Below are 115,343 nucleotides of genomic sequence, written 5' to 3' on the forward strand. Positions count from 1 at the left end.
ATGGTTGCAACTACAGCTATTAAGAATATGATAAGAGAGGGGAAAACCTATCAGATAGAATCTTCAATGCAAACTGGAGTAAAATATGGAATGAAGACTATGGACATGTCACTGGCGGAACTTTATAGAAATGGGCTCATATCCTATGAGTCTGCCATGGCCTATGCTGTTGACAACAATATGCTTTCTAGAATAATTTCTCTGTAGAATTAAATGTAAAGGGATAGAGTGATGAGTCTATCCCTTTTTATATATTATTTTAAATTGCTATAGTAATTAAATTTTATTTGTGCTAAAATAGCTTTGAATTAGGGGGGATTAAAGTGAGCATTTTCAAAGAATTAATTCATGATGTCTCTCGTGTTTTAACCTATGCAGTTTATATAATATCAATGTATTACTTATGCATATCATTTTTTGGCGTACTTAGAAAAAAGGATACTAAAGAGATAAAACCAAAAAGAAGTTTTGCATTGATTATAGCAGCTCACAATGAAGAGATTGTAATTGGTGATATTATAGAGAGCTTAAAAGCACTGGATTATCCTAAAAAATTATATGATATTTTTGTAATTGCCGATAATTGCACGGATAAAACTGCGTTGAAAGCAAGAAAAAAGGGAGCTTATGTGTATGAAAGAAATAGCACGGGAAAACGTGGCAAGGGGTATGCACTTGAGTGGATGTTTGATAAAATTTTTAATATGGAGAAAAACTATGATGATATTGTAATATTTGATGCGGATAATCTTGTTCACAAGGACTTTTTAAAGGAAATGAATAAACAGCTTTCCAAGGGATATAAAGTTGTTCAAGGTTATCTAGACAGCAAAAACCCTGGTGATACTTGGATTACAGGCAGTTATTCAATAGCATTTTGGACCAATAATAGGATGTTTCAGCTGGCAAGGAGTAATCTAGGACTATCAGCTCAATTGGGAGGAACGGGTTTTTCAATAGATACGGACATTTTGAAGAAACTAGGATGGGGTGCTACATGTCTTACAGAAGATTTGGAATTTACCTGCAAGCTGATATTACATGGGTATAAGGTAGGCTGGGCCCATGATGCCATAATATATGACGAAAAACCACTTACTCTGCTGCAGTCCTGGAATCAGAGGAAAAGATGGATGCAGGGATTTACGGATGTATCCAGCAGGTATTTTTTTAAACTTATAAAAGAGTCCATAAGAAACTGTAATTTTATATTGATGGATTGTGCTCTTTACAGCATTCAACCCATAATAACGGTGCTTATAGGAATTTCAGCTGTGAGCGGTGGAGTTCAGTACATCATGAAAACATTCAATTTAATATCTAATTTTAATACAATTGTATACTCTATCAATTTTGACCTGTTTACTGTATCTATGATACTGCTTTCAATACTACAGTTTGTGTACACTCCATTTATATTGATTTTGGAGAAAAAGTTAAATTTTAAAACATTTTTGTATTACATAATATATCCATTGTATGCCATTACCTGGTTTCCCATTTCACTTCTAGGCATAATGGGTAAAAACAATAAAGAGTGGAATCATACTATCCACAGCCGAAGTGTAAAGATAAAAGATTTAGAAAAAGCTAATTGAAAATAAATAGGTTTTATCAAGGAAAGGGCTGTAAGTCTTTTCCTTTTATTTTATGTTATAGAAAGAATAAATCAATATTATTTAACTGTATTTGAGATTTTATTGAAATGTGATAAAATATAAGAGGAAAATTAGACTTTTTGTGGAATATATATTTTTAATGGTTCTCTTTATACAAAGGAGGGAAATATTTTAATGAATGAATATATAGTCGGTATAGATATAGGTTCCTCTAATATTTGTGCTGCTGCTGGAAAAATGGACAAATATGCTGAAGTACAGATAATGGGCATAACTTCTTCAAAATGCAGTGGTGTAAAAAGAGGAATAGTTGTAGATATAGATAGTACATCGGAATCTATAAAAGAATGCGTAAGTTCACTGGAAAGAATGGTGGACACGAAAATAACTGAAGCCTATATATCTCTACCAGGGGGAATAAGTGAGCTTATTTGGAATAAGGGAGTAGTTGCAGTATCTTCAGAAGATCGTGAAATAAAGAAAAATGATGTAAAAAGAGTTTTAAAAGCATCTAAAATAATTACCATTCCCAACGATAAAGAAATAATAGGGGTAATACCTCAACAGTACATAATTGACGGCTATGATAAGATAAAAGATCCTATAGGTATGAGCGGGTTAAGATTAGAGGTAGATGCACAGATAATACTTGCCCAATCAACTGTAGTAAATAATATTTTTAAAAGTGTAAATAAGGCTGGAATAAGAGTACTTGGAGTAGTATTTGAGCCTATAGCTATATCCGGTGTAGTATTGAAAGAAGAAGAAATTCAAAGAGGTATAGTTCTTATGGATATTGGTTCAGAATCCATAAACATTTATGTTTATGAAGGTGGAGAGTTAAGAAGTATAAGCACTTTACCTTTAGGTGGAAATATTATAACCAATGATATTGCGGTGTGTCTCAAAATTCCCGTTTCAGAAGCAGAAAAGCTTAAGATAAAGTATGGAAGTGTTGGCTCAGGTTCACTTAAGGATAATTTTAAAATAGAAATAAATGCCAATTATAATAATAAGGTAAAGGTTGATTATAATATCTTAAATCAGGTTATAGAAGCTAGGGTTGAAGAGTTATTTTTACTAATAAATAAAGAAATAAGATTATCTGAGTATTATGACAAGCTTTCCGGAGTAGTAATGGTGGGTGGTGGTATGGCACTGATAAATGGTGTAGTGGAGATTGGCAAAAGTATTCTGGGAAAACCTGTAAGAATTGGAATCCCTAAGTATATAGGGGCAGCAAGTCCATTGTATGCTACAGCAGTTGGAGTAGTAAGGGACGTTTCAAATTCTATGAAACTTAAAAATACCATGGATATGAGTCCAACTAAAAATGATAATTTACCTGATTATAAAAAAATAATTGAAGATGAAGAAGAAACGAAAAGGGAAGATAAGAGCAATAGATTTATATCAAAAATAAAAGATTTTTTTACGGATTTTTTTTAATAAAGGAGGTAGAGGTATTGTGTTAGATTTCGATGTTGATGTTCAGCAGTTTGCTCAGATAAAAGTAATAGGATGTGGTGGCGGAGGAAACAATGCTGTAAATAGAATGATAAAAGAAGGATTAAAAAATGTTGAATTTATAGCTATAAATACAGATAAACAGGCACTGATGCTTTCACAGGCATCACAAAAAATACAGATAGGAGATAAACTTACCAAAGGTCTTGGGGCAGGAGCCAATCCAGAGATAGGACAGAAGGCTGCAGAAGAAAATAAAGATGAAATATCTCAGGCTATAAAGGGAGCAGATATGGTATTTATTACAGCTGGCATGGGTGGGGGAACTGGTACCGGAGCAGCACCTATAATTGCAGAGCTGGCTAAATCTATGGGAATACTTACTGTAGGTGTAGTTACCAAACCTTTCCCCTTTGAAGGCAGAAAGAGAATGCTGCATGCAGAAATGGGAATAAAAAATTTGAAGGAAAAAGTAGATACACTGGTTACCATTCCAAATGAAAGACTTCTTTCCGTAGTGGATAAAAAAACCACTTTAATGGAATCTTTTAAATTTGCCGATGATGTTTTAAGACAAGGTGTACAAGGTATATCAGATTTAATTACTATACCTGGACTTGTAAATCTGGACTTTGCAGATGTAAGAACAATTATGATAGATAAGGGTCTTGCACATATGGGTGTAGGAAAGGGAAATGGTGATAACAGGGCTCAGGATGCGGCAAAACAGGCAATATCAAGTCCTCTGCTGGAAACTTCAATAGTTGGTGCTACCGGGGTGCTTTTAAATATAACCGGCGGGCAGGATCTTGGGCTGCTGGAAATAAATGAAGCAGCTGAAATAGTTCAAGAAGCAGCAGATCCTGATGCAAACATAATCTTTGGAGCCGTTATAGATGAGGATATAAAGGATGAAATAAGGATTACTGTAATAGCAACGGGTTTTGAATCGGATAAAGGAGAAGTTAAAAGAGAGGCATCTTCCAAAACAGACACAGATGTTTCTAACCCTACAGGTATAAGAAATAGTAGAAATGAAGCAGCTGCTTCTGTAGAATACGAAAAATTCAATGAGAATAACCTAGAAATACCTGCTTTTTTAAGAAGGCAGAAAAAGTGAGAAAATCACAGCTGGCAAACTAATGTCAGCTGTGATTTTTTATTTAGCTGAAAATTTCAAGTGGTAAAAATCATATAGGAATAAAAGGAAATTTTGTGACATATTATAGAAGATAAAAATATTAGCAAAAATTAAGAAATGACAAAATTTTGAAATACATAGGTATATAATTAAAAGCAAATACAGGAGATAAGGGTGGAGGTGATTGCATATTTGGTTGTATATATAGACTTGCTAATCTTAATAAATTTAACAGTGGACTTTTTCTTGTTATACATTACTGGCAGAACTCTCAAATTAAAAATGAGATTTGGATTTATGTTTCTAGCAGCAGCCATGGGGAGTATTTATACAATTACGCTGGTTTACCCAAGTTTGAGCTTGTTTTCCGCCTTTTATTTCAAAATCATAGTTTCAATTGTATTGGTTTATGTTTCTTTTGGCAATAGAGGTTTTATGGTTAATCTGAAAATATTATCGGTATTTATTCTCTATTCAATGCTGCTGGCGGGGTTATGTATATTTATTCAATATAGCATATATTCTTATGTGGATGGCCCTATTATAATCAATTTTCCATATCAATGGCTTTTTACTTCACTTATGCTATTGTATATAACTATTGACAGATTAGTGGTTTATGTCAAAGACAGAAACAATCTGTATACACTAGTCTACAATGTGGATATTGTATTCAAAAATAAATGTAAAACAGTTAAGGCTTTCCTGGATACTGGAAATGAACTCAGGGAACCGGTAACTAATTTACCAGTAATAATAGTTGAAAAATCTGTACTTGAAAACATAAATTTAGAAGGGGTATGTGAATTCTATATACCTTATAGGGTTATAAATGGTGCCTGTGGAAAGCTTCAAGGTTTTAAGCCTGATATAATAAAAATAGATTTGGGAGAAGAAGTTAAATACAGGGAAGTTATAATTGCCATTTGCCAGGAAAAATTAAGTAAACTTGGTGATTATCATGCTCTTTTATCCAGAGGAGTAATGTAATGGTCACAATTATATAAATAGTAAAAAACAATTGATAGTGGAGGATAATTATGCTTAAGTTAAAAATGTTATTGAACAGGATACTGGTGAAATTTAAATTTGTAATAAGAGATATATATTATATAGGCGGCAATGATGTACTGCCACCGCCTCTGAGTAAAAAGGAAGAAGAAGAATTGGTTTCAAAATTGGTTTCAGGAGACGAAAAGGTAAGGTCTACGCTTATAGAAAGAAACCTTCGATTAGTAGTTTACATAGCCAGAAAATTTGAAAACACAGGGGTAAATGTGGAAGACTTGGTGTCAGTGGGAGCTATAGGACTTATAAAAGCAGTAAATACCTTTAATCCCGAAAAGAAGATAAAATTAGCTACTTATGCATCCAGGTGCATAGAAAATGAGATACTTATGTATTTGAGGAGAAACAGCAAGGTAAAGGCGGAAATCTCCTTTTATGAACCTCTAAATGTGGACTGGGATGGCAATGAATTACTGCTTTCTGATATTTTAGGCACTGATAATGATGTGGTATATAATTTTATAGAAGATGAGGTAGATAGGCAGCTTTTGGTTATTGCCATGAAAAAATTAAGTGACAGGGAAAAGGAAATAGTAAATTTGAGATTTGGATTGAATGGCAAAAAAGAAAGAACTCAAAGAGAAGTTGCGGATTTGCTGGGTATATCACAGTCCTATATTTCCAGACTTGAAAAGAGAATAATAAAAAGATTAAAAAAGGAAATAAATAAAATGTTGTAAGGTTGTCTTTAGTATAAAATCCGGCCTCTTAGTAAATACTTAAAATGCTATATATTCTAAAGGGGCTGATTACATGATAATTAATAAGGTTGAGATTTGCGGCGTAAATACATCAAAATTGCCAGTTCTAAAAGGAAAGGAAATGAAAGAACTTTTAATAAAAATGCAGCAAGGGGACAATAGTGCCAGAGAAAAATTTATAAAAGGCAATTTAAGATTGGTGTTAAGTGTAATACAGAGGTTTAACAATAGGGGAGAAAACGTAGATGATCTATTTCAAGTAGGATGTATAGGACTTATGAAAGCTATTGACAACTTTGATTTAAGTCAAAATGTTAAATTTTCAACTTATGCAGTTCCTATGATTATAGGTGAGATAAGAAGATACTTGAGGGACAACAACTCAATAAGAGTAAGCAGATCACTGAGAGACATTGCCTATAGAGCACTTCAAGTTAGAGATAGATTAATAAGAGAAAATAACAAGGAGCCAACTATATCTCAAATAGCTAAAGAATTACAAATACCTAGGGAAGAAGTGGTATTTGCATTAGATGCAATTCAAGATCCGGTATCTTTATTTGAACCCATATATCATGATGGAGGAGATGCTATTTATGTAATGGATCAGATAAGTGATACTAAAAATGTAGATGAAAATTGGCTTGAAAATATAGCTATAAAGGAAGCCATGAAAAAATTAAATAACAGAGAAAAATTGATTCTTAATTTGAGATTTTTTGATGGCAGAACTCAAATGGAGGTGGCAGATGAAATAGGAATATCTCAAGCTCAAGTATCTAGACTGGAAAAGACTGCATTAAGGCATATGAGGAATTATATATAAAAGCTAAATATATGGTAAGTTGAATTTTATGTTTTATAAAAAAGGATGGAGGGGTGTACATACATGGATATGGAAGGTGATTTATTTTCCTTGACTAATTTAAAGGATATGGAAATTATAGATGTAAACACCGGTACAAAATTGGGGTTTATAAAGGATTTAAAGATAGACTGTGATGAACACAGGATAATATCTGTTGTTTTGCCTTCTCAGACTTCTAAAATATCCTTGTTTAGCAAAAATGAAGATATAGAAGTACCTTGGGAAAATATAAAAAAGATAGGGGTAGATGTAATTTTAATAGATGGAGAAAAATTGGCAGACAAAGTTTAAAAAGTTCTATATTGTCTAAATAAAGTTATAGCGTAAGCTGTAATAATTAAAATAACCAGTAGAATCTTCAGCAAAAAGGTGTATAATTACTTATATATTATATTATACAAAGGACGTGAATTAAGGTGAAATGCCCTTATTGTGGATATGGAGAAAGTAAGGTAGTGGACTCTAGATCTACAGATGATGATATGGCTATAAGGAGACGAAGAGAGTGTTTGAACTGTAATAAAAGGTATACTACTTATGAAAAAATTGAAAACGTACCATTGTTAGTCATAAAGAAGGATATGAATAGAGAGTATTTTGATAGGAATAAAATATTGAACGGACTTATAAAAGCATGTCAAAAGCGACCTGTTTCAAGAAAACAAATTGAGAGCATAGCAGATGAAGTGGAGAAAAAAGTAAATAATAAAATGCTTACGGAAATAAGCTCTTCTGAAATAGGAGAAATGATTATGGAGAGCTTAAAAAAGGTGGATGAAGTATCTTATGTAAGATTCGCATCTGTTTACAGACAATTCAAGGATATAAATACTTTTATGGAAGAGATAAAAAATCTTATTTCAAATAAATAAAATGGTATGCATATGTATACCATTTTATTTATGTTAAATTTGAGTTAAGAATGTTAAGCTTTTAAATATATTTCCAGTTATCATTAAATGATGTTAAAATATATTTAAAGTATTTTATATAAAGTGATTTATAGGTTCAGGCGGAGCTTGTTCATAAGGGATGCTTTTTGTACCTGAACCTTATTAACAGTATTCTTAGTGCTTTTAGCGCTTAGAATACGTTATTCTTTAGGGGAAGAACTTATCCAGCGGGGGCAGCAGCAGTGCTTATCCTCCACATTATCAAGTGGGGGTGTTTAGCAATGGAAGCAGCCTTCGAATAAAATTAATTTGGAGGGTAATATGAAAAAAATTTCGATTGGACCATATGAATTTATAAGTGTAGATCTTAAAGGAGCAAAAGCAGTATTTTCCACATCTAAGGGCGACTTGAATTTTAATAAGGCAGAGGATGAAGGAAGAAAAAATATTGAAAACCTAAAAAACTGGTTTAAATTAAAGAATGTAGGGTATTTGAATCAGGTACATGGATGTAAAGTTATTGATTATAATAATAATATGGAGGATGGAGATGGCATAATTACAAATAAGCCCTATACGGCTGTAGGAGTTTTTAATGCGGATTGTGTTCCGGTACTTATATATGATGAAAAAGAAAAAGTAATAGCTGCAGTTCACAGTGGATGGAAGGGAACACTAGCGTGCATTGTTTCTAAATCAATTGAAAAACTTAAAAGAGATTTTAAAAGTAAACCGGAGAATTTGCAGGTATGTGTAGGACCTCATATTCACAGTTGCTGTTATGAGGTGGGAGAAGAATTGATAGATAAATTTAAAAATTCATCTTTTTACAGAGGTAAAGATATATCTGAGGGTATAAATTTGGATTTAAAAAAGTGCATATTGTATCAACTACAGGAAAAAGGAGTTAAAGAAAAAAATATAAATTATCTGGATATCTGTACGGCATGTAATGATGAATTCCAATTATATTCCTACAGAAGAGATAAAAATACGGGAAGAATGTTTTCATTTATTTATTTGAATCCACTTGCTGAAGAGGACTAACAGTTGTATAATGCAGCTTGTTAATAATCATTAACTGTATCACGGAGGTGCAATATTATGTCACAGAAAAAAATATTGATAGTAGATGATGAAGAACATATTTGTGAACTTATTGGATTTAATCTTAAGAAGAATGGATATAAGGTTGTTGTGGCAGGTGATGGATTAAATGGATTAAAGATTGCAAAAAAAGAAAAACCTGATCTTATTTTGCTGGATGTTATGCTCCCAGAGTTAGATGGTTATGAGGTTTGTAAAGAAATAAGAAAGGACAGTGCTGTCATATCTTCCACACCTATAATAATGATAACTGCCAGGGGAGAGGAGTTTGACAGAGTATTGGGTCTTGAACTTGGAGCAGATGATTATATAACAAAACCTTTTTCTATAAGAGAGCTTATAGCCAGGGTTAAAGCCGTTCTCAGGCGGACTGACATAAAGGTTGTAGATAAAAATTATAAATTTGGGGATATAAGTGTAGATTTTGAAAAGCATGAAGTCATCAAGAATGGGAACAAGGTGGAGTTGACACTGAAGGAATTTGAACTTTTAAAAATACTTGTAGAAAACAAGGGAAGGGTTATGACCAGGGATTTTTTGCTGGATAAGGTATGGGGATATGAATATGTTGGAGAAACTAGAACCATAGATGTACATATAAGGCATTTGAGACAAAAAATAGAGGCTCAGGATAGTAAGCCCAAATACATAGAAACCATTCGCGGCATTGGTTACAGATTCAATCCGGAGGAATAAGCGGTGATGGTGATAAGATGAAAAAAAAATTGATGATCTCCATGTTGTGTACCCTTATATTCAGTATGTTTATAACCACCTTATTGTTTGTAGTTATTGAAAATCGTGAGTATATTGAAAATATGGAACAGACTTTGAAATTAAATAATCAAATTATAATAGACGTAATAAAATATCAGATATCAGAGAATAAAAGCAGTTTTTCTGTAAAAAAGTTTAAAAATACAATTATAAGAGAGACTCTTATAGATAAAAGTGGGAAGGTGATCAGCGATTCAGTAGCTTCAGAGGGAAGTATGGGCAATCACAATTCAAGAAAAGAAATACAGGAAGCCAGAAGAAATGGAACGGGTTATGATATTAGGCTCAGTGATACTACAAATAAGAAAACATTGTATTTTGCCACTGTATTTGGAGATGGCTACATAATACGAAGTGCACTTACCATGAAGGCAATTAAAGGGTTTGAAAGCAATTACCTTAAATATTATATAATTATAATGATTTTTTCCATATTGCTTTCGGTGTTGTTTGCGGAAAAACTTTCAAAATCAATAGTCAGACCTATTGAAAAGCTCCAGCACGCTACTTCCAGTATAGCTAGTGGAAATTTTGGCAACAGGGTGAGAATTAAATCCAGTGACGAGATAGGGCAGCTTGCTAAAACTTTCAATAATATGGCTGATAAACTTCAGATTACACTGGAGGATTCAGTGGATAAGCACAATAAGCTGGAGGCCATACTTAAAAGTATGGACAGCGGTGTAATAGCTGTGGATATGGATTACAGGATAATAATGATAAATCCCTATGCAAAGAGGATATTTGGAATCCATAAAGATATAATAGGAAAAGACCTGATGGATGAAATAAGGGATTTTGAATTGGAGGATGTATTTAAAAGTGAAGAGGACAATTACAGGGAGATTAAAATACTCTGGCCCAGAGAAAAAATTTTAAGGATAAAGAGAGCCTACATTATTAATGGAAGTAAAAGAATAGGAAAGGTGGCCGTAGTGCAGGATATAACTGATATGAAAAAATTAGAAAATATGAGATCCCAATTTGTAGCCAATGTTTCTCATGAGCTGAAAACACCTCTTACTTCCATAAAGGGATTTGCGGAAACGTTAAAATATGTGGAAGATGAAGAGGATAAGAATAGGTTTTTAAATATAATAGACGATGAGGCGGACAGACTTACCAGATTGATAAATGATATTTTGACACTGTCACATATAGAAAACAATGAAATGGATGAATCTGTAATAATAGAAGCAAATCACATAATAGAGGATATATGCTGTATGATGAAAGCTTCCGCAGAAAAAAAACATATAGAAATCCAAAAAACACTATGTGAAGCACCAAATATAGCGGGGGATCCGGATAGGTTCAAGCAGATGGTTATAAATTTAATAGATAATGCAGTAAAATATACTGATAATGGAGGAACAGTCAAGGTTAGCACAGATGTTAGTGATGGCAGTTATTTAATCTCTGTGGAAGACAATGGAGTGGGAATTTCAGAAAAACATCAGGAAAGGTTATTCGAAAGGTTTTATAGGGTGGATAAAGCTAGATCTAGAAGTGCAGGAGGAACTGGATTGGGACTTGCTATAGTAAAACATATAGTTTTGGGATTTGATGGAACTATAGAACTTGAAAGTGAAGTTGGAAAAGGCAGTAGGTTTACGGTAAGAATTCCCGTAGATTCAAATAAAAATTTAGATACATGATCAAAAAAGACAGCATTTAAATAAAATTAAAGCTGTCTATTTTTGTATGTTAATTTTAATTAACGTTAATATAATAATACATTAACGTTGGTGGGATATTATAAATAATGTAGTAATCAGCAAGAAATGTTACATATTAAATTTTGAGGAGGTCTATAGCGTTATGAGAAAAAAAGGTTTTAGAGGCCTTATACTAGCCATAGCTGTTGTGTTGGCAACAGGAGCTCTTGCAGGCTGTGGCGGAAGTAAAGGTAATAGCAGTGAAGGAAACACTACAAATGATAGTAGCAAGAATATATCAGGTTCTATAACACTTGCAGGATCCACAGCACTTCAACCTCTGGCAGAACAAATTGGAAAGACATTTTCACAAAAAAATACCAAGGCCACAGTTAATGTACAAGGAGGAGGAAGCGGCACGGGATTGAATTTAGCACTTCAGGGAACTGCAGATATAGGAAATTCTGATGTAACGGCAGAATCAAAATTGGATGCAAGCAAGGCAAAACAGCTTGTTGACCACAAAGTTTGTGCTATAGGATTTGCAGTAGTGGTAAACCCTGATGTAAAAATTGATGATTTAACAAAAGATCAGATACAGAAAATATTTACCGGGGAGATTACAAACTGGAAGGATGTAGGGGGAGATGACATGAAAATAAATGTAATAAACAGAACTAAGTCATCTGGAACAAGGGCTACATTTAAAGATACGGTAATGGGCGGAAAGGATGAAAAAGAAGGTCTTGGCACAACTCAGGATTCAAATGGGAATGTGGAAAATGCCATTAAGACAACAGATGGATCAATAAGTTATTTAGCACTTTCATATTTGACAGATGCAGTTAAAACAAATGTGAAAGCCCTGAAAATAGAAGGAGTGGAAGCTAATTCCTCAAATATAATTGCAAAAAAATATCCCTTCTGGTCTTATGAACACATGTATACAAAAGGAGAGGCAAAAGGTGTGGCAAAAGCTTATATAGATTATGTACTCAGCAGTGAAAATACAGATACAATAAAGAAACTTGGATATATACCAATGAGTGATATGAAATAAAAAATATTTCTTTAGATGTTTGTTTTGGCTGACTGTAGAAACAGTCGGCCATTAAAATATAATGTTGAGGTTGGTGAATATGGGCAAAAAATTATTCTGGAAGAAAATGAAGAATGAATATATAGGAAGAGGATTTGCAACACTCTGCGGTGTTATAATAATAATTCTTACCTTGAGCATAATAATTTTTATAACTTCAAAAGGCATAGATACCTTTGTAAAGAGAGGATATCCTGTAACAGAATTTCTGTTTACATCCAGGTGGATTCCCGATAGCAGTAGTCCTAAACTTGGTGCTGCTATATTTTTTGCAGGTTCTATATTGGTTTCCATAGGAGCAGTTATAATAAGTGCACCAATAAGTATAACCCTGGCTGTATTTATGCATTATATATCCCCTAAAATAGGTTCCAGGATATTACAGCCCTCCCTGGAATTATTTGTAGGTATACCCTCAGTGGTATATGGATGGGTTGGCTTCAGCGTACTCCTTCCGTTTTTGAAGAGGAGCTTTGGCGGTATTGGATTTAGCTTAATTGCAGGAATATTGGTGCTTAGTATTATGATATTGCCGACTATAGCAAGTATATCGGCGGATGCAGTAAAAACCATTCCCAAAGCTTATACGGAAGCATCCTATGGGCTTGGTGCAACTAGATGGCAGACCATATCCAGAGTAATAGTTCCTTCAGCTAAAAATGGAATACTTACAGGAGTGGTCCTGGGGCTTGCCAGGGCTTTTGGAGAAGCTCTTGCAGTGCAGATGGTAATAGGCAATACAATAAAATTTCCCAAAGATCTTTTGAGCCCTACAGCTACATTGACAAGTATTTTAACCATGGATATGGGAAACACTGTATCTGGAACTGCATGGAATGATGCACTGTGGTCTTTGGCATTGTTTCTTTTAATAATTTCATTTATGTTTATTTTAGTAATAAGGGCTATAGGAAGAAGGAGTGAAATAAAATGATGAATGCCAAAATAAAAGACAAAGTTTGGACCGGAGTTTTTTATGGTATAGCATTTTTGGTAATAGCGCTTCTGGCTGCCTTGATAGGGTATATATTGTTTAAGGGAATAGGATTCTTTAAGCCCTCTTTTTTATTTGGAAATGAAAAATTTGGAGAAGCAGGAGGAGGAATAGGATCTCAGCTTTTCAACTCCTTTTATATGCTTTTGGTGGCACTTTTAATAAGTGTACCTTTTGGGATAGGAGCCGGTATATATCTGGCTGAATATGCTAAAAAAGGTATGTTTTTAAATGCAATTAGGTTGTGTATAGAGACTATGGCCTCCCTTCCATCTATTGTAGTTGGATTGTTCGGGCTTCTTATATTTGTAAATATCACCCAATGGGGATTTACCCTTTTATCAGGAGCTCTTGCCATATCGGTTTTAAATTTGCCCGCTTTGACCAGGGTAAGTGAAAACGCCATAACTGCAGCGTCATTTTCTGTAAAAGAAGCAAGTCTCGGACTTGGCGCAACAAGGTGGCAGACTATATCAAAAGTTGTTCTTCCATCGGCAATACCACAAATTTTAACAGGCATAATACTTGCAGCAGGCAGGATATTTGGAGAGGCAGCAGCTCTTTTATATACAGCAGGCATGAGTGCTCCTAAATTAAATTTTTCATATATAAGTCTAATAGATAAGGGGTCGGCATTTAGCGTAATGAGACCGGCAGAAAGTCTGGCGGTATATATATGGAAGCTTAATTCAGAGGGAATGGTGCCTGATGCAGCACAAATAGCCAACAAGGCTTCTGCAGTTCTGGTGATCATGGTACTGTTATTTAATTTTTTAGCACGAATAATAGGCAAAAAAATATATGAATCCTATACAGGTAAAAAATAGGGAGGAGAACTAATGTATATAATACAGACTGTAAATCTTGATTTATATTACGGAGCTGTTCAAGCTCTTAAAAAAGTGAATTTAAGTGTTGAAAAAAATTCAGTTACAGCGCTGATAGGACCTTCTGGATGCGGAAAATCCACATTTTTGAGAACTTTAAATAGAATGAACGATTTAATAGATTCAGTTAGAATTGAAGGAAAGGTACTATTTGAGAATAAGGATATATACAGTGATTATGATGTGATAGATTTGAGAAAGAGGATTGGAATGGTGTTTCAAAGTCCTAATCCCTTTCCAATGTCCATATATGACAATGTAGCATATGGTCCCAGGATACACGGAATAAAAAATAAAAATGAACTGGATGGGCTGGTGGAAAATAGTTTAAAGGGTGCAGCTATATGGGATGAGGTTAAAGACCGATTAAACAGAAATGCATTAGGACTTTCAGGAGGACAGCAGCAGAGGCTCTGCATAGCCAGAACTCTTGCAGTTGAACCGGATGTGCTTTTAATGGATGAACCTACATCTGCACTTGATCCTATATCTACTCTTAAAATAGAGGAACTTATGGATATATTAAAGAAAAAATATACTATAATAATAGTGACACATAATATGCAGCAGGCAGGAAGGATATCTGATTATACTGCTTTCTTTTTAAATGGTGAAGTTGTTGAAGATGATAAAACTGAAAAAATTTTCTATAAACCAAAGGATCAGAGAACAGAGGATTACATTACGGGAAGATTTGGATAAAATTTATTAATAATTTAAAAGAGGTGATGGATTATGACAAGAAAAGCATTTGATTATGCATTAAAGGAAATTCATAATGATGTGCTTAGAATGGGAAGTATAGTTGAAAAACAAATTCACCAATGTATAGAGTCGCTGGTAAATCAAGATGAAGAATTAGCTATGCAAACTATAAAGAATGATGATTTGGTAGATGATTTGCAAAAGAAAATAGAAGATAAATGTATAAAGGTTACGGCAAAAGAACAGCCTCTTGCCATAGATTTAAGAACAATATTTACAAATTCCAAACTTATAATGGATCTTGAAAGAATGGCAGATCATGCGGTGGATATAGCTAAAATAACTTTGAGGCTAAAAAACGAAAAATATGTGAAAAGATTGATAGATATACCTCAAATGTCGGATATAGTCGATAAAATGATAAAAATGGCACTGGATTCATATGTACACAGAGATTTGGATAAAGCTTATGAAGCTTGTAAAATGGATGATGAAATAGACAAACTATTTAAAAATGTAATTAACGACATGATTAAAATTGCGGAAACAGATAAAAGCAAGGCAAACCAGATGATCCAGTTGGTGTTTGTGTGCAAGTATATGGAGAGAATAGCAGATCATGTCACAAATATATGTGAGGGAACCATATATTTAGTTACGGGAGAGCAGAAAGATTTGAACGAATAAAGCATATATATGAGATTTTTAAGTCTTAAGTACACAATACTTAGGACTTTTTTTTATTTAATTTTTGCTTTTTTTATGTTATACTTTATTAGGTCGAAAACGAATATTTTCAATAATTAGGAGGTACATAATGTTTACTTTTACTCCAAAAGAAGATAAGTTTTATGAATTTTTTGTTCAAACGGCGAATATTGCCTACAGGGCTTCAAAATCGCTGCTGAACTTTTTGGACAACTTGGAGGATTCAGAAAAAAATCTAAAGATGATAAAGAAAATAGAACATGAAGGAGATAGAAAACAACATGAAATATTAGAGCAGTTAAATAAGACATTTATTACTCCTTTTGATAGAGAGGACATATATATTATAGCCAAGGATATGGATGATATTATTGATTTTATAGAATCTACTGCCAGTAGATTTGTTATGCTCAACGTAAATAAATGCACTGAAGAAGCTGCCAATTTGAGTCATATGATAGTTGAATGCTGTGAGGAAATAATAGTGATAATGGAAGAATTGAAAAATATGAAGACAAGTAAAAAACTTCCTCAGATGATAATAGATGTAAACAGGATAGAAGAGGAAGGAGATGTGGTTTCAAGGAAAGCTATTGGAGATATATTCAGATCAAATATGAAAGTTATAGATGTTATAAAATGGAGAGAAATATATCAATATCTTGAGAATACATTGGATGCCTGTGAGGATCTGGCAAATGTTATTGAAGGAGTAGTAATGAAAAATGCTTAATGCCTTGACTTTAACCATAATAATAGTTATAATTGCAATAATATTTGATACTATAAATGGCTTTCACGATAGTGCCAATGCTATAGCCTGTTGTGTATCCACTAGAGTGTTGACCATGAAAGAAGCCGTGGTAATGTCAGCTTCCCTAAATTTTATAGGAGCTTTTATGAGTGTAAAAGTTGCTGAAACTGTGGGCAGCGGCATAGTAAATCCAAATGATGTTACCCAGGAAGTAATCATAGCTGCCTTAATGGGGGCTATAATATGGAATTTAATAACTTGGTATTTTGGAATACCAAGCAGTTCTTCTCATGCGCTTATAGGAGGGCTAGTTGGCTCTGCTATTGTTTATAAAAGCTCTTTTCTAATAATCAACTGGTCGGGACTTTTTTGGAAAGTCATACTCTGGCTAATATTATCACCAATAATAGGATTTATAATAGGATTTGTATTTATGAATATAATGAACATGATATTGAAAAATACCAAACCGCGTACGGTGACAAAAATTTTTTCCAAGGCTCAAATATTTTCAGCTATGTTAATAGCCCTGAACCATGGCGGAAATGATGCTCAAAAGACTATGGGAATAATAACTATGACCCTGGTGAGTGCCGGATTTCTTGATAAATTTTCAGTACCTTTGTGGGTAAAGGTATGCTGTGCGCTGTCCATGGCATTGGGCACAAGTCTTGGAGGAAAAAAGATAATAAAAACCATGGGCTCTAAGATGGCCAGAATGGCACCGGTAAATGGTTTTTCAGCAGAAATGGGGGCTTCAGCAGTAATATTTACAGCTACCATGTTTGATGCACCCGTTAGTACAACTCATATAATAACAACAGCAATAATGGGGGTTGGTTCCGCCAGAAGATTTTCAGCAGTAAGGTGGGCTGTAGCAAAAGATATAGTTATGACCTGGTTGTTTACCATACCTAGTTGTGCTGTCATTTCAGGAATTCTTGTATTTTTATTGGGGATGTTTTAAGGGGTTATAGCAAATATTTAATTTAAATAGGAGTTATATAAATGAAAAATAAAGTTAAGGCAGTGAAGTTTGGAAGTATTGCAGAAGAAATGGGAATAGAAATAGGAGATTGCCTTTTATCCATTAATGGTAATGAAGTTAAAGATATAATAGATTATAAATTTTTAATAAGCGATGAATATGTAAAAATAGAAATAGAAAAATGGAATAAAGAAATATGGGAGCTTGAGATAGAAAAGGAATATGATGAGGATCTGGGAGTGGAGTTTGAAGAGATGATTCTGGATAAACCTAGAAGCTGTCATAATAATTGTATTTTTTGTTTTATAGATCAGCTGCCAAAGGGAATGAGAAAAACTCTTTATTTTAAGGACGATGATTCCAGACTGGCTTTTCTTCAGGGAAATTTTGTAACCCTTACAAATATTACTGAAGGGGATATAGACAGGATAATTAAGTATAAAATCAGTCCAATAAATGTATCCGTGCATACCACCAATCCTGAACTGCGAATAAGGATGATCAATAATAAATTTGCAGGGAATATATATGGTTTACTGAAAAGACTTACTGAAAATGGAATAAAAGTAAATTGCCAGATAGTATTGTGCCCTGGTGTAAATGATGGAATGGAGTTTCGAAATACTGTAGAGGATTTATATAAGTTGTACCCTGGTGTTGAAAATGTTGCAGCAGTACCTGTAGGAGTTACAAAATATAGGCGGGGCCTTTTTAAGTTGAAGCAGTATAACAGGATTTCTGCAGGAAAACAATTGAAAGTTGCAGAAGAACTTCAGCATAAATACATAGCGGAAACAGGATTTCCTTTTGTAAGGCTTTCTGATGAGTTTTACCTTGTTTCATTCATGAAGGTACCGGATTCCAATTTCTACAGTGGATACAAGCAATTGGAAGATGGTGTGGGCATGGTAAGACTTTTTAGGGATAATATAGACAGGGAAATTGTGAATTTGAAAATGAATGTAAAGGGTTCTTTTACCTTTTTAACAGGGGACTTGGCATATGATGATATAAAAAAAGCTGCTGATAAAATAGTAAATAAGAATTCAAATCTTGTGATAAATGTAAAAAAGATAATAAATAAATTCTTTGGTAATACTATAACTGTAGCAGGACTTATTACAGCAGAAGATATAATAGAACAACTTCAAGATGAAAACTTGGGAAAGTATGTAATAATACCGGAATGCATGCTTAGAAAAGGATATGAATCCTCTAAATCAGAAGACAGGGTATTTTTGGATGACGTGGCCTTGGAAGATTTGGAAAAAATTTTAAAAAGGAAAATATTTGTATGTGATTATACGGGTAGGGATCTAATACAAATTATAAATGAAAATAGTGAGGTGAAGTAATTAATGGGAAAACCAATAGTAGCTATAGTGGGAAGACCTAATGTGGGAAAATCCACATTGTTTAACAAATTAGCCGGAAAGAGAATATCCATAGTGGAAGACACGCCTGGAGTTACAAGGGACAGGGTATATGCGGAAGCAGAATGGTTAAAATATAATTTTACCATAATTGATACAGGGGGGATTGAACCAGAGGATAATGACATAATATCCCTCCAGATGAGAAGACAGGCACAGATGGCAGTGGAAATTGCTGATGTAATCATATTTATAGTAGATGGAAAAGAGGGGCTTACTGCTTCTGATAAAGAGGTAGCCCAGATGATTAGAAAGAGCAAAAAGGCAGTAGTGCTGGTGGTAAATAAAATAGATAGTGTAAAACAGGAAGATGGTGCCTATGAGTTTTATAATTTGGGAATAGGAGATCCGATAGCAATTTCAGCATCTCAGGGATTGGGACTTGGTGATATGCTGGATAAGGTGGTGGAAAATTTCCCCGATGACGGCAATGAGGACAAAGATAATGAATATATAAAAATAGCTTTCATAGGAAAACCAAATGTTGGAAAATCTTCTCTTGTGAATAAATTATTGGGACAAGAAAGAGTAATTGTAAGTGAAATTCCAGGTACTACCAGAGATGCTGTGGACAGTTACCTTGACACAGAAGAAGGTAAATTTATATTGATAGATACAGCAGGTATCAGGAGAAAAAGCAAAGTAAAAAAAGAAGTGGAAAAATACAGTGTTATAAGGACGTATACAGCAGTAGAAAGGGCAGACATATGTGTGCTTATGCTGGATGCTACTCATGATATAAGTGAACAGGATGAAAAGATAGTAGGATATGCACATGAATTGAATAAATCCATCATGGTTATAATCAATAAATGGGATTTGGTAGAAAAAGATACCAAGACTACAAATGCATATAAGGATAAAATAGGTAAAAGTCTTTCATTTATGACCTATGCCCCTTATCTGTTTATATCTGCAAAGACAGGACAGAGGGTGCATAAAGTACTTCAAACAGTAAAGATGTGTTATGAAAATTATTGCAAGAAAATAAAGACTGGAGTATTAAACGACATCATAAGCAGGGCAGTTATGATGAAGGAACCACCAGTTGTGGGAAATAAAAGATTAAAAATATATTATGTTACTCAAATTGGAAGTAAACCTCCCACTTTTGTGTTTTTTGTAAATGATCCTAATTGTATTCATTTTTCTTATGAAAGATATATAGAAAACCAATTGAGGGACAGCTTCGATTTTACAGGTACTGGAATAAAATTTGAGTTTAGAGAAAGGAAGGGTTAAACGTGTGTTTATCCGTATCTTTTTTAGGAGGGGGCAGTTTTGGAACGGCCCTTTCTATAATGCTTGCTAAAAAGGGAATTGAGGTAAACCTGTGGGACAGAAAAAGTGCTATAGTTGAGGATATAAATGTAAAAAGGGAAAATATCAGGTACCTTTACAAGGCATTGATTCCTGAAGGTGTAAAAGCATCTGTAAATGCAGAGCAGGTAATTAAAAGAAGCAAGGTCTTAGTTTTGTCAGTTCCCTCCCAGGCAGTAAGGGAAGTCTGCAAAAATTTTAAGCAGTTCATAAGCGAAGATCAGGTAATTGTAAATATAGCTAAGGGAATAGAAGAAGGTACCTGCAAAAGACTTTCTCAAGTCATTGAGGAGGAACTGCCAAAAAATAAAGTGGTGGTTCTTTCAGGACCAAGTCATGCAGAAGAAGTTGCAAGGGATATACCCACTACAGTAGTTGTATCATCAAAAGATGAGAACTGCAGTAAAAAAATTCAAAATCTGTTTATGACAAATAAATTCAGAGTATACACCAATAGGGACATTATAGGAGTTGAAATAGGTGGTGCTGTTAAAAATATAATTGCACTGGCAGCTGGAATTTCAGATGGAATAGGATATGGAGATAATTCCAAAGCAGCCCTTATGACCAGGGGAATTGCAGAAATAGTGAGAATTGGAGAAAAACTTGGTGGTAAGAGGGAAACATTTTCGGGCCTTTCAGGAATAGGGGATCTTATAGTTACCTGTACCAGTATGCACAGTAGAAATAGAAGGGCTGGAATACTCATAGGCCAGGGCAAATCAATGGAAGAAGCTGTTGAAGAAGTGAACATGGTAGTTGAAGGTATAGCAGCCTGCAAAGCTTTTTATGAACTTAAAAGCAAATTAAATGTGGAAATGCCTATAACAGAAGCACTTTACGAAATACTCTTCAAGGGAAAGGATCCTAGATATATTGTATATGAACTTATGACAAGAGCTAAGAAAAGTGAAATATATTAGAAATTAATTTAAGCTGCAGATAAAATAATATGTAATAAAATATACCTTATGAAAATATATATATACTGTTAATATTAGATTATTGGAGGGTATATTTTGGAAAACTTTAATATATACAAAGATATTGCAGAAAGAACTCAGGGAGATATATATGTGGGAGTTGTAGGCCCTGTGAGAACTGGAAAATCCACTTTTATAAAAAAATTCATGGAAATAATGGTACTTCCCAACATAGATAATTCTTATAAAAAGCAGAGGGCTAAAGATGAATTGCCCCAAAGCTCTTCAGGAAAGTCCATTCATACTACAGAGCCTAAATTTGTTCCCAACGAAGCTATAGAAATAAGCTTAAATGAAAGCACCAGATTTAAAGTAAGAATGGTGGACTGTGTTGGGTATATAGTTAAGAGTGCATTGGGGTACATGGAGGGAGAAGAAGCTAAGATGGTCACCACTCCTTGGTATGATTATGAAATACCTTTTGAGGAAGCTGCTGAAATTGGGACTAAAAAGGTAATAAATGAGCATTCTACCATAGGACTTTTGATAACCACGGATGGTTCTATAACTGATATAAATAGGGAAGACTATGTTGAAGCAGAGGAAAGGGTAGTAAATGAGCTGAAATCAATAAATAAGCCTTTTATAGTGATACTGAATTCACAGCATCCTTATGAACCCGGCACTATGGATTTAAAAAAAGAATTGGAAAGCAAATACGATGTACCGGTTCAATGCATGGATGTGCTTAATATGAAGGAAGAGGATATAACAAATGTATTTCAAAGGGTACTTAAAGAGTTTCCAATTAAGGAAATAAATATTGATATACCAGAATGGATAGAAAAAATGGAGCCATCTCACTGGCTGAAGCTGGATTTTATAAATTTGGTAAAAGATATGTGTGGAAGTGTATATAAAGTTAGAGATATAGTAAGATCTGTTGAAGGATTTTCAGATATAGAATTTGTAGGTGAATCTGATGTAAAAGAAATCAATATGGGTGAAGGTACTGCCAGTATTAATTTGAAGCCCAAAAAGGATCTTTACTATAAAATATTAGGTGAAGTATGCGAAAAAGAAATTCAAGGGGAAAGTGATTTACTGAACATAATTAAGGAAATGCACAGTGCAAAAGTAGAATATGACAAGGTTTCGACGGCATTAAAAGATGTTAAGGACACTGGCTATGGGCTAGTGGCACCTCAGCTATCTGAAATGAAATTGGAAGAACCTGAAATTGTTAAACAGGGCAATAAGTTTGGGGTAAAGTTAAAGGCCAGTGCACCTTCACTGCATTTTATAAGAGCAGATATTCAAACGGAAATTTCGCCTATTATGGGTACAGAAAGAGAAAGCGAAGAAATGGTTAAATCGCTACTGGAACAATTTGAGAGTGATCCTTCTAAAATATGGCAGAGCAATATGTTTGGCAAATCTCTGGAGGTGTTGGTAAAAGAAGGACTTCAAAACAAACTTTATAAAATGCCGGAAGATATTCAGGTTAAAATACAAAAAACACTGCAAAAAATTATAAATGAAGGTAATGGCGGTTTAATATGTATTATACTTTAAATTTTTGAAATGTACCTTATTATGATTAAGTCCAACATGTATTATTATTTTAAGATTATATTCTTAAATTTAGAGCTTCAGATAATTGTGTTTTAATTATCTGAAGCTTTGAGTTTTTTAAATGAGTTTGAGATATTTCAGGGTTAACGCATGAGTAAACAAAGTGTTAAAATGCCTAAAATAGTAAGTTTGGAGCTTCTTTTAAACATATTATTGTGGTATTATAAATCATATAAATTTATATGAGGTAAAATACCATGGTAAAACGTAAAATGTTAACACATTATTTTGGACTTATAACAGATCAAAGACAGGATACAAAAATTAAACATAACCTAACATCAATATTATTCATAGCTGTAGTTGCAACATTAGCAAATTGTGACAGCTGGGTGGCTATAGAAGATTTTGCAAACGACAGGATCGATTTCTTCAAAAAATATCTGACTTTGCCATATGGGATACCTTCTCATGATACCTTGCAAAGAGTTTTTGAATGGATTGACCCAAAAGAATTTAGAAGTAGTTTTATGAAATGGATAGAAGAAATATCAGCAAGTTTGAATGGATCTATTATAGCGATTGATGGAAAGACTGTATGCGGAGCACGTAATATAGCTGAAGAAAAATCAGCAATACATATAGTAAGTGCATGGGCAAGTAAATATAGAATAGTTATAGGACAGGTAAAAACTGCCGAAAAAAGTAATGAAATTACGGCTATTCCAGAACTTCTAAAATTACTAGATATTAATGGATGTATTGTAACTACTGATGCAATGGGATGTCAGAAAGATATAGTAAAAGCGATAGTGGATAAGAATTCTGATTATGTGCTTGCACTAAAAGGAAACCAGAAGCTTTTTTATGAAGAAGTTAAAGAATATTTAGATGATGCAGTAGAAACGGGCTTTAAAGGTATTCCATACAATTATACAATGACAGTAGATAAGGGACATGGAAGAAATGAAGTACGAAAATACTACATTACAGAAAGTATAGATTGGCTCAGTACACGCAGTGAATGGAAAAGTTTAAAAAGTATAGGAATAGCTGTACGAAAGAGTGAAGAAAAAGGGAAAATAACAATAGAGAAAAGATACTATATAAGTTCTCTACCGGCTGATGCTGTAAAATTTTCAAATGCTGTGCGTAAGCACTGGGGAATTGAAAGTATGCATTGGGTACTTGATGTAGTGTTTAATGAAGATTCTAACAGGACAAGAAAGGAACACAGTCCAGAGAATCTATCATTACTTAGGAAGTTTGCACTTAATATACTTAGAAATATAGAAACAGAAAAACCTATGAGTGGCCCAAGGAAAAGGGCTAAAGCAATGACAAATGAAGATTTTCTTGATTCAATTGTAAAGCATACATTTTTGGCTTGATAAAATAGGGCTTATTTTTGATGTCACGGGATATATCCAATAACAAGGACTATCTGGTTAATTAAAAAAAAGCTATTGGTTCATACCACCATATGTGAAAATTTAGCAATGATAGAATTTATTCCAGAGTTTATCTGGGACATAAGAGATTATAACTTTTCATGCGTTTGCCCTGTGAGATATTTTTATAGATGTGTCTATTACAGGTATTTTATGATATAATCGTCTTAAACTAGAATTTTAAAGAAAATTTTAGTGTGAACTTGCGAATTTTGTAGTATGAAGTGTTTATTGGGCAGGGTGGAGTTTTCTTATAGGGAAAGCTTTTTGTAATGAATCTTGGAAGAATTTTTCAGGGTTACAGAGTGATTTTTCTGATTTATAAATCTAGGGGTAGCCAGAGAATAAATTTATCTTGAAATTATTATAGATATTTATGTATAATTAAGTGTAGACTTATAAGGTTGTGTGGAAGGATGAAATTATAATGATTAAAAGTATGACGGGCTTTGGAAGGGGTACAGTAGAAGGTGAGGAACAGAGTTTTACAGTAGAAATAAAAAGCGTAAATCACAGGTATTGCGATTTGAATATCAAAATGCCAAAAAGTTTTATGCCTTTAGAAGATAGAATGCGAAAAGTCATTCAACAAAAAATAAACAGGGGTAAAGTTGATGTGTTTATAACTCAGATGAATTTTGGCAATTGCACTACAAGGGCTGTACTGGATGAAAAGCTGGCGGACAGCTATGCAGAGTGTCTAAATAAAATCAGGGAAAAATATAATATAAAGGCAGAGATATCTCTTGATTTAATTGCTAAATTCCCAGATGTTATAACATTAAAAAAGGAAGAGGATGATCTGGAAAACACTTGGAAGTATTTATTACAGGCTTTAAACCATGCTGTTTCTATGCTGGTGAATATGAGGGAAAAAGAGGGAGAAAAGCTAAAGAGGAATATGATTGAAAAATGTCACCATATTGAATCTTTAATGAATGATATAGAAAGCAGATCTTTTAAGATAGTTGAAGAATACAGAGAAAAACTTTCAAATAGATTGAAGGATTTACTTGGAAAATGCCCTGTAGATGAAAATAGATTGACAATGGAAGTTGCATTGTTTGCGGATAAGTCATGTATTGATGAAGAGATTGTAAGACTAAATAGTCATATAATTCAGTTTAAGGAAACTTTGGATGTAGATGAACCTGTAGGAAGAAAGCTTGATTTTATACTGCAGGAGATGAACAGAGAGGCAAATACTATTGCATCTAAATCAACAAATCTGGAAGTGACGCAACTGATATTAAATGTAAAAAACGAAATAGAAAAAATAAGAGAACAGATACAAAATGTGGAGTAAAACAGGAGGAAATATATGGGTATTAAGTTAATAAACATAGGCTTTGGAAATATTGTTTCAGCAAATAGATTGGTGGCTATAGTGAGTCCGGAATCTGCACCGATAAAGAGAATAATTCAGGAGGCAAGAGACAGGGGAATGCTTATAGATGCCACTTACGGGAGAAGAACAAGAGCCGTTATAATAACTGACAGTGATCATGTAATACTTTCAGCAGTTCAGCCTGAAACTGTGGCACATAGACTGTCATCTAAAGATGATGAAGAGGAAATCAGTGAGGTTGAGGAATAATGCAGAAAAAAGGTCTTTTAGTTGTGATATCAGGGCCTTCTGGTACAGGAAAAAGTACAGTGTGTAAAGCTTTGATTAAAAAAAGCAAATTTTGGATTTCCATTTCAGCTACTACAAGATCTCCACGAAAAGGTGAAGTGGATGGAATAAATTATTATTTTTTGACTGAAGGGGATTTTAAGGATAAAATAAAAAATAATAATTTTCTGGAATATGCAAAGGTATATGGGAATTATTATGGGACTCCCAAGTCTAAGGTCCTAAAGGCTATAGAAGAGGGCAATGATGTAGTGCTTGAAATCGACATTCAGGGAGCTCTAATGGTGAAAGAAGCCTATCCTGAAGGGGTATTTATATTCATACTTCCTCCTTCCATGGAAGAACTAAAAAAAAGAATTATAAATAGAGGCAGTGAAACACCGGAATCCTTTATAACCAGATTTAATTCAGCATATAAGGAAATAAATTATGTATCAAAATACAATTATGTGGTTATAAATGATACTGTAGATAATGCTGTAAACAATATAGAAAGTATAATTATGGCAGAAAAATGTAGAGTAGACAGGGTTAAAGATGAAATATTAGATCCTAAGGAGGGAATTACATATGAACAACTCGATGATAAATCCATCTATTGTAGATCTGTTAAAAAAAGTAGAAAATAGATATACATTAGTTACTATAACAGCCAAGAGAGCAAGGCAATTGATTGAGGGAGCCGAACCATTAGTGAATATAGATTCAACAAAACCTGTTACTATAGCTATTAATGAAATATCTGAGGAGCTAATTACTTATAAAACTGTAAAAGAAGGTATCAAGTAATGCTAAATGATAGGAAAACGGTGATTATAGGAGTAACTGGAGGTATAGCAGTTTACAAGGCATTGGATGTTGTAAGCAGATTAAAGAAAAAGAATTTTGAGGTAAATGTCATAATGACAAAATCTGCAGCAGAGTTTGTAACACCTCTTAGTTTTCAAACCATGAGCCAGAATATTGTAAATGTTGATATGTTTCAGGAACCCAGGGCCTGGGAAATACAGCATATCTCTCTTGCTAAAAAGGCGGATTTGATAGCAGTTATTCCAGCTACTGCCAATATAATAGGAAAGATTTCAAATGGAATAGCAGATGACCTTTTAACTGCTACAATCATGGCAACAAAGGCTCCGGTTATCTTTGCACCTGCTATGAATACAAACATGTATAACAATCCTATTGTACAGGACAATATGAATAAGCTCATGAAATTTGGCTATGAGTTTATAAAGCCTGCTGTGGGAAGGTTGGCCTGTGGTGACAGCGGTGAAGGTAAACTTGAGAACACGGATTTTATAGTACAGGTAATTGAAAGCATGTTGTATGAAATAAAGGATTTAAGAGGAAAAAAGGTATTGGTGACAGCTGGTCCCACAATGGAAGACATAGATCCTGTAAGATATATAACAAATAGATCCTCCGGTAAAATGGGGTATTCAATAGCTGAAGAAGCAAGGGACAGGGGTGCAGAGGTAACTCTTGTGTCAGGATCTACAAATTTGGATATACCTTTTGGAGTGAAATTTATAAAAGTAAGAACAAATGAGGAAATGTTAAATGCAGTACTTGAAAAATTTGAAAAGCAGGATATAGTGATAAAAGCAGCGGCGGTTTCCGATTATAAACCTAAGGTTTATTCCAGAAAGAAGATAAAGAAAGATGGAGATGAGCTTTCCCTTCCTCTGGTTAGGGATGTTGATATACTAAGAGAACTTGGAAAGCTAAAAAACAATCAGATTTTAGTGGGTTTTGCGGCAGAAAGCAATGATTTAATTGAAAATGCTGAAAAAAAATTAAAAAGTAAAAATCTGGATTACATAATTGCCAATGATATAACAGGAAGGGATACTGGATTTTCCTCAGATAATAACAAAGTAACAATAATATTTAAAAATGGAGATAAAATAAGTTTGGATAAAATGAGCAAAAGGGAAGTAGCACGAAAATTATTTAATATATTGGCATCTAAAATATAAAATTTATGTTTAAGAGGGGTTAACATTTAAATGCCTCTCTTATTTGATGTTTATTATAAAAGGGTGATCAGGTGTATATATATGCAGGAATTATTGTAAATAACAGTTCTGTAAAATTGGATAAAATTTTTACCTATAAGGTGCCGGATAAATTAAAAGACAAAATAGAAATAGGCTTTAGGGTTAAAGTCCCTTTTGGAATGGGAAATAAAAAGTTAGATGGATTTGTAGTGAGTATTTATGAGAATGTGTCAGATGATAGAAAGGTCAAAGAGATAATTGATCTTTGTGATGATTTTTCTCTTTTTACAAGAAAAGATCTGGCACTTATAGAAAATATGAGAAAAAGGTATTTGTGTACATATTTGGATTGTATAAAGGTATTTATACCAAGAGGTATATTTAAGGGAATGAAAGACAAAAAGAAAACATTGGTATACATAGGTAAAAGTTTGGAGAAAAATTTTGACAGAGATCCTTACAGAAGTATATATGAATTGGTGCAAAGTAAAAATGGCAGATATACTAAAAGCTTTATAAGCAAAAATTACAATTTATCTCTATCATCTATAAATACTATGATAAAACATGGATTTCTTCTTACAGGGGAGAAAACTGTAACCAGATATGATGATAAAAAATACAGTGCCTATTCAAAAAAAATGCTTAATGAAGAACAACAATTTGCCGTAGATGAAATAATAAATTCACATAAAAAGCTGTTTTTGATTCATGGAGTTACGGGAAGCGGTAAAACTGAAATTTATATGCATCTTGTAGAAAAGGCCATGGAAGATGGAAAGGAATCCATAATACTGGTTCCTGAAATTGCTCTTACACCTCAAATGGTAGAAAGGTTTAAAGGTAGATTTGGGAAAGATGTAAGTGTATTTCACAGCAAATTATCAGATGGAGAGAGATACGATGAATGGATGCGAATAAAAGAGCATCAGGTGAAAGTTGCCATAGGAGCCAGATCCGCTATTTTTTTACCTTTTGAAAATCTGGGACTTATAATAATAGATGAAGAGCAGGAATGGAGCTACAAGTCGGATAGTAATCCTAAATATAATGCAAAAGAAATTGGGGAAATGAAATGTAATCAATATGATTGTAAAATGATACTGGGTTCTGCTACTCCTTCTATAAAAACTTATTATAGGTGCAAAACTGGGGAGATTGAACTTTTAACTTTGAAAAATAGAGCTGATGGAGCAATTATGCCGGAAATCAAGATTGTGGATATGAGGGGAGAACTTGCAGATAACAATAAATCCATGTTTAGCAGAATTCTATATAACTCCATTTGTGACAGGTTGAATAAAGGGGAACAGACAATGCTTTTCTTAAATAGAAGGGGATATTCTACCTTTGTGTCCTGTAGAAAATGTGGTTATGTGTTTAAATGTAATAAATGTGACATATCCTATACCTATCATCATAATGTGGGAAAACTTATATGCCATTATTGCGGAAGCAGAGTTGATGTTCCAAAGGTCTGTCCTAAATGCGGGAGCAAATATGTAAAGTATTTTGGAGTGGGTACTGAAAAAATAGAACAGCTTATAAAAAGTGAATTTCCCCGGGCAAAAACCATAAGAATGGACTTTGATACTACCAGGAAAAAAAATTCATATGAAAATATATATAATACCTTTAAAGAGGGCAGGGCGGATATATTAATAGGGACTCAGATGATAGCAAAGGGACTGGATTTTAAAAATGTAACTCTGGTGGGGGTAATAGCAGCAGATTTGTCTATTAACCTTCCGGATTTCAGATCAGCAGAAAAAACCTATGAACTGATAACTCAGGTTTCAGGAAGAGCAGGCAGAGGAGAAAAACCGGGAGAGGTAATTGTACAGACATATAGTCCTGAAAATTATAGTATAAAATGTGCTGCAGAAAATGACTATGAGGATTTTTATAATGAAGAAATTGGTATAAGAAGGCAGATGGAGTATCCGCCTTTTTCAGATATACTTCTTATAAATATGAATAGTAAAAAAGAAGATGTGTTAATAAAAAATATACAAAATGTTGGTGTATTTTTAAGAAATGCTCTTGAAAAAAATGATAAAATTAAAATGCTGGGACCATGTCCCTGTGAGATATCAAAAATAAAGGAATTATATAGGTGGAAGATAATGATAAAGGGCAAAATAAATTTAAATATGGCACAAAATATCAGAAAAATAGTTTATGATTTATTAAAAGATGTTTATAATGATATAAAGGTTAATATAGATATAAATCCTAATAATATGTTGTAAAATTCATTTGTTTAAATGTTGATTTTAAAGTATATAGTTTAAATTGAGAAGGGAGTTGAACAAGCCGCAGATAATCTTGAAATCTTATAGATTTTAAGGAGACGGTGAATATATGGCTTTGAGAAATATTAGAAAATACGGAGATGACATACTGAGGAAAAAAAGCAGGAAGGTAGATGTTATAAATGATAGAATTATAACATTGCTGAAAGATATGGAGGAAACATTATATGCAGAAGATGGCATAGGGCTTGCAGCACCCCAAGTAGGTGTTTTAAAAAGAGTTATAGTAGTTGATATAGGGGAGGGTATATTCAAGCTTGTAAATCCGGAAATTATATACACTGAGGGAAGTTATACAGACAGGGAAGGATGCTTGAGTATACCGGGAACACAGGGTGAAGTGAAAAGACCCCGTAAGGTAAAAGTAAAAGCGATAAATGAAAAAGGGGAAGAGGTAATAATAGAAGCAGAAGATTTACTGGCCAGGGCATTTTGTCATGAAATAGATCATTTAAATGGCATACTATTTGTAGATAAGATCATAAAAAAAGAAGGTGAAAAATGATATATGAATATAGTTTTTATGGGAACTCCTGATTTTTCAGTACCATCTTTAAAAAGATTAATAGAAGAATTTAATGTTGTAGCTGTATTTACCCAGCCTGACAAGCCAAAGGGCAGGGGCAAAAAAGTATTTCCATCTCCTGTTAAAGAAGAGGCCATTAAATATAATATACCCGTATATCAGCCTGCCAGGCTAAAAAATGACGAGCAGGCATTGAATGAGCTAAAAAAAATGGAAGTGGATTTTATAATAGTAGTAGCCTATGGACAGATACTTACAAAAGAAGTATTAGATATACCTAAAATAGGATGTATTAATCTGCATGCATCACTTTTGCCAAAATATAGAGGAGCTGCACCTATAAACTGGTGCATTATAAATGGAGAGAAGGAAAGTGGAAATACCACCATGTTCATGGATACCGGACTGGATACTGGAGATATGCTTTTAAATAGTGTTGTACGAATTTCAGAAGATATGACGGCAGGAGACCTGAAAAATCTATTGAAGGAAGATGGAGCAGATTTACTGGTAAAAACACTTAAAGGATTGGAATCAGGTGTAATCAAAAGAAAAAAGCAGGGAGAAACTCCCACTATTTATGCAAAAATGTTATCTAGAAATATGGCAAAAATAGATTGGAATCTCAGCAGCAGCAAAATAAAAAATTTTGTCAGAGGTTTAAATCCATGGCCTATTGCATATACTCAGTATAGCGGGGAAAATATGAAGATATATCAGGTGGATATACTGGATGAAACGTCCCAAAGGGAAGCCGGATATATACTAAAAATCTCTCAATCCGGAATTAAGGTAGCTTGCGGCAGTGGAGTTCTTATGATAAAAAAGGTACAATTTCCAGGAGGAAAGCCTATGGAAGTCAGTGAGTATATAAGAGGACATTCCATAGAACCAGGAATTGTATTGGGAAAATAATTTATGTAGAGGTGTAATTCATGTTTTATTTTGACAGCAGTTTTATTATATTAATCCCGGCACTTTTAGTGGCAGCTTGGGCTCAATATAAGGTATCTTCCACTTTTAATAAATATTCAAAATATAAAAGCCATAATGGATATACAGGTGCCCAGGTGGCAAGAATGCTTTTAGATGGCAGTGGACTTTATGAAGTCCCAGTGGAACTAATACCGGGTAAACTAAGTGATCACTATGATCCTTCTAAAAGAGTCATGAGACTTTCGGAAGATGTTTATTATGGAAATTCTGTAGCATCCATAGGTGTGGCGGCTCATGAAACCGGCCATGCCATTCAGCATAAGAATAGGTATCTTCCGCTTATTATCAGAAATTCTATTGTACCTGTAGTTAATTTTGGTTCTAATGCTTCCTGGATATTATTTTTGGCGGGATTTATTTTAGGAATTAGAGGACTTGTGAATGTGGGCATAATTTTATTTACTCTGGTAGTTCTGTTTCAAATAATAACTCTTCCTGTAGAATTAAATGCCTCCGGAAGAGCCTTAAAAATACTGGAAGGAAGGAATATACTCTATTCGGATGAGTTAAAGGGTGCAAGATCAGTTTTGAGTGCTGCTGCCATGACTTATGTAGCTGCTGCTTTAACAGCCATAGCCAATTTACTGAGACTTATATATATAAGCAGAGATAGAAATTAATTGTTCAAGGGATTCCCGGGTTCATATAGAAGTTTGTCAATAAAGAATGTGCTTTTTATGTATATGAAATTTAGAATAACTTATCCATGGCTGCAGTATTGTTTATTATGGGAGCCTTGGCAATAATGACAGCCGTGGAATAAATATATGTTATAAAATTAGAGGTAAAATTATGATAAATGCTAGAAACACAGCAGTTAAAATACTCAAACAGGTATTATACGACAATGCATATTCCAATACAGTCTTGAGTATGTATTTAAATAGAGAAGATTTGGGTAAAAAAGACAGAGCACTGGTTACGGAAATGGTATATGGTACTTTGAAATACAAATACACCATTGACAGTATATTGGGCAGTTTTATAAAGAGCAGCTTAAAAAGAATGGATGCAGATATAGTAAATATATTGAGAATATCCATATATCAATTGAGATATTTGGATAAGATTCCTGAATTTGCAGTGGTAAATGAGGCTGTAGAACTTTCCAAAGAAAGATCCGTTAAGCTGTCCAAACTGGTAAATGGAGTTCTGAGAAATTATTTGAGAAACAAAGATAATTTTATGTATGAGGATAAAGGGGATAAGATCCACAGGTTGTGTTTTAAATATTCCTTTCCACACTGGCTTACTGAACTTTTTATTACTCAATATGGTGAAAGCATAGGAGAGAGAATATTGAAAAATTCCAATGCAGTTCCCAAAATTACAGTGAGGGTAAATAGTTTGAAAGCAGAATATGAACAAGTGTGGAATGAACTTATAAAAAATGGATATGATGTAGAAAAGGGAATTGTGTGCAGGGAAGCTGTAGTTATAAAAGGAGGAGGCAATATAGAATCAAATCCTCTTTTTAGGGAGGGATATATTACAGTACAAGACGAGAGTGCAATGCTGGTAGCTAATCTTATGGATATTGAAAAAAATATGACTGTATTGGATCTTTGCAGTGCGCCGGGAGGAAAGTCCTGCCATATAGCAGAACTTATGAATAATACAGGCAGGGTATATTCCTATGACTTATATGAAAATAAGCTGGCATTGGTAAAAGACAATGCAAAAAGATTGGGAATTGAAAACATAGTTTGCAGCAGGATGAATGGGGAAAGATATGCAGAAAAGCTCAGTGGTACAGCAGACAGGGTACTTATAGATGTCCCCTGTTCAGGTCTTGGACTAATAAGGAAAAAACCTGAAATCAAATGGAATAAAGATCAACAGTCTATAGATAGTTTGATAAAAATACAGAGAAATATCATGTGTAATTCTTCAAAATATGTGAAGCTGGGTGGAAAGCTTGTATATTCCACCTGTACTTTAAATAAGATGGAAAATGGTGAAAATATAAAATGGTTTATTAAGAAAAACCCCCAGTTTAAATTGGAAAGACTGGATTATGGGAATTTTGGAAATATAATTTGCCATAGGGAAGGATATATTACTATACTTCCCAATGACAATGTAGATGGGTTTTTTATTGCCAAAATGATAAAATATAGGTAGGTGCAATAAATATATGTATAATATTTTTGACTTTAATATGGAGGACTTAAGGGATTGGATGAAAAGCAATGGTGAAAGTCAATTTAGGGCAAGCCAAATAACCAATTGGTTATATAAGAAAAGTCAATGGAATTTTGATTGCATGACTAATGTTTCTAAATCCCTGGCAAAAAAATTAAAGAGAAATTTTTATATAGGTGTTCCAGAATTAGTTAAGGGCTATGAGTCAAAATCAAAAGATACTTTTAAGTTTTTATATAGATACAGAGATGGAAATGTTATAGAAACTGTAGTTATGAAATATAAGCATGGAAATTCCGTATGTGTTTCAACACAAGTCGGGTGCAGAATGGGCTGTAAATTTTGTGCATCAACTGTAGACGGCATGGTGAGAAACTTAAGCAGTGGAGAAATATTGGCTCAGGTTCTCAGAGCTCAGAGTGAAATAGGAGAGCGAATATCAAATGTGGTTTTAATGGGAAGCGGAGAACCATTGGATAATTATGACAATGTGCTGAAATTTTTAAAAATAATAAGCTGTGAATATAGTCTTAATATAGGTCAAAGACATATAACTCTTTCTACCTGCGGTATAGTACCTAAAATAAAACAGCTGGCAGATGAAGGCTTACAGATAACTTTAGCTATATCACTACATTCACCGGATGATATAAAGAGAAAAAAGATAATGCCTATTGCAAATAAATATTCTATAGCAGAGATAATAGATGCCTGTAGATATTATATAGATAAAACCGGCAGAAGAATATCCTTTGAGTATGCTTTAGTAAAGGGCGTAAATGATACTTTGGAATGTGCTGAAGATTTAATTCAACTGCTGAAGGGATTATTATGCCATGTGAATTTAATACCTGTAAATGAAGTTAGAGAAAATGAATTTAAAAAGTCTTCTCTAAACAATATAAAAAATTTTTATGACAAACTCAGCGAAAATAAAATAGAAACTACAGTAAGAAGAGAAATGGGTTCGGACATAGATGCCGCTTGTGGACAGCTTAGAAGAAGTTATTTAGAATCAAAAAGGTATAGAAAGGGTGTAGAAAATGGTGGGGATCTTGTCAGATGTCGGTAAAGTAAGAAAGCTAAATGAAGATTTCGCAGGTTTCTATAAAGGAAAAAACTTAAATGTATATGTAATAGCAGATGGAATGGGCGGACATAATGCAGGGGAAGTTGCAAGTAAAATTGCAGTGGAAACAACTATAGATTATATAAAGGCTAAAGACACAGTGGATATGAAGGAAGATCTATTAAAAGCCATAAATTTGGCAAATGAAAGGATTTATAAATTATCCAGGAGCAACAATGAATTTGGTGGAATGGGGACAACTATAACAGCCTGTCTGGTTGAAGATATGAAAATGATAGTGGCCAATGTAGGTGACAGCGGGTGTTATATTGTAAAATACAATGGTATAGTAAAAATTACTAAAGATCATTCACTTGTACAGCAGCTGGTAGATGAAGGCAGTATAACTGAAGAGGAAGCTGCAATTCATCCCAATAAAAATATAATAACTAGGGCGCTTGGGACTAATTTATCTGTAAAAGTAGACATCTTTGAGGTGAATTTAGAAGATGTAGACAGGGTAATACTTTGTACTGATGGGTTATCTAATGGAGTAAGCACTAATGAGATGTATGATATAATAATGAATAACAATAACGAGGATGCCTGCAAACAGTTGATAGAACTTAGTAACCTTAGGGGTGGAAGGGATAATATATCAGTTATTGTATTTGAAGGAGAGGGTAAAGATGATAGGGACCATGCTAGGGAATAGATATGAGCCATTGGAAAAGATAGGGGAAGGTGGTATGGCAGTTGTCTATAGAGCTAAAGACCATCTTTTAAATAGAAATGTAGCTGTGAAAATTCTTAAAGAACAGTTTTCCAGTGATGGTGAGTTTGTTGAAAAGTTTAAAAGAGAAGCTGCGGCAGCTGCAAGCCTTTCGGATAATAATATAGTCAACATATATGATGTGGGTACACAGAATGATATAAATTATATAGTTATGGAATGTGTTGTCGGGAAGACATTAAAGCAGATAATAAAAGAGCAGGGTAAAATACCTCCGGAAAGATCCGTAGAAATAGCTATTCAGATAGCTAAAGCCCTAAAATGTGCACATAAGAATAATATTATACATAGAGATATAAAACCTCATAATATTCTTGTAACAGAAGATGGGATAGTGAAAGTAACGGATTTTGGCATTGCAAAAGCTTCGGATTCGGTTACCATAACTAATTCAAATAAGATAATGGGATCTGCACATTATTTTTCTCCTGAACAGGCAAAGGGCAGTTTTGTAGATTTTAGAACAGATATCTATTCCCTTGGAATAGTTATGTATGAAATGGTTACAGGTCAGGTGCCCTATGATGCGGAAAGCCCTGTGTCCATAGCATTGAAACATATACAGGAACCAGTAGTTCCTCCAATCAAATTAAATGAAAATGTACCGGAAAGTTTAAACAAATTGATTCTAAAGGCCGTAGAAAAAGAACCTATAAAAAGGTATCAGACCATGGAGGATATGCTTGTAGATCTGAAAAAGATAGAAAATAACCAAAATTTAAATTTGACGGAAGATGATTTAAATGATGATATGACACGAATAATGGATCCTGTAGATGTAAATGACAGTTATAAAAATGAAGAAGATTATAATGACTATGAAGAAGATGAGCCAAAAGATAAAAAACCTAAACCCACATTGGATCCTAAAAAGAAGAAAACCATACTTGTCATAGCGTTATTTATGCTGGTGGTAGTAATAGGTGCGGTTTCAGGGTATTTTTACAGCAAGACATATGGAAACTCAGGGGAAGCTACAGTACCCAATATAATAGGTATGAAACAGGATGAAGCTAAGAAATTGGTGGAAAGTAAAAAATTGAACTTTGTAGTAGGAGCTAAGGAAAAAAGCGACAAACCCGAGGGAACAGTAATTGAATGTTTTCCTAAATCAGGTTCAAAGGTAAAAGTGAATTCAGATGTAAGGGTAATTGTAAGTGGAGGCACTGATACAATGGGTGTTCCCAATGTAGTGGGCATAGATTTGAATACTGCAAAAGATATTATTACCAGCAGTGGACTCAGTGTGGGAAGTATATCTTATAAATATAGTGATACGGTGTCGCAAGGTCAGGTTATAAGTCAGGATCCGGAGGCAGATTCTAAAGTAAAAGATGGAGCAAAAGTAAATCTTGTAGTAAGCAGGGGATCTGAAGCAAAATATGTGACAGTTCCGGATGTTTCTGGAAAAAGTATAAAAGAAGCGGAAGCTATAATACAAAGTGCAGGATTGAGGGCTGCTGAAAATCCGGTGGAAACATCAGATAAATCTCAAGAAAACCAGGGGGTTACAAATCAAAGCATAGGAGCTTCACAACAAGTTAAAGAAGGTACTACGGTAACTTTGACTTATTATGTATATAAGGAACCTGAAGGTGAGCAGGGCAATAATCAGGGAGATCAGAATGGCAGCAGTGTAGCAGGAAGCAATGGAAACAGCAGCCAGCAGAATAATGGCAGCGGACAGCAAGGCAGTGGACAAAATGGAGGCGGACAAAATAGCGGTGGACAACAAGGCAGCGGCAATGGAAATGGCAGTAGCGGCAATTCAGGAGGAAATACCGGCTCAAATCCAAATAATCCGGGAAATTCAGACAAAAAAAATTAAAAGGCATATAATATAAATATGGATTAGGAGGAGTTATGAGGGGAATTATAGTTAAGGGAATAGGAGGATTTTATTATATAAAGACTGAAGATGGAGTAGTTGAATGCAAGGCAAGGGGAAGGTTCAGATATGATGGGCTTTCTCCCATGGTAGGAGATAATGTTAATATTATCATAGAAAGAAATCAGGGAGTTATTGATGAAATTTACTCCAGAAGGAGCCTGCTAAGAAGACCTGCAGTGGCTAATGTAACTCAGGCACTGGTGGTCTTTGCATTTAATCATCCTGAAATAAACGAAGATTTATTACATAGAATTCTTATAAGCTGCGAGTACAATAATTTGAAAATAATTGTCTGTTTCAATAAGATGGATTTGCCTAAACAGAAAAGGGAGACAGAGATTATAGATATGATAAGCAATATAGGCTATGAGGTATTACAGCTGAAGGCAAAAGAGGGATATGGCATTGACAGTATTAAAGAAAAACTCAGGGGTAATGTTACAGTATTATGCGGACCATCAGGTGTAGGAAAATCCACCATATTAAATTCTATTTGCGGAGAAAAGCTTATGGAGACGGGGAAGATAAGTGAAAAATTAAATAGGGGAAAACATACCACAAGGCACAGCCAGCTAATAGAGCTTGAAGATGGTTTTGTGGTAGATACTCCTGGATTTTCTTCATTGGATACAAGTGATATAACTGCAGAAAAACTTCAATATTGCTTCCCGGAATTTGCAGAGGCAATAGGAAAATGTAAATTTACAGGATGTATTCATCATAAAGAACCTGAATGTGCTGTTAAGGCTTCTGTGGAAAATGGGACTATAAATAAAAAAAGATATGATTTTTATATTAAAATTTTGGGGGAAATCTCCCGCAAGAAAAAATATTGGTGACTAAATTATAAAGAAGAAGGAGATAAATGCATTATGATAAAAATAGCACCTTCCATATTATCAGCAGACTTTTCAAAATTGGGGGAAGAGATAAAATTTCTAGATAAGTGTGGAGCGGATTTAATTCATATAGATGTAATGGACGGAAACTTTGTACCAAATATAAGTTTTGGTGTACCCGTCATAAAGAGCATAAGAAAATTTACTGGATTGACATTTGATGTTCATTTAATGATACAGGAACCTGCCAGATATGTGAAGGATTTTGTGGAGGCAGGGGCAGATATTATTACTGTTCACTTTGAGGCTGACAAACACTTGGACAGAACTGTAAATTATATCAAAAGTTTAGGTGTAAAGGCAGCTGTAGCATTAAATCCCGCTACATTGACAGATAATATAAAATATTTAATACCATGCCTGGATATGGTTCTTATAATGTCCGTAAATCCGGGATTCGGAGGACAAAAATATATAGAATATTGTTCCCAAAAAATTAAGGAAGTAAAAAATTTAAGTTATAAATATAATAAAGATTTAATGATAGAAGTGGATGGAGGTATTTCAAAATACAATATAGGCAGTGCAGTAGAAAATGGGGCAGATGTGATAGTGGCAGGCTCTGCTGTATTTAAAGACGGGAATGTAAAAGATAATATAAAGCAGTTAAGAGAGGGAGTTTAGTATGAAGGCAGTTATAGTATCAGGAGGAAGTGCCCCCTCTAGGGAATTGGTTGAAGAAGAACTTGGAAAGGATTCAATTTTGATATGTGCAGATGGTGGAGGAAACTGTCTCTATAAATATAATATTACACCTGAATATCTTATGGGAGATTTTGACTCTATAGATCAGAAGGTTTTGGAATTCTTCAAGAAAAAAAATTGTAATATAGAAAAATATCCTAAAGCTAAAAATTATACGGATACTGAAATTGTAGTTGACAGGGCTTTGAAATTAGGAGCAGATGAAATAGTATTGCTTGGAAGTACAGGAAGCAGAGTGGATCATCTTTTGGGAAACCTGGGAATGCTCTTAAAATGCAGTTTAAAAGGGATTAAGGCCTATATAAGAGATGAACATAATACTATCGGATTACTTGATAAATCAACTACAATAGAAGGGAATACAGGCGAAGTTTTTTCTCTGCATGCCTATTGTAATATAGTTAAAAATTTAAATATAATAGGTGCAAAATATAAGCTGAACGACTATGACTTGAAACTGGGGGACGGCAGGACAGTATCCAATGAATTTTTAAAAAGAAGTGTTGATATAATATTTGATAGTGGAAGATTGCTTTTAATGAAGAGTAAGGATTGAATTAACCACTGGGAATTAAATATTTTTTAAAATAGTAACAATACTGCAGTGATATGCATATAATAATGTAAAGCAATTTTTTATGGGATAATAACGTGAGAAAGAAAGGCTTTAGAAGAAGAACTAAAAAAAAGATTGGATTAGTAGCTTTATCTATAGGTGTCGGGTTTCTAATGACAGTTATTATCCCTATATGGGGATGGATAATAGCTGCAGGTGCCGGATTAATTTATTGTGGATGGTATCTAATAGAATCTCATAAATAAGGAGGTAGTTTGATGAAGATTATTGCATTTAAGCTTCCAGGTGTCCTGTCTGCAATTATAAAATTTTTTACTAAGAAAAAATAATTATATAAACACAAAAATGCAATTGTAACTAAACAACTGCATTTTTATTTTTATATGGCACGTTGAACCTTTCCTGAACGAAGGCATCTTGCACAAACATGTATGGTTTTTGGCGTACCATTAACTATGGCTTTGACTTTTCTTATATTTGGAGACCAAGTCCTTTTAGACTGACGGTGTGAATGACTATACTGTACACCAAATACAACGTCTTTACCACATATTTCACATTTTTTTGACATTACAAACACCTCCTTAAGAGTTTTACACAACTCAAACACAAACTATTTTACCACAGAAGGTATAATATGTGCAAGTAAATAGGAATTGCTTTTTAATATGACTGCTTTATGGAAAAATGTTACAGGTAACTTGAATAATAAAATATATTTATGGTATTATAGAATATGATATTGAGTGAGGAGGTTTTTATATGATAGGAAGTATTGTTGAGGAAAATGGATATATAGATTATTCAGAAGAAGTAGTTGCAAATATAGCTGGATTGTCTACTATGGAATGTTATGGAGTAGTAGGTATGGCTTCTAAAAATGCCAAAGATGGTTTTTGGAAGTTGATTAAAAGTGAAAATTTAAGTAAGGGAGTAAAAGTTCGTTTTAAAAACAATGAATTGATTATAGAACTGCATATAATAGTGGAATATGGAACAAAAATATCCGTAATTGCAAGTAATATAATACAAAAGATAAAATACAATATAGAAAACTACACAGGACTCAAAGTTTCAACTATTACAGTAAATGTTCAAGGTGTTAGGGTCTAGGGAGGTAATTTGTAAAAATGGGATACTTAAATATAGATGGGCAGATTTTTTACAATATGGTTGTAAATGCCAGCAATAAACTAGAAGAGCAAAAGGAATTTGTAAATTCATTAAATGTATTTCCAGTACCTGACGGGGATACAGGAACCAATATGTCCATGACCATTAGAAATGCAGTACTGGAGATATCCAATACAGAAGAGACATCTATAGGAGTAATAGTTAAACAGCTGGCCAAAGGAGCACTTATGGGAGCCAGGGGAAACTCCGGAGTAATACTTTCACAAATATTCAGAGGTATATCTAAAGGTATTCAGGGAAAAAACCAGATAAATTCATTGGAATTTGCAAACAGCCTGGAAGAAGGAGCAAAGTCTGCTTACAAGGCAGTTATGCGTCCTACGGAAGGTACTATATTGACTATTATAAGAGCTGTTGGTGAAAGTGCTGTAAAATCTCAGGAAAAAGATATAACTAAACTTCTGGAGGAAGTATGCAGCTATGGCAAGACTATGTTGGATAAAACCCCCGACATGCTTCCTGTTTTAAAAAAAGCTAAAGTAGTGGATGCCGGAGGGATGGGACTTCTCGTTATACTTCAGGGAATGTATGAAGCTTTAAAAAATAATATGGAAAGAGTAAATTTAAAAGAAGCTGGAACTGTGAAAATCCAGTCTGCAGCTAAAAATTTAGAAGAGCAGAATATAAAATATGGTTACTGTACGGAGTTTCTAATTCACTCCCAGGTATCAGATATACAAGATTTCAGAAGAAAGCTGCAGGAAGTGGGAGATTCTATGGTGGTAGTGAAGGATGAAGATATAATAAAAGTCCATATTCACACCAATGATCCGGGATGGGTTTTATCACAGGCAGTTAAGCTGGGGGAATTATCCAAGATAAAAATAGATAATATGAGAGAGCAGCACAGACATATTTTAAATATAGATGATTTTGAAGAAAATTCTTCTGAAAAGAAAATTGCTCAGGATGAAGAAAGCCATGAACAGGAAACTGAGTTAAAAAAGTATGCCTTTATTTCAGTATCTGCAGGAGAAGGTATTAATAATATATTTAAGGATTTGGGGGTGGATTACGTGATAGAAGGCGGCCAGACCATGAATCCCAGTACTGAAGATATATTAAACTGCATAGATGGTGTAAATTCAGAAACCGTATTTGTACTGCCTAACAATAAAAATGTAATTATGGCAGCTAATCAGGCGGCAGAGTTATCAAATAAAACAGTTAAAATAATACCAACTAAAACCATACCTCAGGGGATTACTGCAATAACAGCATTTAATTCGGATATGGATTTAAATGAAAATGTAAATGCCATGGAGAGTGCAATATCTACAGTGGCTACAGGATTGGTGACTTATGCAGTCAGGGATACGGAAGTGGATGAAAAAAATATAAAAAAGGGAGATATACTGGGACTTATTGAAGGTAAAATAAAACAAGTGGGAAAAGATAAATTCCAGGTGTGCGGCAATATAATAGATGAAATGACAGGGCAAAATAGTGAACTCATAAGTATATATTATGGTGAGGAATGTAATGAGAATGAAGTAAATGATTTTGTAAAGAAGCTGGAAAAGAAATATGAGGATATGGATATACAGTGTTACAGCGGAAAACAACCTCTTTATTATTTTATAGTATCTGTTGAATAAAAAAAGCCTTTGGGCTTTTTTTTATGTATACTATTAGAAAACTTATTAAGATATAGTATAATATTTTAGTAAAGAAGCAGGTGAAAGTTTATGAATGTATATGATGATGTTAAGTATATAAAGGGAGTTGGAACTGTAACTGCCAGAAATTTAAATAGATGTTGCGTATTTAATATACTGGATTTACTTTTATATTTTCCCAGGGACTATGATGTAATTTCCAATTGTACAAATTTAAAGGAACAGGGAATTGGAAAAGTTATAATAGACTGCAGAGTTAAAGCCATATGCAGAGATATAAGGACTAAAAATGGAAAAATTATTTCCACTGTAGTATTTGAAAATCAAGACACAATTTTTAAAGGAAAATGGTTCAATCAGCCCTATATAAAAAATAAATTCAGCATAAACAGTTTATGCAGGATAATGGGAAAAGTTCAGAAATTTAAGGGAGAAAGTTTTATAACAAACCCTGTTTTAATTAAGCACAGCGGAGTGGGTAAAACAGAAGAAAAGATAATACCAATATATCCGCTGAAGTCAGGAATAACAAATAACACTTTTATAAAGCTTATATCTGAAATACTGCCTGAAATAAATATAGAGGAAAACCTGCCTCGGTGGATTATTGCTAAATATAAGTTTTGCAGTTTGGATAGAGCTATAAGGATAATACATAATCCCACTTGTTTGAAAGAATTAGAACAGGGAAAAAGAAGACTTAAATTTCAGGAGTTATTTACATATTCTCTAAAAATATTGATGCTGAAACATAATTTTGATGATAATAAAAAGGGTATAGCTTTTAAAATCGCCCCGGAATTGACACAATTAAAGGAAAAGCTTCCCTATGAACTTACTGGAGCTCAAAAAAAAGTAATAAGAGAAATATTGATAGATGAAAAAAGACAACGTCCCATGAATAGATTGCTTCAGGGAGACGTAGGCAGCGGCAAGACTGTAGTGGCCCTGATAGCTATTTTTAATGTGGTAAAAAACGGCTATCAGGCAGTTCTAATGGCTCCCACTGAAATATTGGCAGCCCAGCATTATGTAGAAGCTAAAAAGCTGCTGGAACAATTTCACACAAGTATAGAGTTACTTTGTGGAAGCACTACAGCGAAAAATAAAGAAAGAATAAAACAGGAATTGAAGCTGGGGAAAATAGATATATTAATAGGAACTCATGCATTAATTCAAGATGATGTGGAATTTAAAAATATAGGAATGGTGATTACAGATGAACAGCATAGATTCGGAGTGATGCAGAGGAGCAAACTTACCAATAAGGGAGAAAATGTAGATACCCTTATTATGACAGCTACGCCTATTCCAAGAACTCTGAGTTTATATTTATATGGCGATTTGAATGTATCTACCATAGATGAACTTCCACCAGGAAGACAAAAAATAGATACTTATTACAGAGATAAAAATTCCAGAGATAATGTATATAGGTTTGCACTTGGTGAGATAAAAAGGGGAAGGCAGGTATATGTAGTATGTCCGCTAATAGAGGAAAATGACCAGCTTAATCTGAGTTCCGTAGAGGATATTTACGAAAAACTGAAAAAAAGCTATTTTAAAAATGTCCAGATAGATATATTATATGGTAAAATGTCCCCTAAGGACAAGAAAAATAAAATGAATAGATTTAAGCGTGGTGAAATAAAGGTAATGGTATCTACTACAGTTATAGAAGTGGGAATAAATGTGCCAAATGCTACAGTGATGATAGTGGAAAATGCAGAGAGATTTGGACTTGCACAGCTACATCAGCTTAGAGGAAGAGTTGGAAGAGGAGCATATAAATCCTATTGTATTTTAATTGCAGATATTAAAAATGATATAATAAGAAAAAGGATGGAAATAATGAAGTGCAGCAATGATGGATTTTTTATTGCAGAACAGGATTTAAAGCTAAGGGGGACAGGTGAAATTTTTGGATTCAGGCAACATGGTGAAGATGGATTGATTTTATCAAATCTGGTGGAGGATATAGATATATTTAAAGAAGCTAATTTAGAAGCTAAAAGACTTTTAAAAAGTGAAAATCCGGAGGATATAAGAATTAAAGAGGAAATACAGAAAAAGCTGCAGAGAACTTCAAAGTTTATAAGTTTTAATTAGGTTACAGCAACTTATGAGCAAATTTTGAATAATGCAAATATATATGTTAAAATGTTAGAGAATAAATATTACATATAATAAAAAGGCAGAAGAAAGCTAGGAGGAAAGTTTATGAGAATAATTTCAGGCCTTGCCAGAGGAAGAAAAATATTGTCCCCCAATGGATATGACACTACAAGGCCTACTTTGGATAGAATCAAGGAAGCTATGTTTAGTATAATTCAAAATAGAATCTATGATTCTGCCGTACTGGATGTGTTTGCAGGAACAGGAAGCCTTGGACTTGAAGCTGTAAGCAGGGGAGCTAAAAAGTGTTTCCTCATTGACAGGGACAGTGATACATTTTACTGTCTTCAAAAAAATGTGGAAAACTTAAAATTTCTTCCCATGTGCAATACTATGAACATGGATTCTTACAGAGCCCTTGAGAAGCTGGGATCAAAAGGAGAGGTATTTGATATAATATTTGTTGATCCTCCTTATAAAAAAGATATGATTCCGCCAGCAGTGGAATTAATTGAAAGAGAAAATTTATTGTGTAAAAATGGAATTATAGTCACTAAAATTGATACTGATGAGAAAATATATGATGGAACCCATAATATAGTTTTGACGGATCATAGAAAATATGGAAACACCACCCTATGTTTTTATAAATACAAGGAGGATTAATTAATATGAATACAGCAATATGCCCAGGAAGTTTTGATCCTATAACAAATGGGCATTTAGATATAATAAATAGATCAGCAAAGGTGTTTGATGAGGTAATAGTAGGAGTATTGGTTAATCCTGAAAAAAAAGGATTGTTTGATGTAGATGAAAGAGTTGAATTGATTAAAAAGGTAGTAGGAAACATACCTAATGTAAAAGTTGAAAGTTTTAGTGGACTTTTAATAGATTTCATGAAGGAAAGACATATTAAAGTTATAGTAAAAGGACTCAGGGCTGTATCGGATTTTGAATATGAATTTCAAATGTCTCTGATGAACAAGAAACTTGATCCCAATATAGAGACTGTATTTATGATGACCAGTGCTACCACTTCATTTTTAAGTTCATCTTCAGTAAAACAAGTTGCTATGTTTGGGGGATGTATTAAGGGATTGGTTCCCGAAGAAATAATACCTGATATTATAAGAAGGGTTAATAAAATGTGTAAAAATTATTAATGAACCTTAGGGGGAAAACTATGGATGTTATTAAACTTTTAGAATATCTTCAAGAAATTATGGATACTTCTGCTAAAGTCCCTATGACGGGAAAAGTTATGGTAAATAAAAAAGAGATCCAGGAAATATTGGATAAGATAGTTAACTGTCTTCCCGGTGAATTAAAGAAGGCACAGTGGATAGTAGAGGAGAAGGATAGGATTTTAACTGAAACTGTACAGGAAGCGGATAATATAAAGAAGGAAAATTTAAATTTATTAAGACGTCAGATAGAAAACCATGATATTACCAAAGAGGCAAATATCAGGGCTCAGGAGATAATTTCATCTGCACAAAAAAATGCCAAGGCTATAAGACTGGGAGCCAGAGATTATGCAGATGAAATGTTAAGTCAGTTAGACAGTGAGATATCAGGTAAAAGCAGTGAATTACTGACAAATTTAAAAATAGAATTCCAAAAGGTTTTAAAGGATGTAGAGGAAAATATAGATTTAAAAACGGATTCTATAAGAGCCAATATAAAGGAATTAAGAGATATGAAATAGTTTGTCTATCCTAAATATCAGCCAGGGCAGTATAAGCAAAATCAAGATGAATGCAAATATACTGCTTAAATCTCCCGTAATTTTGTAATAAGACAGAAATGTTTCTTTTGACAATTTATTAAAAAGCAGATGATAAATTAAAAAACTTAATGCAGAGCATATGATTCCCTGAAATACTTTGCCAATAACATATTTTTTCATGGATATCTTAAATTTATAAGTAAAGGAATAGACCTGTGATATAATTGAAACACCACTAAAGGTAAATAAAAAGCTTATAATGATAATTTTCAGGCTAAATGAGGCAGTGGAAGAGGATATTAGATTGCATCCATTGGTCATTTCTATTATTCCAAGCAGAGATCCTTCTAGTATGTCGCTGGAAATTCCCAGAAATTTTGAGATCTCCTGTATTAATGAGTTAAATAAAAAAGTATTTTTTAAAATATTATTTACTACAGAAAAGATAATTACAAATCCACCTATGGACATACAATTCTTTATGCTGTTTTCAATGCTGTTTTTAATTACCTTTCCAATATTTTCATGTACGTATATATGTTTTCTTTCATGAGTCTGATTTATATATATTTTTTTAGAAGGCATTAGAAGTCCCATAATCATACATGACAACAAATTAGACAACAATAGTATGTATCCAATAGTGGAGTTCTTGAACATTGAGATACCAACGGATCCCAGTATAAATAGAGGACTGGCATTAGAAGCTATATTTAGAAGCCTTTCACAGGTGTAAAGGTCTATTAAATTTTTTTCATATAATTCACAGGCATATTTTGCACCTAGAGGATATCCACAAAGCATGCTTATTATCAGGACAAAACTGCAGTTAATTGGAAGCCTGAGAGGTTTGCAGAGAAATTTCCCTATTAATTTAGAATATATATACACTCCGTCGTAGGCTAAAATTATATTTGATACAACTAAGAATGAAAATAAAGAGGGAAATACTTTATAAAAAAATAGCAAAGCACCTGAGATTACTCCATCTATACATACTTTTGGAGCTAATATAATCTGCACTATTAAGATAGAACAGATTATGGTAATAAGAACATTTATGTTCTTTATTGAAAGGCATAAAATAAGTATTATCATAAATATTAAAAAATAAAATAAAAAAGTCAACGACAATTACCTACTTTCTAAAAACTTTTACTCAAAATATATATCTTAGTAAATTATATTTATAAAATAGGATGCTTATTCTAAATTTTATTTATTATAATAAATAGGACTTTTGATGTAATCGTAATTAAAGGGTACACTTTTGTTTAAAAGACTGTAGGCATTGGTGGCTATTATATCTAAATCCAGGATCTTATCTGTTTTCTGAGGAAGTTTTGTATAGACTGGAATGTGAGAGCTTTTTTTAATCTCTCTGAGAATTTTTTTACCTGTATCATTAAATCCCAGCACTCTTGCATAAGGACACATGGTTTTTCTTAAATTTACTGTATCAAGATTTTCAAATCCCAGAAAAAATTGGCACAATATCCTGCTTATTCTGCTGTAGGTATATCTCTTGGTTTTGGAGGCTTCTATAATATTGTGATATAAACGATTATTTTTTATGGAATTAAATATCCTGTTTTCAATTCCCTCCGATACATCAGGCAGATATTTCAGTCTTTCTCCATAAAGAAAGCATTTATATTTTAAATAGGGCACCATGGAATCTTCAAATGTAAAATTATAATCAGAAGTATATAATTTTTTTAAAACAGAAAATACATTAGAAGGTAAATTGTGTCGTAAGTCATCTATATGTCCCTCTTTTTTTATAAAAGTACGAATAGAAGAAGCACTGGAAAAGTTTTCTTCTATGTCTGGACTGTTGTAAGAACCCCCAATCCTCTTTATGCAGTTGGGAATAATACTGCTATTGAGTTTTGCCAGGTTTTTGCAGTACTCTATTGCCAGGATGTTATTTGAAGAACACAATATCTTTTCCATATTATAATCTTTAAATCCAAAATTATTTATATTTGAAAAGAATTCAATCAATGCACTGCTTCTGGCTTTAGGATAAGATATACCTGCAGATAAATTTTTTTTTAAAAGCAATTTAAATTCATAAGGTTCTTCATATAATATTTTACCTATTAAATTTAACAGCTGTATATTTTCACATTCACTTCCAAAGCATATATTTTTTACTACACCCAGGCTGTCAAGAAGACTTACTGCACCGTAGGCAAAGAATTCTGCCGAAGACAAACTGTAAAGGGCAGGCAGTTCTATTACCAAATCAACTTGATTTAAAAGGGCGAAACTGGTTTTGGTCCACTTGTCTATTATAGAAGGCGTACCTCTTTGGACGAAATTACCGCTCATTACTGCTATTATCCCATCACATTTTGTCAGGGATTTTGTTTTCTCAATATGGTATTTATGACCATTGTGAAATGGATTGTATTCTACTATTATTCCGGTTATATTCATGTAAGTTACCTTCTTCCTGGTATTTGATATTGGTAATGGTTATAATTATATTATCAAGTATTTTAAATAGTGTCATATTCTTAATATTATAATCTATTATGTGAAGAATTTGAATGCAGTTTATTAATATAATATTTGGAATAAGATGTCTTAAAAATGCGGATATTGCTAAAATATTTAACTAAACCCTTAAATATGTTAATTTTTTATTGAAAAATACAGTTAAAAAGGATTATAGTATAATTGTATGTAATGTATACTAATTTTGAAAGGAGAAATAAATATGAAATTAATGGAACAAATCTGGGATCTGGCAAGAGCAAATAAGAAAAAAATTGTGTTGGCAGAAGGTGAAGAGGAAAGAACTCTTAAAGCTTGTGAAAAAATAATTAGTAATGGAATTGCAGACATAGTTTTAGTGGGAAATGAAAATGTTATAAAAGAAAAGGCATCAAAACTGGGGATAAATTTGGATGGCGCTGAAATAGAAAACCCACAGACATCAGACAAACTTTCAACTTATGTAAATGAGTTTTGTGAACTGAGGAAAAAGAAGGGAATGACCCTGGAAAAGGCTGATAAAATTGTAAGAGATCCTATATATTTTGCCACAATGATGGTTAAACATGGTGACGCAGATGGTCTTGTTTCAGGTGCTGTACATACAACAGGAGATCTTTTAAGACCAGGTCTTCAGATAGTAAAAACCGCACCGGGTGCTTCCGTAGTTTCAAGTACATTTATAATGGAAGTTCCAGATTGCAAATATGGAGATTGCGGTCTGTTGTTATTTGCGGATTGTGCAGTAAATCCATGTCCTGATGAAAATGAACTGGCTTCAATTGCAATAAGCACCGCAGAAACTGCAAAAAAATTATGTGGAATGGATCCCAAGGTTGCAATGTTATCCTTTTCTACCAAGGGAAGTGCAAAACATGATTTAGTGGATAAGGTAGTTAATGCTACAAAAATTGCTAAAAGTGCAAGACCTGATTTAAAAATAGATGGAGAGTTACAGCTGGATGCATCAATAGTTGAAAGTGTTGCAGACTTGAAGGCTCCGGAAAGTGATGTAGCGGGAAGTGCTAATGTACTTGTATTTCCGGATCTTCAAGCAGGGAATATAGGCTACAAACTTGTACAAAGATTTGCAAAAGCTCAGGCTATAGGACCTATATCCCAGGGATTTGCAAAACCTATAAATGATTTATCCAGGGGATGCAGTTCTGATGATATAGTAAATGTAGTGGCAGTAACGGCGGTTCAAGCACAAAATTAGAATGCTTTAAGACAATTTGCAAAATATTGCTGTAGTGATTTTTACAGAATACAGAAACTCAATTGATGATTAGGAGGAAATTAGGAATGAAGATATTAGTAGTGAACTGTGGAAGTTCATCATTAAAATATCAGCTTATAAACATGGAAGATGAAAAGGTCCTGGCAAAGGGGCTTGTTGAAAGAATTGGAATAGAAGGTTCTATCTTAACTCATAAGGTCAACGGTGAAAAACATATTATAGAACAACCTATGGAAGATCATAAAATTGCCATAAAATTGGTGCTTGATGCCCTTGTAGATAAAGATTATGGGGTAATAGACAGTATGTCGGAAATATATGCTGTAGGACACAGAGTTGTTCATGGCGGTGAAAAATATGCAGAGTCTGTACTTATAGATAAAGATGTTATGAAGGCTCTTGAAGAGTGTGTACCACTGGCACCACTACATAATCCACCTAATATAATAGGCATTAATGCCTGCAGGGAATTAATGCCGGACACACCAATGGTGGGAGTATTTGACACCGCATTCCATCAAACAATGCCAAAGTATTCTTATATTTATCCTCTTCCGTATGAATTATATGAAAAGTATAAAATAAGAAAATATGGATTCCATGGAACTTCTCACAGGTTCGTGGCTGCTGAAGCTGCTAAATTGATTGGTAAGGATATAGAGAAGCTGAAGATAATAACATGTCATTTGGGAAATGGAGCCAGTATATGTGCAGTGGACAAGGGTAAATCAGTGGATACAAGCATGGGATTTACACCCCTTGCGGGACTTGCCATGGGAACCAGATGTGGTGATATAGATCCGGCTATAATACCATTTTTAATCAATGCAACTGGTATGTCTGTAAATGATGTAGACACTTTGATGAATAAAAAGTCAGGGATACTTGGAGTATCAGGAGTGAGCAGTGACTTTAGAGATGTGGAAAATGCGGCTGGTTCTGGAAACAAAAGGGCAAAACTTGCATTGGATTTGTATTATCATAGAGTTAAATCTTTTATAGGAGCTTATACTGCAGTTTTAAATGGTGTAGATGCCATAGTATTCACTGCAGGTCTTGGAGAAAACTCAGCTACCAGCAGGGCTGCCATATGTGAAGGACTTGGCTATCTTGGAATTAAAATAGATGCCGGAAAAAATAGTATAAGAGGAGAAGCTTTGGAAATAAGCACTGGTGATTCAAAAGTAAGGATATTTGTAATTCCTACAAATGAAGAACTTATGATAGCCAGGGATACAAAAGAGATAGTTGAAAATGCAAAATAAATAAAAACTTGACTTTTAAGACTCATCTCTATATAATAAATTGTGGCTAATGTATAGAGGTGAGTATTATGGAATTAAATGTATCGGAATTATTTAATGAAAATATATCATCAAGGGAACTTGAACTTACAATAGAAGATGATGGATTTTATTATGGCGGTGAATACATAAGATTATTACAGCCTATGAAATTTAGTGGAACTTTAAATAAGGCAGAAAGCATTTTTATATTAGCTGGCAGGCTGCGTTGCTTACTGCAGCTCACTTGTTCCAGATGCTTTGAAAAGTTTCCATGTGCTGTAGATATTTCCATTACTGAAAAGTTCACAAATAGCGCAAATGTGGATGAAGAGATCATCTTTATAAATAGTGATATCATAGATATTACGGAAATATTAGAAAATAATATTATATTGAATTTACCAATTAAAAGGCTTTGCAGGGAAGACTGTAGAGGGTTATGTCAAAAGTGCGGCACTAACTTAAATTATTCTGAATGCCAATGTAAAAATGATGATATTGATCCAAGATTGGCAAAGCTAAAAGATATGTTTTTAACTGATTAAGGAGGTGTTTACTGTGGGAAATCCAGCCAGAAAATTCTCAAGGGCAAGAAGAGATTCGAGAAGAGCACAAACATTTAAATTAAGTTTACCAGACTTAGTTGAGTGTCCTCAGTGCCATGAAATGAAACTTGCTCATAGAGTGTGCAAAAATTGTGGATATTATAAAGGTAAAGAAGTTGTTTCAACGGCAAATTAATAAAAGAAAGTCATATGACTTTCTTTTTTTGCATTAAATGATTCTTGAATTCAGATGGAATTTGTGCATAAGGAATGCTTTCCGGCAACTGAACCTTAAAATAATTTATTCAGGGGTGCAGCGCTGACAATGATGTGGTCTTGGGGTAAAACACGAAATAGGTGTGCAATGACGGTATAAAGGGGAGGAAAAGGTATGATAATTGCTGTAGACGGGATGGGGGGAGACTTTGCACCTTCAGCTGTAGTTGAAGGTGCAGTTGAAGCTGTTAAAGAAAAAGATGTAGAGGTAATAATAACCGGGAAGAAACAGCAAATTGAAAAAGAACTATCTAAATATAATTATCCTAAAGAAAAAATAAGTATTTTAAATACTACTGAGGTTATAACTACTGAAGAAGCACCTGTTATGGCGGTTAGGAGAAAGAAAGATTCAAGTTTGGTTAAGGCATTGACTCTTGTAAAAGAAAATAAAGCAGATGCTGTTGTATCAGCAGGAAGTACTGGAGCATTTATGACAGGTGCTACTTTGATTGTAGGCAGAATTAAAGGCATAGACAGGGTAGCTCTGGCACCAGTTATGCCGGGAAGAAATGGAAAGTTCATGATTATAGATGCAGGAGCCAATGTGGACTGCAAACCCCAATATTTGCAGCAGTTTTCCCTAATGGGTAAAATATATTTTGAAAATATATTAAAAAAACAAAATCCATCAATAGGTCTTATAAATATAGGTGAAGAAGAGGAAAAAGGAAATGAATTGTGCAAAATAACTTATAAAATTTTAAAGGAAATGAATTTTAATTTTGTGGGCAATGTAGAACCAAGAGATGTTGCAGCAGGGAATGTAGATATATTGGTTTGTGATGGAATGATTGGAAATACTGTTTTGAAAATGTATGAGGGTGTAGCTTTAAATCTATTTGAAATGTTAAAAGAAGAAATTATGAAATCCTTTAGCACTAAATTGGGAGCCCTTCTTCTAAAACCGGTTTTTAAGAAAATTAAAAACAAAATGGATTATTCTGAATATGGCGGATCTGCTTTCCTGGGCTCCAGAGGTGTATGCGTAAAAGCTCATGGAAGTTCTAATGGGAAAGCTTTCAAAAATGCAATAAAACAGGCAATAAACTGCTGTGAGAATAAGGTTATAGATAAGATAAAATCTGAAATAGAAAAAATACCTGAAATGGAAGGTGATAATATAAAAAAGAAATAATATAAATATATTAATGCAAAACAGTTGGCAATAATATATTTAGTGACATTTATTGTTGACGATATATAAGTTATGTAATATTATTTATGTATAAAAATTTTTGGAGGTGAAATTATGGTTTTTGAAAAAATACAAAAATTAATATCTGAACAACTTGGAATAGATTCGCAGGAAATAAATTTGGAATCATCTTTTGTTGACGATTTGGGAGCAGATTCACTTGATATAGTTGAGTTAATAATGGCTCTGGAAACGGAGTTTGATTTAGAGATACCAGATGAGGAAGCTGAAAAAGTGAAAACGGTGGGAGATGTAGTTGAGTACATAAAAGCTCATACTGAAGAATAAAGTAAATGCCTTAAGGTCCCGTTTAATACGGGACCTTAATAGTATTTATATAAATAAGATGAACTTATTCTTGAATTTGCTTTTATTATGAGAATATAGCAGGTGGTTTACTGCAAATTGAAGAATAAATTTCAAAAGGAGAAATATGAATGGGTGAAAAAGTAAACCATATTGAGAATGTGGAAAAAAGGCTGAATGTATGTTTTAAGGATAAAAATCTGATAGAAATAGCATTAACCCATAGCTCGTATGCTAACGGAAGAAAAAATATAAAATTTAATGAGAGATTGGAGTTCCTGGGGGATTCCGTATTACAACTTTGCATATCAGAATATTTATTTCTAATGTATAAGAATAAACCAGAAGGAGAACTTACGAAAAAGAGAGCTCTTATAGTTTGCGAGAATTCTCTCTACGATGTAGCCAGAAAGTGGAATATTGGAGAATATATAAAGATGAGCAGAGGGGAAGAGCTTACAGGAGGAAGAGAGAGAACGTCCATATTGGCGGATTGTGTTGAAGCTATTATTGCAGCAGTTCATGTGGATTGCGGGTATGAGAAGGCCAGAAAGTTTATTATTGATAATTTTAAAAGTATTATACAAAAAGCTATGGAAAATAAAATAGTATTGGATTATAAGACCGAACTTCAGGAAATTGTGCAGAAAAATGGGGACGTATCTATAGAATATGTGCTTATAAAATATGATGGACCACCTCATAGAAGAAGATTTTATACCGAGGTGTGCATAGATAAAAATGTTTTAGGCAGTGGTATGGGGTATAGTAAAAAAGAATCTGAACAGAATGCAGCACATAATGCTCTGAACAAATTAAATTCTAAGGTTAGAAACAGAGTGTAGGGGAGAGGGTATGATAAATGAAAAATAGACATTATATAATACCCATATTTGTACCCAATGAGGGATGTCCGCATAATTGTGTTTTTTGCAACCAGAGTATTATTACAGGAAATGAACAAAAAGTCGATGCTGATTTTGTAAGGAAAACTATAGAAGATTATTTGAAAACTATAAAACGAGAAAATTCCATAGTAGAAGTGTCATTTTTTGGAGGAACTTTTACTGCTATTTCCATGGACAGACAAAAGGAACTTCTAAAAATAGCTAAAGAATACAAGGATAGAGGAGATGTGGATTTTATACATCTGTCTACAAGACCGGATTATATAAACAGGGATATACTGGACAATTTAAAGGACTACTCAGTAGAAGTAATTGAACTTGGAATACAGTCTTTGGATAGAGAAGTCCTTGTGAAATCCGGGAGAGGACATTCTGCAGAGGATGCTAGACGGGCATCTTCCCTCATAAAAGAATATGGATTTGTATTGGGACATCAAATCATGCTGGGATTACCTTGTGACAGCTTTGAAAAAGATATAAAAACTGTGAAGGAATCAATAGCTATGAAGCCTGATATATATAGATTATATCCTGCTCTTGTAATAAGAAAAACGGCTATGGAAACTATGTATAAAAAGGGGATATATAAGCCCTATGATTTATTTGAGGCAGTGGATATATGCAGGACCTTGTATTGTATTTTAAAAGCAAATAAAATAAAGGTAATAAGAATAGGGCTTCAACCTACAGAAGAGATAAACTTTGGGGCGGACGTAGTGGCAGGCCCTTTTCATCCAGCCTTTAGAGAGTTGGTGGAAGGAAGTATCTACAATAGTATTGTGGAAAACAGTATACCTGAATTCTATGAGGGTGAGTTTACTATAAAAATAAATTATAGGGATTTATCCAAATTATATGCAGATAAAAAACAATATTTTAACAAAATGAAGGAAAAGTTTAGTAAATGCTCTATAAAAGTCATACAGGATAAGACAGTTAATAGGGAAACTTTAATTATAAATGGCAAGAATCTAGATAAGATCATATCAGTAGATGATTATATAATGAGTGAGTATTTAAATAAATACCTAGCATAAGGGGAGTGTATATTATGAGAAAACATACTAGGGATAAGGTGACTAAAGTACTTGTGGTATTTGTAGTATTTATGTTTATAATAGGATTGCTGCCAATGTTTTTTAGATAAGGAGTGTCTATTTTATGTTTTTAAAAACTATTGGTATAAGGGGATTTAAATCCTTTGCAGATAAAACAGAATTGACATTTACAGATGGAATCACGTCTATTGTAGGACCAAATGGAAGCGGAAAAAGTAATATTTCAGATGCAGTTAAATGGGTGCTTGGCGAGCAGAGTATAAAAAATTTAAGAGGAGGGAAAATGGAAGATGTGATTTTTGCTGGGACTCAATTTAGAAAACCAGTGGGGTTGTGTCAAGTTTCACTCACCTTGGATAATGTAGACAGGAAGCTTCCTATTGATTATTCCGATGTAACCATTTCAAGAAGACTTTATAGATCCGGAGAAAGTGAGTACTATATAAATAATACCCAATGCAGATTAAAAGATATAAATGAGCTTTTTATGGATACGGGTATAGGAAGAGAAGGATATTCTATAATAGGACAGGGAAATATAGAATCTATTTTAAACGGCAGGCCAGAGGATAGAAGAAGCATTTTAGAGGAAGCAGCTGGAATTGTCAAATTTAGATGGAGAAAAGAAGAAGCAGAAAAAAAACTTGAAAACACCCATATGAATTTGCTGAGAATAGGGGATATTTTAGAAACCTATGAAAAAAGATTGGAACCCCTTGGGATTGAAAGGGAAAAGGCTGATGAATTTTTGAAATTATCCGGGAGCCTGAAGGAAATGAGGATAAATGTATTGGTTCATTCTATTGAAAAAGTAGAAGATAAAATATGTAAAATAAAAAAATCTGCAGAGCAGGTTGAATATGATACTAAAGAATTAAATGAGAAATTTGCCAAGTTAAAATCTCAGGTAAATCAATGGAATGAAGAGATGGAGAGCTTTAATGCGGAAAATTCTGCTTATAAAAAGAATTATTATGATAATAGAGAAAAAGTTCAGAAAATAAGCAGTGAAGTAAAGCTTTTAACACAACAAATAGAAAATATAAAGGAAATTATAGAAAAGAATACTTTGGAATTGAGTGAAATAGAAAATAAAAAAAGCCAAAGCATACAGCAAAAAGATGAACAGTGTGAAAATCTTTTTAAATTGAAAATTCATAAAAAAGAAATAAATTATAAATTGTTGCAATTTGAGAATATTATAAAAAATACTGAGGAAAAAATAATGGAAAAGGAAAACTCATATAAAAATCTCAAAGAGGATGAGATAGAACATTTAAGGAGTATTTCCAATTTAAAAAATGATATAGCTTCTATTAAAAAAGATGTAGCTGATATGTCAGAAAAAATTAAAAGTATGAAAACTTCCTGTGAAAGTTACAGTCATTCTATTAAAATAAATTCCAATACTAGGGATATTATGCTTTCTAAAGTATCAAACATAAGGGATAGGGCAAAAGGCTATCAGGGTAAGATTGATGAAAACAGGAAAAAAGTTTTAAGGGTGAACACTGCTTTTCTATCTCAGGAAAAAAGATTAAAAGAATTAAATGCAGCTTATAATAAGTCAGCGGCAAATTATACTATGCTGATAAATCTTCAGGAACATTATGAGGGATATAATAGGGCAGTTAGGACACTAATGGGAGAAATAAAAAAGGGTAAAACAAGATTCACTGAAAGTGATTGCTTTTTAGTAGGTGAAGTTATAACATTGCAAAAAAAATTTGAAACCTGTATAGAAGTTGCTCTGGGAAGCGCCATATCCAATATAATAACTAAAAATGAAGTTATGGCTAAAACTCTTATAAAATATTTAAAAGACAATAATATGGGAAGGGCTACTTTTTTGCCGATTAACATAATCAAGGGAAGAAAAATACCGGATAAATACAAATTTAAAAACATAAAAGGATATATAGGCATTGCCAGTGAACTTTTGGAATGTAAAGAAGGATTTATAAATGTCATGGAATATATATTGGGAAGGACAATAATCTGCAGTGACATGGACAGCGCCCTTGAAATAGCTAAATCCAGCGGGTACAGATTTAAAATAGTTACCCTTCTGGGAGATGTGGTAAATCCAGGGGGATCCCTTACAGGAGGCAGTCTTCAAAGAAGAAGCAGCAATATAATAGGGCGAAAGAGGGAAATAGAGGAGACCTCAGTGAAGATAAAAAACATACAAGGCTATATAAAAAATTCAAATGAAAAAATAGATAAATACAAGGAAGTCATGGAGAAAAAAAATGAAGAAAATTTAGATTTAAAAGATAAAATTTATGCCCAGAATATAGAATTAACTAAATTGCAGGGAGAAATAAATAGCATAGAAAACGAGAACTCAAAATTATTAGAAAATATAAGGATATCAAATAGGGAAATAGATATGGTTTCTAAGAATAAGAGTGCTGATTTAGATAAATTACAAAAAGAAGAAATCAATTTAAAAATTCTCTATAAAAAGCAGACTAAAAATAATGAGCATATTTTACAGATGGAAGAAGAGCTGAAAAATAAAAGAGCAGATATTGAAAATACAAGGGAAAAACTTATCCAATTAAAAATAAAAAGGGCTCAGACTGATGAGGGTATTTTAAGCAGATCTAAGGAATTAAAGAGATTGGCAGATGAAATAGAGGAATTAAACCTGCGTAAATCCAATATAAATGGCGAGGTTGAAAATCGCAAAAAAAATATACATAGCTGTGAGTTAAAAGTGAATGCAAATTTAAAATATGCAGATGATGCAAAAGTGGAAATAGAAAAGTTGCAGAAGTATATGGAAGAAAATAATGCAGGGATCATAAAATTAAAGGACAATATAAAAATTTATAATGGAAAATTGGAAGATCTGGCTCTTGTAATAAATAAAAAGGAACAGGGAATCCATAAAATACAATTATCTCTTGCTAAACTTTCAGCAGAAAAGGATAATATGTATTCAAAACTGAAAGAAGATATGGAAATTACTTACGAGGATGCTTTGAAGTATAGAAAAGATATAGAAAATTTAAATGAGTACAAGGAGGAGATATTGAATCTGAAAAACAGCATTTCCAATCTGGGAACAGTTAATTTAGGAGCTATAGAGGAATATAATGAGTTAAAAGAAAAAGTAATATTTTTAAGTGCTCAAAAAGAAGATCTGGTAAAGTCAAAAAATGAATTAAAAAATGTAATAGATATGATGACGGAAAAAATGAGAATTTTATTTAAAAAAAATTTCAATAGATTGAGAGAAAATTTTAATTGCATTTTTAGAGAGCTGTTTAATGGAGGAAGTGCGGATTTGATACTTGTAAATGGAGATGAACTTACTGCAAATATAGACATAACTGTACAGCCACCAGGTAAAAAACTGCAAAATATAAATCTTTTATCAGGGGGTGAAAAGGGACTTTCTGCCATAGCTCTGTTATTTGCCATACTTAAGATTAAACCTACTCCTTTTTGTATATTAGATGAAATAGAAGCCGCATTAGATGATGCCAACGTATCAAGATATGCAAAATTTCTCAGGAAATTTTCCGAGAATACTCAATTTATCATTATAACCCATAGAAAGGGAACTATGGAAGTAAGCGATGTGATGTACGGAGTTACCATGGAGGAAAAGGGTGTTTCAAAGATAGTTTCTGTAGATTTGAAAGAAGCCTCTTAAAAACCATGTTTCAGAGCAAATATATAAAAATGGAAGGTAGATAGAAAATGTTTAAAGAATTTTTTGACAAATTAAAAAATGGTCTTGAAAAAACTAAAAACAATTTAACCGGGAAGATAACGGGCATACTCAGCAGAGCTGTTACTATAGACGAGGAACTTTATGAACAGTTGGAAGAGATACTTATAACTGCAGATATTGGTGTGGAAACTACAATGTATATTATAGACAGACTAAGAGAAAAGATAAAGGAAGATAAAATCAAGGATCCTAATTTATTAAATGATTGTTTAAAAGAGATTGTCATAGAGATATTAGGAGATGAGGAAAACAGTATTTCACCTGAGCAAACCCCGGAGATAATTCTGGTAGTGGGTGTAAATGGGGTGGGGAAAACCACTTCTATAGGAAAAATGTGTTATAAGTTAAAGGATAATGGGTATAAGGTAATTATGGCTGCAGCAGATACATTTAGGGCCGCTGCCATAGATCAGCTGGAGGTATGGAGTGAAAGGGCCGGTGTTGGAATAATAAAGCACCAGGAAGGTTCGGATCCAGCTGCAGTTATATTTGATGCCATTCAGGCAGCAAAAGCCAGAAAAGCAGATATACTTATATGTGATACAGCAGGCAGGCTTCACAATAAAAAAAATTTAATGAATGAACTTGGAAAAATAAACAGAGTAATAGAAAGAGAGTATAAAGAGGCTTTTAAGCAGACATATCTGGTATTGGATGCAACTACAGGGCAAAATGCAGTTCAGCAGGCAAAACAATTTACGGAAGTATGTCCTGTAGATGGCATAATACTTACCAAGCTAGATGGTACTGCCAAAGGGGGAATTGTAATATCCATAAAGCACAGTTTAAATATACCCGTGAAACTAATAGGAGTTGGAGAGGGTATTTATGATTTACAGGAATTTAAAAGCAGGGATTTTGTAGAAGCATTATTTTAAACCTGTTAAGTAAAAATACTTGACAGTACTTATTAATTTTGATATCATGTATTTTGTCAAGAAAATAATTTTAGTTTAGTCAGGATAATCAAATCTGTTATTTTGCATTGATTATTTAATTGAATGAAGAGAGGGTATTATGGAAGAGAGAATAAAGCTTTCCATATTACTTGATATATATGGTGAGCTTTTGACAAAAAAACAGAAAGACGTAATGGAGTTTTACTACAACGAGGATTTATCCTTGAAAGAAATAGCGGAACACACCAATACAAGCAGGCAGGCAGTATATGATATTATAAAAAGGTGCCACAGGCTTTTATTACAGTATGAGGATAAACTTCATGTGATGAGAGAAAAAAAGAGTTTGGAAGAGAGTAAAAAATCTATTGTAAATTTTATAGATTCCCTCAATTGCAGTGGAAATGAGAAAGTTTTAAATAAAATAAAGGATTATATAAGGTCGAATATTTAATTTAGGAGGATTAGCATGGCTTTTGAAGGATTAGCATCTAAGCTTCAGGAAACACTAAAAAAGCTTAGAGGTAAGGGTAAACTTTCTGAAAAAGATATAAAAGATGCTATGAGAGAAGTAAAGCTAGCACTTTTGGAAGCAGATGTTAATTACAAAGTGGTAAAAGATTTTGTAAAGGGTGTTAGTGAAAAGTGTCTGGGAGAAGAAGTGCTGAAAAGCTTGACTCCGGCACAGCAGGTTATAAAAATAGTAAATGAAGAACTTACAGCTTTGATGGGAAATAGCCAGAGTTCAATTGAATATGATTCCAGCGGATTGACTGTAATAATGCTGGTGGGACTGCAGGGTGCGGGAAAAACCACCATGTGCGGCAAATTGGCATTACAGCTTAGAAAGAGCAATAAAAAACCCCTTTTGGTAGCCTGTGATATATACAGACCGGCTGCAATAAAACAACTTCAGGTAGTTGGAAAAGAGATAGACATACCTGTATTTTCCATGGGAGACAAGACAGCTGCAGTGGATATATGCAAAGGTGCTGAGGAGTATGCTAAAAATAATGATTTCAATGTACTTATAATAGATACGGCAGGCAGACTTCAAATAGATGAAAAGTTAATGGATGAATTGGGCCAGATTAAAAAGGAAATAAACCCTAATGAAATACTGCTTGTGGTAGATGCCATGACAGGTCAGGATGCAGTTAATGTAGCTTCAAGTTTTAATGAGCAGCTTAATATAAGTGGAGTTATACTTACAAAATTAGATGGAGACACCAGGGGGGGAGCTGCCCTTTCTATAAAATCCATGACAGGGAAACCCATAAAATTTGTGGGCATGGGAGAAAAGATGAGTGACTTTGAAGTTTTTTATCCAGATAGAATGGCTTCAAGGATACTTGGAATGGGGGATGTACTTTCCCTTATAGAAAAAGCCCAGCAGTCTATTGACAAGGAAGAAGCTGAAAAGCTTGGAAATAAGATGTTGACCAAGGAGTTTAACCTGGAAGATTTTTTATCCATAATGGAGCAAACTAAGAAACTGGGGCCTATAAGTAAACTTATGGAAATGGTACCCGGGGTTAACACTAAGGAATTACAGGGAGTGGATTTTTCAAAAGGGGAAAAGGAACTGGTAAAAATTGAGGCAATAATCAATTCCATGACTTTGAAGGAAAGAAGAAATCCATCGGTTATAAGCAGTTCTTCTTCCAGAAAAAAGAGAATAGCACTGGGGTCCGGTACTACAATACAGATGGTGAATAAACTCCTTAAGGATTTTGTAAAAATAAAAAAAATGATGAAGCAGTTCAGTGGAACAAAAAAAGGCTTTAAAAAGGGACCATTTGGGAAATTCCCTTTTTAAATATATTAAAATATCATATAAGTAATATATTCTCAGAGAATTTTTTACATTATAAGGAGGTGATATCAATGGCATTAAAAATAAGATTAAGAAGAATGGGTGCAAAAAAAGCTCCATTTTATAGAATAGTTGTAGCAGATTCAAGATCCCCAAGAGATGGCAGGTTTGTAGAAGAAATAGGATATTATAATCCTACCACCGAGCCTAATACTGTTAAGTTTGATGAGGAAAAAGCAGTAAAATGGATAAAAAATGGTGCTCAGCCAACTGAAGTAGTTAAGAAGATTTTTGATAAATCAGGATTAAAGGATAAGCTTGGTAAGTAATTAACTGGGGGTGTATTAAGTGAAAGAGCTAGTAGAAATTATTGCTAAATCGTTAGTGGATAACCCAGATATGGTTCAAGTAAATGAAATTGCAGGTGAGCAATCTATAATTCTTGAATTAAAAGTTGCACAAGAAGATATGGGAAAGGTAATAGGTAAACAGGGAAGGATAGCCAAGGCTATAAGAACTGTTGTAAAAGCAGCAGCTATAAAAGAAAATAAAAGAGTTGTTGTGGAGATAATATAAGAGTTAGATAATCTAACTCTTATATTTGTATAAAGTGATTCCAAGGTTCAGGCGGAGTTCTTTCACAGATAAGGTCATTTCATATCTGAATTTTAGAAGAATCTGTTCAGGTGATTAGCATTGCTTGCCATCCACCTGCTTTAAGAAGCTGGGTACACGTCAGCAATAGCGGCCGAGGATAGGCAAAGGGAATCCTGATATGCCTTGAAATTATATTATAGTGAAAAAAGAGGTGACTAAATTCTGCTTATTATATTTGTTTTTAATATGCAGAACATTGATCTATGAAGGAATTTATAACTATAGGACAAATAATAAATACCCATGGAATAAAAGGAGAATTAAAAGTATATCCGCTGACGGATGATCTTAAAAGATTCAGAAAATTGGATCTGGTATATATAGAGGGAAAGGCAGAGAAAATACTTGAATGTAAGCTTCAATCAGATAGAGTCATACTTAAAGTTGAAGGAGTGAATTCTATAGAAGAAGCTCTTCCATACAAGAGGAAGTATCTGGAGGTTCCAAGAAAAAATGCAGTTGAACTGCAGAAGGGAACATATTTTGTTACAGATATAATAGGCTGCTCAGTAGTGGATGATGAAGGTGTATTTTACGGTAAGGTGGGAGATGTGCTCCACACCCACTGTAATGACGTGTATTGGATAAAAGGCAAAGATGAACTTTTGATTCCAGCTATAAAAGATGTGGTAATAAATATAGATGTGGAAAGAGGAAAGATAGTTATAAAGCCGGTGAAAACATGGATGTGAAAATAGACATACTAACTCTTTTTCCTGAAATGTTTGATGTATTTAATTATAGTATAATAGGAAGAGCATTGAACAATAATATTTTGAGTATAAACACTGTTAATATAAGGGATTTTACTAAAGATAAACACAAGAAGGTGGATGACTATCCATATGGCGGGGGAGCTGGAATGATAATGGCTGTACAGCCTATTGTGGATTGTATAAGGGAAGTACAAACTAAAAACAGTGGAAATGTTATTTATTTAGGACCTCGCGGAAGAACTTTTAATCAATCCATTGCCAAAAAACTTTCCAGGGAAAAAGAATTGATATTTTTGTGCGGCCATTATGAAGGAATAGATGAAAGAGTATATAAATACATAGATATGGAAATATCTATTGGTGATTTTGTGGTGACTGGCGGAGAAATGGCATGCATTCCAATTATAGACAGTATATGCAGAATGGTGCCTAATGTATTATCCAGCACGGAAAGTTATACAGAAGAATCCTTTTATAATGGATTGCTTGAATACCCACAATATACCAGGCCGGAATGTTTTCAAGAGGATAATGTACCTGAAATTCTTTTGTCCGGTCATCATGAGAATATAAGAAAATGGAAGAGGGCAAAATCTCTTATAATGACCAGGGATAAAAGACCTGATTTATTTGAAAAGATTCCATTATCAAAAGAAGACAAAAAACTTATAGAGTTATATGAAGAAAAATAAGCACATATTAATTATATGTTGAAAATAAGATAAAAATGTGTTAGAATTTCTTTGTGCTACACAGGCGTTCCGCTGTCTGCAATTGATTGTGCTGGATAAGAACGTTGAATAATTATTAGGAGGTAATGCACAGTGTTAGATATAATAAAACAGATAGAAGATAAACAAATCAGAAAAGATTTGCCAGCTTTTAATGTAGGAGATACAGTAAAAGTTCATGTGAAGATTAAAGAGGGAAATAGGGAAAGAGTACAGGTTTTTGAAGGTGTAGTTTTAAAAAGACAAAATGGCGGAATAAGAGAAACCTTTACAGTTAGAAGAGTTGCCTATGGGGTAGGAGTTGAAAGAACATTTCCGGTTAATTCTCCTATAATAGATAAAATACAGGTAGTTAGAAGGGGTAAAGTAAGAAGAGCAAAATTATACTACTTAAGAGACAGGGTAGGTAAAGCAGCTAAGGTAAAAGAGATATTAAGATAAGAGGGGCTTTATAAAGTCCCTTTTTTTCCATATTAAGGAGGTACGAAATTTTGGCCAAGGAATTGATAGAAATAGGTAAATCCATATTGATAGCTATTATAGCAGCATTTTTAATTATAACATTTATATTTGAAACTGTAAGTGTGGACGGACATTCCATGGATCCAACCTTAAATAACGGAGATAGGTTGATTGTGGAAAAAGTAAGCTATTACTTCAGAGCTCCCAAGCCTGGTGACATAGTGGTAATAAAATATCCTGCTGATCCCAAGGAAAAGTTTATTAAGAGAGTAATAGGAGTTGGAGGGGACAGAGTAAGGATTGAAGATGGAAAGCTGTATGTAAATGATGTAGTAAAAAATGAACCCTATATATTGGAAACCATGACAGGAAATTTTGATGAGGTTACAGTACCTCAAAATACAGTGTTTGTACTTGGAGATAACAGAAATAACAGCAGAGACAGCAGATATCCTGACGTGGGTTTTGTAAGTTATAAAATGGTAGTGGGGAGAGCAGCCTTTAGGTTATATCCTTTTAACAGAATGGGAAGGCTGAGTTCAGTTCAAAATTAGAGAGGAAGAATTGTATGGCTATAAATTGGTTTCCAGGACATATGGCTAAAACTAAAAGAGAAATAAGAGAAAACCTTAAATTGGTAGATGCAGTTATAGAAATGAGAGATGCCAGAATAATAAGATCTAGTAAAAACCCGGATATAGAGGATATATGCGGTTCTAAACCAAGAATAATACTTTTGAATAAAAGCGATCTGGGGGAAGAGAGCATAACCAGATTGTGGATAGAACATCTTTCAAAAGAAAACGTAAAGGTTTTATCAGTGAATTGCAATACATCACGGGGATTAAAAAATATAAGGATTGTGTTGAATGAGCTTTTACAGGAAAAACATAATAGAATGAAAGAAAGAGGTATTTCTAAAATAACTGATAGGGCAATGGTAGTTGGAATACCTAATGTGGGAAAGTCTTCCCTTATAAATAAATTGGCTAGGAACAAAATAGCCAGAACAGGGGATAAACCTGGAGTCACCAAGAGCAGGCAGTGGATTAAAACTAAATTGGGGATAGAACTTATGGATACTCCTGGGATATTATGGCCTAAACTTGAAAGTGAGGAAACCAGGTTCAATTTGGCTTTTACCGGGGCGATAAAGGATGAAATTATGGATATAGAAGACTTAGCATTAAATCTCATAAAATTTTTATGTGAATATTATCCGGACAGATTGACAGCCAGGTATAAGCTTGATAAATTAAGTAAAAAGCCATGGGAAAACATTGAAATTATAGCTAGAAAAAGAGGAGCTATAATTTCTGGGGGCCAAATAGACTACAATAGAGTGGCTGTATTGATTTTAGATGAATTCAGGGGAGGAAAACTGGGACCTATTTCTCTGGAAAGACCATAGATGATTTTGAAAGGTGTATTTTTATATGATTGAAAATGAAAAGAAAATGGAATCAGGTGATATTGAAATAGATGATTTTATCTGGAACAAATTAGACAATTTTAAATTTGAGGAAATAAAAAGAAAAGTGGACTGTTTAAAGAAAGATTATTTTAATTTAAAAGAAGATAGTATAATTAAAATTCTGGAAAACTTAAAACTGGATAGGAGAAAAAATGTAAATAATTTATCTTCAAATTTTTATAATTTTATCATGAATAGAAAAAGTGAAATAAAAAGAGTTGAAAATATGTATTTATTTGATAAGAAGTTTGGGAATTATCTGTATACTGCAGGAACGGATGAAGTTGGCAGAGGACCACTGGCAGGACCCATAGCTGCTGCTGCGGTAATATTGAATTTGAATTATAAAGATGACAGGGAGTTTATTTTAGGTATAAAGGATTCAAAAAAACTTACACCAAGGCACAGGCTTCAGCTTTCAGAAGAAATAAAACTCAAAGCCTTAGATTATAATATTTCAGTTATAAATAACAGGGAAATAGATAAAAGAGGAATTTCCTGGTGCAATAATGAAGTCTTAAAAAGAGCTGTAGAAGGTTTGAAGCTGCCTGCAGATATGGTTTTATCAGATGGGTATGCTATAAAAAATTTATTTAACAATAATGAATTTATAATAAAGGGTGATGCCAAAAGTGCAAGCATAGCGGCAGCCTCTATTATAGCCAAGGTCTACAGGGATAGTCTTATGGAGGAATATTCTCATATATACACTAAATATGGTTTTGACCACAATTCAGGCTATGGAACTAAAGAACATATAGAGGCCATAAAAAAATATGGAATCTGTAAAATACATAGAATGAGTTTCTTGAAAAATATTGTATAAATTCAATATGGATAAAAAACAGTTAAATTATATCTGAAAGGCATCTTTAATAAGCTTTATGGATGGAATATTGTTGTAGGTGTTGAATATTATCTCTATGACGTCAAATCTGAAATTGAATTTAAATAGCTTTTTTTTCATTATATATACATTGGCTGTTTTGTATATTTTAAGACATTTAGGGTAATTTACAGCTTCACAGGGATTTCCATATAACTTCCCATAACGAGATTTGACTTCTATAAAACAAAGATAATTTCCATCCTTTCCAACAATATCCACTTCACCTGTTTTACACCTGAAATTTCTTTCCAATATTATATATCCAATTTCTCTTAAATAATTTTCAGCTATATCTTCACCCAGGGAACCTATATCCTTATTGAAAGAATGCATAAAATTTCCCCTTCCTATTTTAAAACTTTTTATTATTATATCATTTATAGCAAAGACTTGCATTATGGCATTTGGTTTTGAAAATTAAATTTTATGTATAGGTTTTCTCACCTGCACATATTTATGAAACTTGCTTTTAAGTCACTGACAAGGGTTGGTATATATATATTTATGCAAATTAGTAGGAAGAATATGGAAAGTACACCTCCGATACTTATAATATCATTATTTCTTATATTAATTCCAATTAAAATTAATGTGATACCTATAATTAGACCCAGTATGACCAGAAAAAAATACATATAATTATACCTCCATTCATAATAATCAAAGCTCGGGTTATTCTTGGGTTAAGGTGGAATTTCCCCATAGGGAATGCTTCCGTGTCTGAACCTTATTAACAGTATTCCAGGTATCTTTAGCGCTTAAAATATGTTATTCTTTAGGGGAAAAACTTATCCGTAGCGGAGCATTGCCTGCCACCTTGTGAAATATGGGGCTGACAATGCAGCCATGAAATAAATTTAGATTATCTATATTATACAATTTTTGTAAATATAAATAAAGGCAATTTTTCAATAAAATAGAAATTGAGACAAATATATTACTGCCTAATATGCTATATGAAATCTCCATTCATAAATTTTCTATAGCAAAGTGCTTCAATTAAATGGGATTCATTTATGTATTCACTGTTGTCTAAATCCGCTATTGTTCGGGATACCTTTAAAATTTTGCCATAAGCTCTAGTGGTTAAATTATATTTGGAGTAGACTTTTTCCAGTATATCCGTGGATTTTTTGTTGAGTTTACAGTATTTTTTTATGAGAATACTGTTCATTTCTGAATTACAATATATACCCTGGCTCTTGAATCTTTTCTTTTGAATTTTTCGTGTTTTTTCCACCCTTTCCCTTATTAATTTGGAGGATTCACTTTTTTTGTAATTTTGAATGTCCTTGAAATCCAGAGAATTTACAAAAGTAAATAGATCTATTCTGTCAATGATGGGACTGGATAGTTTTGATATATATCTTTTTCTTTCAAAATCTGTACATGTGCAGTGCTTTTTGGAAGCAAAGTTTCCGCAGGGGCAGGGATTAGTGGCCATGATAGTCATGAAGTTGCATGGAAAAGAAACTCTGCCGGAGGCCCTGCTTATTGTTATCTTCTTTTCTTCCAAAGGCTGTCTTAAAACTTCAAGTACATTTTTTTTGAATTCAAGTATTTCATCTAAAAAAAGTATTCCATTGTGGGCAAGGGATATTTCACCGGGCATTAAGTTACTCCCGCCGCCAACTAGAGAAATAGTTGTACTGGTATGATGGGGATTTCTAAATGGAGGCTTAGTTATAAGTCCCTCATTTATATTTAAATTTCCAGTTACACTGTATATTTTAGTAACTTCCAGTGATTTTTCATAACTTAAATCCGGAAGTATAGTAGGTACTCTTTTTGCCATCATGGTTTTGCCTGAACCAGGCGGACCTATCATGATTATATTGTGGTTTCCAGCTGCAGCTACTTCTAAAGCTCTCTTGCAGCTTTCCTGCCCAAACACATCTGAAAAGTCTGGAGAGGTGTGGGAAGGTTTTGACAGTGTCCTTTTATGCTTGTAGGGAAGCAGGTCCCTATATTTTATAAAATATACTATTTGTCTTAGATTCTCAAAGGCATAGCAGTTGCTGCCCTTTATTGAAGAACATTCTTCTGCATTTTCAAGAGGGACTATGAAGTTTTTAATATGATTTTTGATTCCTTCTAATGTTATTGGAAGTACTCCTCTTACTTTATTTAAGTTGCCGGACAAAGACAGTTCACCAAGTATCAAAAATTTTTCCCAGTCATAAAATTTTATTTGTCCTGTGGATATCAATATACCTATGGCTATAGGCAGATCAAATAAGGATCCCGCCTTTTTCATATCTGCAGGAGCCAAATTCACTACTATTTTTTTTACAGGAAATTCAAATCCAGAATTTATAATGGAAGCCTTCACCCTTTCTTTAGATTCCTTTACGGAAGTATCTGCCAATCCCACTATATTGAAGGAAGGAAGTCCTCTCTCAATGTCCACTTCTACTGATACTATACTTCCTTCTATGCCCAAAAAGGAAGATGTATTTAATTTAACCGCCATGTCATTATCACCTCTGCTTAATTCTTGACAATAACATTTTGTTTTAAACTTTCAAAAATAAAACACTGTAAAATCTGAATAAAATAATTGGATTATGAACATAATTTTTACATAATTATAATTATGGGATGTGAATTGTTTATGGACATATATGATCTGTGGTTTGCTTCTGCTAGAATATCTAGTAAAATAAAAAATAATATTTTGAATAAATTTAAAAGCACAAAACAAATATATATGCATAGTATTTATAATAATAATTCTATGTTTTTAGGCGGGGACTGTAGTAGAATATATGGAGAATTGAGAAGAGCCTGGAATATAGAGGAATTGAAAAGTTTGACGGAGTATTCTTTAAATGAAGGTATTGAAGCTGTAAATTACTGTGAGGACACTTACCCTTATAGATTAAAGAATTATGATGATTCTCCGGCAGTGTTGTTTTATAAAGGAAATATTAAAATCCTGGATAATGTAAGCGTGGCAATTGTAGGAGCCAGAGATTGCAGTTTGTATGGAAAAAATGTAGCTTTATTAATGGGTAAAGAAATTTCAGCAAATAACGTAAATATAATAAGTGGTATGGCAAGGGGAATCGACAGTTGCGCCCACAGGGCAGCTGCAGAAAATGGAGGATGCACCTGTGCTGTACTTGGGTCAGGAGTGGATGTCGTATATCCTAGAGAAAATAGAAAATTATATGAGGACATTTTAAAAAAAGGATGTGTTATATCTGAATTTATTCCCAAAACCAAGCCATATCCTTATAATTTCCCAATGAGAAATAGAATTATAAGCGGATTGAGTGATGTGACAGTTGTAATTGAAGCAGGAAACAAAAGTGGTGCCCTAATAACAGCAAACTGTGCGCTGGAACAGGGAAAGGATGTCATGGCGGTGCCGGGTTCCATATTTTCCTCTAAAAGCAAAGGAACAAATACACTTATAAGAGAAGGTGCCCACGTATTTACCTGCATGGAGGACTTATTTCACTTACTGCCTATGGAATATATGAAAAAAAAATGCATGAAAAACTATGAACTAAATGCTTCAGAGGAAAAAATATGCAGACTTATTGGGAACATTCCAATACATATAGATGAAATATGTAGAATAACTGGTGTTGACATAAAACGATTATATGAGTTATTATTTGAATTGCAGTTAAAAGGTGAAATAATATGTCTTCAGGGAAATTATTATGCAAAGATTGAAAGTAATGAAGATATTATCAAGTGATTCTTAGGTATGGTGAAATCTTTTCATAAGGAATGATTGCCGTTGAACTTTAGAGGAACTTATCCAGGGGTCTGAGCATTGCTTATTTTCATACTTCAAAGAAGTTGATGACTTAACTGATGATAATCGTCGGATAAAATAACTGAAACAGCATAGTATATTTATATAGTTAAAAAATAAGTTTGATGTTTAAATAAGGGGGTGTAGACTCTGGTGTGAATTTAAAAATATCCAGAGCATAAGATGGGACAAAAATTAGTTATAGTTGAATCACCTGCCAAGGCTAAAACTATAGGAAAATATTTAGGGAAAAATTATGTAGTGGAAGCTTCTATGGGTCATGTTAGAGATCTTCCGAAAAGCCAATTGGGAGTTGATATAGATAATGAATACAATCCTAAGTATATAACGATAAGAGGAAAAGGAGAACTTTTAGACAAACTCAAAAAAGAGGCAAAAAAAAGTGAAAAAGTATATTTGGCAACAGACCCTGATAGGGAAGGAGAGGCAATTTCATGGCATCTGTCTCATGTACTTAAATTAGATGAAAGTGAAAAGTGCAGAATAGAGTTCCATGAGATTACCAAGAATGCCATAAAGAGTTCAATAAAGTCTCCCAGAACCATAAATATAAATTTAGTTAATGCCCAGCAGGCCAGAAGGGTATTGGACAGACTGGTTGGATATAAGATAAGCCCAATACTTTGGAAAAAAATCAAGTGGGGTTTAAGTGCTGGAAGAGTACAATCCGTAGCATTAAAGATGATATGTGAAAGAGAAAAAAAGATAGTAAATTTTGAACCCAAGGAATATTGGACTGTAGAGTGTGAACTTCATAAAGAATCCACAATCAAATGCTTTAATGTAAAACTCACTACATTTGATAAGAAAAAAATTGAGATTGGCACCAAAGAAGAAGTAGATAAAATTATAAAAGATCTGGAGAAAGGGCAGTTTATTGTAAAATCAATTAAGACCACATGTAAAAATAAAACTCCGCTTCCGCCGTTTATTACTAGTACCCTGCAGCAGGATTCCTACAAGAAGCTAAATTTTTCCACTAAGAAAACTATGTCTGTAGCTCAACAATTGTATGAAGGAATAGATATAAAAGGTTATGGGACTGTAGGACTTATAACCTATATGAGGACTGACTCGGTGAGGATTGCAAAAGAGGCGCAAGAAGCCTGCAGGGATTTTGTGGTAAATAAGTTTGGAAAAGAATATATAGAAGAGAAACCTAGAAATTTTAAAAGCAAAAAAAATATACAGGATGCCCATGAAGCCATAAGACCTACCAACATAGAAATAACACCTGATAAAGCCAGGGAAAATTTAAAGCCAGAACAATACAAACTCTACAAGTTAATATGGAATAGATTTCTGGCAAGTCAGATGGCTTCTTCAAAAATTGATGTCACTTCCATAGATATAGTCAACAATAAATATGGATTAAAAGTCAGTGGCTCCAAGATAAGGTTCGATGGATTTATGAAGGTGTATGAATATGCAACTGAAGATGAAAAATCTGATGGATCTTTGCCAAAACTTAAAGAAGGTGAACTGCTTGTTAAAAAGTCTATAAATGGAAGACAGCATTTTACACAACCTCCAGCTAGATTTTCAGAAGCTTCTCTGGTAAAGACTCTTGAGGAAAATGGGATAGGAAGACCTAGTACCTATGCACCAATTTTATCTACACTTTTAGATAGAAAATATATACAGAGGGAAAAGAAAACTCTGATTCCCACTGAATTAGGCAATATAGTAAATAATATATTGAGTGAATATTTTAAACAAATAGTAGATGTGGAATTTACTGCTGAAATGGAATCCAAATTGGACAGTATTGAAGAGGGAAAGGACAATTGGAGAAAGGTAGTGGGAAAGTTTTATGATCCACTGAAAAAATCCATTGAAGTGGCTGAAAGAGAAGTTGCTAAAATTACCATAGAAGATAAGGTTACAGATATAAAATGTGATAAATGTGGAAGGAACATGGTAATAAAGCATGGAAGGTTTGGAGACTTTTTAGCATGTCCAGGTTATCCTGAATGTAAAAATACCAAACCAATAGTGGAGGAGTTAGATGTTGAATGTCCTAAATGTGGTGGAAAAGTTTTAGTTAAGAGGAGCAGAAAGGGCAGAAAGTTTTATGGATGCAGTAATTATCCAGACTGCAATTTTGTAAGCTGGTTTGAACCAGTCAGCCAGAAATGTCCTGTGTGTGGAAACTATATGGTAAAAAAGTACAGCAAGGCCAGGGGAAACTATTTGGAGTGTTCTAACTCGGAATGTAAACACAGAGAATATAATACTGAAGAAAATAAGGATAAAGAAGGAAAAGTAGTTGAAAGGATGGATAAAATCTAGATAAATAAAAAGGCCTGAATGGTAAAAATACAGTTTAATTATAGAACATGAGTCTATATTAAGCTGTATTTTGATTATATTAGCAAATACGGTTGAATTATAATAACTATTATGTTATCATAATTAATGGATAAAGAATAATTCTAAATATTTTAAAAAGTCTAAAATATTGATAATCGTTTATACTATTGATATAGTCTAAAATTTTAAGATCAGCATATTTTTTAATGAAAATATAATAAAACCAAAAAATGTAGTATTTATGTAAATAAAATAAAATTAGTGGTAACAAGGAGGACTATAAATGACAACACTATTAGATAAAACAAGAAAATTGAATAAGATATTACAAAAATCAGGAACAGAACCAGTAGTTTTTGATGATATATGTAAATTGTTAAGTGAAGTTTTAGGCTGTAATGTCTATATTATTAGCAGAAGAGGAAAAATATTGGGATATAATTTTCCAGATGGTTTTGAATGTGATACCGTTAAGGATAAGGTAATAAGTGAAATGAGGTTTCCTGAACATTACAACAATAAATTGTTAAATGCCCGTGAAACTCTTCCTAATTTATCCAACCATGGAATTTGTGTTTTTGAAGATGGAAGTCCCTGCAATCTGGATAATAAGCTGACTACCATAGTTCCTATAGTGGGGAACAGGGAAAGACTCGGTACCTTATTATTAGCTAGTTTTGGAGATAGGTTCATAGATGAGGATCTGATATTATCAGAATACAGTGCTACTATAATAGGCCTTGAGATATTAAGAGCTAAAAATGATGAAATAGAGGAAGAAGCCAGGAAAAAGGCGGTAGTTCAATTGGCAATTGGCACATTATCCTATTCTGAATTGGAGGCAGTGGAACATATATTCAGCGAGCTGGATGGAAATGAAGGATTGCTTGTAGCTTCAAAAATAGCAGATAAGGTTGGCATAACCAGATCTGTAATTGTAAATGCACTTAGAAAATTTGAAAGTGCTGGAGTAATAGAATCCAGATCTCTTGGAATGAAGGGAACACACATCAAAATATTAAATGAAAAATTATTGGATGAATTAAAAAAGATAAAATAAATGAATATAAATTGAAAACCCTAATTTTTTTATTGAATAGATACATCCATTATGATATACTACATAAGGTAATAAAATACACACATTATCTAATTCATAATAAAGGTGCTTTGAGTGATTTATGAATATGAAGATAGTGGAGGAAAAACCTAGGAGGGAAAATAAATGTCAGTTATTTCTATGAAACAATTATTGGAAGCAGGTGTTCATTTTGGACATCAGACAAGAAGATGGAACCCTAAAATGGCTCCTTATATTTTTACAGAAAGAAATGGAATCTATATAATAGATTTACAAAAAACAGTGAAAAAGGTTGAAGAAGCTTATGAGTTTATAAAAAAGGTTTCAGAAGAGGGAAAAGATATATTATTTATTGGGACAAAAAAGCAAGCTCAGGAAGCTATTCAAGAAGAAGCAAAGAGAAGCAATATGTACTATGTCAATAATAGATGGCTTGGCGGTATGCTTACTAATTTTGCAACTATAAAAACTAGAATAGGAAAATTAGAAGAACTGGAAAAAATGGAGGAAGACGGTACTTTTGAAGTTCTTCCAAAAAAAGAGGTTATAAAATTAAAGAATGAAAAAGAAAAGCTGGAGAAAAATTTAGGCGGAATCAAGAATATGGATGCTAAAAATGTAGGAGCATTATTTGTTGTTGATCCAAGAAAAGAAAAAAATGCCATATCGGAAGCTAAGATTTTGGGAATTCCTGTAGTAGCCATAGTTGATACAAATTGCGATCCTGATGAGGTAGATTATATCATACCAGGAAACGATGATGCTATAAGGGCTGTAAAGTTAATTACATCTAAAGTGGCAGATGCTGTAATGGAAGGAAGACAGGGAGAACAATTAGCTGAAGAGTAGCTTATTATAATGAGATATATGCAATAGGGTCAAATACGAATGTGAGAGGAGTTGAAAAACCGTTATTTGGCAATTGAAATAGCTTGTAAGTTGCCATATAGGGTGTAATGCATCCGAATATAAGCCCTGGGAGTGTCGGACCTAGATAAAGTGTAGCTTTAGGCATTATGAATGGGGAAGTAAACTTGGAATTTTATCATGTTTTATGAAATTCCATAGTTTTTAAATAACGGAATATACTTATGATAACTGCACAGATGGTAAAGGAACTCAGAGAGAGAACTGGAGCAGGAATGATGAACTGCAAGAAAGCTTTAAGTGAAACCAATGGAGATACTGAAAAGGCCATTGAAATATTGAGGGAAAAAGGATTAGCTGCTGCAGCTAAAAAATCTGGAAGGGTGGCTTCTGAAGGATTGGTTAAAACCTATGTTTCAGAAGATGGCAAAGCTGCCTCAATAGTAGAGGTGAACTGTGAAACTGATTTTGTAGCAGTAAATTCGGACTTTGTAAGTTTTGTTGACAATTTAGCAAAGCAGGCAGTTGACTCCAAGGCTTCCAATGTGGAAGAGCTGCTTAAAGAAAAATATATATTAGACAATAGTAAAACTGTAGGAGAAACTTTGATAGCCCTCATTGCAAAATTAGGAGAAAATATGGCAGTAAGACGGTTCAAAAAGTTTTCTGTTTCAAATGGCCTAATTGAAAGTTATATTCATGGCGGCGGTAGAATAGGAGTTTTGGTAAAACTTGAATGCAATGATCAAGGTGAAGTTTTAAAAGAGGTTGCAAAAGATGTAGCTATGCAGGTAGCTGCTACAAATCCATTGTTTCTAGATAAAGATTCAGTAGATAATGATATTTTGGATAAAGAAAAAGATATATACAGGGTTCAGGCATTAAATGAAGGAAAGCCTGAAAAAATTGTGGATAAAATAATTATGGGAAAAGTTCAAAAATATTATAAAGAAAACTGTTTGATAGAACAAGTATGGGTTAAAGATTCTGATCTTACTATTGATAAATATGTCAAGAGGAAATCAAAGGAAATTGGTTCACCTATAAAAGTGTCTGATTTTGTCAGATTTGAAAAAGGTGAAGGAATAGAGAAGAAAGAAGAAGATTTTGCCGAGGAAGTTCGTAAGCAGATAGAGGGTAAATAGTAACTAAAAAGAGAACACGGGGTGTTCTCTTTTTTTAAGATGTAAAGAATTTGTAAATTTTAAGTTTCACTTTATGATAATTTGGAGGTATAATATATATGAGTTTAGCTAGATACAAAAGAGTAATGCTTAAACTTTCAGGCGAAGCTCTTTCAGGAAAAAATGGTTATGGAATAGATTTTGATGTGGCAAAAAATATAGCTGTTGAAATAAAAGAGCTTATAGCCATGGGAGTATCAGTAGGAGTTGTAGTTGGCGGTGGAAACATATGGAGAGGCAGAAGCGGGAAAGGCATGGATAGGACAACTGCAGATTATATGGGAATGCTTGCTACATGTATAAATGCTCTGGCACTTCAGGATTCATTGGAGAATTTAGGGGTGAATACCAGAGTGCAGACAGCTATTGAGATGAGAGAAGTAGCAGAACCATTTATAAGAAGACGGGCAATGAGACATTTAGAAAAAAATAGAGTTGTTATATTTGCAGCAGGTACAGGGAATCCTTATTTTTCAACAGATACTACAGCAGCGCTTAGAGCGGCAGAAATAGAGGCAGATGTTATACTGCTTGCAAAAAAAGTAGATGGTGTGTATGACAAGGATCCTCATAAATATAATGACGCCAAAAAATTTGACAAATTAACCTATATCGAAGTGCTTGAAAAGGGACTTCAGGTTATGGATTCTACGGCTACATCTCTTTGCATGGACAACGATATACCTATCTTAGTATTTGGCTTGGATGATCCAAAAAATATAAGAAAGACTGTCATTGGAGAAAAAATTGGAACTCTTGTTTGTAAAGAATAAAATGAGGAGGTATTTTATATGATTAAGGATACTTTAAAAAGTGCAGATGAAAAAATGGGGAAAACTATAGAGTCTTTAAAAAAAGAACTGGCTTCCATGAAGGCGGGGAGGGCTACACCTGCTATACTGGACAGGATAGAAGCAGAATATTATGGAACCATGACTCCGGTAAATCAAATGGGAAACATATCTATTCCGGAAGCAAGGATGCTTGTTATACAACCTTGGGATAAAAATGCATTAAAAGCTATAGAAAAGGCAATATTAAAATCAGATCTAGGTATAAATCCGTCCAATGATGGAGAAGTTATAAGGCTCATGATACCTGAACTTACGGAGGAAACCAGGAGAAACCTAGTTAAAAACATAAAAAAATTAGGAGAGGAATCCAAGGTGGCTGTAAGGGGAATAAGAAGAGACAGCAATGATAAATTAAAGGTTTTAAAAAAAGAAAGCGATATTTCTGAAGATGAAATAAAAAAAGCTGAAGGAGAAATGCAAAAGAAAACTGATGGTTTTATAAAAAATATAGATGATATAGTTGAAAAGAAGGAAAAGGAAGTCATGTCATTATAATAATTAAACTTTTAAAACCTGCTGAACTGCAGGTTTTTTATCAAAAGTAAAATTTAAAAATGATAATGAATGGAGATACATTTATGTTAAGATTTTTTAATACGGATAAGAAAAAGGAATACAGTGATGAAAATATATGTATTGATTTAAATAATATTCCAAAGCATATAGCCATTATAATGGATGGAAATGGAAGATGGGCAAAGGAGAGGAATCTCCCAAGAAGTATAGGACATAAAGCGGGAGTAGAAGCTATAAGAGAAGTTGTAAAGGAATGCAGTGTTTTAAAAGTAAAATATCTTACACTGTATGCCTTTTCTACCGAGAACTGGAAAAGGCCTAAAGATGAAGTAAGTGCCCTTATGAAACTTTTAGCGGAATATTTAAAAAAGGAATTTAAAGAATTAAATTATAATAATGTGATAATAAATTATATTGGAGATATATCCAAACTGCCTGATTTGTGTCAGAAGGAACTTATCATATCTCATGAAAACACTAAAAATAATACTGGATTAACTTTAAATCTGGCATTAAATTATGGGGGAAGATATGAAATAACAAGGGCTTTCAAATTGATGTATGAAGATATAAAATCGGGGAAAATAAGGGAAGAAGATATAAATGAAGACACAATATCAAACTATATGTATACTAAAGGTATGCCTGATCCTGATCTTATAATAAGACCCAGCGGGGAACAGCGTCTCAGTAATTTCCTTTTATGGCAGTGTGCATATTCTGAATTTTGGTATTCCAATATAAAGTGGCCGGATTTTAGAAAAGAACATCTTCATAAAGCTATTTTTGATTATCAAAACAGGGACAGAAGATTTGGCTCAGTAGAGTAAACACAATTTTTAGTTTTAATTTTTGCATGGAGGTGTATAAGTGAACAATAGATATTTGGGTGCATTTACACTCATACCTTTTATTTTAATTCTATTTTTGGGTGGAGTTTACCTGAAATATGGGATTATGGTTATTTCACTTATGGGAATGTATGAGTTTTATAAGGTAATAAAACAAAAAGGTATAAATGCCATAAATATAATAGGATATTTACTGTGTATAGCATATTACATGACTTTAGGAGCTGAAGTAAACTATAAATTTATATTTTTTACTATAGTTGTTTCAATGTTTATGCTATTGTGCATTCCTGTTCTGGATACGGATTATAATTTTATAGATATAGCCTGCACCCTATTTGGTTTTTTATATGTGGCTTTATTTTTTAGCACTATAGTTCTGGTTAACAGTGGATCATATGGGAATTATCTGGTGTGGCTCATAATCATATCTGCCTGGAGCTGTGATACGGCAGCTTATTATACAGGCAGGTTTTTGGGCAGGAGAAAGCTTTGTCCCAAAGTAAGCCCTAAAAAAACTGTAGAAGGCTCTCTGGGAGGAGTGCTGGGAAGCATACTCATATGCGGGTTGTTTGGATATTTTGCCATTAAAAGGGGAGTACCAATAGCATTACATCATTATTTAATAATGGGAATTCTCTGTGGTTCTTTTTGTCAGTTTGGAGATTTGACTGCTTCTTCCATAAAAAGGTTTGTGGGAGTAAAGGACTATAGCAATTTAATACCGGGGCATGGCGGCATTTTAGACAGGTTTGACAGCATACTTTTTTCAGGAGTGATAGTAGTTTATTATCTAATGTTTATAGCCTTTATTTAAGGAGAGAAGTATATTTAATGTACTTCTCTATTATTTATTTTATAAGATAAATATGGTATAGTTAATCATGTTAAAATCTTATTTGCTCTGTGGATTGGATTCAAAATAAGGAGTTGTTATTGATGAAAAAAATTTCAATACTTGGTACTACAGGCTCTATAGGAACTCAAACGCTGGATGTATTGAGAAAAGATAAGGAGAATTTTCAGCTTGTAGGAGTGTCTGCAAACAGCAATGCAGAAAAGCTTCTGCATATAGTTGAGGAATTTAATCCTTCATATGCAGTGCTGACTGAAAAAAAAGCTTATTTGAAGTTTAAAGAATATTTTAGTAATAAAAATACAAATTTAGAAATACTATTTGGTACAGAAGGATTAAATACTATAGCAAGTTTACCTGAGATTGATATGGTAGTAACTTCGGTAATGGGAATGTGTGGACTTATTCCAACCATTAAAGCTGTTGAATCGGGAAAAAATATAGCACTGGCAAATAAAGAGACCCTGGTAGTGGGAGGAGAACTGGTTACAAAATTGGCAGAGGAAAACAATGTGAGTTTGATTCCCGTGGATTCAGAACACGGTGCTATTTTTCAGTGCCTTCAGGGAAATAAACACAGTGATGTGGAAAATTTGCTTATAACTGCTTCAGGGGGACCTTTTAGGGGGAAAAGCAGAGAACAACTTTTAAATGTTACAGTGGATCAGGCATTAAAACATCCCAGCTGGCATATGGGCAGAAAGATTACAATAGATTCTGCTACTCTAATGAATAAAGGATTGGAAGTTATAGAAGCACATTGGCTTTTTAATTTGCCTTACGAGAAAATAAAGGTGGTAGTTCATCCAGAAAGTATAGTCCATTCCATGGTAGAATATAAAGATGGGAGTGTTATGGCACAACTTGCCAGCACCGATATGAGGCTTCCTATCCAGTATGCTCTGAATTACCCCAAAAGAGGAAAAGCTGTGGTAAACAGATTGGATTTTTATAATTTACAAAATTTAAGCTTTGAAAAACCTGATATAGATACTTTTAAGCCTTTGAAATTGGCTTATGAAGCAGGAAAAATCGGTGGAACAATGCCTGCCATATTGAATTGTGCAAATGAAGAAGCTGTGGAACTGTTTCTTTTACATAAAATTAAATTTTTAGATATAAGCCATATACTGGAGGAATGTATGAATAAATTTTCTCCTTTGAATAATTTCCAATTGGAGGATCTGCTTTATGTAGAAATAAAAGTTAAAGAATATGTAAAAACTAAATTTGGTAAATAAGAAATATGATTAGGAGGAATAAATTTGTATATAATAGCAGCCATAATAGCCTTTGGTGTATTGATTATAATTCATGAATTAGGACATTTTATAATGGCAAAAATAAATGGAGTAAAGGTTGAAGAGTTTTCCATAGGTATGGGTCCCAGGCTTTTTGGAATAAAGGGAGGAGAAACAGAATATTTAATAAAGCTGCTTCCTATTGGCGGTTACGTAAAAATGCTTGGGGATGAAGGTAAAAGTGATGATCCAAAGGCTTTTAACAACAAGAGTTCCATTAGAAAGCTCAGTGTTGTCATAGCAGGACCTATAATGAATTTTATACTGGGTGTGGTTTTATTTTCAATTATAGCTTCTGCAAGAGGATATATGTCACCAATAGTAAATAGTACACTTCCAAATCAGCCGGCAGCTGTGGCAGGTATTAAAGCAGGAGACAGAATAACCAGGGTTAATAATTCTAAAATTTCAACCTGGGAAGATTTTGTAACGGAAGTATATACTGTGGGAGGAAGTCCTATTAATATAACTTATCAGCGTCAGGGAGTGACAAAACAGGTCTTGGTAACTCCTGTAAAAGATCAGAAGGAAAACAGATATATGGTGGGAATAGAGGGAACTCAGGTAACTAGCCCTGGTTTGGGGCAATCCATATCCTATGGATTTATAGAGACTAGATCTTTAATAAAACAAACCTTTAGTTTTTTTAAAACATTATTTAGAGGTAAGGCATCAATGAATGACGTAGGTGGTCCTGTGACTATAATAAAGATTTCCGGTGCGGCGGCAAAAGCCGGTATATTGAGTCTGCTTGCATTTTCTGCATATATAAGCATACAGCTGGCAATATTTAATATAATACCATTTCCAGCACTGGATGGAGGCTATATATTCCTATTTCTATTTGAAATAATAACGGGAAGAAAAGTAGATGACAATAAGGTGGGAATGATAAATTATGTGGGATTTGCTCTACTTATGACTCTTATGGTGATTGTAACAGTAAAAGATATACTTTATCCTGTAAAATTTTAATGAACTAGCTTGCAGTCGGGGGTGAAAGAGTGAACAGATTAAAAACCAGAAAGGTAAAAGTGGGAAATATATTTATAGGCGGTGATGCTCCTATAGCAGTACAGTCCATGACTAACACCAATACGGGAAATGTAGAAAATACTGTGGATCAAATAAACCGATTGAAAAAGGCGGGATGTGATATAGTAAGATGTGCAGTTCCTGATGGAGAAGCCTGTGCTGCACTTAAAAAGATTGTGGAAAGAGTAGATATACCCGTTGTGGCGGATATACATTTTGATTACAAATTAGCTCTTGATTCCATAGAAAATGGGATTTCCGCTCTTAGAATAAATCCTGGTAATATTGGGGATATATACAAGGTGAGAGAAGTTGCAAGGTCAGCTGAAAAGGCGAAGATTCCCATTAGAATAGGAGTAAATTCCGGATCTTTAAAAAAGGACATTTTAAATAAATATGGAGGTGTATGTGCCCAGGCACTTGTGGATAGTGCATTAGAGCATGTAAAAATATTAGAAGATGTGGGATTTTACAACACAGTTATATCCATAAAGTCCTCAAATGTAAGTCAAATGGTGGAGAGTTACAGAAATATATCCAGGATTGTAGATTATCCCCTGCATTTGGGAGTAACCGAGGCAGGTACTATATGGAGAGGAACTATAAAATCAACTGTTGGAATAGGAACTCTTTTGATGGAAGGTGTAGGAGACACCATAAGGGTTTCTCTTACAGGGGATCCTGTGGAAGAAGTAAGAGTGGGAAGGGAAATACTAAAATCCTGCGGGCTTTTAAAAGAGGGTATTGAATTTATATCCTGTCCTACCTGTGGCAGAACTGAAATTGATTTAATTGAAATAGCACAAGAGGTGGAAAAGAGACTTTTAAATGTTCATAAAAATATAAAGGTAGCTGTTATGGGATGCGTGGTAAACGGTCCGGGAGAAGCAAGGGAAGCGGATATTGGCATAGCAGGAGGCAAAGGGGAAGGTCTTATATTTAAAAAGGGAAGTATAGTAAAAAAAGTAAGGGAAGAGGATTTGGTAGAAGCCCTTATAGAGGAAATAGAAAAAATTTAATTACCTGCCTTAAAGAATAAACAGTAGGGTTATAAGAAGAGGGGGTAAAAGATGAGTCTTGACATTGTAAAAATTCTACAGAAGGACTTGGATTATGACAGTCATACCCTGGAAGAGGATATAAAACTTCTAAAGATACAATATTTGAGAAAAAGCAATAAATTGAAAGTAATAGTGAAATCCGGAGAAAATTTAAATCACAGTGTACAGAGCAAGATAAAAAACATAATCACTAAAAAGCTTGGAGATTTTTTCAATATTGATCTCATATGCTACAGGGATATATCAAATGTGTCTTTAAAAGAAATAAGCGAAAATTATTGGGCTCAATTGGTAGATGTCTTAAGTTCATATATACCTGTTTGCAGGGAATTTTTGTTGAAATCATCCAGAGAAGTGGAAAAGGATATAATTAAAGTTTTTAGTGGAAATGAGTTTATATGCAATCTGCTGAAAAACAAGAATATGGAAAAACTTATGGTAAGAAGCATTAGGAATATATTTGGAGTTGATTGTTCTGTAATATTGGATTATGATGAAAAACTAAATGTGGAGAATTACCTGGAAGAAAGTGAAAAAGAGGAAAAAAGGTACATAGAAGATATTTTGAATTGTCAAAATAAAGAAGGCGGAATGGGCAGAGGTGTTCAGGAATCTAAACAGAATAATGGAGGTAAAAATTTTTTACAGGAGAGTAGTGTCACTGACAGAAATCCTGTTATAATTGGAAAAAATATAAATGGAGATATTGTGGATATTCGAGACATAACTGAAATTTCTAAGGCAGTTATTATAAAGGGAGAGATATTTAAAAAGGAAGTTATAGAAACTAAAACTGGAAGAAAAATAATTACTTTTTACATAACAGACTATACCAGTTCTATTATTGTAAAGTTTTTTCCAAGACCTAAAGATGCAGATAGAATAATAGATGAAATAAAAGAGGGCCTTTTTTGCATGGTAAGGGGAGAAGCTGTAAATGATATTTATGCCAGGGAATTGGTTGTAATGGCTAGGGATATAGTTAAAATCAAGAAAAAGGAAAAGCTGGATGATGCACCTAAAAAGAGAGTGGAACTTCATCTCCATACTCAAATGAGTGCCATGGATGCGGTCAGCTCTGCTTCAAGCCTTATTGAGAGGGCAGCTAGTTGGAATCATAAAGCTATTGCTATAACAGATCATGGAGTAGTTCAGGCTTATCCAGAAGCCATGGAGGCTGCTAAGAAAAACAATATCAAGATAATATATGGTATAGAGTCCTATCTGGTGGATGATGGAGTACCTATTGTGATAAATGGAGATGACAGAACATTGGATGATACCTATGTTGTTTTTGATATTGAAACCACAGGCTTTTCCAGTATAAATGACAGCATAATAGAAATAGGTGCAGTGAAGATAAAAGATGAAAAAGTGGTGGATAAGTTCAGTGAATTTGTAAATCCAGAAAGGGCCATACCTGATCGGATTGTGGAACTTACAGGAATCATAGATGAAATGGTAGAGAATTGTGGCAATATAAAGGAGATTTTACCCAAATTTATGAAATTCATAGGTGATTCCGTGGTAGTGGCACATAATGCCAGCTTTGATGTTGGATTTATAAAGAAGAACTGCGGTGATTTAAATTTGAAATTTGAAAATCCTGTTATGGACACAATACCACTTTGTAAATTTTTATTTCCTGAACTTAAAAAATTCAAGTTGAATACAGTGGCAAAGCATTTGGGGGTATCCCTGGAAAATCATCACAGGGCAGTAGATGATGCAGGAGCTACTTGTGATATACTTTTGAAATGCTTTAAAATTTTAAGGGAAAGGGATATTTTAAAGCTGCATAAATTGAATGAAGAATTTTTAAGCAATATAGATGTAAAAAAACAGCCCATGTATCATCTTATAATACTGGTAAAAAATCAAAAGGGTTTGAAAAATTTATACAAACTTGTTTCTGAGTCCAATTTAAAATATTTTTTTAAAAAACCCAGAATGCCTAAAAGCTTGATAATGAAATACAGAGAAGGACTCATAATAGGAAGTGCCTGTGAAGCAGGTCAGGTGTATAAGGAAGTATTAAGCGGCAAAAGTGATGAGGAACTAAAGGATATATTGAGTTTTTATGATTATCTGGAGATACAACCTATAGGAAATAATATGTTTCTTGTAAAAAACGGTTTAGTTAAAGATAAAATTGAGCTGGAAAACATAAACAAGAGGATATGTGAACTTGGACAAAAAAATAACATGCCTGTGGTGGCCACAGGAGATGTACATTTTATGGATCCGAAAGATGAGGTGTTCAGGCGTATAATAATGTCAGGCCAGGGATACTCGGATGCAGATAATCAGCCGCCTCTTTATTTTAGAACTACAGATGAAATGCTTTCTGAATTTCAATACTTAGGCAGGGAAAAGGCAGAAGAAGTAGTTATTGAAAACACCAATAAAATTTCAGATATGATAGAGGAAGTAAAACCTATACCTGATGAAACCTTCCCTCCTAAAATTGAAGGCGCAGAAGATCAAATAAAAGATATGACACTTAAAAAAGTACATTCCATTTACGGTAAGGATCTTCCTGAAATTGTTGAGAAAAGATTGGATAAGGAACTAAGTTCTATAATAAATAATGGATATGCAGTACTTTATTTAATTGCAGAAAAATTGGTGGCAAAATCCTATAAAGATGGTTATTTAGTTGGCTCCAGGGGATCAGTAGGTTCTTCTCTTGTGGCAACCATGTCAAGCATTACGGAGGTAAATGGACTGCCGCCTCATTATGTCTGTCCAAAATGTAAGTACAGTGAGTTCTTTACAGATGGTTCTATAGGAGCCGGGGTTGATCTGCCAGATAAAAACTGTCCTGAATGTGGTGAAAAGCTTATAAAAGATGGTTATGACATACCTTTTGAAACATTTCTGGGATTTGCAGGCGACAAGGAACCGGATATAGATTTGAATTTTTCCGGGGAATATCAGCCTGTAGTACATAAGTACACGGAGGTGCTATTTGGTGAAGGACATGTATTTCGGGCAGGTACTATAGGTACTATAGCTGAAAAAACTGCTTATGGATATGTAAAAAAATATTTATCAGAAAAAAATATGATTGTGCCTCAAGCTGAAATAGAAAGACTTACAAAGGGGTGTACAGGAATAAAAAGAACTACAGGCCAACATCCTGGAGGTGTTATGGTAGTTCCAAGTGACAATGAGATATATAATTTTACACCTGTGCAGCATCCTGCGGATGACAACAATACAGATATAATAACAACACATTTTGATTATCATTCCATAAGTGGAAGGCTTTTAAAACTGGATATACTTGGACATGATGATCCTACGGTGCTTAGAATGCTTCAGGATTTAACAGGAGTGGATCCTAAAAGTATACCTCTTGGAGATCATAAAGTAATGAGTTTATTTACATCTCCGGATGCACTGGGAGTTACTAAGGAAGAACTTGAATGCCCTGTAGGAACTTATGGGCTGCCTGAATTTGGCACTAAGTTCGTAAGACAGATGTTACTGGATACACACCCTAAGACTTTTTCGGATTTAGTCAGAATATCGGGATTGTCCCATGGGACTGATGTGTGGATAAATAATGCCCAGTATTATATAAAAGAGGGCTATACTACTCTTAGAGACTGTATAGCCTGTAGAGATGATATAATGATGTATTTAATCCATAAAGGCCTTCCGCCGAAGACAGCCTTTACTATAATGGAAAAGGTAAGAAAGGGCAAGGGGCTTAAAGAGGAATACGAAAAGGAAATGAAAGAACATGATGTTCCAAATTGGTATATTGAATCCTGTAAAAAGATAAAGTACATGTTCCCTAAAGGCCATGCGGTAGCCTATGTAATGATGGCAGTTAGAATAGCATATTTTAAAGTATACTATCCCAAGGCATATTATGCTACATATTTTACAGTAAGAGCAGATGAATTTGATGCTGATATAGTTGTTCAAGGTGAAGAAGCTATAAAGAAAAAAAGAGATGAACTCTATGCACTGGGCAATAATATAACTCAAAAGGACAAGGGACTGATTACAATATTGGAATTGTGCTATGAGATGTATAAAAGGGGAATAAAATTTTTAAGGGTAAATTTGTATAAATCCGATGCAAAAAGGTTTTTAATGGAGGATGGGGGCATAAGAATTCCAATAAATTCCCTGACCGGGGTAGGAGAAAATGCTGCTGGGAATATAGTGAAGGCCAGGGAAAAAGGAGAGTTTATATCCAAGGAAGATTTGAGAATCAGGGCGAAGGTTTCCAAAACAGTAATAGAGACCTTGGATAAATATGGAGCTTTAAGAGGGCTGCCTGAAACCAATCAACTGTCTTTATTCGTCTAGATATAATTTTATATAAATAAAACATCTTATAATATACTTGATTTTCCATGGCAGGCATATACTGTGTATAATCCATATAGATTATACACAGTATATGCCTTTATTTTAGTCCATAACACCTCAGCTTTATAAAGTAGAACTGACTTCAGGGGTAACTTCAATGTACCCAGAAATACTTGATTAATATTTGACATAAAATAAAGAATATTATAATAATAGATATAAATATATCATTATAAGTCATAAATATTTTTGCCTTAAATATAATAAAGATATTTGCAACTGACAAAACATAGTAATATATGGATATTTTTTATGATATTATAAATGAAGCTGAATAAAAAATACTATTTTAATATAATAATATATAATTAATTGATAAAATTATATTGCAAAAAAAGCTGAATGATGATAATATTTTAAACAATATTTAAAAAATATGCGGTTATATTATAAAATTTAAATAATGCAAAAAAAATAAATTCACAGGGGGCTAAAAATGTATAAGAAATTTTGTGCAATTCTTGTAGGAGTCTGTTTATCTTTATCAGCAGCTGGGTGTGGAAATACAAATTCTTCAAGTGATGCAAATGGATCTAGTTCAGCAGATAAGGGTAAGTTGACTATTGCTATTAATGGTGACATGGGAACTTTAGATCCAGCAGGTACCATGGATAATATGGCGGTTAAAATAACTTATCCTACATATGAGAGGTTAGTTGAATTTAATGGTGCATCTACAGATGTAAAACCTGGGCTTGCAACTAAATGGGAAACAAGCAGTGACGGACTTACATGGACTTTTCATTTAGCAAAAGGACACAAATTCGCAGATGGAACTGAAGTTGATTCTCAAGCTGTAAAATTTTCTTTTGAAAGAATACTTGATGTTAAGAAGGGGCCAGCTGATACTTATAAAGTAATACAAACTATAAATACACCGGATAAGTATACAGTTCAGTTTGTTTTAAACAGTGCTTTTCCACAATTTTTGTCTACACTTGCTACTAACTATGGTGGAATAGTTAATCCTAAAGTAATGGCCCATGAACAAAATGGTGATAAGGCTCAAACTTATTTATCTAATCATACAGATGGAAGTGGACCTTATCAACTTACAGAATGGAAAAAAGGTTCTTATATACATCTTTCTTTAAATCCTAATTATTCTAAAAAACCAACTTTAAAGAATGTATATTTTAAATTGGTTTCAGATGCTTCGGCAGCTAGGCTGGAACTTGAAAAGGGTGATGTTGATATTGCAGAAGGAATAGATATTGATCAGATTGATAAACTTAAGAGTAATCAAAATATTTCAATTGTAAAGAAACCAAGTTTGTTAGTTGATTATGTATATTTAAATTGTACAAAAGGTAATGCTGCACTTCAAGATCCAAAAGTAAGACAAGCCATAAGCTATGCTGTTGATTACAATTCCATAATAAGCAAAGTTATGCAGAGTTATGCTTCTCCAATAGCGAGTCCTGTACCAAAAGGGTTATGGGGATATAATCCATCTGCCTTTAAATATACTAAAAATGTACAAAAAGCAAAATCCTTGTTAAAGGAAGCAGGAGTGGGCAATGTTCAACTTACATTACTTTATTCAGATAGATTTCCTAACTGGGAACAGGAAGCTTTGATATTACAGAGTAATTTAAAAGACATTGGAATAACTTTGAATTTAAGCAAAGTAGCTTATGCAACTATGAGAGATATGCTGGATTCAGGAAAATTTGATCTGGCAATGGGCGTTTGGAGTCCAGATTATGCGGACCCATATATGTTTATGAACTATTGGTTTGATTCAAAGGACCAGGGTCTTGCAGGAAATAGAGCCTTTTATATTAATCCTACAGTAGATGATTTAATCAGAAAAGCAGCTTCTATAACTGATAGATCTCAACGTACGGAACTATATAATCAAGCACAGAAAATAGTTATAAATGATGCACCATATGTTTATTTATATCAAAAGCAATTTATACTACCAATGAATAAAAATGTAAAGGGATTTGTTTACAATCCAATGCTGGAGGGAATATATAATTTGGCAGATATGAGTAAATAGAAAATAAAATAACTTATCCTATTTTAAAGGGATAAGTTATTTTAAAATTTTGGACATAATGTTTAATTTAGTCTATATAGGAGGAAATATATGAAGAAAATTATTATTAAAAGACTTTTATTAATGATATTAGTTATTTTTGGAGTTAGCTTAATAGTATTCCTTTTATCTCATGTAATTCCAGGGGATCCCGCCAGAATGATGGCTGGACAGAGAGCTTCGCAGGATACTCTTATTAATATCAGAAAACAACTTGGATTAGACAAGCCTTTGATAGTTCAATATTTTATTTATATGAAAGGTCTTTTATCCGGGGACTTCGGTGTATCAATAAGAACACAGCAGCCAGTTATATCAGATATTGCAACATATTTTCCGGCTACCTTGGAATTAGTTTTATATGCATTTTTAATAGCTCTTATAGTGGGAATTCCATTAGGTGTTTTAACAAGTTTAAAGCAAAATACAATAACTGATTATTTGGGGAGAATCTTCTGTATAGGAGGAGTTTCCATTCCAGCATTTTGGGGAGGAATTATTTTAATACTCATATTTTATTCAAAGTTAAATTTACTTCCTTCTTCAGGACGATTATCATTAGGTGTAGTTTTTAATACTAAAATAACTGGCCTTATAACAATAGATAGTTTACTTACTGGAAACTTTGCAGTATTTAAAGATAGCTTGAGGCATCTTATACTGCCTGCAATTGTTTTATCTTATGCACAGCTTGCAACAATTACGAGACAAGTTAGATCCAGCATGATTGAAGTACTAAATGAAGAATATATAAAGACTGCTAGAGCAAATGGTATAAAAGAAAAGTGCCTAATTGTGTCTTATGCACTTAGAAATGCATTAGTTCCTACAATAACTGTAGTTGGATTATCACTTGGAGGACTTTTAGGCGGGGCAGTAGTAACAGAGACTGTCTTTAACTGGCCTGGAATGGGTAAATATGTGGTTGATTCAATAGCATTTCTAGATTTCCAATCCATAATGGGATTTACCATCGTAGTTGTCATAGGTTATGTTCTTATAAACTTGATAGTTGATATTTTATACATGTTTTTGAATCCGCAGACTAGAGAATAGGAGGAATACTTATGAACTTAGAGATAGAAGCCAATAGTAATATCTTAAAGAAAAAAAGTAAAAATAACAGTATTATTCTTTATAAGATAAAAAAGAATCCAATGACTATATTGGGATTTGCCATAATAATAATAATGGCACTTCTGGCTATTTTTGCACCTTATATAACAAGTTATGATCCTACAAAAATGAATATACTGGATAGATTTCAGGCTCCAAGTATGAAACATTTATTCGGAACAGATGAAGTTGGACGTGATATTTTAACCAGGATTATTTATGGAACTCGAATATCTCTAACTACAGGAATAAGTGTAGTTGTTGCTGCAGGATTTATAGGTGCTTTTATAGGGTCAGTATGTGGATATTTTGGCGGGTATGTAGACCAAATAATAATGAGATTAATGGACATGGTTCTAGCATTCCCAACTCTTATACTTGCAATGGTTATAGCTGCAATATTAGGTTCTAGCTTATTTAACGTTATGCTTGCCATTGCTATAGTAAAAATTCCTGTATATGTTAGATTATCCAGAGGTGAAGCACTCATTCTAAAAAACAACCTATATGTAAAAGCGGCTAGTACCTTTGGGTTATCTAATATATATATAATATTTAGGCACATTATTCCAAATGCCATAACTCCTATAATTATTCAAATTACTTTAGATTTAGGAGATACTATTTTACTTGTAGCAACACTAGGCTTCTTGGGACTTGGAGCAAAGCCGCCAACTCCAGAATGGGGAACTATGATAAGCACAGGATTTAAGTATATGCTTGAACAATGGTGGTATCCTACTTTCCCTGGATTTGCAGTTTTTTTAGCTTCAACTGGTTTTAATCTAATAGGAGATGGTCTAAGAGATGTACTTGATCCTAAATCTTTGAGATAGGAGGAAAATGCTTTGTTAAATGTAGAAAACTTATCTATATCTTTTGATACTTTTGAAGGGAGAATCCATGTACTTGACAACGTATCTTTTTCTGTAAATAAAGGCGAGATACTTGCCATAGTAGGAGAATCTGGATCAGGTAAATCTGTTTCAGCCTATTCTGTGCTAGGACTTTTGGATAAAAATTCCAATATAGAAAATGGACAAGTGTTATTTGAAAATAATGATCTTTTAAAATTAAAAGGAAAAGAGATACAGGAATATAGAGGTAAAAAAATAGGTATGGTCTTTCAAGAACCTATGACAGCCCTTCATCCTACAATGAAGGTTGGAAAACAAATCTTAAATGTAATAATACAAAATTCAGGAGTAACAAAGGAAAAAGCAACAGAAATAATGCTTAAGAATTTAAGGGATGTTCATTTTGATAATCCAGAATATATAGCCAATAAATATCCATTTGAACTTTCAGGAGGTATGAGACAAAGAATAGTTATTTCTCTTGCCATGTGTAATGAACCTAAACTTTTAATTGCGGATGAACCTACTACTGCCCTGGATGTAACTATACAAGCTGAAATATTAAATTTGATGAAGGAACTTGTAAAGAAAAGAAATACTGCTGTTTTATTAATTACACATGACTTTAGTGTAGTAAGAGCTGTAAGTGATAAAGTTTGCGTAATGTATGGTGGTAAAGTACTTGAAAGAGGATATACGAAAGATGTATTAGAAAAACCAGAGCATCCATATACACAGGCGCTTCTAAATGCGCTTCCAGATAAAGTTGATCCCAATATAAGGCTTCAAGAAATAAAGGGAGAAGTACCTGATCTTAGATGCAGACCTAAGGGATGTATATTTGCTTCCAGATGCCTTTTTAAAACCGATAGATGCTTGAAAGAGGCTCCGCCGCAAAAAAAAGCTTCAGAGGATCATGTCTTTTATTGCTGGGAGGTTGATAAGTGATGGAAACTATTTTAGAAATTAAAAATTTAAAAAAGGTGTTTGGCAAGTTTTCTGCATTGAAAGGAGTTTCTTTTAAATTAAATAAAGGTGAGACTTTTGGACTAGTTGGTGAATCAGGATCTGGTAAATCCACTATTGCCAATATAATAGTAGGAATACATTCGCCTTCATCAGGTAATGTGATTTTTAAAGATAGAGAACTATGGAAAAACAATAAATACAATTGTGGTGAGTATGGAAAAATTCAAATTGTATTTCAAGATCCTCGCTCTTCACTTGATCCTAGAATGACTATAAAGAGTATAATTTTAGAACCGCTTTTAGCGCTGCCGAAATCAATTAGGCAGGAAAAAGCATCCAGGCAAAACCTTGCAAAACTTATAAAGAGTGTTGGACTTCAAGAACAGCATTTAGATAGATATCCCCATGAGTTTTCTGGCGGACAAAGACAGAGAATAGCTGTTGCCAGAGCTATAATTACAGAGCCAGAAGTTATAATTCTAGATGAACCTACTTCTGCGCTGGATGTATCTGTTCAAGCACAGATTTTAAATTTATTAAAGGACATTCAAAAAGAAACAAATATGACTTATTTGTTTATTTCGCATAATATGGCTGTTGTCAAGTATATAAGCAGCAGGGTAGGAGTTTTGTATAAAGGGAAATTTGTTGAAATGGGAAACTCGCAAGAAGTATTTAAGTGCCCTGAACATGATTATACAAAAAGATTGATTTCTAGTATATTGGAGTAAAAATTATTACAGCTAACTTGAAGGTAAATTGCAATGAAAGCTTTTGATGCACATTCGGATATATTTACAGATGTCACTGTGAAAGGATTAAAAGGTGAAAAAGATATTATAAAAAATTATCATATGGATAAATTAAAAAAGGGCATGTAGGAGCCTCTATTTTGGGAATATGGATTGAACCACTTTATTTTGATAAGGATTGTACATGGGGAATGCTTCAGATCATGGGTGCTGTTTCGGAAGAAATAGAGGATATAAATGAATGTGACGGCATTGTATATAACCTATGTAATTCTTCCAGGAATTTGAAAGATGATCAGATTAAAGCTATAGGTGGGAGAAATGGTGTTATAGGAGTTAATTCCTGGGTGGATTTTGTAGACAAGAATAGACCATCTGCTGAAAAACTGGCAAATCATATAGATTATATAGTGAACTTGATTGGAATAGATCATGTGGGCTTTGGGTTTGAGTTTGGAGATTATATAGATCTCCAAACTCTTTCCTCATTTCAAGAAGAAAATTATGTAAAAACTCCAGGAATTGAAGATGCTTCTAGGATACCTAATTTATTAAACATTTTAAAAAAAAGGGGATATAATAATGAGGATTTGGAAAGAATATCTTATAAGAACATGGAACGTGTAGTCCAAAATGTGTTAACCTGATATAAAGTGATTCTTAGGTTCCTCAGCTGAAGCTTGCTTATAAGGAATGTTTTTGTATCTGAATCCTAGAAGAATTCAAGTTCCTATCTACCGCTTTACGAAGCTGTGGATGTTGGAAAAGGGGAGCTTTCAGATGACTTATAGATAATTTTTCTTGAACTTCAATTCGTAATTTGGGTGTAGCCCTCCAACCCTGCTATACTAGAGCCAAGGTTGGATCAAGAAGTTTCCTTACTTCTGCGGAACAACCAGCATACAACTGAATAAATTCAATAAAGGAAAATACACCAAAATATTGACCAGAATATATTATAACGGATTTTTGCTTATCTTCTTTATAGTTCTTAATAGCTACTGGGAGGGACTTGCCTGAATACTTACTTCCCTCCTGCATATTTTTAAACACTTGAAAATACATATAGCCAATAAGTGTCATGACTATATGAAAAGTTATAAAATTGTATTTTGTACTCTTAAAGTCTTCTAATTTCCAAAAGTCCTTTATTTGCCTATAATCTTCCTCTATTTCTGGCCTTAATTCATAAATATTTATTATTTGTTTTGCAGTTTTATTTGTGTCTGTAGTTAAAAACACGTAATATTCATCATCTTTTTTATCATGCACAACACAGGCACATAAATCAACATCACTGCTGGATTTATCACTTTGCCACATCAAGCCTAAGTGTTTAACCAGGTGTATTTCTTGAGTTTTTCGTTTTTTATTAGGATGTTTCTGCCATTTGTTTTCGAGGACAGCTATTTTTACAGCTTCTTCGTATATTGTCATGCTCTTTTTTGCAGGTATATATGTATCTACACCTTTTTCGAGTTTTAACGAATTTATAACATCACGTGAAATAAATCCCCTGTCATTTATGAGAATATCACCCTTCTTTAAACATTTACTGTTTAAAAGCATATATCTACAAAGCTCTAAATCATGAGGTTTAATAGAGTCAAAAACTATTTCTTCAATAATGCCTGAATCATCCATGAGTCCCCGCAAAGTTCCAAGTTTGTAACCACGTACAGATTCTCCATCAATTTTTATAACTTCTGAATTTTCATAATTTGCATTATCTAAGTTTACCTTTATTTTAGTACAATCAAGAATATGTATTGAGGGAGATATATTAAGAGATGGAAGTACAACATTTTGAGTGTAGTGATTATAGGATTTTATGAATTCATTTTTTTCAGTAGATCCATATTTGTCAATTAAGTTTCTCATAACGCCTTCGGCAAATAAACCTTCTTCAAGATTTCTATCTGTATCCCACATATTCCATCCAAGTTCTGATAATAATTCACAATCAGTTACAGCAAAAGCAACATCAGTCAAGCTAGTTTTAAGTTTCATCTTGGCTGTAATTGCTAATGCAATAAGTATATCAAAAGGAATATGTTTATTTTGCTTTCTTTTATCTTTAAAGCTTTCAGCTAACTTGCTTATAAGTCCAATATTTTTCATTTTTAAAATTATTGTATCTATAAGGTTAGGAAAATTTACATCAGCAGCATCGATGTTTCCTGATTTTATGGATTCTAATACTTTGTTTTTATCATTTTTGCTTAATTGTAACATGTAAAATATCTCCTTTAATTATTATTACTTCAGATATTATAATTCTATAAAGAGTTTTAAAATCATTTTTTTCAAGCAAATATTATAGCACTTATTTTTAAATATTTTCATATTACTTATTGAAGTTCTTGAAATAGGAAGTACAGTATGTTAAAATGAAAGAGGTAAATCTACAGAAGTTAGTATGACACATAGGAGTGGGTTTGAACCCGCTCTTTCTATTTGTAAAAAACGCAGCGAAAGTTGCGTTTTTAAATTATAAACAACTAAATAACATTTTTCTAAAATATTATATGATATGTATGAATAAAGGAGGATTTAAAGTGAGAGGAAGTGCCTTAACAAAGAAAATACTGGAACTTGTAAAACCTATAGTTTATGATTTGAATTATGAGCTGTATCATTTGGAATTAAAAAAAGAGGGAAAAAACAACTACCTGAGAATATATATAGATAAAGAAGAGGGAAATATATCATTTCAAGATTGTGAAAATGTGAGCAGGGCAGTTAGTGACGTACTAGATAAAGAGGATCCAATAAAAGATTCTTATTATTTGGAGGTCTCATCGCCGGGTATTGAAAGAACACTTTATACAGATGAACATTTAAAAAGGTATATTGGATATAATGTAACGGTGAGTATATTGGGACTTTTGAAGGGTAAGAAAAAATATGAGGGAAAGCTTTTGGAATTTGATAAAGAACAATTAAAAATTAATTGTAAGGATGAGAATGTTATTATTCCCAGAGAGAAAATTTCTGCTGTAAATTTAAAAGGTGATGTTTAGGGGAGGTATATTTTAAAATGAATAAGGAGTTTATAGAAGCCTTAAGAGAAATAGTAAAGGAAAAAGGAATAAGCGAAGATTTATTGTTTACAACTATAGAGGATGCGTTGGTTGCAGCCTATAAAAAGAATTATATGGGACATGGAGTAAGCAATCAGAATGTTAAGGTTACTATGAATAGGGAGAATGGAGAAATTCATGTGTATTCTCAAAAAAGTGTAGTAGAAGAAGTAAATGATGAAGTTGCTGAAATAAATTTGGAGGATGCAAAACAATTGGATCCACACTATAATATAGGTGATGTAGTGAATATAGAGGTCACTCCAAGAAAGTTTGGAAGAGTGGCTGCTCAGGCGGCAAAGCAGGTGGTTATTCAAAGAATAAAAGAAGAGGAAAGAAGACTTATATACAGTGATTTTGCAGAAAAAGAAGAGGATATGATAACGGGTACTGTTATAAGAAAAGATAAAAACAATGTACTTATTGACCTTGGGAAAATAGAAGCTGTACTCGGGCCTAATGAGCAAATGCCTGGTGAAAAGTATAACTTTAATGATAAACTAAAATTATATATTGTAGAAGTCAAAAACACTACAAAAGGAGCTCAAATTGTAATATCAAGAACTCATCCAGGGCTTATAAAAAGATTGTTTGAACTTGAAGTACCTGAAATATTTGATGGAACTGTTGATATAAAGTCCATAGCAAGAGAAGCGGGATTCAGAACAAAAATTGCAGTACATTCCAGTGATGAAAATGTAGATCCTATGGGTGCCTGTGTAGGACCAAAGGGAATAAGGGTTCAAAGTATAGTGAACGAGCTGAAAAACGAAAAAATAGATATAATAAAATGGAGTAAACTTCCCGAAGAGTATATAGCCAATGCACTCAGTCCTGCTAAAGTTCTGGATGTGACTTTGGATGAAGATATGAAATTTGCACAAATCGTAGTGGATGACAATCAGCTGTCCTTAGCTATAGGCAAGGAAGGACAGAATGTAAGGCTGGCAGCCAAACTTACAGGATGGAAAATAGATATAAAAAGCAAATCCCAGGTAGAACCTAAAGAAGAGGAGCAGGTAGAACCTAAAGAAGAGGAGAATGAAGAAAAATAAAATTAATTAAGGTGGTGTGTATATGAAGCAGAAAAAGATTCCCAAGAGAATGTGCACAGGCTGTATGGAGATGAAACCTAAAAAAGAACTGATAAGGATAGTAAAGAGCAAAGAAGGGGAGGTTTCTATAGATCCTACTGGGAAGAAAAATGGTAGAGGTGCCTATATATGTAGAGATATTCAGTGTCTTGAGAAAGCTTTTAAAAATAAGAGGCTTCAAAAGAATCTTGAGATACAGATAGATGAAACTTTATATAACAGTTTAAAGGAACAAATAGAAAATGATAGATAAGTTTTTGCAATTTATGGGATTGACAAAGCGTGCAGGAAAGCTTGTAGAGGGATATAATATATGTGAAAATATAATAAAGAAAAATAAATTATATTTTGTGATAATGTCTAGGGACATTTCTAAAAATACCTGCAGGAAATTTTTAAATTATAGCTGCAGCTACAATGTTCCTGTGATAAAAACAGAATACAGCAAAGAGCAGCTTGGAGGTGCAATTGGATTGAAAGAAATAAATATAATAGGTGTTTCAGATAATAAAATGGGAAAAGTTCTGTTTGAACTGTGGAAAAAAAATGAGAAACTTTAGTTTCGGAGGTGAAGGATTTGTCAAAAATAAGAATTTATGAATTGGCTAAGGAATTGAATATATCCAGTAAAAAATTAATTGAACTGCTTTTGGAGGAATTCGGGGTAAAAGTAAAAAATCATATGAGTGCAGTAGAAGATGAAGATGCAGAGTTAATTAAAGAATTCATTGAGGAAAATAAAAATAAGGAGGAGGGAGATCAGGACATTAAAAATGATGATTTAACAGCTGAAAAACCTCACAAGGATATAGATAAGAGTAAAAGCAGCAGGGGTATTAATAAAACAGATGATAAGCAAGGGGAAAAAACTTTGAAAGATGGGGATTCACAGGAAATTATAGAGATAGAAGATACAATAACTGTAAAAGAGTTTTCTGAAAAAATAGGTAAACCTTCTACAGAAGTTATTAAACAGCTTATATTTATGGGCGTAATGGCAGCCATAAATCAGGAAATAGATTTTAGTACAGCGGAAAAGTTAGGCGAAAAATTTAATGTAACTGTATTGAAAAAAGAAAAGGATATAGATAAAGAAGCAGTAGAACAACAGGAAGATGAAGAAGATGAAGATACTAATTTAGAAAAAAGACCCCCTATTATAACTGTCATGGGCCATGTGGATCACGGTAAAACATCTCTCTTGGATGCTATAAGAAAATCAAAAGTGACTGCTACTGAGGCAGGAGGAATAACACAGCATATAGGTGCTTATACTGTTACTATAAATGGCGAAAAAATAACTTTTCTTGATACTCCGGGACATGAAGCATTTACTGCAATGAGGGCAAGAGGAGCTCAAATTACAGATATAGTTATTTTGGTTGTAGCAGCAGATGATGGAATAATGCCTCAGACTGCAGAGGCCATAAATCATTGTAAGGCCGCTGATGTGCCAATAGTTGTAGCTATAAATAAAATAGATACACCAGGTGCTAATGTTGATAAGGTAAAGCAGGAACTGACAGAGTATGACTTAGTACCTGAGGATTGGGGGGGGAATGTCATATGCATACCGGTATCTGCCCATACTAGAGAAGGAATTGACACATTGCTTGAAATGGTACTTTTAACAGCTGAAATGCAGGAATTAAAAGCAAATCCTCATAGAAATGCAAAGGGAACTGTAATAGAAGCAAAACTTGATAAAGGCAGAGGAGCTGTTGCTACCCTTCTTGTTCAAAATGGAACACTTCATGTGGGGGATTCTGTAATAGTGGGGAGTACTTACGGAAGAGTAAGAGCCATGTTTGATGACAAGGGAAAGAAGATTAAATCAGCAGGTCCTTCTATTCCGGTGGAGATACTTGGATTGTCTGAAGTACCGGCAGCAGGAGACAGGTTCCATGAAGTTAAAAATGAAAAAACTGCAAGGGATATAGCAGAGAAAAGGAAGCAGAAAGTAAGGGAGGAATATCTTCAATCTACTCATAAAGTTTCATTGGAGAACTTATATAATCAGATAAAAGAGGGAAAAGTAAAAGAACTGAATATAATAGTAAAAGCAGATGTACAGGGTTCTATAGAAGCACTGAAACAGTCCCTTCAAAAACTTTCTAATGAAGAGGTAAAAGTCAGGGTAATACATGGAGCGGTTGGTGCCATAACGGAAACAGATGTAACTTTGGCTTTAGCTTCAAATGCCATAATAATAGGATTTAATGTAAGGCCTGACACCAATGCACAAAATGCTGCTGAAAAGGAATCTGTGGATATAAAAACTTACAGGGTTATATATAATGCCATAGAAGATATAAAAGCTGCTATGGTGGGAATGCTGGAACCAGACTATAAGGAAGTGGTACTTGGAAAAGCTGAAATCAGACAGACTTATAAAATATCCAATGTGGGAACTATTGCAGGATGCTATATAATTCAGGGAAAAATGGTAAGAAGTTCTAAGGTCAGGATAATAAGAGATGGAATAGTTATATTTGAATCGGAGCTGGCATCTTTAAAAAGGTTTAAAGATGATGTAAAAGAAGTTGCAGAAGGATATGAATGTGGTCTTTCCATTGAAAAGTTTAATGATATAAAAGAAGGAGATATAGTTGAAGCTTACGTTATGGAAGAAGTTAAGAAAAAGGAGTTATAAATGAGAGGTGATATTTTGTGGCTAACTATAGAAGCGGAAGAATAAATGAAGAGATGAAAAAGGAAATAAGCAATATAATAAGAGACGATATAAAGGATCCCAGGGTAACTGCTATGGTCAGCGTTACAAAAGTTGATGTTACAAAAGATCAAAAATATGCCAAGGTTTACTTGAGTATCTATGGAAAAAATAAGTCAAAAGAGGAGACTCTTGAGGCACTTAAAAATTCAGAAGGATTTATAAGAAGAGAAGTGGGGCATAGGATAAAACTTAGAAATACACCGGAAATAATTATAGAACTTGACAATACCATAGAATATGGAATGCATATAGATGATATTCTTCATAAAATAAAGGAGAATGAAAAGCATGATAATGAATGATATAATCAACAAGATAAAAGATTGTAATAATATTGCAATTACTTTTCATTCTTCTCCTGATGGAGATGCACTTGGAAGCTCTTTGGCACTATTCCAGGGGTTAAAAAAAATAGGAAAAAAAGTTAAAATCCTTGCAAAAGAGGAGATATTGGAGGATTTTAAATTTTTGCCCTGCAGTGAAGAAATAGATGGCAGCAGTTTTAAAGCAGAGCCGGATACCCAATGTGTCATAGTGCTGGACTGCGGAGATGTAAAGAGAATAAATGCAGAACTGGATTTTAAACATAAGGCGTATACCATAATAAATATAGATCACCACGTAACAAATGAACTCTATGGGCATTTAAATTATGTGGATACAAATGCAGCTGCTGTAGCGGAAATAGTATATCAGATAATTAGACTTATGGGCATCGATATAGACAAAGATATGGCAAAGTGTCTTTATACAGCTATAATTACAGATAGTGGTTCTTTTAGTTACAGCAGCACCACTTCGGTAACTCATACTATAGCAGGGGATTTAATAAATACAGGTATAGATTTCAGCCAAATTCACAGGATTATTTTTGATAATAAAAAATTTGAGAAGATAAAACTTTATGGAAAAGCAATTCAAAGCATGCAGCTTATAAAAGATGAAATTTGTGTTATACAGATTACAAGTGATATGCTTTTCCAGGCTGGTATGGGAGCGGATATAGATACTTCCGATATTATAAATATAGGAATGAAAATAGATACTGTAGAAGTTGGAATCTTATTAAAACAAGTGGAGGATGGAGTAAAAGCAAGTCTTAGATCTAAATCAAGGGTGGATGTGGGAAAGGTAGCTGAAGCTTTTAATGGAGGAGGACATATAAGGGCCAGCGGACTTATGGTTTTACATAAAACTATGAATGAAGTAAAGGACATGATAGTGAAGGAAGTTGAAAAAGAGTTTATATGATGAATGGAATTTTGAATATAAATAAACCCACTGGCATTACATCTTTTGATGTGGTTAGAAAAATTAAGTCTTTGTCAAAAAACAAAAAAGTAGGTCATGCAGGTACTCTTGATCCAATTGCTTCCGGGGTGCTCCCGGTGTGCATAGGGGGAGCCACTAAGTTTGTAGACTATATAATGAAAAATGAAAAAGTATATTTGGCTGACATGAAACTTGGAGTCAGAACGGATACTTATGATAGGGAAGGTACTGTAATAGATACTTCAGATTTCAACTTAAGGGAAATGGATATAAAAAGTGTCCTTTTAAGTTTTCAGGGTGAAATAGAACAGATTCCGCCTATGTATTCTGCCATAAAAATAAAGGGAAAAAGGCTTTATGATTTAGCAAGGCAGGGTATAGAGGTGGAAAGGGAAAAAAGAAAAATTACAATATATGATATAGATATTGTGGATATAAAATTACCTCATTTAGTATTCAAGGTAAGGTGTTCAAAAGGTACTTATATAAGAAGTCTTTGTGATGATATGGGCAATAAGTTAAATTGTGGAGCTATTATGTGGGATTTAAAGAGAATATCCACGGGAAACTTTCACATTTCAGATTCCATTAATTTAAAAGATTTAAGTACTGAAAACATATCACAGCATATTGCTCCTGTAGACAATGCACTGGAACAATATTCAAAAGTCATAATTGAAGATATATATATAAAAAATGTCTTGAATGGAATCCCCATAAGGGATAAAATATTTTTAAGTAAAATATTGAAGGGGGAACTATACAGGGTTTATATACAGAAAAATAAATTTATAGGTTTGGGTATGTGTAAAACTTTTGAATTTAAAATGGTAAAGTTATATATTCGAGGTAATTAATTATGAAAATCATGGAAGACAATTTTAAAAAACATTTTATGGAGGGTACATATATAGCATTGGGAAGTTTTGACGGCCTTCATATGGGGCATATGAAACTTATAAATAAAACCATCAAGCTTGCCAGAAATAATGGGTCCAAAAGCATGGTGTTTACATTTAAAAATCACCCCCTTATGACTATAAATCCTGATTTGGCACCTAAAATTTTAATGGATAACCCTTCTAAAATAGATGTATTAAGAAATGCAGGTTTGGATATAATAAATATGGCAAACTTTAATGAAGATCTTATGAAGATATGCCCTGAGGATTTTGTCATTCATCTCTTAAATAATTATAGGGCCAAGGGATTTGTAGTTGGATTTAATTACAGGTTTGGCTATAAGAACCTGGGAGATGTAAATTTATTAAAAAAATTAAGCAGGACATATAAATTTTGTTTATATGTTATAGATTCAGTAAAATACAAGGGACAAATAGTCAGCAGTTCAATTATAAGGAACATCATAACTGATGAGGGAGATATGAAAAAAGCAAATATGCTTTTGACAAGACCTTTTATGATACAAGGCAGGATAATACATGGAAAACAGCTTGGAAGAAAATTGGGTTTTCCTACAGTGAACATGGATTATGATAAAAAATTTGTAATACCAAAAGGCGGAGTGTATTATACCAGGGTGGAATTGGATGATGGAATATTCAAGGGTATAACCAATGTAGGATATAATCCCACCACTTATGACAATAAACTGAGTATTGAAACCAATATACTGGGCTTTGACGGAAATGTATATGATAAAAATATAAAAATACATTTTATTGAAAGAATTAGGGATGAAATAAAATTCAATAGTTTAACTGAATTAGCCAATCAGTTAAAAAGGGATAAGATGTATGCAAGTAAAAAAAGTTAGCAATTAATTTAAGAAATTAATTTACAATGATAGGTTTATTTGCTATAATTACAGACGTGATCCTTATGCTAAGAATTTCGACTTGCCAACGTTGTTCTTGGAATAAAGGGGATTAACAATTGGAGGTGTAACAAAATGGAAAAGGCATTTAAAGAAGAAATAATGAAGAAATATGCTAGACATGAAGGAGATACTGGATCTCCAGAAGTGCAGATAGCACTGCTTACCGAGAGAATAAATCATCTAAATGAACATTTAAAGATTCATAAAAAGGATCATCACTCTAGAAGAGGTCTTTTAATGATGGTTGGTAAGAGAAGGGGTCTTCTTAATTACTTAATTAAGCAGGATATTGAAAGATATCGTACTATTATTAAGGCATTAAATTTAAGAAAATAATCTTTGAGAGCGGGCTTATGCCGCTCTATTATTTTAACAAAATTGTAATCCATTGGGAGGAGGTATATTTTATGAGTGAAATAATTCAAACTGATGTTGCAGGAAGAACCTTAAAAGTTGATTATGGAAAAGTAGGTAAACTTTCTGATTGTGCCATGTTAATAAGTTACGGAGATACAGTGGTTTTAATCAATGCAAATTCTTCAGATAAACCTAGAGAAGGAGTAGATTTTTTCCCTTTAAGTATAGAATATGAGGAGAGACTGTATTCTGTTGGAAAGATTCCTGGGGGTTTTATAAAAAGAGAGGGAAAGCCTTCTGAAAAGGCAATATTGCATGCCAGAGCAATAGATAGACCTCTTAGACCCCTGTTTCCAAAAGGTTATAGAAATGATGTCCAGGTGGTGTGTACGGTATTATCTGTTGATCAGGACAATGCACCTGATATATTGGCTATAAATGGAGCATCATTAGCTCTTTGCATGTCAAGTATTCCCTTTACTACTCCAGTGGCAGCAGTATCAGTGGGATTGGTGAAGGATGAATTTATAATTAATCCTGATTTAAAACAAAGAGAAAGCAGCAGCTTAAATCTTACCGTGTGTGCTACCAAAGATAAAGTTATGATGGTAGAAGCTGGAGGAGATGAAATACCGGAGGATGTAATGTACAATGCCATAATGTTTGGACTTGAAGAATGTAAAAAAATAGTTGCATTTCAAGAAGAAATTATGAAAAAATATGGCAAGAAAAAAATTGAACCAGATCTATACAAGGCAGATGAGACAATAGAAGAAGAAGTGAGAGATTTTGCGTTTGACATGATAAAGGATGCCATGTATATAGTAAACAGGGATGAAAGAAATGAAGCTCTGAAAAATGTAGATAAGAAATTAGAGGAACAATTCTCTGAAAAATATCCTGATAGTGGAGCTGATGTTTCAGATATAGTATACAGGATAAAAAAGGAAATAGTGAGAAATATGCTTTTAAAAGAGCATAAAAGAGTTGATGGAAGGGCATTTGATGAAATAAGACCAATAAGCTGTGAAGTGGGAATTCTTCCTAGAACCCATGGTACTGGACTGTTTACAAGAGGTTTGACTCAAGTAATGACTGTAGCTACACTGGGATCTTTAGGAGATGTTCAGATACTTGATGGAGTGGGGTCTGAAGAATCCAAAAGATATATACACCATTATAATTTCCCATCCTATAGTACCGGCGAAACTAGGCCACTGAGAGGACCTGGAAGAAGAGAAATAGGGCATGGAGCTTTGGCTGAAAAGGCATTGGAACCACTTATACCAAGTGAAGAAAAATTTCCCTATACCATAAGATTAGTATCTGAAGTTCTAAGTTCAAATGGTTCTACTTCCCAGGCCAGTATATGCGGAAGTACCCTGGCTCTTTTAGATGCAGGTGTTCCGATAAAAAGGCCGGCAGCAGGAATAGCTATGGGACTTATAACCAGTGAAGATCTGTCCCAGCAGGAAATACTAACAGATATACAGGGGCTGGAGGATTTCTTTGGAGATATGGATTTTAAAGTTGGAGGAACGGAAAAGGGTATTACGGCCATTCAATTTGATACAAAAATTCATGGACTGTCTAGCAGCTGTATAAAAGAAACTCTTGATAAAGCAAGGACAGCAAGATTATTTATATTGAAAAAAATCCATGAATGTATTCCTGAGCCAAGGGCAGAACTGTCAAAATATGCCCCTAAAACATATACTATGTCTATAGATCCGGAAAAGATAAGGGATGTAATAGGTTCTGGAGGAAAAGTTATCAATAAGATAATAGCTGAAACTGGAGTTAAAATAGATATAAAGGAAGATGGAAAGATATTTGTCATGTCAGATGACAGTGAAAGTGCAAAAAAGGCACTGAAGATAATAGACAATCTCACAAGAGATGTGGTTATTGGAGAGATATATTTGGGTAAGGTTACGAAAACCACTAATTTTGGCGCTTTTGTTGAAATATTCCCAGGTAAAGAAGGCTTGGTTCACATATCAAAATTAGATTTTACCCGAGTAAACAAGGTAGAAGATATAGTATCTGTAGGAGATAAGATATTGGTTAAGGTAATTGATATAGATAATCAAGGCAGGATAAATCTTTCCAGAAAAGATGCTATAAAAGATTCCGAAAAAAAGGATTCTGAGAAAAAAGGTGTTCAAGAAAAATAGTAAAATAGAAGGGCTTAGGTGCCTTTTTATTTTTTAATAGGATTTTTCTTCTTAGAGAAATAGATTAATCCTGTAATATCAATTCCAGGATTAAATTAAAACTGTTTATTAGATGAAAGAGGTGAAAACTTCTGCTGTATGATATTGGTATTCCAGCAGTAAAATAATGTATAATTTATTTAAATTAGATAATGGACTAAGGGTAGTTGTAGAAAATATAGATTATGTAAATTCTGTAAGCGTAGGCCTCTGGGTAAAAAGCGGATCTAGAAATGAAGAAAAATATAATAATGGTATTTCTCATTTTATTGAACATATGTTTTTTAAAGGAACAGTCAATAGAACAGCCCTTCAGATAGCTGAATGTGTAGAAGATGTGGGTGGACAGATGAATGCTTTTACGGGTAAGGAAGCTACATGCTTTTACGTGAAGGTACTGGATTCCCACTTGGATTTAGCTGTAGATGTTTTAGCCGATATGCTGTTTAACAGCAAGTTTTTATCTGAAGATATTGAAAAAGAAAAAGGTGTTATAATTGAAGAGATAAATATGAGTGAAGATTTGCCGGAGGATGTACTTTCAGATCTTCATAATAGGGCTATGTGGGGAGAAGATTCCATATCCCTTCCCATACTTGGAAGTATTGATACTGTAAAATCTTTCAATAGAAAACAACTGGTGGATTATGTATCTTCCCATTATATACCGGAGAATTCTGTAATATCCATAGCAGGCAGAGTTGATTTGAAAAAAGTAGAGAAATTGATAGAAAAATACTTTAAAAACTGGAACGGAATGAATAAAATTATAACCAAATATTCCTTCCCAGAACTTTTAAACAATCATCTTCTAAAAAAGAAAAACATAGAACAGCTGCATTTAAGTCTGGGGATACAGGGAATTAAAAGCGGAAGCGATGATATTTATTCCCTTTTGCTATTGAATAATATATACGGAGGTGGGGCTTCTTCTATATTATTTCAAAAAATACGTGAGGAAAGGGGACTTTGCTATTCTATTTATTCCTATTTAGCTTCTTTTAATAATAATGGGGCAATTATTATTTATACTGGATTAAATGCAAAATATGTTTATGATGTAATATGCAGAATAAAAGATGAGTTGGAGCTGTTTTCAAAAGATGGTATTGGGGCCGGCAAATTAATAAAAGCAAAAGAGCAGTTAAAAGGAAATTATATATTGGGCATGGAGAGCATAAGCAGCAGAATGTTCAACAATGGTAAATCCCTGCTATTTACGAATAAATTGAGTACTCCTGAAGATATAATAAAGAAGATAGATAATATAGATGAAGATGATCTTAATAGAATAATGGAAGGTACTTTTTGTAAGGGAATAGTAAATTCTGCATTTGTAGGTGACAATATAGATGTGGAACTTGTGAAAGATCTATTGGATAAGGATATAAAACCTTTTCAAGGATCAAAAAGTACTTTTTTGTAAAAGCCATTAAAGTATTATTCAAGTCTAAATTGGCATATGATTATAGTGTTTGTGTAATAAGTCAGATATGTTATTCATAGTATTTAATATATCTGATATAAAAGAATATAATGGGGGGTTACTATGGAACAGAATATAAAATCCTATAGCGAAATGGAAAGATATGAAATTATTAATGTGAATGATGGCAACAAGTTTAATTGCCTGGGAAATAATGACATAATAGTTGACTCTGAGGGAAATTTAAAAATATTAATTTTAAGTGAGGGTAAAACTAAATTTGGTATTTTTGGGAAAAGTGAATTTATAGAAGTTCCATGGGAATATGTTAAGAAAATAGGAGCTAAGACAATTATAATAGATGTAGAAGAAAAAAATCTTAAGAAATTGCATTGATATAGATAATGGAGATTTGAACGATAATTGATAAAGTTTATAATATATATTATATGAATTTCTTATAAATCATATGATAATATTATGGAGGACTGAGATGAGAATACTAATTCAAAAATTTGGAGGAACTTCTGTTTCTACTCATGAAAGAAGAACTAGAGTAGTAAATAAAATATTTAAAGCTAAAGACAATGGCTTTTCACCAGTTGTGGTTGTATCTGCTATGGGCAGAAAAGGCCAGCCCTATGCTACAGATACACTGCTTTCTCTGGTAAGTAAGGATTTTAAGGTTAAAAATTCTTTAAGTATTGACTTGCTCATGAGCTGCGGAGAAATTGTGAGTGCTGTGGTTATTTCAGATGAACTCTCAAAGTTGGGACTGGAGGCTGTTCCCCTAACAGGGGGACAGGCAGGTATAATTACTGATGATAATTATAATGATGCTTCTGTTTTAAGAGTGGAAGAAAATAAATTGATGAGTATACTGGAAAAGGGAAAAATTCCAGTAGTGGCTGGATTCCAGGGAGTATCTGAAGGTGGGTATGTAACCACTTTAGGAAGAGGGGGAAGTGATGTTACTGCAGCGCTTTTAGGTACTGCCTTAAATGCTGAGTCTATAGAAATATATACAGATGTGGATGGAATAATGACAGCAGATCCAAGGATAGTATCCGATGCTTCTTTAATTGAAGAAATAAGTTATAATGAGGTATTCCAGATGGCAGATCAGGGTGCTAAAGTAATACATCCAAGAGCCGTGAAAATAGCTATGAATGGAAATGTACCCTTAGTGGTAAAAAATACATTAAATGAATGTAAAGGTACCATAATAACCAATTCTGTGGCAGAAGCATCCGGTAAGGTTATAAATGGCATAACATCCATGGATAAAAGAATTCAGATCACAGTTAAATACAATGAAAACAAAAACCGTGAAAATTATTATACATTGCTGGATGAACTGGCAAACAGTCTTATAAGTATAGATTTGATAAATGTATTTCCCTATGAGGAAGTTTTTACTATAGACAATGATGATATTGATAATTTTAAAATAGTGATGAAAAATCTTGAAATCAATTATTCTGCTATAAAGGAATGTACTAAAATAGCTCTTATTGGAAGCGGTATGAGAGGAGTGCCGGGAGTTATTGCAAGAATACTCAAAGTACTATTCAGAGAAAATATAAAAGTACTTCAGACAGCTGATTCGCATACTACAATATGGTGTCTGGTTGAAAGCAGCAAGGCAGACAGGGCGATAAATGCTCTTCACAGAGAATTTTTACTTGGCAGAAGGTAAAAAGGTATATGGATCTCCTAAAATGCATAAGATAAGACTGTTTAAGGAGGGGATTGAAATGCCAGATAAGACAAATAATGAAGACAAGAAGAATAATAGTGAGATTCAAAAGATAAAAGAATTAGGTGTGACAAGTATGACACAGGGAAGGGATCCTATTCAGATACTTCCCATAATAGGACAGATAGAAGGGCATGTAGAGCTGCCTTCTGAGACCAAAACCACTAAATATGAGCATGTAATACCAAACTTGATTGCAATTGAAAATGACAGTAATGTGAAGGGACTGCTGGTGGTTTTGAATACTGTAGGCGGAGATGTAGAGGCAGGACTTGCCATAGCAGAAATGATAAGAAGTTTAAGCAAGCCTACAGTATCTCTTGTTATAGGAGGAGGACATTCTATTGGAGTACCACTTGCCACAGCATCCGATTACTCATTTATATCTCCTACGGCCACTATGATTGTGCATCCGGTGAGAATGACGGGACTTGTAATTGGAGTTCCACAAACCTTTGAGTATTTTAATAAGATGCAGGATAGAATAAATGAATTTATTATCAGAACATCTAGGATAACTGAAAAAAAATTAACTGAATTAATGCTTCAAACAGATGAACTTCTAAACGACATGGGTACAATATTAATTGGAAAGCAGGCGGTACAGCAGGGGTTAATCGATGAAGTGGGAGGAATAAGTGATGCTGTTAAAAAACTAAATGAAATGATGAAGAATGAGGTTTCACAAGTCCAGTAAAGTCACCATAGGAAAAATCCTATGGTAATTTATATGTATAGGATTATCACATACGTATATTAAAGGAAAAAGAAAAGTAGTGTAGAATATTTATTAAGGAACTTTTCTATTTAAATTAAATATCACTCTGTATTTTAAGGAGGTGGCAATATAGTATGGCTAGAGCTAAAAAAAGGCAGGAGTATGTATTTAACAGGGATATAAAGGGCATATTGCTTGCTACATTGGGAGTCCTTATGATAATAAGTGTATTTTCGCCCTCATCTTCAGGAATAGTTGGAAGGCTTGTAAAAAAACTTTTAATGGGTGTATTTGGCATAGGATGTTATATATTTCCCGTACTGATAATATTTATAGGATGCTGCTTTATTGTAAAAAAGAACAAAATAAGTTTCAGCAAAAGATTTTATGGTATTTTACTGCTTATTATAAATACTCTTTTATTTATACAAATGCTGGTAATGCCGGAGTATTACTCGGAATACAATTTATTTTCGGGAGTGAAAAAATTATATGAATCAAATACCATATTTCATGGAGGAATAATAAGTTTTTTAATTGACGTACCATTATATAAATTATTCGGCAATATAGGATGTTATATTATATTTGCAGCTATTTACATAATTTCATTTATAATTATGAGCAGGATTACCATTTATGATATACTACATGGATTAAAAATGCTGTTTATTCAAAAAAATGTCAGTAAAGATATTAGAATTAAAGAGAATAACAAAGCGGAGGATAAAAAAGAAGAGGATGCCAAAAACAGTATTGAAGAAAATGAAAAAGCGGGCTTTATCAAAAACCTAAATAACAGAATAAAGATATTGGATTTTATGAAGTCCTCGGATCCCAAAGAAGAGCATGTTATGAATGAAATTTCAGGAGGTAAAGAAAGTTCAGCAAAATTAAGCCATATTAAAAATGATTTTCAAGGAGAAAAACCAGATTCTATAAATGAAGAACTGGAGAAAAAAATGACGGAAAGTGAGAAAAATCTAATTTCCATATATAAGTTTCCTCCAGTAGATTTATTGAGACAAAATATACAATCCAAGTTAAACAAACAGGACAAGAGAGAATTGATAAACAGTGCAAGTAAGCTGGAAGAAACGCTGGCTAGTTTTGGAGTGGATGTGAAAGTACTTCAGGTAAGCAGGGGACCTTCCGTAACTAGATTTGAGCTTCAGCCCAGTCCTGGAATTAAAGTGAGCAAGATTGTAAATTTATCTGACGATATAGCCCTTGGACTTGCAGCATCGGCAGTGAGAATAGAAGCTCCCATACCGGGAAAGTCTGCCATTGGCATAGAAGTTCCCAACAGGGAGCTTACACCGGTATATTTACGGGAAGTCATAGAATCCCAGGAATTTATAAACTCAAAGAATAATCTGGCCTATTGTCTGGGAAAGGACATAGGCGGTAATTGTATAGTGTCAGATCTTACAAAAATGCCCCATATGCTTATAGCAGGCGCTACAGGTTCCGGTAAAAGTGTATGTATAAATACCCTTATAATAAGTCTGCTCTATAAATATTCACCTGATGATGTTAAGTTTTTAATGGTGGATCCCAAAGTGGTGGAACTCAGTGTATACAATGGAATACCACATTTGCTCATACCTGTAGTTACGGATCCTAAAAAGGCGGCAGGAGCTTTAAATTGGGCTGTTCAGGAAATGAACAGAAGATACAAACTTTTTGCGGAAAATAGCGTTAGAAATATAGAAGGATATAATGAATTATTTGAAAGTGAAAAGACAGAAAGCAAACTTCCTTTTGTGGTTATAATAATTGATGAACTTTCAGATTTAATGATGGTGTGTCCAAATGAGGTTGAGGATTATATAGGACGTCTTGCCCAAATGTCAAGGGCTGCGGGTATGCATTTGGTTATAGCAACCCAAAGGCCTTCCGTAGATGTAATTACAGGAGTAATAAAGGCAAATATACCTTCAAGAATATCTTTTGCAGTATCCAGTCAAATTGATTCCAGAACTATAATTGACAGCAGTGGAGCAGAAAAACTGCTTGGAAAGGGAGATATGTTGTTCTACCCTGTAGGAGAGGCAAAACCTATGAGAATACAAGGGGCTTTTATATCGGAAAGTGAAGTTGAAAAAGTTGTGGATTATATAAAGAATAAACAAGGTGAACCTCAATATGAAGATAAAATAATAGAGCAGATAGATACAAATGCAAATGAAGCTGATAATGAATGTGATGAGCTTTTGGATGAGGCCATTAGGATGGTAGTAGATGCAGGACAAGCTTCTACTTCACTGATTCAGAGAAGGCTTAGAGTGGGATATAACAGGGCGGCTAGGATAATAGAGGAAATGGAAGAAAGAAGAATAATATCAAAAAAAGATGGAACCAAACCAAGGCGGATACTCATTGACAAAAAAGATTAAATAATAAAATTATATATAATTTATCTTAGGAGTTGAAAAATTTTAGTATAAAGGTTAAATTATATATTGTACCAGGCAAAACTGCATATTTAATACATATTAATATTTAAAAATAATGAAGCAGGAGGAAATTTAGTGAATAAATTGAAAGTCGGACTAGTAAGTCTGGGCTGTGATAAGAACAGAATAGATTCTGAAATAATATTAAGTAATGTTAAAGCAGAATACACAGTAGTTGGAGATTTAAAGCTGGCTGATATAATAATTGTCAATACCTGTGGCTTTATAGAATCCGCTAAACAAGAATCAATAGATACCATACTTGAAATGTGGCATTATAAGGAGAAATTCAATTGTAAGCTTCTCGTGGTGACTGGATGTCTTGCTCAAAGGTATGGAAGTGAACTTATGTCATTGCTGCCGGAAATAGATATAATGCTGGGAGTAAATGATTATGACAAATTGAATGAAGATATAAAAAAGTGTATTGAAAATACAGGAAATAAAATTTATAATTGTGATTACAGTGATTCTAATATAAATGAGGGCAGAAGAACACTTACTACACCTTCTCACAGTGCTTATTTAAGAATTGCAGAAGGATGTGATAATTGTTGCACCTATTGCATAATTCCAAAGATTAGGGGAAAATATAGAAGCAGGAGACTGGATGATTTACTGCAGGAATGCAGTGATTTAGCCCTGCAGGGAGTTAAGGAAATAATACTTATTGCACAGGATACTACCAGGTATGGAATTGATCTATATGGTAAGAAAATGCTTCCTGAACTCATTAGAAGGATATCTAAAATTCATGGAATAGAATGGATTCGATTACTTTATTGTTATCCTGAGGATATAACGGAGGAACTTGTAAATGAGATTGCTGAAAATGACAAGGTGTGCAATTACATAGATATACCCCTTCAGCATATAAGCGATGATATATTAAAGCTTATGGGAAGAAAGGGAAGGAAAGCAGGTATAATAAAAATTATAGATGAGCTTAGAAAAAAAGTTAAGAATATTTCAATTAGAACTACCATAATAGTAGGATTTCCTGGGGAAACTGAGGAAAATTTTAGTGAACTAAAAGATTTTATAAAATTTGCAAGGTTTGAAAATATGGGAGTTTTTAAATATTCCCGGGAGGAGGGAACTGCAGCTTTTAATATGAAAGATCAAGTCCCGGAGGAAATAAAGTCAGCCAGAGAAGGGGAATTGATGCTGCTTCAGCAGGAGATTGTGGATTCAATTGGAAAAAACAAAATTGGAAATGTATATAAAGTACTTGTAGAAGGTAAAAAAGGGAAGCTGTGGTATGGAAGAAGTTATGCAATGGCTCCGGATATAGATGGGCTTGTATATATAAAGTGTAAAAATAATTTACAAATAGGTACTATGATTGATGTAAAAATAATTCGTAGTATTGAATATGATTTGTTGGGAGTTGTATGTGATGAATTTAGCAAATAAACTTACAATACTTAGAATGTTATTGATTCCGTTTTTTTTGATTTTTATGGCTGTAAAAGATATGCCCTATGGAAAAATTATTGCAATAGCTATTTTTGTAATAGCTTCAATAACAGATAAATTAGACGGGTATATAGCAAGGAGCAGAAATCAAGTTACCAGGTTTGGAAAATTCATGGATCCTCTGGCGGATAAGCTTTTAGTTACGGCTGCACTTATATCATTGGTTGAATATCATATAATACCAACTTGGGTGGCAATGATAATAATAGCCAGGGAGTTTGCGGTAACAGGTCTCAGAACAATTGCAGCAGCAGAAGGAATTGTAATAGCAGCCAGCCCATGGGGAAAGGCTAAAACTGTAACGCAGATAGTGGCCATAATACTTGCACTGGTAAATTTAAATTATAATCATGTATCTTTGGGAATACTCAGAAGTTTCATAGGCCATCCACATAGAATTTTAAATTGGACTACGGATATTGCCATGGCTGTAGCCATAATTATGACTTTAATTTCCGGAATAGATTATTTTGTGAAAAATAAAGAGGTATTGAAACTAGATAGATAACAGATCCGATGATTAAAATGTAATTATGTGTCCATAATTAAAATATGTTTAAGTGGATAGTGGATATTTTCAGTTTTGATATAATAATGCAAAATAATTAATTAAATCTGTTGACTAGAGACAGCATATAGTATATAATTTACTTAGAACATGCGTTCGTATAGGAAGGGAAGTGATCCTTTGGGAAATTTAAATAATGAAAAGTTACAGGCTATAGAGTCTGCCATGGTGCAGATAGAAAAACAATTTGGAAAAGGTGCTATAATGAAACTGGGGGAAAATAGTGTGCTAAATGTGGATGCTATTTCAACAGGATGTCTTGATCTAGACATAGCTCTTGGTATTGGAGGAGTTCCGAGGGGAAGGGTAACAGAAATATTCGGGCCTGAATCCTCAGGTAAGACCACGGTAGCCCTTCATATAATTGCAGAAGCTCAAAAGTCAGGTGGTGCAGCAGCTTTCATAGATGTGGAGCATGCACTGGATCCTACTTATGCAAAGAACTTAGGAGTTGATATAGAAAATTTGATTGTATCCCAGCCGGATAGTGGAGAGCAGGCTCTTGAAATTACAGAAGCACTGGTGAGATCTAATGCCATAGATGTTTTAGTAGTTGATTCGGTGGCAGCTTTGGTTCCAAAAGCCGAGATAGAAGGAGAAATGGGAGATCCCCATGTAGGACTTCAGGCAAGGCTTATGTCCCAGGCACTGAGAAAACTTACATCTTCCATAAACAAATCCAAATGTGTGACTATATTTATAAATCAGCTTAGAGAAAAAGTGGGGGTTATGTTTGGAAATCCTGAAGTTACTCCAGGAGGGAGGGCACTAAAATTTTATGCTTCTGTCATAATGGAAGTGAGAAGATCTGATGCTATAAAACAGGGTGATACAATAGTAGGCAATAGGACTAAGGTGAAAATTACAAAGAATAAAGTGGCACCTCCTTTTAAACATGCTGAATTTGATATAATGTATAATCATGGTATTTCCAGGGAGGGAAATGTGCTGGATGTAGGTGTCAGGGAAGAATTGATACAAAAAAGCGGCTCATGGTTTTCCTATAAAGAAACAAGGCTTGGACAAGGAAGAGAAAATGCAAAACAATTTTTCAAGGAAAATCCAGATATTTTATTGGAAATAGAAAGTAAAATAAGAAAAAAGTATAATTTGCCCGAGTTAAAAAAATCTTCACCGGACAGTAAAAATGAAAAAAGCAGTAAGACAGATACAAAAAAAGAAGAACAAAAGCATCTGGATATATGATACTGTATGAAATCGCAAGATAATAATCCTGCGATTTTGTATATATAATTATGATAAATATATACATAGAATAAGATGCATATAACTTGACAATAATTAAAATATAATATAAAATTAAGACAAATTCTGGTTTATCATGTATTTAGGAATTGCCAATTGAATAATATGACACCTTTTCTATGCTTGCATATTTAACTATTATATATATTTCATAATAGAAGC

Annotated in this window: 112 protein-coding genes (1 of these 112 running past the window's edge); 106 read left to right on the top strand and 6 right to left on the bottom strand. The window is 33.4% G+C overall.

Annotated elements, in window-relative coordinates:
- From ACYUJ6_RS06670 to ACYUJ6_RS06870, 41 genes are all read left to right on the top strand, one after another.
- Positions 1-207: the final stretch of a type IV pilus twitching motility protein PilT gene (locus tag ACYUJ6_RS06670; RefSeq protein ID WP_461845051.1), read on the top strand. Its footprint begins 849 nt before the window's first position; only the last 207 of its 1,056 coding nucleotides appear in the window; the start codon falls outside the window, past its left edge; its stop codon occupies positions 205-207.
- 116 nt (positions 208-323) lie between these two features.
- Positions 324-1,598 carry a glycosyltransferase family 2 protein gene (locus tag ACYUJ6_RS06675; RefSeq protein ID WP_461845052.1) on the top strand — a complete coding sequence of 425 codons (1,275 nt, stop codon included), beginning with the start codon at positions 324-326 and terminating at the stop codon, positions 1,596-1,598.
- A 195-nt stretch (positions 1,599-1,793) separates the two neighbouring features.
- On the top strand, positions 1,794-3,068 hold the full coding sequence (gene ftsA, locus ACYUJ6_RS06680) for a cell division protein FtsA (RefSeq protein WP_461845053.1): 1,275 nt from the start codon (positions 1,794-1,796) through the stop codon (positions 3,066-3,068).
- Between the two features lie 19 nt (positions 3,069-3,087).
- Positions 3,088-4,206, top strand: a complete 1,119-nt coding sequence (gene ftsZ / locus ACYUJ6_RS06685) for a cell division protein FtsZ (RefSeq protein ID WP_461845054.1) — start codon at positions 3,088-3,090, stop codon at positions 4,204-4,206.
- A 201-nt stretch (positions 4,207-4,407) separates the two neighbouring features.
- On the top strand, positions 4,408-5,217 hold the full coding sequence (spoIIGA, locus tag ACYUJ6_RS06690) for a sigma-E processing peptidase SpoIIGA (RefSeq protein ID WP_461845055.1): 810 nt from the start codon (positions 4,408-4,410) through the stop codon (positions 5,215-5,217).
- Between the two features lie 50 nt (positions 5,218-5,267).
- Positions 5,268-5,975, top strand: a complete 708-nt coding sequence (sigE, locus tag ACYUJ6_RS06695) for an RNA polymerase sporulation sigma factor SigE (RefSeq protein ID WP_461845056.1) — start codon at positions 5,268-5,270, stop codon at positions 5,973-5,975.
- A 73-nt stretch (positions 5,976-6,048) separates the two neighbouring features.
- A complete protein-coding gene (gene sigG / locus ACYUJ6_RS06700) occupies positions 6,049-6,822 on the top strand; it encodes an RNA polymerase sporulation sigma factor SigG (RefSeq protein WP_369703425.1) in 774 nt (257 codons plus the stop codon).
- A gap of 63 nt (positions 6,823-6,885) precedes the next feature.
- Positions 6,886-7,155, top strand: coding sequence for a YlmC/YmxH family sporulation protein (locus tag ACYUJ6_RS06705; RefSeq protein ID WP_369703426.1), 270 nt, complete (start codon positions 6,886-6,888; stop codon positions 7,153-7,155).
- Between the two features lie 125 nt (positions 7,156-7,280).
- Positions 7,281-7,736 carry a transcriptional regulator NrdR gene (gene nrdR / locus ACYUJ6_RS06710; protein ID WP_461845057.1) on the top strand — a complete coding sequence of 152 codons (456 nt, stop codon included), beginning with the start codon at positions 7,281-7,283 and terminating at the stop codon, positions 7,734-7,736.
- Positions 7,737-8,078: 342 nt separating this feature from the next.
- On the top strand, positions 8,079-8,804 hold the full coding sequence (gene pgeF / locus ACYUJ6_RS06715; RefSeq protein ID WP_461845058.1) for a peptidoglycan editing factor PgeF: 726 nt from the start codon (positions 8,079-8,081) through the stop codon (positions 8,802-8,804).
- A 57-nt stretch (positions 8,805-8,861) separates the two neighbouring features.
- A complete protein-coding gene (locus tag ACYUJ6_RS06720) occupies positions 8,862-9,560 on the top strand; it encodes a response regulator transcription factor (RefSeq protein WP_461845059.1) in 699 nt (232 codons plus the stop codon).
- A gap of 17 nt (positions 9,561-9,577) precedes the next feature.
- On the top strand, positions 9,578-11,299 hold the full coding sequence (gene pnpS / locus ACYUJ6_RS06725; RefSeq protein ID WP_461845060.1) for a two-component system histidine kinase PnpS: 1,722 nt from the start codon (positions 9,578-9,580) through the stop codon (positions 11,297-11,299).
- 163 nt (positions 11,300-11,462) lie between these two features.
- On the top strand, positions 11,463-12,359 hold the full coding sequence (locus ACYUJ6_RS06730; protein ID WP_461845061.1) for a phosphate ABC transporter substrate-binding protein: 897 nt from the start codon (positions 11,463-11,465) through the stop codon (positions 12,357-12,359).
- Positions 12,360-12,438: 79 nt separating this feature from the next.
- Positions 12,439-13,332: a phosphate ABC transporter permease subunit PstC gene (gene pstC, locus ACYUJ6_RS06735; protein WP_461845062.1), complete on the top strand. Its 894-nt coding sequence runs from the start codon at positions 12,439-12,441 to the stop codon at positions 13,330-13,332.
- Positions 13,332-14,219: a phosphate ABC transporter permease PstA gene (gene pstA, locus ACYUJ6_RS06740; RefSeq protein ID WP_461845463.1), complete on the top strand. Its 888-nt coding sequence runs from the start codon at positions 13,332-13,334 to the stop codon at positions 14,217-14,219. Before pstC ends, pstA begins: the two co-directional genes overlap by 1 nt.
- A gap of 12 nt (positions 14,220-14,231) precedes the next feature.
- Positions 14,232-14,981 (top strand): phosphate ABC transporter ATP-binding protein PstB, encoded by a 750-nt coding sequence (gene pstB / locus ACYUJ6_RS06745; protein WP_461845063.1) that lies wholly within the window; start codon positions 14,232-14,234, stop codon positions 14,979-14,981.
- A 33-nt stretch (positions 14,982-15,014) separates the two neighbouring features.
- Positions 15,015-15,671: a phosphate signaling complex protein PhoU gene (gene phoU, locus ACYUJ6_RS06750; RefSeq protein WP_461845064.1), complete on the top strand. Its 657-nt coding sequence runs from the start codon at positions 15,015-15,017 to the stop codon at positions 15,669-15,671.
- 130 nt (positions 15,672-15,801) lie between these two features.
- On the top strand, positions 15,802-16,425 hold the full coding sequence (locus tag ACYUJ6_RS06755; RefSeq protein ID WP_461845065.1) for a DUF47 domain-containing protein: 624 nt from the start codon (positions 15,802-15,804) through the stop codon (positions 16,423-16,425).
- Entirely contained in the window at positions 16,418-17,413 is a 996-nt protein-coding gene (locus ACYUJ6_RS06760; protein ID WP_461845066.1) for an inorganic phosphate transporter, read from the top strand. The genes ACYUJ6_RS06755 and ACYUJ6_RS06760 overlap by 8 nt, the downstream gene beginning before the upstream one ends.
- A gap of 41 nt (positions 17,414-17,454) precedes the next feature.
- Complete coding sequence (locus ACYUJ6_RS06765; RefSeq protein ID WP_461845067.1) at positions 17,455-18,789, top strand: DUF512 domain-containing protein; 1,335 nt, start codon at positions 17,455-17,457, stop codon at positions 18,787-18,789.
- A gap of 3 nt (positions 18,790-18,792) precedes the next feature.
- A complete protein-coding gene (gene der, locus ACYUJ6_RS06770) occupies positions 18,793-20,109 on the top strand; it encodes a ribosome biogenesis GTPase Der (RefSeq protein ID WP_461845068.1) in 1,317 nt (438 codons plus the stop codon).
- 2 nt (positions 20,110-20,111) lie between these two features.
- Positions 20,112-21,110, top strand: coding sequence for an NAD(P)H-dependent glycerol-3-phosphate dehydrogenase (locus ACYUJ6_RS06775; RefSeq protein WP_461845069.1), 999 nt, complete (start codon positions 20,112-20,114; stop codon positions 21,108-21,110).
- Positions 21,111-21,206: 96 nt separating this feature from the next.
- On the top strand, positions 21,207-22,685 hold the full coding sequence (gene spoIVA / locus ACYUJ6_RS06780; protein WP_461845070.1) for a stage IV sporulation protein A: 1,479 nt from the start codon (positions 21,207-21,209) through the stop codon (positions 22,683-22,685).
- A 257-nt stretch (positions 22,686-22,942) separates the two neighbouring features.
- Positions 22,943-24,076 carry an ISAs1 family transposase gene (locus tag ACYUJ6_RS06785; RefSeq protein ID WP_461842474.1) on the top strand — a complete coding sequence of 378 codons (1,134 nt, stop codon included), beginning with the start codon at positions 22,943-22,945 and terminating at the stop codon, positions 24,074-24,076.
- A 487-nt stretch (positions 24,077-24,563) separates the two neighbouring features.
- Positions 24,564-25,442: a YicC/YloC family endoribonuclease gene (locus tag ACYUJ6_RS06790; RefSeq protein ID WP_461845071.1), complete on the top strand. Its 879-nt coding sequence runs from the start codon at positions 24,564-24,566 to the stop codon at positions 25,440-25,442.
- A gap of 15 nt (positions 25,443-25,457) precedes the next feature.
- A complete protein-coding gene (gene remA, locus ACYUJ6_RS06795) occupies positions 25,458-25,733 on the top strand; it encodes an extracellular matrix/biofilm regulator RemA (protein ID WP_461845072.1) in 276 nt (91 codons plus the stop codon).
- Complete coding sequence (gmk, locus tag ACYUJ6_RS06800) at positions 25,733-26,401, top strand: guanylate kinase (RefSeq protein WP_461845073.1); 669 nt, start codon at positions 25,733-25,735, stop codon at positions 26,399-26,401. The genes remA and gmk overlap by 1 nt, the downstream gene beginning before the upstream one ends.
- Positions 26,343-26,561, top strand: a complete 219-nt coding sequence (gene rpoZ, locus ACYUJ6_RS06805) for a DNA-directed RNA polymerase subunit omega (protein WP_461845074.1) — start codon at positions 26,343-26,345, stop codon at positions 26,559-26,561. The genes gmk and rpoZ overlap by 59 nt, the downstream gene beginning before the upstream one ends.
- Complete coding sequence (gene coaBC / locus ACYUJ6_RS06810) at positions 26,561-27,754, top strand: bifunctional phosphopantothenoylcysteine decarboxylase/phosphopantothenate--cysteine ligase CoaBC (RefSeq protein ID WP_461845075.1); 1,194 nt, start codon at positions 26,561-26,563, stop codon at positions 27,752-27,754. Before rpoZ ends, coaBC begins: the two co-directional genes overlap by 1 nt.
- A gap of 71 nt (positions 27,755-27,825) precedes the next feature.
- A complete protein-coding gene (priA, locus tag ACYUJ6_RS06815; protein ID WP_461845076.1) occupies positions 27,826-30,027 on the top strand; it encodes a primosomal protein N' in 2,202 nt (733 codons plus the stop codon).
- 112 nt (positions 30,028-30,139) lie between these two features.
- Positions 30,140-30,595: a peptide deformylase gene (gene def / locus ACYUJ6_RS06820; RefSeq protein ID WP_461845077.1), complete on the top strand. Its 456-nt coding sequence runs from the start codon at positions 30,140-30,142 to the stop codon at positions 30,593-30,595.
- Positions 30,596-30,598: 3 nt separating this feature from the next.
- On the top strand, positions 30,599-31,531 hold the full coding sequence (fmt, locus tag ACYUJ6_RS06825) for a methionyl-tRNA formyltransferase (protein WP_461845078.1): 933 nt from the start codon (positions 30,599-30,601) through the stop codon (positions 31,529-31,531).
- Between the two features lie 20 nt (positions 31,532-31,551).
- Positions 31,552-32,232, top strand: coding sequence for a zinc metallopeptidase (locus ACYUJ6_RS06830; protein ID WP_461845079.1), 681 nt, complete (start codon positions 31,552-31,554; stop codon positions 32,230-32,232).
- A 172-nt stretch (positions 32,233-32,404) separates the two neighbouring features.
- Complete coding sequence (gene rsmB, locus ACYUJ6_RS06835; RefSeq protein ID WP_461845080.1) at positions 32,405-33,736, top strand: 16S rRNA (cytosine(967)-C(5))-methyltransferase RsmB; 1,332 nt, start codon at positions 32,405-32,407, stop codon at positions 33,734-33,736.
- Between the two features lie 13 nt (positions 33,737-33,749).
- The gene (gene rlmN / locus ACYUJ6_RS06840; RefSeq protein WP_461845081.1) at positions 33,750-34,829 is read left to right on the top strand and encodes a dual-specificity RNA methyltransferase RlmN; all 1,080 of its coding nucleotides are present in this window, start codon (positions 33,750-33,752) and stop codon (positions 34,827-34,829) included.
- Complete coding sequence (locus ACYUJ6_RS06845; RefSeq protein WP_461845082.1) at positions 34,801-35,541, top strand: Stp1/IreP family PP2C-type Ser/Thr phosphatase; 741 nt, start codon at positions 34,801-34,803, stop codon at positions 35,539-35,541. Before rlmN ends, ACYUJ6_RS06845 begins: the two co-directional genes overlap by 29 nt.
- The gene (pknB, locus tag ACYUJ6_RS06850; RefSeq protein WP_461845083.1) at positions 35,516-37,447 is read left to right on the top strand and encodes a Stk1 family PASTA domain-containing Ser/Thr kinase; all 1,932 of its coding nucleotides are present in this window, start codon (positions 35,516-35,518) and stop codon (positions 37,445-37,447) included. Before ACYUJ6_RS06845 ends, pknB begins: the two co-directional genes overlap by 26 nt.
- Before the next feature lie 35 nt (positions 37,448-37,482).
- Positions 37,483-38,349 (top strand): ribosome small subunit-dependent GTPase A, encoded by an 867-nt coding sequence (gene rsgA / locus ACYUJ6_RS06855; RefSeq protein ID WP_461845084.1) that lies wholly within the window; start codon positions 37,483-37,485, stop codon positions 38,347-38,349.
- Between the two features lie 33 nt (positions 38,350-38,382).
- On the top strand, positions 38,383-39,033 hold the full coding sequence (gene rpe / locus ACYUJ6_RS06860; protein ID WP_461845085.1) for a ribulose-phosphate 3-epimerase: 651 nt from the start codon (positions 38,383-38,385) through the stop codon (positions 39,031-39,033).
- Between the two features lies 1 nt (position 39,034).
- Positions 39,035-39,670: a thiamine diphosphokinase gene (locus ACYUJ6_RS06865; protein ID WP_461845086.1), complete on the top strand. Its 636-nt coding sequence runs from the start codon at positions 39,035-39,037 to the stop codon at positions 39,668-39,670.
- Positions 39,671-39,765: 95 nt separating this feature from the next.
- On the top strand, positions 39,766-39,936 hold the full coding sequence (locus tag ACYUJ6_RS06870) for a hypothetical protein (protein WP_461845087.1): 171 nt from the start codon (positions 39,766-39,768) through the stop codon (positions 39,934-39,936).
- 134 nt (positions 39,937-40,070) lie between these two features.
- Here the strand turns inward: ACYUJ6_RS06870 and rpmB are convergent, their stop codons facing one another.
- Positions 40,071-40,262 (bottom strand): 50S ribosomal protein L28, encoded by a 192-nt coding sequence (rpmB, locus tag ACYUJ6_RS06875; protein ID WP_461845088.1) that lies wholly within the window; start codon positions 40,260-40,262, stop codon positions 40,071-40,073.
- A 191-nt stretch (positions 40,263-40,453) separates the two neighbouring features.
- On the opposite strand from rpmB, the gene ACYUJ6_RS06880 reads away from it, so the two are divergent.
- The 6 genes from ACYUJ6_RS06880 (at position 40,454) to ACYUJ6_RS06905 (ending at position 46,330) form a co-directional block, all read left to right on the top strand.
- Complete coding sequence (locus ACYUJ6_RS06880) at positions 40,454-40,804, top strand: Asp23/Gls24 family envelope stress response protein (RefSeq protein ID WP_461845089.1); 351 nt, start codon at positions 40,454-40,456, stop codon at positions 40,802-40,804.
- A gap of 17 nt (positions 40,805-40,821) precedes the next feature.
- A complete protein-coding gene (locus ACYUJ6_RS06885) occupies positions 40,822-42,483 on the top strand; it encodes a DAK2 domain-containing protein (RefSeq protein WP_461845090.1) in 1,662 nt (553 codons plus the stop codon).
- A 90-nt stretch (positions 42,484-42,573) separates the two neighbouring features.
- A complete protein-coding gene (gene recG, locus ACYUJ6_RS06890; protein WP_461845091.1) occupies positions 42,574-44,613 on the top strand; it encodes an ATP-dependent DNA helicase RecG in 2,040 nt (679 codons plus the stop codon).
- A gap of 111 nt (positions 44,614-44,724) precedes the next feature.
- Positions 44,725-45,285: a 16S rRNA (guanine(966)-N(2))-methyltransferase RsmD gene (rsmD, locus tag ACYUJ6_RS06895; RefSeq protein WP_461845092.1), complete on the top strand. Its 561-nt coding sequence runs from the start codon at positions 44,725-44,727 to the stop codon at positions 45,283-45,285.
- Between the two features lie 5 nt (positions 45,286-45,290).
- Positions 45,291-45,785 (top strand): pantetheine-phosphate adenylyltransferase, encoded by a 495-nt coding sequence (gene coaD, locus ACYUJ6_RS06900; protein WP_461845093.1) that lies wholly within the window; start codon positions 45,291-45,293, stop codon positions 45,783-45,785.
- Positions 45,786-45,805: 20 nt separating this feature from the next.
- Positions 45,806-46,330, top strand: coding sequence for an ATPase (locus tag ACYUJ6_RS06905; RefSeq protein ID WP_461845094.1), 525 nt, complete (start codon positions 45,806-45,808; stop codon positions 46,328-46,330).
- Here the strand turns inward: ACYUJ6_RS06905 and ylbJ are convergent.
- Together ylbJ and ACYUJ6_RS06915 are read right to left on the bottom strand one after the other, a co-directional pair.
- Positions 46,313-47,479, bottom strand: a complete 1,167-nt coding sequence (ylbJ, locus tag ACYUJ6_RS06910; RefSeq protein ID WP_461845095.1) for a sporulation integral membrane protein YlbJ — start codon at positions 47,477-47,479, stop codon at positions 46,313-46,315. The genes ACYUJ6_RS06905 and ylbJ overlap by 18 nt on opposite strands.
- Positions 47,480-47,566: 87 nt before the next feature.
- Positions 47,567-48,796 (bottom strand): nucleotidyltransferase, encoded by a 1,230-nt coding sequence (locus tag ACYUJ6_RS06915; RefSeq protein ID WP_461845096.1) that lies wholly within the window; start codon positions 48,794-48,796, stop codon positions 47,567-47,569.
- 283 nt (positions 48,797-49,079) lie between these two features.
- Between ACYUJ6_RS06915 and pta the strand changes: the two genes are divergently transcribed.
- From pta to ACYUJ6_RS07020, 21 genes are all read left to right on the top strand, one after another.
- Complete coding sequence (pta, locus tag ACYUJ6_RS06920) at positions 49,080-50,075, top strand: phosphate acetyltransferase (RefSeq protein WP_461845097.1); 996 nt, start codon at positions 49,080-49,082, stop codon at positions 50,073-50,075.
- An 86-nt stretch (positions 50,076-50,161) separates the two neighbouring features.
- On the top strand, positions 50,162-51,361 hold the full coding sequence (locus tag ACYUJ6_RS06925) for an acetate/propionate family kinase (RefSeq protein WP_461845098.1): 1,200 nt from the start codon (positions 50,162-50,164) through the stop codon (positions 51,359-51,361).
- A 68-nt stretch (positions 51,362-51,429) separates the two neighbouring features.
- Entirely contained in the window at positions 51,430-51,927 is a 498-nt protein-coding gene (locus ACYUJ6_RS06930; protein ID WP_461845099.1) for a YceD family protein, read from the top strand.
- A 13-nt stretch (positions 51,928-51,940) separates the two neighbouring features.
- Complete coding sequence (gene rpmF, locus ACYUJ6_RS06935; RefSeq protein WP_461845100.1) at positions 51,941-52,123, top strand: 50S ribosomal protein L32; 183 nt, start codon at positions 51,941-51,943, stop codon at positions 52,121-52,123.
- Positions 52,124-52,318: 195 nt separating this feature from the next.
- Positions 52,319-53,341 carry a phosphate acyltransferase PlsX gene (plsX, locus tag ACYUJ6_RS06940; protein WP_461845101.1) on the top strand — a complete coding sequence of 341 codons (1,023 nt, stop codon included), beginning with the start codon at positions 52,319-52,321 and terminating at the stop codon, positions 53,339-53,341.
- 114 nt (positions 53,342-53,455) lie between these two features.
- On the top strand, positions 53,456-53,689 hold the full coding sequence (gene acpP, locus ACYUJ6_RS06945; protein ID WP_461845102.1) for an acyl carrier protein: 234 nt from the start codon (positions 53,456-53,458) through the stop codon (positions 53,687-53,689).
- 149 nt (positions 53,690-53,838) lie between these two features.
- A complete protein-coding gene (gene rnc, locus ACYUJ6_RS06950) occupies positions 53,839-54,552 on the top strand; it encodes a ribonuclease III (protein WP_461845103.1) in 714 nt (237 codons plus the stop codon).
- Between the two features lie 17 nt (positions 54,553-54,569).
- Positions 54,570-55,652: an elongator complex protein 3 gene (locus ACYUJ6_RS06955; RefSeq protein ID WP_461845104.1), complete on the top strand. Its 1,083-nt coding sequence runs from the start codon at positions 54,570-54,572 to the stop codon at positions 55,650-55,652.
- A 14-nt stretch (positions 55,653-55,666) separates the two neighbouring features.
- Positions 55,667-55,762 carry a DUF4044 domain-containing protein gene (locus ACYUJ6_RS06960; RefSeq protein ID WP_461845105.1) on the top strand — a complete coding sequence of 32 codons (96 nt, stop codon included), beginning with the start codon at positions 55,667-55,669 and terminating at the stop codon, positions 55,760-55,762.
- 14 nt (positions 55,763-55,776) lie between these two features.
- A complete protein-coding gene (smc, locus tag ACYUJ6_RS06965; protein WP_461845106.1) occupies positions 55,777-59,340 on the top strand; it encodes a chromosome segregation protein SMC in 3,564 nt (1,187 codons plus the stop codon).
- A 47-nt stretch (positions 59,341-59,387) separates the two neighbouring features.
- Positions 59,388-60,299 (top strand): signal recognition particle-docking protein FtsY, encoded by a 912-nt coding sequence (gene ftsY / locus ACYUJ6_RS06970; protein ID WP_461845107.1) that lies wholly within the window; start codon positions 59,388-59,390, stop codon positions 60,297-60,299.
- 139 nt (positions 60,300-60,438) lie between these two features.
- On the top strand, positions 60,439-60,774 hold the full coding sequence (locus ACYUJ6_RS06975; RefSeq protein WP_461845108.1) for a putative DNA-binding protein: 336 nt from the start codon (positions 60,439-60,441) through the stop codon (positions 60,772-60,774).
- 15 nt (positions 60,775-60,789) lie between these two features.
- On the top strand, positions 60,790-62,139 hold the full coding sequence (ffh, locus tag ACYUJ6_RS06980; RefSeq protein WP_461845109.1) for a signal recognition particle protein: 1,350 nt from the start codon (positions 60,790-60,792) through the stop codon (positions 62,137-62,139).
- Positions 62,140-62,207: 68 nt separating this feature from the next.
- The gene (gene rpsP / locus ACYUJ6_RS06985; RefSeq protein WP_461845110.1) at positions 62,208-62,465 is read left to right on the top strand and encodes a 30S ribosomal protein S16; all 258 of its coding nucleotides are present in this window, start codon (positions 62,208-62,210) and stop codon (positions 62,463-62,465) included.
- Between the two features lie 19 nt (positions 62,466-62,484).
- Positions 62,485-62,712: a KH domain-containing protein gene (locus ACYUJ6_RS06990; RefSeq protein ID WP_291719745.1), complete on the top strand. Its 228-nt coding sequence runs from the start codon at positions 62,485-62,487 to the stop codon at positions 62,710-62,712.
- A gap of 284 nt (positions 62,713-62,996) precedes the next feature.
- Positions 62,997-63,485 carry a ribosome maturation factor RimM gene (gene rimM / locus ACYUJ6_RS06995; RefSeq protein ID WP_461845111.1) on the top strand — a complete coding sequence of 163 codons (489 nt, stop codon included), beginning with the start codon at positions 62,997-62,999 and terminating at the stop codon, positions 63,483-63,485.
- Positions 63,476-64,201, top strand: coding sequence for a tRNA (guanosine(37)-N1)-methyltransferase TrmD (gene trmD, locus ACYUJ6_RS07000; RefSeq protein ID WP_461845112.1), 726 nt, complete (start codon positions 63,476-63,478; stop codon positions 64,199-64,201). The genes rimM and trmD overlap by 10 nt, the downstream gene beginning before the upstream one ends.
- A 132-nt stretch (positions 64,202-64,333) precedes the next feature.
- Positions 64,334-64,681, top strand: coding sequence for a 50S ribosomal protein L19 (gene rplS / locus ACYUJ6_RS07005; protein ID WP_461845113.1), 348 nt, complete (start codon positions 64,334-64,336; stop codon positions 64,679-64,681).
- Between the two features lie 50 nt (positions 64,682-64,731).
- Positions 64,732-65,256, top strand: coding sequence for a signal peptidase I (gene lepB, locus ACYUJ6_RS07010; protein ID WP_461845114.1), 525 nt, complete (start codon positions 64,732-64,734; stop codon positions 65,254-65,256).
- Between the two features lie 14 nt (positions 65,257-65,270).
- On the top strand, positions 65,271-66,113 hold the full coding sequence (gene ylqF / locus ACYUJ6_RS07015; protein WP_461845115.1) for a ribosome biogenesis GTPase YlqF: 843 nt from the start codon (positions 65,271-65,273) through the stop codon (positions 66,111-66,113).
- A gap of 46 nt (positions 66,114-66,159) precedes the next feature.
- Positions 66,160-67,002, top strand: a complete 843-nt coding sequence (locus ACYUJ6_RS07020; RefSeq protein ID WP_461845464.1) for a ribonuclease HII — start codon at positions 66,160-66,162, stop codon at positions 67,000-67,002.
- A gap of 27 nt (positions 67,003-67,029) precedes the next feature.
- Here the strand turns inward: ACYUJ6_RS07020 and ACYUJ6_RS07025 are convergent, their stop codons facing one another.
- Together ACYUJ6_RS07025 and ACYUJ6_RS07030 are read right to left on the bottom strand one after the other, a co-directional pair.
- Positions 67,030-67,398, bottom strand: a complete 369-nt coding sequence (locus ACYUJ6_RS07025) for a YraN family protein (protein WP_461845116.1) — start codon at positions 67,396-67,398, stop codon at positions 67,030-67,032.
- A 619-nt stretch (positions 67,399-68,017) separates the two neighbouring features.
- The gene (locus tag ACYUJ6_RS07030; protein WP_461845117.1) at positions 68,018-69,538 is read right to left on the bottom strand and encodes a YifB family Mg chelatase-like AAA ATPase; all 1,521 of its coding nucleotides are present in this window, start codon (positions 69,536-69,538) and stop codon (positions 68,018-68,020) included.
- 141 nt (positions 69,539-69,679) lie between these two features.
- Here ACYUJ6_RS07030 and dprA point away from each other — a divergent pair, with 141 nt between their 5' ends.
- From dprA to ACYUJ6_RS07125, 19 genes are all read left to right on the top strand, one after another.
- Positions 69,680-70,777 carry a DNA-processing protein DprA gene (gene dprA / locus ACYUJ6_RS07035; RefSeq protein WP_461845118.1) on the top strand — a complete coding sequence of 366 codons (1,098 nt, stop codon included), beginning with the start codon at positions 69,680-69,682 and terminating at the stop codon, positions 70,775-70,777.
- Between the two features lie 243 nt (positions 70,778-71,020).
- Positions 71,021-73,150, top strand: coding sequence for a type I DNA topoisomerase (topA, locus tag ACYUJ6_RS07040; RefSeq protein WP_461845119.1), 2,130 nt, complete (start codon positions 71,021-71,023; stop codon positions 73,148-73,150).
- Between the two features lie 304 nt (positions 73,151-73,454).
- The gene (gene codY, locus ACYUJ6_RS07045) at positions 73,455-74,231 is read left to right on the top strand and encodes a GTP-sensing pleiotropic transcriptional regulator CodY (RefSeq protein ID WP_369703490.1); all 777 of its coding nucleotides are present in this window, start codon (positions 73,455-73,457) and stop codon (positions 74,229-74,231) included.
- Positions 74,232-74,396: 165 nt separating this feature from the next.
- Complete coding sequence (rpsB, locus tag ACYUJ6_RS07050; RefSeq protein WP_461845120.1) at positions 74,397-75,101, top strand: 30S ribosomal protein S2; 705 nt, start codon at positions 74,397-74,399, stop codon at positions 75,099-75,101.
- Positions 75,102-75,343: 242 nt separating this feature from the next.
- Entirely contained in the window at positions 75,344-76,264 is a 921-nt protein-coding gene (gene tsf, locus ACYUJ6_RS07055; RefSeq protein WP_461845121.1) for a translation elongation factor Ts, read from the top strand.
- 98 nt (positions 76,265-76,362) lie between these two features.
- Entirely contained in the window at positions 76,363-77,076 is a 714-nt protein-coding gene (pyrH, locus tag ACYUJ6_RS07060; RefSeq protein WP_461845122.1) for a UMP kinase, read from the top strand.
- A gap of 18 nt (positions 77,077-77,094) precedes the next feature.
- Complete coding sequence (frr, locus tag ACYUJ6_RS07065; protein WP_461845123.1) at positions 77,095-77,652, top strand: ribosome recycling factor; 558 nt, start codon at positions 77,095-77,097, stop codon at positions 77,650-77,652.
- Between the two features lie 83 nt (positions 77,653-77,735).
- The gene (locus tag ACYUJ6_RS07070) at positions 77,736-78,503 is read left to right on the top strand and encodes an isoprenyl transferase (RefSeq protein WP_461845124.1); all 768 of its coding nucleotides are present in this window, start codon (positions 77,736-77,738) and stop codon (positions 78,501-78,503) included.
- A 40-nt stretch (positions 78,504-78,543) separates the two neighbouring features.
- Entirely contained in the window at positions 78,544-79,341 is a 798-nt protein-coding gene (locus tag ACYUJ6_RS07075; protein WP_461845125.1) for a phosphatidate cytidylyltransferase, read from the top strand.
- A gap of 122 nt (positions 79,342-79,463) precedes the next feature.
- Positions 79,464-80,621 (top strand): 1-deoxy-D-xylulose-5-phosphate reductoisomerase, encoded by a 1,158-nt coding sequence (locus ACYUJ6_RS07080; RefSeq protein WP_461845126.1) that lies wholly within the window; start codon positions 79,464-79,466, stop codon positions 80,619-80,621.
- A gap of 24 nt (positions 80,622-80,645) precedes the next feature.
- Positions 80,646-81,656 carry an RIP metalloprotease RseP gene (rseP, locus tag ACYUJ6_RS07085; protein ID WP_461845127.1) on the top strand — a complete coding sequence of 337 codons (1,011 nt, stop codon included), beginning with the start codon at positions 80,646-80,648 and terminating at the stop codon, positions 81,654-81,656.
- A 29-nt stretch (positions 81,657-81,685) separates the two neighbouring features.
- Entirely contained in the window at positions 81,686-82,735 is a 1,050-nt protein-coding gene (ispG, locus tag ACYUJ6_RS07090; protein ID WP_461845128.1) for a flavodoxin-dependent (E)-4-hydroxy-3-methylbut-2-enyl-diphosphate synthase, read from the top strand.
- A gap of 51 nt (positions 82,736-82,786) precedes the next feature.
- Complete coding sequence (locus ACYUJ6_RS07095) at positions 82,787-87,106, top strand: PolC-type DNA polymerase III (RefSeq protein WP_461845129.1); 4,320 nt, start codon at positions 82,787-82,789, stop codon at positions 87,104-87,106.
- Between the two features lie 499 nt (positions 87,107-87,605).
- Entirely contained in the window at positions 87,606-89,177 is a 1,572-nt protein-coding gene (locus ACYUJ6_RS07100; RefSeq protein WP_461845130.1) for an ABC transporter substrate-binding protein, read from the top strand.
- A gap of 90 nt (positions 89,178-89,267) precedes the next feature.
- Positions 89,268-90,272, top strand: a complete 1,005-nt coding sequence (locus tag ACYUJ6_RS07105) for an ABC transporter permease (RefSeq protein ID WP_461845131.1) — start codon at positions 89,268-89,270, stop codon at positions 90,270-90,272.
- Between the two features lie 11 nt (positions 90,273-90,283).
- Positions 90,284-91,168: an ABC transporter permease gene (locus ACYUJ6_RS07110; RefSeq protein ID WP_461845132.1), complete on the top strand. Its 885-nt coding sequence runs from the start codon at positions 90,284-90,286 to the stop codon at positions 91,166-91,168.
- Between the two features lie 12 nt (positions 91,169-91,180).
- Positions 91,181-92,137 carry an ABC transporter ATP-binding protein gene (locus tag ACYUJ6_RS07115; protein WP_461845133.1) on the top strand — a complete coding sequence of 319 codons (957 nt, stop codon included), beginning with the start codon at positions 91,181-91,183 and terminating at the stop codon, positions 92,135-92,137.
- Positions 92,137-92,889: an ABC transporter ATP-binding protein gene (locus ACYUJ6_RS07120; protein ID WP_461845134.1), complete on the top strand. Its 753-nt coding sequence runs from the start codon at positions 92,137-92,139 to the stop codon at positions 92,887-92,889. Before ACYUJ6_RS07115 ends, ACYUJ6_RS07120 begins: the two co-directional genes overlap by 1 nt.
- Positions 92,890-93,050: 161 nt before the next feature.
- Positions 93,051-93,557 (top strand): dipeptidase, encoded by a 507-nt coding sequence (locus tag ACYUJ6_RS07125; RefSeq protein ID WP_461845135.1) that lies wholly within the window; start codon positions 93,051-93,053, stop codon positions 93,555-93,557.
- A gap of 196 nt (positions 93,558-93,753) precedes the next feature.
- On the opposite strand, the gene ACYUJ6_RS07130 is transcribed toward ACYUJ6_RS07125, so the two are convergent.
- Positions 93,754-95,145 (bottom strand): transposase, encoded by a 1,392-nt coding sequence (locus ACYUJ6_RS07130; protein ID WP_461845136.1) that lies wholly within the window; start codon positions 95,143-95,145, stop codon positions 93,754-93,756.
- Between the two features lie 302 nt (positions 95,146-95,447).
- Here ACYUJ6_RS07130 and rimP point away from each other — a divergent pair, with 302 nt between their 5' ends.
- The 19 genes from rimP to recA all read left to right on the top strand — a co-directional run bounded on the left by rimP (position 95,448) and on the right by recA (position 115,121).
- Positions 95,448-95,933, top strand: coding sequence for a ribosome maturation factor RimP (rimP, locus tag ACYUJ6_RS07135; RefSeq protein WP_461845465.1), 486 nt, complete (start codon positions 95,448-95,450; stop codon positions 95,931-95,933).
- Positions 95,934-95,950: 17 nt separating this feature from the next.
- Positions 95,951-97,048: a transcription termination factor NusA gene (gene nusA / locus ACYUJ6_RS07140; protein WP_461845137.1), complete on the top strand. Its 1,098-nt coding sequence runs from the start codon at positions 95,951-95,953 to the stop codon at positions 97,046-97,048.
- Positions 97,049-97,070: 22 nt separating this feature from the next.
- Positions 97,071-97,340: an RNase P modulator RnpM gene (gene rnpM, locus ACYUJ6_RS07145; RefSeq protein ID WP_461845138.1), complete on the top strand. Its 270-nt coding sequence runs from the start codon at positions 97,071-97,073 to the stop codon at positions 97,338-97,340.
- The gene (locus ACYUJ6_RS07150) at positions 97,330-97,647 is read left to right on the top strand and encodes a ribosomal L7Ae/L30e/S12e/Gadd45 family protein (protein WP_461845139.1); all 318 of its coding nucleotides are present in this window, start codon (positions 97,330-97,332) and stop codon (positions 97,645-97,647) included. The genes rnpM and ACYUJ6_RS07150 overlap by 11 nt, the downstream gene beginning before the upstream one ends.
- Before the next feature lie 17 nt (positions 97,648-97,664).
- Positions 97,665-99,740, top strand: coding sequence for a translation initiation factor IF-2 (infB, locus tag ACYUJ6_RS07155; protein WP_461845140.1), 2,076 nt, complete (start codon positions 97,665-97,667; stop codon positions 99,738-99,740).
- A gap of 17 nt (positions 99,741-99,757) precedes the next feature.
- Complete coding sequence (gene rbfA, locus ACYUJ6_RS07160; protein WP_369703511.1) at positions 99,758-100,123, top strand: 30S ribosome-binding factor RbfA; 366 nt, start codon at positions 99,758-99,760, stop codon at positions 100,121-100,123.
- On the top strand, positions 100,110-101,072 hold the full coding sequence (locus tag ACYUJ6_RS07165) for a DHH family phosphoesterase (protein ID WP_461845141.1): 963 nt from the start codon (positions 100,110-100,112) through the stop codon (positions 101,070-101,072). Before rbfA ends, ACYUJ6_RS07165 begins: the two co-directional genes overlap by 14 nt.
- The gene (gene truB / locus ACYUJ6_RS07170) at positions 101,072-101,950 is read left to right on the top strand and encodes a tRNA pseudouridine(55) synthase TruB (protein ID WP_461845142.1); all 879 of its coding nucleotides are present in this window, start codon (positions 101,072-101,074) and stop codon (positions 101,948-101,950) included. Before ACYUJ6_RS07165 ends, truB begins: the two co-directional genes overlap by 1 nt.
- A gap of 2 nt (positions 101,951-101,952) precedes the next feature.
- A complete protein-coding gene (locus tag ACYUJ6_RS07175; protein WP_461845143.1) occupies positions 101,953-102,870 on the top strand; it encodes a bifunctional riboflavin kinase/FAD synthetase in 918 nt (305 codons plus the stop codon).
- Between the two features lie 135 nt (positions 102,871-103,005).
- On the top strand, positions 103,006-103,269 hold the full coding sequence (gene rpsO / locus ACYUJ6_RS07180) for a 30S ribosomal protein S15 (RefSeq protein WP_369703514.1): 264 nt from the start codon (positions 103,006-103,008) through the stop codon (positions 103,267-103,269).
- 71 nt (positions 103,270-103,340) lie between these two features.
- Positions 103,341-105,467 (top strand): polyribonucleotide nucleotidyltransferase, encoded by a 2,127-nt coding sequence (locus ACYUJ6_RS07185; RefSeq protein WP_461845144.1) that lies wholly within the window; start codon positions 103,341-103,343, stop codon positions 105,465-105,467.
- A gap of 166 nt (positions 105,468-105,633) precedes the next feature.
- On the top strand, positions 105,634-106,932 hold the full coding sequence (locus ACYUJ6_RS07190) for a M16 family metallopeptidase (protein WP_461845145.1): 1,299 nt from the start codon (positions 105,634-105,636) through the stop codon (positions 106,930-106,932).
- Between the two features lie 123 nt (positions 106,933-107,055).
- Positions 107,056-107,328 carry a YlmC/YmxH family sporulation protein gene (locus ACYUJ6_RS07195; protein ID WP_461845146.1) on the top strand — a complete coding sequence of 91 codons (273 nt, stop codon included), beginning with the start codon at positions 107,056-107,058 and terminating at the stop codon, positions 107,326-107,328.
- Positions 107,329-107,425: 97 nt separating this feature from the next.
- Positions 107,426-108,631 carry an aspartate kinase gene (dapG, locus tag ACYUJ6_RS07200; RefSeq protein ID WP_461845147.1) on the top strand — a complete coding sequence of 402 codons (1,206 nt, stop codon included), beginning with the start codon at positions 107,426-107,428 and terminating at the stop codon, positions 108,629-108,631.
- A 58-nt stretch (positions 108,632-108,689) separates the two neighbouring features.
- Positions 108,690-109,388 (top strand): ClpP family protease, encoded by a 699-nt coding sequence (locus ACYUJ6_RS07205; protein ID WP_461845148.1) that lies wholly within the window; start codon positions 108,690-108,692, stop codon positions 109,386-109,388.
- A gap of 155 nt (positions 109,389-109,543) precedes the next feature.
- Entirely contained in the window at positions 109,544-111,808 is a 2,265-nt protein-coding gene (locus ACYUJ6_RS07210) for a DNA translocase FtsK (protein ID WP_461845149.1), read from the top strand.
- A gap of 135 nt (positions 111,809-111,943) precedes the next feature.
- The gene (rimO, locus tag ACYUJ6_RS07215) at positions 111,944-113,284 is read left to right on the top strand and encodes a 30S ribosomal protein S12 methylthiotransferase RimO (protein ID WP_461845150.1); all 1,341 of its coding nucleotides are present in this window, start codon (positions 111,944-111,946) and stop codon (positions 113,282-113,284) included.
- On the top strand, positions 113,268-113,855 hold the full coding sequence (gene pgsA, locus ACYUJ6_RS07220) for a CDP-diacylglycerol--glycerol-3-phosphate 3-phosphatidyltransferase (RefSeq protein WP_461845151.1): 588 nt from the start codon (positions 113,268-113,270) through the stop codon (positions 113,853-113,855). Before rimO ends, pgsA begins: the two co-directional genes overlap by 17 nt.
- A 150-nt stretch (positions 113,856-114,005) precedes the next feature.
- Positions 114,006-115,121, top strand: a complete 1,116-nt coding sequence (gene recA / locus ACYUJ6_RS07225) for a recombinase RecA (protein WP_461845152.1) — start codon at positions 114,006-114,008, stop codon at positions 115,119-115,121.
- The last annotated feature ends 222 nt before the right edge of the window (positions 115,122-115,343 follow it).

The sequence above is a fragment of the Clostridium sp. JNZ X4-2 genome (assembly GCF_054889485.1).

What these genes read in the sequence shown, in the direction of transcription:
- ACYUJ6_RS06905 (WP_461845094.1), top strand. Translation starts at nt 45,806, where the DNA reads ATGGATGTTATTAAACTTTTAGAATATCTTCAAGAAATTATGGATACT.
- ACYUJ6_RS06755 (WP_461845065.1), top strand. Translation starts at nt 15,802, where the DNA reads ATGTTTACTTTTACTCCAAAAGAAGATAAGTTTTATGAATTTTTTGTT.
- codY (WP_369703490.1), top strand. Translation starts at nt 73,455, where the DNA reads ATGACAACACTATTAGATAAAACAAGAAAATTGAATAAGATATTACAA.
- sigG (WP_369703425.1), top strand. Translation starts at nt 6,049, where the DNA reads ATGATAATTAATAAGGTTGAGATTTGCGGCGTAAATACATCAAAATTG.
- rpe (WP_461845085.1), top strand. Translation starts at nt 38,383, where the DNA reads ATGATAAAAATAGCACCTTCCATATTATCAGCAGACTTTTCAAAATTG.
- ACYUJ6_RS07070 (WP_461845124.1), top strand. Translation starts at nt 77,736, where the DNA reads ATGTTAAGATTTTTTAATACGGATAAGAAAAAGGAATACAGTGATGAA.
- recG (WP_461845091.1), top strand. Translation starts at nt 42,574, where the DNA reads ATGAATGTATATGATGATGTTAAGTATATAAAGGGAGTTGGAACTGTA.
- smc (WP_461845106.1), top strand. Translation starts at nt 55,777, where the DNA reads ATGTTTTTAAAAACTATTGGTATAAGGGGATTTAAATCCTTTGCAGAT.
- truB (WP_461845142.1), top strand. Translation starts at nt 101,072, where the DNA reads ATGAATGGAATTTTGAATATAAATAAACCCACTGGCATTACATCTTTT.
- ACYUJ6_RS06760 (WP_461845066.1), top strand. Translation starts at nt 16,418, where the DNA reads ATGCTTAATGCCTTGACTTTAACCATAATAATAGTTATAATTGCAATA.
- ACYUJ6_RS06765 (WP_461845067.1), top strand. Translation starts at nt 17,455, where the DNA reads ATGAAAAATAAAGTTAAGGCAGTGAAGTTTGGAAGTATTGCAGAAGAA.
- ACYUJ6_RS07175 (WP_461845143.1), top strand. Translation starts at nt 101,953, where the DNA reads ATGAAAATCATGGAAGACAATTTTAAAAAACATTTTATGGAGGGTACA.
- pstC (WP_461845062.1), top strand. Translation starts at nt 12,439, where the DNA reads ATGGGCAAAAAATTATTCTGGAAGAAAATGAAGAATGAATATATAGGA.
- dprA (WP_461845118.1), top strand. Translation starts at nt 69,680, where the DNA reads ATGGACATATATGATCTGTGGTTTGCTTCTGCTAGAATATCTAGTAAA.
- ACYUJ6_RS07030 (WP_461845117.1), bottom strand. Translation starts at nt 69,538, where the DNA reads ATGGCGGTTAAATTAAATACATCTTCCTTTTTGGGCATAGAAGGAAGT.
- rimP (WP_461845465.1), top strand. Translation starts at nt 95,448, where the DNA reads ATGAATAAAGGAGGATTTAAAGTGAGAGGAAGTGCCTTAACAAAGAAA.
- rnc (WP_461845103.1), top strand. Translation starts at nt 53,839, where the DNA reads ATGGGTGAAAAAGTAAACCATATTGAGAATGTGGAAAAAAGGCTGAAT.
- topA (WP_461845119.1), top strand. Translation starts at nt 71,021, where the DNA reads ATGGGACAAAAATTAGTTATAGTTGAATCACCTGCCAAGGCTAAAACT.
- pgsA (WP_461845151.1), top strand. Translation starts at nt 113,268, where the DNA reads ATGAATTTAGCAAATAAACTTACAATACTTAGAATGTTATTGATTCCG.
- rnpM (WP_461845138.1), top strand. Translation starts at nt 97,071, where the DNA reads ATGAAGCAGAAAAAGATTCCCAAGAGAATGTGCACAGGCTGTATGGAG.
- gmk (WP_461845073.1), top strand. Translation starts at nt 25,733, where the DNA reads ATGCAGAAAAAAGGTCTTTTAGTTGTGATATCAGGGCCTTCTGGTACA.
- pta (WP_461845097.1), top strand. Translation starts at nt 49,080, where the DNA reads ATGAAATTAATGGAACAAATCTGGGATCTGGCAAGAGCAAATAAGAAA.
- ACYUJ6_RS06975 (WP_461845108.1), top strand. Translation starts at nt 60,439, where the DNA reads ATGGAAGAGAGAATAAAGCTTTCCATATTACTTGATATATATGGTGAG.
- trmD (WP_461845112.1), top strand. Translation starts at nt 63,476, where the DNA reads ATGGATGTGAAAATAGACATACTAACTCTTTTTCCTGAAATGTTTGAT.
- ACYUJ6_RS07120 (WP_461845134.1), top strand. Translation starts at nt 92,137, where the DNA reads ATGGAAACTATTTTAGAAATTAAAAATTTAAAAAAGGTGTTTGGCAAG.
- ACYUJ6_RS07210 (WP_461845149.1), top strand. Translation starts at nt 109,544, where the DNA reads ATGGCTAGAGCTAAAAAAAGGCAGGAGTATGTATTTAACAGGGATATA.
- frr (WP_461845123.1), top strand. Translation starts at nt 77,095, where the DNA reads ATGATTAAGGATACTTTAAAAAGTGCAGATGAAAAAATGGGGAAAACT.
- pnpS (WP_461845060.1), top strand. Translation starts at nt 9,578, where the DNA reads ATGAAAAAAAAATTGATGATCTCCATGTTGTGTACCCTTATATTCAGT.
- ACYUJ6_RS07205 (WP_461845148.1), top strand. Translation starts at nt 108,690, where the DNA reads ATGCCAGATAAGACAAATAATGAAGACAAGAAGAATAATAGTGAGATT.
- ACYUJ6_RS07190 (WP_461845145.1), top strand. Translation starts at nt 105,634, where the DNA reads ATGTATAATTTATTTAAATTAGATAATGGACTAAGGGTAGTTGTAGAA.
- recA (WP_461845152.1), top strand. Translation starts at nt 114,006, where the DNA reads ATGCGTTCGTATAGGAAGGGAAGTGATCCTTTGGGAAATTTAAATAAT.
- acpP (WP_461845102.1), top strand. Translation starts at nt 53,456, where the DNA reads ATGGTTTTTGAAAAAATACAAAAATTAATATCTGAACAACTTGGAATA.
- ACYUJ6_RS06785 (WP_461842474.1), top strand. Translation starts at nt 22,943, where the DNA reads ATGGTAAAACGTAAAATGTTAACACATTATTTTGGACTTATAACAGAT.
- ACYUJ6_RS06960 (WP_461845105.1), top strand. Translation starts at nt 55,667, where the DNA reads ATGAGAAAACATACTAGGGATAAGGTGACTAAAGTACTTGTGGTATTT.
- pstA (WP_461845463.1), top strand. Translation starts at nt 13,332, where the DNA reads ATGAATGCCAAAATAAAAGACAAAGTTTGGACCGGAGTTTTTTATGGT.
- ftsY (WP_461845107.1), top strand. Translation starts at nt 59,388, where the DNA reads ATGTTTAAAGAATTTTTTGACAAATTAAAAAATGGTCTTGAAAAAACT.
- rimM (WP_461845111.1), top strand. Translation starts at nt 62,997, where the DNA reads ATGAAGGAATTTATAACTATAGGACAAATAATAAATACCCATGGAATA.
- dapG (WP_461845147.1), top strand. Translation starts at nt 107,426, where the DNA reads ATGAGAATACTAATTCAAAAATTTGGAGGAACTTCTGTTTCTACTCAT.
- ACYUJ6_RS07110 (WP_461845132.1), top strand. Translation starts at nt 90,284, where the DNA reads ATGAACTTAGAGATAGAAGCCAATAGTAATATCTTAAAGAAAAAAAGT.
- ACYUJ6_RS06830 (WP_461845079.1), top strand. Translation starts at nt 31,552, where the DNA reads ATGTTTTATTTTGACAGCAGTTTTATTATATTAATCCCGGCACTTTTA.
- plsX (WP_461845101.1), top strand. Translation starts at nt 52,319, where the DNA reads ATGATAATTGCTGTAGACGGGATGGGGGGAGACTTTGCACCTTCAGCT.
- rsgA (WP_461845084.1), top strand. Translation starts at nt 37,483, where the DNA reads ATGAGGGGAATTATAGTTAAGGGAATAGGAGGATTTTATTATATAAAG.
- rpoZ (WP_461845074.1), top strand. Translation starts at nt 26,343, where the DNA reads ATGAACAACTCGATGATAAATCCATCTATTGTAGATCTGTTAAAAAAA.
- sigE (WP_461845056.1), top strand. Translation starts at nt 5,268, where the DNA reads ATGCTTAAGTTAAAAATGTTATTGAACAGGATACTGGTGAAATTTAAA.
- ACYUJ6_RS06705 (WP_369703426.1), top strand. Translation starts at nt 6,886, where the DNA reads ATGGATATGGAAGGTGATTTATTTTCCTTGACTAATTTAAAGGATATG.
- rpsP (WP_461845110.1), top strand. Translation starts at nt 62,208, where the DNA reads ATGGCATTAAAAATAAGATTAAGAAGAATGGGTGCAAAAAAAGCTCCA.
- ACYUJ6_RS07150 (WP_461845139.1), top strand. Translation starts at nt 97,330, where the DNA reads ATGATAGATAAGTTTTTGCAATTTATGGGATTGACAAAGCGTGCAGGA.
- fmt (WP_461845078.1), top strand. Translation starts at nt 30,599, where the DNA reads ATGAATATAGTTTTTATGGGAACTCCTGATTTTTCAGTACCATCTTTA.
- rlmN (WP_461845081.1), top strand. Translation starts at nt 33,750, where the DNA reads ATGTATAATATTTTTGACTTTAATATGGAGGACTTAAGGGATTGGATG.
- def (WP_461845077.1), top strand. Translation starts at nt 30,140, where the DNA reads ATGGCTTTGAGAAATATTAGAAAATACGGAGATGACATACTGAGGAAA.
- rpsB (WP_461845120.1), top strand. Translation starts at nt 74,397, where the DNA reads ATGTCAGTTATTTCTATGAAACAATTATTGGAAGCAGGTGTTCATTTT.
- ACYUJ6_RS06730 (WP_461845061.1), top strand. Translation starts at nt 11,463, where the DNA reads ATGAGAAAAAAAGGTTTTAGAGGCCTTATACTAGCCATAGCTGTTGTG.
- ACYUJ6_RS07100 (WP_461845130.1), top strand. Translation starts at nt 87,606, where the DNA reads ATGTATAAGAAATTTTGTGCAATTCTTGTAGGAGTCTGTTTATCTTTA.
- ACYUJ6_RS07130 (WP_461845136.1), bottom strand. Translation starts at nt 95,145, where the DNA reads ATGTTACAATTAAGCAAAAATGATAAAAACAAAGTATTAGAATCCATA.
- phoU (WP_461845064.1), top strand. Translation starts at nt 15,015, where the DNA reads ATGACAAGAAAAGCATTTGATTATGCATTAAAGGAAATTCATAATGAT.
- ACYUJ6_RS06925 (WP_461845098.1), top strand. Translation starts at nt 50,162, where the DNA reads ATGAAGATATTAGTAGTGAACTGTGGAAGTTCATCATTAAAATATCAG.
- rsmD (WP_461845092.1), top strand. Translation starts at nt 44,725, where the DNA reads ATGAGAATAATTTCAGGCCTTGCCAGAGGAAGAAAAATATTGTCCCCC.
- pyrH (WP_461845122.1), top strand. Translation starts at nt 76,363, where the DNA reads ATGAGTTTAGCTAGATACAAAAGAGTAATGCTTAAACTTTCAGGCGAA.
- ffh (WP_461845109.1), top strand. Translation starts at nt 60,790, where the DNA reads ATGGCTTTTGAAGGATTAGCATCTAAGCTTCAGGAAACACTAAAAAAG.
- coaBC (WP_461845075.1), top strand. Translation starts at nt 26,561, where the DNA reads ATGCTAAATGATAGGAAAACGGTGATTATAGGAGTAACTGGAGGTATA.
- pgeF (WP_461845058.1), top strand. Translation starts at nt 8,079, where the DNA reads ATGAAAAAAATTTCGATTGGACCATATGAATTTATAAGTGTAGATCTT.
- ACYUJ6_RS06790 (WP_461845071.1), top strand. Translation starts at nt 24,564, where the DNA reads ATGATTAAAAGTATGACGGGCTTTGGAAGGGGTACAGTAGAAGGTGAG.
- ACYUJ6_RS07020 (WP_461845464.1), top strand. Translation starts at nt 66,160, where the DNA reads ATGGAATCAGGTGATATTGAAATAGATGATTTTATCTGGAACAAATTA.
- ACYUJ6_RS06880 (WP_461845089.1), top strand. Translation starts at nt 40,454, where the DNA reads ATGATAGGAAGTATTGTTGAGGAAAATGGATATATAGATTATTCAGAA.
- rpmB (WP_461845088.1), bottom strand. Translation starts at nt 40,262, where the DNA reads ATGTCAAAAAAATGTGAAATATGTGGTAAAGACGTTGTATTTGGTGTA.
- rsmB (WP_461845080.1), top strand. Translation starts at nt 32,405, where the DNA reads ATGATAAATGCTAGAAACACAGCAGTTAAAATACTCAAACAGGTATTA.
- coaD (WP_461845093.1), top strand. Translation starts at nt 45,291, where the DNA reads ATGAATACAGCAATATGCCCAGGAAGTTTTGATCCTATAACAAATGGG.
- ftsA (WP_461845053.1), top strand. Translation starts at nt 1,794, where the DNA reads ATGAATGAATATATAGTCGGTATAGATATAGGTTCCTCTAATATTTGT.
- ACYUJ6_RS07195 (WP_461845146.1), top strand. Translation starts at nt 107,056, where the DNA reads ATGGAACAGAATATAAAATCCTATAGCGAAATGGAAAGATATGAAATT.
- ACYUJ6_RS06865 (WP_461845086.1), top strand. Translation starts at nt 39,035, where the DNA reads ATGAAGGCAGTTATAGTATCAGGAGGAAGTGCCCCCTCTAGGGAATTG.
- ACYUJ6_RS07080 (WP_461845126.1), top strand. Translation starts at nt 79,464, where the DNA reads ATGAAAAAAATTTCAATACTTGGTACTACAGGCTCTATAGGAACTCAA.
- ACYUJ6_RS07095 (WP_461845129.1), top strand. Translation starts at nt 82,787, where the DNA reads ATGAGTCTTGACATTGTAAAAATTCTACAGAAGGACTTGGATTATGAC.
- nusA (WP_461845137.1), top strand. Translation starts at nt 95,951, where the DNA reads ATGAATAAGGAGTTTATAGAAGCCTTAAGAGAAATAGTAAAGGAAAAA.
- rpsO (WP_369703514.1), top strand. Translation starts at nt 103,006, where the DNA reads ATGGAAAAGGCATTTAAAGAAGAAATAATGAAGAAATATGCTAGACAT.
- tsf (WP_461845121.1), top strand. Translation starts at nt 75,344, where the DNA reads ATGATAACTGCACAGATGGTAAAGGAACTCAGAGAGAGAACTGGAGCA.
- ACYUJ6_RS06915 (WP_461845096.1), bottom strand. Translation starts at nt 48,796, where the DNA reads ATGAATATAACCGGAATAATAGTAGAATACAATCCATTTCACAATGGT.
- pknB (WP_461845083.1), top strand. Translation starts at nt 35,516, where the DNA reads ATGATAGGGACCATGCTAGGGAATAGATATGAGCCATTGGAAAAGATA.
- ACYUJ6_RS07025 (WP_461845116.1), bottom strand. Translation starts at nt 67,398, where the DNA reads ATGCATTCTTTCAATAAGGATATAGGTTCCCTGGGTGAAGATATAGCT.
- ACYUJ6_RS07185 (WP_461845144.1), top strand. Translation starts at nt 103,341, where the DNA reads ATGAGTGAAATAATTCAAACTGATGTTGCAGGAAGAACCTTAAAAGTT.
- ACYUJ6_RS06885 (WP_461845090.1), top strand. Translation starts at nt 40,822, where the DNA reads ATGGGATACTTAAATATAGATGGGCAGATTTTTTACAATATGGTTGTA.
- ACYUJ6_RS06930 (WP_461845099.1), top strand. Translation starts at nt 51,430, where the DNA reads ATGGAATTAAATGTATCGGAATTATTTAATGAAAATATATCATCAAGG.
- ylqF (WP_461845115.1), top strand. Translation starts at nt 65,271, where the DNA reads ATGGCTATAAATTGGTTTCCAGGACATATGGCTAAAACTAAAAGAGAA.
- ACYUJ6_RS06955 (WP_461845104.1), top strand. Translation starts at nt 54,570, where the DNA reads ATGAAAAATAGACATTATATAATACCCATATTTGTACCCAATGAGGGA.
- der (WP_461845068.1), top strand. Translation starts at nt 18,793, where the DNA reads ATGGGAAAACCAATAGTAGCTATAGTGGGAAGACCTAATGTGGGAAAA.
- ACYUJ6_RS06845 (WP_461845082.1), top strand. Translation starts at nt 34,801, where the DNA reads ATGGTGGGGATCTTGTCAGATGTCGGTAAAGTAAGAAAGCTAAATGAA.
- ACYUJ6_RS07105 (WP_461845131.1), top strand. Translation starts at nt 89,268, where the DNA reads ATGAAGAAAATTATTATTAAAAGACTTTTATTAATGATATTAGTTATT.
- remA (WP_461845072.1), top strand. Translation starts at nt 25,458, where the DNA reads ATGGGTATTAAGTTAATAAACATAGGCTTTGGAAATATTGTTTCAGCA.
- pstB (WP_461845063.1), top strand. Translation starts at nt 14,232, where the DNA reads ATGTATATAATACAGACTGTAAATCTTGATTTATATTACGGAGCTGTT.
- ACYUJ6_RS07165 (WP_461845141.1), top strand. Translation starts at nt 100,110, where the DNA reads ATGATAATGAATGATATAATCAACAAGATAAAAGATTGTAATAATATT.
- ACYUJ6_RS06720 (WP_461845059.1), top strand. Translation starts at nt 8,862, where the DNA reads ATGTCACAGAAAAAAATATTGATAGTAGATGATGAAGAACATATTTGT.